This window comes from Pseudarthrobacter sp. MEB009 (assembly GCF_030208875.1).
Taxonomy (GTDB): Bacteria; Actinomycetota; Actinomycetes; order Actinomycetales; family Micrococcaceae; genus Arthrobacter.
In genome coordinates, this window is sequence record NZ_JARVTC010000009.1 from 1 (window position 1) to 111,344 (window position 111,344).

Annotated in this window: 97 protein-coding genes; 53 read left to right on the forward strand and 44 right to left on the reverse strand. The window is 64.7% G+C overall.

Translation table 11 applies throughout. From position 1 onward, the window contains the following. The first annotated feature begins 133 nt into the window (after nucleotides 1-133). On the forward strand, nucleotides 134-637 hold the full coding sequence (locus QRN07_RS08515; RefSeq protein WP_285240828.1) for a mycothiol transferase: 504 nt from the start codon (nucleotides 134-136) through the stop codon (nucleotides 635-637). Nucleotides 638-702: 65 nt separating this feature from the next. Here QRN07_RS08515 and QRN07_RS08520 read toward each other — a convergent pair whose 3' ends face one another. Beyond that, complete coding sequence (locus tag QRN07_RS08520) at nucleotides 703-900, reverse strand: hypothetical protein (RefSeq protein ID WP_285240829.1); 198 nt, start codon at nucleotides 898-900, stop codon at nucleotides 703-705. A gap of 259 nt (nucleotides 901-1,159) precedes the next feature. Between QRN07_RS08520 and QRN07_RS08525 the strand changes: the two genes are divergently transcribed. Both QRN07_RS08525 and QRN07_RS08530 read left to right on the forward strand, forming a co-directional pair. Beyond that, nucleotides 1,160-2,251, forward strand: a complete 1,092-nt coding sequence (locus QRN07_RS08525) for a TerC family protein (RefSeq protein ID WP_285240830.1) — start codon at nucleotides 1,160-1,162, stop codon at nucleotides 2,249-2,251. A 228-nt stretch (nucleotides 2,252-2,479) separates the two neighbouring features. Then, nucleotides 2,480-4,723, forward strand: a complete 2,244-nt coding sequence (locus QRN07_RS08530; protein ID WP_285240831.1) for an Ig-like domain-containing protein — start codon at nucleotides 2,480-2,482, stop codon at nucleotides 4,721-4,723. Between the two features lie 58 nt (nucleotides 4,724-4,781). Here QRN07_RS08530 and QRN07_RS08535 read toward each other — a convergent pair whose 3' ends face one another. Then, nucleotides 4,782-5,033 carry a hypothetical protein gene (locus QRN07_RS08535; RefSeq protein WP_285240832.1) on the reverse strand — a complete coding sequence of 84 codons (252 nt, stop codon included), beginning with the start codon at nucleotides 5,031-5,033 and terminating at the stop codon, nucleotides 4,782-4,784. 168 nt (nucleotides 5,034-5,201) lie between these two features. Here QRN07_RS08535 and QRN07_RS08540 point away from each other — a divergent pair, with 168 nt between their 5' ends. From QRN07_RS08540 to QRN07_RS08550, 3 genes are all read left to right on the forward strand, one after another. Then, nucleotides 5,202-5,978: a type 1 glutamine amidotransferase domain-containing protein gene (locus tag QRN07_RS08540; protein ID WP_285240833.1), complete on the forward strand. Its 777-nt coding sequence runs from the start codon at nucleotides 5,202-5,204 to the stop codon at nucleotides 5,976-5,978. Between the two features lie 207 nt (nucleotides 5,979-6,185). Beyond that, nucleotides 6,186-7,286, forward strand: a complete 1,101-nt coding sequence (locus QRN07_RS08545; protein ID WP_285240834.1) for a N5-glutamine methyltransferase family protein — start codon at nucleotides 6,186-6,188, stop codon at nucleotides 7,284-7,286. A 60-nt stretch (nucleotides 7,287-7,346) separates the two neighbouring features. Next, nucleotides 7,347-7,952, forward strand: a complete 606-nt coding sequence (locus tag QRN07_RS08550) for an SOUL family heme-binding protein (RefSeq protein ID WP_285240835.1) — start codon at nucleotides 7,347-7,349, stop codon at nucleotides 7,950-7,952. 19 nt (nucleotides 7,953-7,971) lie between these two features. Here the strand turns inward: QRN07_RS08550 and QRN07_RS08555 are convergent, their stop codons facing one another. The 4 genes from QRN07_RS08555 to QRN07_RS08570 all read right to left on the reverse strand — a co-directional run bounded on the left by QRN07_RS08555 (nucleotide 7,972) and on the right by QRN07_RS08570 (nucleotide 12,027). Further along, nucleotides 7,972-8,541: a DM13 domain-containing protein gene (locus tag QRN07_RS08555; protein ID WP_285240836.1), complete on the reverse strand. Its 570-nt coding sequence runs from the start codon at nucleotides 8,539-8,541 to the stop codon at nucleotides 7,972-7,974. Between the two features lie 119 nt (nucleotides 8,542-8,660). Continuing rightward, complete coding sequence (locus tag QRN07_RS08560; RefSeq protein WP_285240837.1) at nucleotides 8,661-9,617, reverse strand: lipid kinase; 957 nt, start codon at nucleotides 9,615-9,617, stop codon at nucleotides 8,661-8,663. Nucleotides 9,618-9,674: 57 nt separating this feature from the next. Continuing rightward, nucleotides 9,675-11,219: an HD domain-containing phosphohydrolase gene (locus QRN07_RS08565; RefSeq protein WP_285240838.1), complete on the reverse strand. Its 1,545-nt coding sequence runs from the start codon at nucleotides 11,217-11,219 to the stop codon at nucleotides 9,675-9,677. A gap of 52 nt (nucleotides 11,220-11,271) precedes the next feature. Next, nucleotides 11,272-12,027 (reverse strand): hypothetical protein, encoded by a 756-nt coding sequence (locus QRN07_RS08570; protein ID WP_285240839.1) that lies wholly within the window; start codon nucleotides 12,025-12,027, stop codon nucleotides 11,272-11,274. Nucleotides 12,028-12,285: 258 nt separating this feature from the next. Between QRN07_RS08570 and QRN07_RS08575 the strand changes: the two genes are divergently transcribed. Then, nucleotides 12,286-13,677: an OFA family MFS transporter gene (locus tag QRN07_RS08575; RefSeq protein WP_285240904.1), complete on the forward strand. Its 1,392-nt coding sequence runs from the start codon at nucleotides 12,286-12,288 to the stop codon at nucleotides 13,675-13,677. Nucleotide 13,678: 1 nt separating this feature from the next. Next, nucleotides 13,679-13,822 carry an MFS transporter small subunit gene (locus QRN07_RS08580; protein ID WP_285240840.1) on the forward strand — a complete coding sequence of 48 codons (144 nt, stop codon included), beginning with the start codon at nucleotides 13,679-13,681 and terminating at the stop codon, nucleotides 13,820-13,822. 83 nt (nucleotides 13,823-13,905) lie between these two features. On the opposite strand, the gene QRN07_RS08585 is transcribed toward QRN07_RS08580, so the two are convergent. The 7 genes from QRN07_RS08585 to QRN07_RS08615 all read right to left on the reverse strand — a co-directional run bounded on the left by QRN07_RS08585 (nucleotide 13,906) and on the right by QRN07_RS08615 (nucleotide 20,717). Beyond that, on the reverse strand, nucleotides 13,906-14,826 hold the full coding sequence (locus QRN07_RS08585) for an NADP-dependent oxidoreductase (protein WP_285240841.1): 921 nt from the start codon (nucleotides 14,824-14,826) through the stop codon (nucleotides 13,906-13,908). Nucleotides 14,827-14,954: 128 nt separating this feature from the next. Next, nucleotides 14,955-15,704, reverse strand: coding sequence for an SDR family oxidoreductase (locus tag QRN07_RS08590; RefSeq protein ID WP_285240842.1), 750 nt, complete (start codon nucleotides 15,702-15,704; stop codon nucleotides 14,955-14,957). Nucleotides 15,705-15,759: 55 nt separating this feature from the next. Continuing rightward, entirely contained in the window at nucleotides 15,760-16,455 is a 696-nt protein-coding gene (locus tag QRN07_RS08595) for a thiamine pyrophosphate-dependent enzyme (RefSeq protein WP_285240843.1), read from the reverse strand. Nucleotides 16,456-16,650: 195 nt separating this feature from the next. Then, complete coding sequence (locus QRN07_RS08600) at nucleotides 16,651-17,349, reverse strand: hypothetical protein (RefSeq protein ID WP_285240844.1); 699 nt, start codon at nucleotides 17,347-17,349, stop codon at nucleotides 16,651-16,653. Nucleotides 17,350-17,600: 251 nt separating this feature from the next. After that, a complete protein-coding gene (locus QRN07_RS08605; RefSeq protein ID WP_285240845.1) occupies nucleotides 17,601-19,259 on the reverse strand; it encodes a thiamine pyrophosphate-binding protein in 1,659 nt (552 codons plus the stop codon). Between the two features lie 519 nt (nucleotides 19,260-19,778). Then, complete coding sequence (locus QRN07_RS08610; protein ID WP_285240846.1) at nucleotides 19,779-20,078, reverse strand: hypothetical protein; 300 nt, start codon at nucleotides 20,076-20,078, stop codon at nucleotides 19,779-19,781. A gap of 135 nt (nucleotides 20,079-20,213) precedes the next feature. After that, nucleotides 20,214-20,717 carry an Lrp/AsnC family transcriptional regulator gene (locus QRN07_RS08615; protein ID WP_285240847.1) on the reverse strand — a complete coding sequence of 168 codons (504 nt, stop codon included), beginning with the start codon at nucleotides 20,715-20,717 and terminating at the stop codon, nucleotides 20,214-20,216. Between the two features lie 93 nt (nucleotides 20,718-20,810). On the opposite strand from QRN07_RS08615, the gene hisC reads away from it, so the two are divergent. The 3 genes from hisC to QRN07_RS08630 all read left to right on the forward strand — a co-directional run bounded on the left by hisC (nucleotide 20,811) and on the right by QRN07_RS08630 (nucleotide 24,612). Further along, complete coding sequence (gene hisC, locus QRN07_RS08620; RefSeq protein WP_285240848.1) at nucleotides 20,811-21,908, forward strand: histidinol-phosphate transaminase; 1,098 nt, start codon at nucleotides 20,811-20,813, stop codon at nucleotides 21,906-21,908. Between the two features lie 51 nt (nucleotides 21,909-21,959). Beyond that, nucleotides 21,960-23,372 carry an amino acid permease gene (locus QRN07_RS08625; RefSeq protein ID WP_285240849.1) on the forward strand — a complete coding sequence of 471 codons (1,413 nt, stop codon included), beginning with the start codon at nucleotides 21,960-21,962 and terminating at the stop codon, nucleotides 23,370-23,372. Between the two features lie 592 nt (nucleotides 23,373-23,964). Continuing rightward, nucleotides 23,965-24,612, forward strand: a complete 648-nt coding sequence (locus tag QRN07_RS08630; protein ID WP_285240850.1) for a helicase associated domain-containing protein — start codon at nucleotides 23,965-23,967, stop codon at nucleotides 24,610-24,612. 322 nt (nucleotides 24,613-24,934) lie between these two features. Here the strand turns inward: QRN07_RS08630 and QRN07_RS08635 are convergent, their stop codons facing one another. Beyond that, on the reverse strand, nucleotides 24,935-26,125 hold the full coding sequence (locus QRN07_RS08635) for a DNA cytosine methyltransferase (protein ID WP_285240851.1): 1,191 nt from the start codon (nucleotides 26,123-26,125) through the stop codon (nucleotides 24,935-24,937). A 3-nt stretch (nucleotides 26,126-26,128) separates the two neighbouring features. On the opposite strand from QRN07_RS08635, the gene QRN07_RS08640 reads away from it, so the two are divergent. From QRN07_RS08640 to drmB, 5 genes are all read left to right on the forward strand, one after another. Continuing rightward, entirely contained in the window at nucleotides 26,129-27,115 is a 987-nt protein-coding gene (locus QRN07_RS08640) for an NgoMIV family type II restriction endonuclease (protein ID WP_285240852.1), read from the forward strand. Nucleotides 27,116-27,326: 211 nt separating this feature from the next. Next, entirely contained in the window at nucleotides 27,327-31,973 is a 4,647-nt protein-coding gene (locus QRN07_RS08645; RefSeq protein WP_285240853.1) for a DEAD/DEAH box helicase, read from the forward strand. Continuing rightward, nucleotides 31,970-33,550 carry a DEAD/DEAH box helicase gene (locus QRN07_RS08650; RefSeq protein WP_285240854.1) on the forward strand — a complete coding sequence of 527 codons (1,581 nt, stop codon included), beginning with the start codon at nucleotides 31,970-31,972 and terminating at the stop codon, nucleotides 33,548-33,550. The genes QRN07_RS08645 and QRN07_RS08650 overlap by 4 nt, the downstream gene beginning before the upstream one ends. Beyond that, on the forward strand, nucleotides 33,540-36,674 hold the full coding sequence (locus QRN07_RS08655) for a helicase (protein ID WP_285240855.1): 3,135 nt from the start codon (nucleotides 33,540-33,542) through the stop codon (nucleotides 36,672-36,674). The genes QRN07_RS08650 and QRN07_RS08655 overlap by 11 nt, the downstream gene beginning before the upstream one ends. Next, the gene (gene drmB / locus QRN07_RS19760; protein ID WP_350224281.1) at nucleotides 36,671-38,473 is read left to right on the forward strand and encodes a DrmB family protein; all 1,803 of its coding nucleotides are present in this window, start codon (nucleotides 36,671-36,673) and stop codon (nucleotides 38,471-38,473) included. Before QRN07_RS08655 ends, drmB begins: the two co-directional genes overlap by 4 nt. 277 nt (nucleotides 38,474-38,750) lie before the next feature. Here the strand turns inward: drmB and QRN07_RS08660 are convergent, their stop codons facing one another. The 3 genes from QRN07_RS08660 to QRN07_RS08670 all read right to left on the reverse strand — a co-directional run bounded on the left by QRN07_RS08660 (nucleotide 38,751) and on the right by QRN07_RS08670 (nucleotide 43,656). After that, nucleotides 38,751-41,309, reverse strand: coding sequence for an AAA family ATPase (locus QRN07_RS08660; protein WP_285240856.1), 2,559 nt, complete (start codon nucleotides 41,307-41,309; stop codon nucleotides 38,751-38,753). A gap of 1,336 nt (nucleotides 41,310-42,645) precedes the next feature. Beyond that, nucleotides 42,646-43,419 (reverse strand): DeoR/GlpR family DNA-binding transcription regulator, encoded by a 774-nt coding sequence (locus tag QRN07_RS08665; RefSeq protein WP_285240857.1) that lies wholly within the window; start codon nucleotides 43,417-43,419, stop codon nucleotides 42,646-42,648. 75 nt (nucleotides 43,420-43,494) lie between these two features. Then, on the reverse strand, nucleotides 43,495-43,656 hold the full coding sequence (locus QRN07_RS08670) for a 4-hydroxythreonine-4-phosphate dehydrogenase PdxA (protein ID WP_285240858.1): 162 nt from the start codon (nucleotides 43,654-43,656) through the stop codon (nucleotides 43,495-43,497). A 137-nt stretch (nucleotides 43,657-43,793) separates the two neighbouring features. Between QRN07_RS08670 and QRN07_RS08675 the strand changes: the two genes are divergently transcribed. The 3 genes from QRN07_RS08675 (at nucleotide 43,794) to QRN07_RS08685 (ending at nucleotide 46,261) form a co-directional block, all read left to right on the forward strand. Beyond that, nucleotides 43,794-44,012 carry a hypothetical protein gene (locus QRN07_RS08675; protein ID WP_285240859.1) on the forward strand — a complete coding sequence of 73 codons (219 nt, stop codon included), beginning with the start codon at nucleotides 43,794-43,796 and terminating at the stop codon, nucleotides 44,010-44,012. Nucleotides 44,013-44,095: 83 nt separating this feature from the next. Further along, on the forward strand, nucleotides 44,096-44,473 hold the full coding sequence (locus tag QRN07_RS08680; RefSeq protein ID WP_285240860.1) for a VOC family protein: 378 nt from the start codon (nucleotides 44,096-44,098) through the stop codon (nucleotides 44,471-44,473). Nucleotides 44,474-44,848: 375 nt separating this feature from the next. Next, a complete protein-coding gene (locus tag QRN07_RS08685; RefSeq protein WP_285240861.1) occupies nucleotides 44,849-46,261 on the forward strand; it encodes an FAD-binding oxidoreductase in 1,413 nt (470 codons plus the stop codon). 13 nt (nucleotides 46,262-46,274) lie between these two features. On the opposite strand, the gene QRN07_RS08690 is transcribed toward QRN07_RS08685, so the two are convergent. The 3 genes from QRN07_RS08690 to QRN07_RS08700 all read right to left on the reverse strand — a co-directional run bounded on the left by QRN07_RS08690 (nucleotide 46,275) and on the right by QRN07_RS08700 (nucleotide 49,567). Beyond that, complete coding sequence (locus tag QRN07_RS08690; RefSeq protein WP_285240862.1) at nucleotides 46,275-47,042, reverse strand: VldE C-terminal domain-containing protein; 768 nt, start codon at nucleotides 47,040-47,042, stop codon at nucleotides 46,275-46,277. 123 nt (nucleotides 47,043-47,165) lie between these two features. Then, the gene (locus QRN07_RS08695) at nucleotides 47,166-48,752 is read right to left on the reverse strand and encodes an alkaline phosphatase D family protein (RefSeq protein ID WP_285240863.1); all 1,587 of its coding nucleotides are present in this window, start codon (nucleotides 48,750-48,752) and stop codon (nucleotides 47,166-47,168) included. A gap of 89 nt (nucleotides 48,753-48,841) precedes the next feature. Beyond that, entirely contained in the window at nucleotides 48,842-49,567 is a 726-nt protein-coding gene (locus tag QRN07_RS08700) for a hemerythrin domain-containing protein (RefSeq protein WP_285240864.1), read from the reverse strand. Nucleotides 49,568-49,772: 205 nt separating this feature from the next. Here QRN07_RS08700 and QRN07_RS08705 point away from each other — a divergent pair, with 205 nt between their 5' ends. Further along, complete coding sequence (locus QRN07_RS08705) at nucleotides 49,773-50,252, forward strand: nucleoside deaminase (protein ID WP_285240865.1); 480 nt, start codon at nucleotides 49,773-49,775, stop codon at nucleotides 50,250-50,252. A 65-nt stretch (nucleotides 50,253-50,317) separates the two neighbouring features. Beyond that, on the forward strand, nucleotides 50,318-50,773 hold the full coding sequence (locus QRN07_RS08710; protein ID WP_285240866.1) for a hypothetical protein: 456 nt from the start codon (nucleotides 50,318-50,320) through the stop codon (nucleotides 50,771-50,773). Nucleotides 50,774-50,829: 56 nt separating this feature from the next. Here the strand turns inward: QRN07_RS08710 and QRN07_RS08715 are convergent, their stop codons facing one another. Then, nucleotides 50,830-51,597: a DeoR/GlpR family DNA-binding transcription regulator gene (locus QRN07_RS08715; protein WP_056600597.1), complete on the reverse strand. Its 768-nt coding sequence runs from the start codon at nucleotides 51,595-51,597 to the stop codon at nucleotides 50,830-50,832. A gap of 63 nt (nucleotides 51,598-51,660) precedes the next feature. Beyond that, nucleotides 51,661-54,060, reverse strand: a complete 2,400-nt coding sequence (gene pdxA, locus QRN07_RS08720) for a 4-hydroxythreonine-4-phosphate dehydrogenase PdxA (protein ID WP_285240867.1) — start codon at nucleotides 54,058-54,060, stop codon at nucleotides 51,661-51,663. A 192-nt stretch (nucleotides 54,061-54,252) separates the two neighbouring features. On the opposite strand from pdxA, the gene QRN07_RS08725 reads away from it, so the two are divergent. The 13 genes from QRN07_RS08725 (at nucleotide 54,253) to QRN07_RS08785 (ending at nucleotide 68,989) form a co-directional block, all read left to right on the forward strand. Then, nucleotides 54,253-55,878, forward strand: a complete 1,626-nt coding sequence (locus QRN07_RS08725) for an ABC transporter substrate-binding protein (RefSeq protein ID WP_285240868.1) — start codon at nucleotides 54,253-54,255, stop codon at nucleotides 55,876-55,878. A 4-nt stretch (nucleotides 55,879-55,882) separates the two neighbouring features. After that, nucleotides 55,883-56,818, forward strand: a complete 936-nt coding sequence (locus QRN07_RS08730) for an ABC transporter permease (protein WP_285240869.1) — start codon at nucleotides 55,883-55,885, stop codon at nucleotides 56,816-56,818. After that, nucleotides 56,815-57,735, forward strand: coding sequence for an ABC transporter permease (locus tag QRN07_RS08735; RefSeq protein WP_056600602.1), 921 nt, complete (start codon nucleotides 56,815-56,817; stop codon nucleotides 57,733-57,735). Before QRN07_RS08730 ends, QRN07_RS08735 begins: the two co-directional genes overlap by 4 nt. Beyond that, nucleotides 57,732-58,592 carry an ABC transporter ATP-binding protein gene (locus QRN07_RS08740; RefSeq protein ID WP_285240870.1) on the forward strand — a complete coding sequence of 287 codons (861 nt, stop codon included), beginning with the start codon at nucleotides 57,732-57,734 and terminating at the stop codon, nucleotides 58,590-58,592. The genes QRN07_RS08735 and QRN07_RS08740 overlap by 4 nt, the downstream gene beginning before the upstream one ends. Then, nucleotides 58,589-59,488, forward strand: a complete 900-nt coding sequence (locus QRN07_RS08745; RefSeq protein ID WP_285240871.1) for an ATP-binding cassette domain-containing protein — start codon at nucleotides 58,589-58,591, stop codon at nucleotides 59,486-59,488. The genes QRN07_RS08740 and QRN07_RS08745 overlap by 4 nt, the downstream gene beginning before the upstream one ends. Continuing rightward, on the forward strand, nucleotides 59,488-60,465 hold the full coding sequence (locus QRN07_RS08750; RefSeq protein WP_285240872.1) for an aldo/keto reductase: 978 nt from the start codon (nucleotides 59,488-59,490) through the stop codon (nucleotides 60,463-60,465). The genes QRN07_RS08745 and QRN07_RS08750 overlap by 1 nt, the downstream gene beginning before the upstream one ends. Before the next feature lie 44 nt (nucleotides 60,466-60,509). Continuing rightward, on the forward strand, nucleotides 60,510-61,271 hold the full coding sequence (locus QRN07_RS08755) for an HpcH/HpaI aldolase family protein (RefSeq protein WP_285240873.1): 762 nt from the start codon (nucleotides 60,510-60,512) through the stop codon (nucleotides 61,269-61,271). A 443-nt stretch (nucleotides 61,272-61,714) separates the two neighbouring features. Further along, on the forward strand, nucleotides 61,715-63,103 hold the full coding sequence (locus QRN07_RS08760) for an MFS transporter (RefSeq protein ID WP_285240874.1): 1,389 nt from the start codon (nucleotides 61,715-61,717) through the stop codon (nucleotides 63,101-63,103). A 58-nt stretch (nucleotides 63,104-63,161) separates the two neighbouring features. After that, nucleotides 63,162-64,415 (forward strand): aminopeptidase P family protein, encoded by a 1,254-nt coding sequence (locus tag QRN07_RS08765; protein WP_285240875.1) that lies wholly within the window; start codon nucleotides 63,162-63,164, stop codon nucleotides 64,413-64,415. 83 nt (nucleotides 64,416-64,498) lie between these two features. Next, a complete protein-coding gene (locus tag QRN07_RS08770; protein ID WP_285240876.1) occupies nucleotides 64,499-65,302 on the forward strand; it encodes an IclR family transcriptional regulator in 804 nt (267 codons plus the stop codon). A 155-nt stretch (nucleotides 65,303-65,457) separates the two neighbouring features. Continuing rightward, nucleotides 65,458-66,291: a class I SAM-dependent methyltransferase gene (locus QRN07_RS08775; protein WP_285240877.1), complete on the forward strand. Its 834-nt coding sequence runs from the start codon at nucleotides 65,458-65,460 to the stop codon at nucleotides 66,289-66,291. A gap of 108 nt (nucleotides 66,292-66,399) precedes the next feature. Beyond that, complete coding sequence (locus tag QRN07_RS08780) at nucleotides 66,400-68,202, forward strand: gamma-glutamyltransferase family protein (protein WP_502934787.1); 1,803 nt, start codon at nucleotides 66,400-66,402, stop codon at nucleotides 68,200-68,202. A gap of 127 nt (nucleotides 68,203-68,329) precedes the next feature. Continuing rightward, nucleotides 68,330-68,989 carry an excalibur calcium-binding domain-containing protein gene (locus tag QRN07_RS08785; protein WP_285240878.1) on the forward strand — a complete coding sequence of 220 codons (660 nt, stop codon included), beginning with the start codon at nucleotides 68,330-68,332 and terminating at the stop codon, nucleotides 68,987-68,989. 41 nt (nucleotides 68,990-69,030) lie between these two features. Here QRN07_RS08785 and QRN07_RS08790 read toward each other — a convergent pair whose 3' ends face one another. The 4 genes from QRN07_RS08790 to QRN07_RS08805 form a co-directional block, all read right to left on the reverse strand. Then, on the reverse strand, nucleotides 69,031-69,801 hold the full coding sequence (locus QRN07_RS08790) for an SDR family NAD(P)-dependent oxidoreductase (RefSeq protein ID WP_285240879.1): 771 nt from the start codon (nucleotides 69,799-69,801) through the stop codon (nucleotides 69,031-69,033). A 94-nt stretch (nucleotides 69,802-69,895) separates the two neighbouring features. Further along, entirely contained in the window at nucleotides 69,896-71,158 is a 1,263-nt protein-coding gene (locus QRN07_RS08795; RefSeq protein WP_050684835.1) for a flavin-containing monooxygenase, read from the reverse strand. A gap of 2 nt (nucleotides 71,159-71,160) precedes the next feature. Beyond that, entirely contained in the window at nucleotides 71,161-71,535 is a 375-nt protein-coding gene (locus tag QRN07_RS08800; protein ID WP_285240880.1) for a TfoX/Sxy family protein, read from the reverse strand. 101 nt (nucleotides 71,536-71,636) lie between these two features. Then, nucleotides 71,637-72,179: an NUDIX hydrolase gene (locus QRN07_RS08805; protein WP_285240881.1), complete on the reverse strand. Its 543-nt coding sequence runs from the start codon at nucleotides 72,177-72,179 to the stop codon at nucleotides 71,637-71,639. Between the two features lie 263 nt (nucleotides 72,180-72,442). On the opposite strand from QRN07_RS08805, the gene QRN07_RS08810 reads away from it, so the two are divergent. Further along, complete coding sequence (locus QRN07_RS08810) at nucleotides 72,443-73,045, forward strand: hypothetical protein (RefSeq protein ID WP_285240882.1); 603 nt, start codon at nucleotides 72,443-72,445, stop codon at nucleotides 73,043-73,045. On the opposite strand, the gene QRN07_RS08815 is transcribed toward QRN07_RS08810, so the two are convergent. Beyond that, nucleotides 73,042-74,331, reverse strand: a complete 1,290-nt coding sequence (locus QRN07_RS08815; RefSeq protein WP_285240883.1) for a diguanylate cyclase domain-containing protein — start codon at nucleotides 74,329-74,331, stop codon at nucleotides 73,042-73,044. The genes QRN07_RS08810 and QRN07_RS08815 overlap by 4 nt on opposite strands. Nucleotides 74,332-74,647: 316 nt before the next feature. On the opposite strand from QRN07_RS08815, the gene QRN07_RS08820 reads away from it, so the two are divergent. Both QRN07_RS08820 and QRN07_RS08825 read left to right on the forward strand, forming a co-directional pair. Then, nucleotides 74,648-74,851 carry a cold-shock protein gene (locus tag QRN07_RS08820; protein ID WP_009372930.1) on the forward strand — a complete coding sequence of 68 codons (204 nt, stop codon included), beginning with the start codon at nucleotides 74,648-74,650 and terminating at the stop codon, nucleotides 74,849-74,851. A gap of 167 nt (nucleotides 74,852-75,018) precedes the next feature. Next, the gene (locus QRN07_RS08825) at nucleotides 75,019-75,420 is read left to right on the forward strand and encodes a (R)-mandelonitrile lyase (protein WP_056600630.1); all 402 of its coding nucleotides are present in this window, start codon (nucleotides 75,019-75,021) and stop codon (nucleotides 75,418-75,420) included. Between the two features lie 95 nt (nucleotides 75,421-75,515). Here QRN07_RS08825 and QRN07_RS08830 read toward each other — a convergent pair whose 3' ends face one another. Then, on the reverse strand, nucleotides 75,516-76,250 hold the full coding sequence (locus QRN07_RS08830; protein ID WP_082178221.1) for a FadR/GntR family transcriptional regulator: 735 nt from the start codon (nucleotides 76,248-76,250) through the stop codon (nucleotides 75,516-75,518). 188 nt (nucleotides 76,251-76,438) lie between these two features. Here QRN07_RS08830 and QRN07_RS08835 point away from each other — a divergent pair, with 188 nt between their 5' ends. The 3 genes from QRN07_RS08835 (at nucleotide 76,439) to QRN07_RS08845 (ending at nucleotide 79,438) form a co-directional block, all read left to right on the forward strand. Further along, nucleotides 76,439-76,969: a gluconokinase gene (locus QRN07_RS08835; RefSeq protein WP_056600631.1), complete on the forward strand. Its 531-nt coding sequence runs from the start codon at nucleotides 76,439-76,441 to the stop codon at nucleotides 76,967-76,969. Between the two features lie 43 nt (nucleotides 76,970-77,012). Next, complete coding sequence (locus QRN07_RS08840; protein WP_050684842.1) at nucleotides 77,013-78,416, forward strand: GntP family permease; 1,404 nt, start codon at nucleotides 77,013-77,015, stop codon at nucleotides 78,414-78,416. Between the two features lie 197 nt (nucleotides 78,417-78,613). Further along, nucleotides 78,614-79,438 (forward strand): SDR family NAD(P)-dependent oxidoreductase, encoded by an 825-nt coding sequence (locus QRN07_RS08845; RefSeq protein ID WP_285240884.1) that lies wholly within the window; start codon nucleotides 78,614-78,616, stop codon nucleotides 79,436-79,438. Nucleotides 79,439-79,443: 5 nt separating this feature from the next. Here QRN07_RS08845 and QRN07_RS08850 read toward each other — a convergent pair whose 3' ends face one another. Both QRN07_RS08850 and QRN07_RS08855 read right to left on the reverse strand, forming a co-directional pair. Further along, complete coding sequence (locus QRN07_RS08850) at nucleotides 79,444-80,250, reverse strand: hypothetical protein (RefSeq protein ID WP_285240885.1); 807 nt, start codon at nucleotides 80,248-80,250, stop codon at nucleotides 79,444-79,446. Nucleotides 80,251-80,359: 109 nt separating this feature from the next. Then, entirely contained in the window at nucleotides 80,360-81,772 is a 1,413-nt protein-coding gene (locus tag QRN07_RS08855) for an aminotransferase-like domain-containing protein (protein WP_050684844.1), read from the reverse strand. Here QRN07_RS08855 and QRN07_RS08860 point away from each other — a divergent pair. The 4 genes from QRN07_RS08860 (at nucleotide 81,771) to mmuM (ending at nucleotide 86,184) form a co-directional block, all read left to right on the forward strand. Continuing rightward, entirely contained in the window at nucleotides 81,771-82,760 is a 990-nt protein-coding gene (locus QRN07_RS08860) for a DMT family transporter (RefSeq protein ID WP_285240886.1), read from the forward strand. The genes QRN07_RS08855 and QRN07_RS08860 overlap by 2 nt on opposite strands. A gap of 26 nt (nucleotides 82,761-82,786) precedes the next feature. Next, entirely contained in the window at nucleotides 82,787-83,419 is a 633-nt protein-coding gene (locus tag QRN07_RS08865) for an FMN-binding negative transcriptional regulator (RefSeq protein WP_285240887.1), read from the forward strand. A 262-nt stretch (nucleotides 83,420-83,681) separates the two neighbouring features. Continuing rightward, complete coding sequence (locus QRN07_RS08870) at nucleotides 83,682-85,133, forward strand: amino acid permease (RefSeq protein WP_157407628.1); 1,452 nt, start codon at nucleotides 83,682-83,684, stop codon at nucleotides 85,131-85,133. A gap of 112 nt (nucleotides 85,134-85,245) precedes the next feature. After that, nucleotides 85,246-86,184: a homocysteine S-methyltransferase gene (gene mmuM, locus QRN07_RS08875; RefSeq protein ID WP_285240888.1), complete on the forward strand. Its 939-nt coding sequence runs from the start codon at nucleotides 85,246-85,248 to the stop codon at nucleotides 86,182-86,184. Here the strand turns inward: mmuM and QRN07_RS08880 are convergent. Beyond that, nucleotides 86,181-86,729 (reverse strand): dihydrofolate reductase family protein, encoded by a 549-nt coding sequence (locus QRN07_RS08880; protein WP_285240889.1) that lies wholly within the window; start codon nucleotides 86,727-86,729, stop codon nucleotides 86,181-86,183. The two genes, mmuM and QRN07_RS08880, sit on opposite strands and share 4 nt — an antisense overlap. A gap of 232 nt (nucleotides 86,730-86,961) precedes the next feature. Here QRN07_RS08880 and QRN07_RS08885 point away from each other — a divergent pair, with 232 nt between their 5' ends. Continuing rightward, nucleotides 86,962-87,444, forward strand: a complete 483-nt coding sequence (locus QRN07_RS08885; protein WP_056597859.1) for a hypothetical protein — start codon at nucleotides 86,962-86,964, stop codon at nucleotides 87,442-87,444. Between the two features lie 25 nt (nucleotides 87,445-87,469). Here the strand turns inward: QRN07_RS08885 and QRN07_RS08890 are convergent, their stop codons facing one another. Together QRN07_RS08890 and QRN07_RS08895 are read right to left on the reverse strand one after the other, a co-directional pair. After that, a complete protein-coding gene (locus QRN07_RS08890; protein WP_285240890.1) occupies nucleotides 87,470-89,620 on the reverse strand; it encodes an EAL domain-containing protein in 2,151 nt (716 codons plus the stop codon). A gap of 196 nt (nucleotides 89,621-89,816) precedes the next feature. Then, nucleotides 89,817-90,086 (reverse strand): GlsB/YeaQ/YmgE family stress response membrane protein, encoded by a 270-nt coding sequence (locus QRN07_RS08895; RefSeq protein WP_050684852.1) that lies wholly within the window; start codon nucleotides 90,084-90,086, stop codon nucleotides 89,817-89,819. A gap of 224 nt (nucleotides 90,087-90,310) precedes the next feature. On the opposite strand from QRN07_RS08895, the gene QRN07_RS08900 reads away from it, so the two are divergent. Further along, a complete protein-coding gene (locus QRN07_RS08900; protein ID WP_285240891.1) occupies nucleotides 90,311-91,177 on the forward strand; it encodes an HAD hydrolase family protein in 867 nt (288 codons plus the stop codon). Between the two features lie 18 nt (nucleotides 91,178-91,195). On the opposite strand, the gene QRN07_RS08905 is transcribed toward QRN07_RS08900, so the two are convergent. Next, nucleotides 91,196-92,371: a glycosyltransferase family 4 protein gene (locus tag QRN07_RS08905; RefSeq protein WP_285240892.1), complete on the reverse strand. Its 1,176-nt coding sequence runs from the start codon at nucleotides 92,369-92,371 to the stop codon at nucleotides 91,196-91,198. Nucleotides 92,372-92,618: 247 nt separating this feature from the next. Between QRN07_RS08905 and QRN07_RS08910 the strand changes: the two genes are divergently transcribed. Together QRN07_RS08910 and QRN07_RS08915 are read left to right on the forward strand one after the other, a co-directional pair. Then, a complete protein-coding gene (locus QRN07_RS08910; RefSeq protein ID WP_285240893.1) occupies nucleotides 92,619-93,125 on the forward strand; it encodes a PRC-barrel domain-containing protein in 507 nt (168 codons plus the stop codon). Between the two features lie 182 nt (nucleotides 93,126-93,307). Then, nucleotides 93,308-94,621: a cell division protein PerM gene (locus QRN07_RS08915; RefSeq protein ID WP_285240894.1), complete on the forward strand. Its 1,314-nt coding sequence runs from the start codon at nucleotides 93,308-93,310 to the stop codon at nucleotides 94,619-94,621. 53 nt (nucleotides 94,622-94,674) lie between these two features. Here the strand turns inward: QRN07_RS08915 and QRN07_RS08920 are convergent, their stop codons facing one another. Next, nucleotides 94,675-95,103, reverse strand: coding sequence for a hypothetical protein (locus tag QRN07_RS08920; protein ID WP_050684857.1), 429 nt, complete (start codon nucleotides 95,101-95,103; stop codon nucleotides 94,675-94,677). A 39-nt stretch (nucleotides 95,104-95,142) separates the two neighbouring features. Between QRN07_RS08920 and purN the strand changes: the two genes are divergently transcribed. Continuing rightward, the gene (gene purN, locus QRN07_RS08925; RefSeq protein WP_285240895.1) at nucleotides 95,143-95,718 is read left to right on the forward strand and encodes a phosphoribosylglycinamide formyltransferase; all 576 of its coding nucleotides are present in this window, start codon (nucleotides 95,143-95,145) and stop codon (nucleotides 95,716-95,718) included. A 157-nt stretch (nucleotides 95,719-95,875) separates the two neighbouring features. After that, complete coding sequence (locus QRN07_RS08930; RefSeq protein ID WP_285240896.1) at nucleotides 95,876-96,808, forward strand: endonuclease domain-containing protein; 933 nt, start codon at nucleotides 95,876-95,878, stop codon at nucleotides 96,806-96,808. 101 nt (nucleotides 96,809-96,909) lie between these two features. Here the strand turns inward: QRN07_RS08930 and QRN07_RS08935 are convergent, their stop codons facing one another. Continuing rightward, a complete protein-coding gene (locus QRN07_RS08935; RefSeq protein ID WP_056597872.1) occupies nucleotides 96,910-98,262 on the reverse strand; it encodes an MFS transporter in 1,353 nt (450 codons plus the stop codon). Between the two features lie 141 nt (nucleotides 98,263-98,403). Here QRN07_RS08935 and purH point away from each other — a divergent pair, with 141 nt between their 5' ends. Then, nucleotides 98,404-100,089 carry a bifunctional phosphoribosylaminoimidazolecarboxamide formyltransferase/IMP cyclohydrolase gene (purH, locus tag QRN07_RS08940; RefSeq protein WP_285240897.1) on the forward strand — a complete coding sequence of 562 codons (1,686 nt, stop codon included), beginning with the start codon at nucleotides 98,404-98,406 and terminating at the stop codon, nucleotides 100,087-100,089. A gap of 64 nt (nucleotides 100,090-100,153) precedes the next feature. On the opposite strand, the gene QRN07_RS08945 is transcribed toward purH, so the two are convergent. Both QRN07_RS08945 and QRN07_RS08950 read right to left on the reverse strand, forming a co-directional pair. After that, entirely contained in the window at nucleotides 100,154-100,282 is a 129-nt protein-coding gene (locus tag QRN07_RS08945) for a hypothetical protein (protein WP_268760268.1), read from the reverse strand. A 40-nt stretch (nucleotides 100,283-100,322) separates the two neighbouring features. Next, nucleotides 100,323-101,297, reverse strand: coding sequence for a trypsin-like serine peptidase (locus QRN07_RS08950; protein WP_285240898.1), 975 nt, complete (start codon nucleotides 101,295-101,297; stop codon nucleotides 100,323-100,325). A 323-nt stretch (nucleotides 101,298-101,620) separates the two neighbouring features. Between QRN07_RS08950 and QRN07_RS08955 the strand changes: the two genes are divergently transcribed. Next, the gene (locus QRN07_RS08955) at nucleotides 101,621-103,840 is read left to right on the forward strand and encodes an NADP-dependent isocitrate dehydrogenase (protein WP_050684865.1); all 2,220 of its coding nucleotides are present in this window, start codon (nucleotides 101,621-101,623) and stop codon (nucleotides 103,838-103,840) included. 131 nt (nucleotides 103,841-103,971) lie between these two features. Here the strand turns inward: QRN07_RS08955 and QRN07_RS08960 are convergent, their stop codons facing one another. Further along, on the reverse strand, nucleotides 103,972-104,844 hold the full coding sequence (locus tag QRN07_RS08960) for an EamA family transporter (protein ID WP_050684866.1): 873 nt from the start codon (nucleotides 104,842-104,844) through the stop codon (nucleotides 103,972-103,974). 83 nt (nucleotides 104,845-104,927) lie between these two features. Here QRN07_RS08960 and QRN07_RS08965 point away from each other — a divergent pair, with 83 nt between their 5' ends. Further along, complete coding sequence (locus QRN07_RS08965; RefSeq protein ID WP_285240899.1) at nucleotides 104,928-105,851, forward strand: LysR family transcriptional regulator; 924 nt, start codon at nucleotides 104,928-104,930, stop codon at nucleotides 105,849-105,851. 86 nt (nucleotides 105,852-105,937) lie between these two features. On the opposite strand, the gene QRN07_RS08970 is transcribed toward QRN07_RS08965, so the two are convergent. The 5 genes from QRN07_RS08970 to QRN07_RS08990 all read right to left on the reverse strand — a co-directional run bounded on the left by QRN07_RS08970 (nucleotide 105,938) and on the right by QRN07_RS08990 (nucleotide 111,135). Beyond that, complete coding sequence (locus tag QRN07_RS08970) at nucleotides 105,938-106,525, reverse strand: hypothetical protein (protein ID WP_285240900.1); 588 nt, start codon at nucleotides 106,523-106,525, stop codon at nucleotides 105,938-105,940. Continuing rightward, nucleotides 106,522-107,697 carry a serine/threonine-protein kinase gene (locus QRN07_RS08975; RefSeq protein ID WP_285240901.1) on the reverse strand — a complete coding sequence of 392 codons (1,176 nt, stop codon included), beginning with the start codon at nucleotides 107,695-107,697 and terminating at the stop codon, nucleotides 106,522-106,524. Before QRN07_RS08975 ends, QRN07_RS08970 begins: the two co-directional genes overlap by 4 nt. A 106-nt stretch (nucleotides 107,698-107,803) precedes the next feature. Beyond that, nucleotides 107,804-108,874: a Gfo/Idh/MocA family protein gene (locus tag QRN07_RS08980; protein ID WP_050684915.1), complete on the reverse strand. Its 1,071-nt coding sequence runs from the start codon at nucleotides 108,872-108,874 to the stop codon at nucleotides 107,804-107,806. Between the two features lie 99 nt (nucleotides 108,875-108,973). After that, entirely contained in the window at nucleotides 108,974-109,681 is a 708-nt protein-coding gene (locus tag QRN07_RS08985; RefSeq protein ID WP_285240902.1) for an ABC transporter ATP-binding protein, read from the reverse strand. 2 nt (nucleotides 109,682-109,683) lie between these two features. Further along, entirely contained in the window at nucleotides 109,684-111,135 is a 1,452-nt protein-coding gene (locus tag QRN07_RS08990) for an ABC transporter permease (RefSeq protein ID WP_285240903.1), read from the reverse strand. Between the last annotated feature and the right edge of the window lie 209 nt (nucleotides 111,136-111,344).

A 111,344-nucleotide genomic window follows, 5' to 3' on the forward strand; every position in this document is an offset into this window, starting at 1 on the left:
CAGCACCTGGTTGGGGCCTCCCACATTTAACAAACAAACACCCCCGTTGACCTATTAGACACGGTCCCCAAACCCCCCGAATAACAACCACAACCGATAGCGTAACGAGGGGTGCCCGGTAGACTCGGACCCCATGAACACCAGCGAACTCCTCCTCGAGAACTTTGGCCGGATCCCGGAAGCTGTGGAAGCCACCCTGAAGGGCCTCGACAGCGACAAGCTGACTCACCGTTCGGGCGGTACAGGAAACTCGATCGCCTGGCTGCTCTGGCACCTGGCGCGGGTTGAGGACGCCCAGGTGGCTGACGCCGCCGGCCAGGAGCAGGTCTGGACGGCACAGGACTTCGCCGGGTCCTTCGGCTTGGAGCTGCCAACCGCAGACACGGGCTACCAGCACTCCACCGAAGAGGTGGACGCCGTACAGGCCTCAGCCGAGCAGCTGCTGGCCTACTACACCGCTGTGCACCAGCAGACGGTGGACTACGTAGGTGGACTCACCGATGAGGACCTGGACCGGATCGTCGACCGCCAGTGGGATCCGCCGGTAACCTTGGGAGCCCGGCTGGTGAGCACCATCGTGGACTGCGTCCAGCACGTAGGCCAGGCCGCCTACGCCAAAGGCCTGCCGACTAACTAAGCCGGAAGGCCGCCGTCGTACGTTTCATCATGAGCCCAAGGCGAAGCCAGGCGCCGGACACCATGTCAGTCAGCTTGGCCGGCTGCCTGCCGCTCGTCCCGGCGAGGGGTTAGCCGGCCGTAAATGATCCAACCCGCAACGGCTGCCAGCATCAGAAGGCCCAGCTCCGGCGGCACGTGGCCCAGCGCGGCCAGGGGTGTCAGGGCGATGCCCAGGACACAAAGGACAAGAAGCCCTATACGGTACGGTCGTTTGGCGATCATCAGGGTTACCTCCCAGTCGCGGTCCCTTCCAGCCAAGCACGATGGCACGCAAAGTCAAGTCAATCGCGCCGCCCGCAGGTCCACAGTGCAGCACCACCACTAAGCATGGGTTAGGATTTAAGCATCAAGGGGAGTACTCCCGTCTGTGATCGGCCCGTCAATACGGATGCAGCGAAGCATCCCGGGCCCATCGGTTCCGGCTCCAGTCCGGGCGGAGGAGACCTTGGCGTCATGTCAACGCCTACCCTTGGAGTACCCCATGCAGGTAACACCACTGATCTGGATCATCACCCTCGCGGTGACCGTCCTGTTCTTCGTTTACGAATTCTTCGCGCACGTACGCAAACCCCACGAACCCAGCATCGCCGAATCGGCCCGCTGGTCGGCGTTCTACATCGGCCTGGCGCTGGTGTTCGGCGTTGGGATCGGCCAGGTATCCGGTTGGACGTACGGCGGTGAGTACTTCGCCGGCTACCTGACGGAGAAGGCACTCTCGATCGACAACCTGTTCGTCTTCCTGATTGTGATGACCGGCTTCGCAGTCCCCAAGAAGTACCAGCAGAAGGTGCTCATGGTGGGCATCATCATCGCCCTGGTGCTGCGCGGCGGGTTCATCGCCATCGGCGCCGGGCTGATCGAGAACTTCTCCTGGATCTTCTACATCTTCGGCGCGCTGCTGCTCTTCCTGGCCTACAAGCAGGCGTTCGGCGGCCACGACTCCAACCCGGCCGACGGCAAGTTCATGCAGCTGGTCCGCCGCGTCCTGCCCGTCACGGACGAGTACCACGAGGACAAGCTCACCGTGAAGAAGGACGGCAAGCGCTTCGTCACCCCGATGCTGCTGACCATCATCGCCATCGGCTTTGTGGACCTCATCTTCGCCGTGGACTCCATCCCCGCAATTTACGGCCTGACCGACGAGGCCTACATCGTCTTCACCGCCAACGCCTTCGCGCTGATGGGCCTTCGCCAGCTGTTCTTCCTGATCGGCGGGCTGCTGGAACGCCTGGTGTACCTGGCCCAGGGCCTGGCCGTCATCCTCGCGTTCATCGGCGTGAAGCTGGTCTTCCACGCTCTGCACGTCAACGAACTGACCTTCATCAACAACGGCCAGCCGCTCCTGTGGGTCCCGGAGATCCCCATCTGGTTCTCGCTGCTGTTCATCGGCGCCACCATCACCGTGGCCACCGTCGCGAGCCTGCTCAAGACCCGCGGCGACGGCACCAAGAAGGACCGGGAGACGTTCGACGGCGGTCCGGTCGCCTCGGCGGACACGGACGACTTGGATGCGGACGCCGATCCCCGGGATGCGGAGATCACCAGCTCCGCGGGCGAAACGTCGCGGCACTAACCACGCGGGCGAACGAACGCCCACATAGCGGGCGACGACGGCGGGAGGCTCCCGCCGTCGTCGTCCGTTTCTGCGCAATACCGTCGTGTGGATTTCCGCACGTCTTCACCATTCGCCACAGTTAGAGCATTTACCGCCAAAATGCTTCGATGCTGGTGATTTACTGACGCTACTCAACCTGTGATTTGGCCTTTCGCCAGATTTTGCGAATTGATGGGAGCTGTCAGCATGAAACTGCGACGTTGGGGAATCGGCGCCATTGTTGCCGTCGTGCTGTCGGGCGGTCTTGCTGCAGGCCCGGCGTCGGCGGTAGTTCCTCCGATCACGCCCGGGCATCTGCCATACCCGGCAGGCGGAACGTCAGTGATGGGACAGGGGACGGACTCCGGCAACCGGAACGCCCAGCTTGCAGAAACTGTTCCGGCCCAAATCACGAAGTCTTGGAAGGCAATACCACCCTTCTGTCCGTCGTCGGGAGGTAGTGCTTCCATCTCCATCAGCGTGTCCGGAAACAGAACAGTAGTGGTGGACACACAGCACCAATGTTCGTGGCTTTCCGCATACGAAACAGTCAGTGGGAAGCTGCTGTGGCGGCATGCCTTCCATTTCTCGGCGCAGGCGAAAATCGTCGGCTCGAAGGTCTATTTTGCCCACGACAACATGCAAACGTCATCGCCAGAGACGCTTGACGCATACGACATTAGTACGGGAAAGCTGCTGTGGAGTTCCGAATCGGGAGGGAAAGACCAAGTAGTTGTGGGCTCCGGCCTAGCCATGAGCAGCCTGTACGGCCTGGACGCGACAACGGGGTCACTGAAGCTGGTCTTTGATCAGGGCGCTTCGACCAACAGTTCGCTCCTCATCGACGGTGGAAAGATTCTCCACAACGCCCATGAAGCCGTGTCAGCCTTTTCCGTGACAACGGGCAAACTTCTCTGGCGTTATGCGAAATCTTTGGCTCCTTTTACTCCAGGGGAAGGAATGTCACCGATTTCGGTCCATAACGGCCGACTTTATGTCCCCAGCGTTCGCTCCGAAACTAAGACTTTGGTCCTCGATGTTGCAACGGGGAAGTTTGTGCGGACGCTCCCTAACAGCGAAATTTCCATTGCGTTTGACGGGCGCACCGGAATCTTCACCTCATCAGAGCAAGATAAGCCCGCGGCGGTGAGCGCGGTGGATCTGGAAACCGGAACCGTCCAGTGGACTCACCGGCTCGGCATGCAGGACCTGAACTATGGTTACGACGTACTTTCATCCGCGCCCGTCATCGCGAATGGTCTGGTGTGGATCCTGGCTGGGTCGGACACGTTCACGGAGGGTCAACTTATAGCATTGGACGAGGTTACAGGCCTGGTCAGAAGTGGTACAGCTGTTGGGTGCGCGCCCGCAATGGGCGGCAACCTTGCCATTGCGCAGCACCGCATCATTGTGCCCACGAATTGTGGAGTGCAGAGTTTTGTGCCGGGGCCCCCTGACAAGGTCGCGCCGGTCGCTGAGACCCGGACGCCCGCGCCGATTGCCCCGAGCGTGGACCAGGCTGCTGACGTGACAGTGGGTTTCAATGAGGCAGTGAGGGGCGTCAATGGTGCAACGTTCACGCTTCGCAACCCGGCCGGGACCCGCGTGCCGGCAGCTGTGAGCTACAACGAGACCACACGCGTAGCGACGCTTAATCCCGGAGCAGATCTTGCCCCGGACGCCAAATACACCGTTGAACTGACCGGTTCCGCATCCGGTATCCGGGACACATCAGGCAATGTCCTGGCAACAACTAAATGGAGCTTCACCACAGGTCCCGCCCCCACTGTCACGACGACCAGCCCTGCCCTGCTGGAAACCGGAATGGGACTGACACAGAACGTCACCGCCACAATGAGCGAACCCGTCACGGGCGTGAACGCAACGACGTTCACCTTGAAAGATCCCGCCGGGACGCTCATCCCAGCAGCCGTGACGTACAACGCCACCACCCGGGTGGCAACCCTGAATCCGACCAGCAGCCTTAGGGCCGACACCGTGTACACAGCGACGCTTTTTGGCCAGGCCATCCGGGACGGGGCAGGTAATCCGCTCACCGACTATACGCACGTAAATCAACCAGGCCTCACCAGGATCTGGACTTTCACCACGGGTCCCAACCCGAGAATCATTGCGAAGACGCCTGCCAGCAACGCTACGGGAGTGGGCCGAAGTGCACCTGTCACGGTGACGTTCAGTGAGCCGGTCATCGCAACCGGCGTCGGGAACACCATCATGCTTCGGAACTCAACAACGGGAGCAATGATCCCCACAGCCCGCTTTGACTACGACGCCGCAACGCGAACGGCCACCATGTATCCTCGCGTGGTCATGCCGGCCAACACCAGGTTTACTGTCACTATCAGCAACCCGATTGGCGTCAGTATTCGCGACTTGGCTGACAATCCCCTGATCGGTCCAATAACGTGGAGCTTCACCACAGGGCCCTGACCGCTAAAACGGAAGGGCCCGGCGTCGGGCCCTTCCGTAAGTGCGTCCGGCGACGCCTCTAGTAGTTGTAGCCGAAGCTGCCGATGTACTGGTCCATGTACGTGTTCCAGTGGCAGGGCGTCACGTTGATCACCGGGGCGCCGTAGGACTGGATGGCGGCCCGCAGCTCGGCGGAACATTCGGACATGGAGGACCTGTAGACCTGGTAGGTGTTGAAGTCCGCGTGGGCGGGAGCGGCCAGCATGAGGGCGCCGGCGCTCAGCGAAACACCCACGGCAGCGGTAGTAAGGATGCTTTTGATCTTCTTCATCGTTGACCCCAATCGATGGAACAGCTGCAGCACTGCCGCAGCGGAGCAACCTGCTCCTGCCTTCGACGCTATGGGACAACCGGACCAGCGCCAATGGGCCCAAGTCCCCATGGGTGAAACATAAGCCTACTGACGAGTAGGCTAGTGGGTGGACGAAAGGAGCACTTCATGAAGAAAATCCTCATGGTATTGACCAGCGTTTCCGAGATCGGCGACACCGGAGAGAAGACCGGCTACAACGTGGCCGAAGCTGCCCACCCCTGGAAGGTGTTCCGGGACTCCGGGCACTTCGTGGATTTCGCCTCCATCGAGGGCGGCCAGCCGCCGCGCGATGAGGTGGACACCGACGATCCCATCCAGGTGGCCTTCACCGAGGACGAAACCACCCGCGCCGGGCTCTACAACACCGCCCGCGTGGACGTGGTGGACCCTGACCAGTACGACGCCGTCTACCTGGTGGGCGGGCACGGCACCATGTGGGACTTCCCGGAGAGTGAAGGCCTGCAGAAGCTGGTGGCCAGCGTCTACAACGCCGGTGGCCTGGTGGGCGCAGTCTGCCACGGCCCCGCCGGCCTGCTGAACGTGGAGCTGGCCAACGGGCTGCGCCTGGTGGAAGGCCGCAAGGTTGCCGCATTTACCAATGACGAGGAAGTTGCCGCCGGCAAGGACAAAGTCATCCCGTTCTTCCTGGCGGACCGCCTGACGGAGCAGGGCGCCAAGCATGTCTCCGCCGGCGTCTGGGAGGAGCAGGTGGCGGTGGACGAGCGCCTGGTCACCGGCCAGAACCCCGCCTCCGCTGCCGGTGTGGCCAAGGAGATGGAGAAGCTTTTCGCCGAGGTCATCCACCAGGAAAAGGCCGAGGAACAGCACGACGCGGAAGCCCTCCGCGCTGAGAAGGACGCGGAAAAGGAAGCCAAAAAAGCTGCCGAGGACGCGGAGCACTAACTCCTGCAGCACGCTTGGCCGACGGCCGTCCCGATGGTGGGGCGGCCGTCGGCTGTATCCTGACAAGGCCGGTTCAGGCTTCCGGCACTCCCGCAATTGTTGCCCGCCCACGGGCCCTTGGAATGGATCCTTATCAGTACTGACACACCGGGCCCCGCGGGAATCCCGACGCCGGCCCCCTCGCCCTCCGCCCAAGACCGCGTCCTCGTGACGTGGGACGAAGCCGGGGAGAGCAGGAGCGCCACGTGGCGTTCGGCGAACGGCCGGCCGGCGCCGAAGCGCGTTGAAGTGGTCACCGACTCGCTCACGGCCGACGACGCGAACCGGATGGCGTCGCAGGGCATCGCGATGCTCTGGCACGGCGATTTCCACAACGCCCGCCAGATCCTCAACGCCCTGGACCGGAGGGTGGGCGCCGGCAAGAAAGTGGCGGGTACACCTGCCGACAGGTTTTACCGGCACCGGCAGTCCCGCTCGCACCGGGCACGCATCCTGGGCCTGCTGCTGGTACCCCTGGATCCGGGTCCGGTGGTGCCGCTGCGCCGCGCTCCGGATCTCCGGGCGGCCGCCGCTGAAGCATATGGCTCGATCAGCGAACCGTCCGTGGTGTCCCTGCACGAGCTGGTCGGGGCGATCGGCGCCCACGAGTGGCGGCTGAAGGGCGTCCACGTCGATGCCCTGCAAGCACGCATTCACCCGCATTACGGGACGTTTTTCCCCACCCGGAGCGAGTACGTGAACCTTGTGGCTGACGCGCCGCTTCCCTCAGACACCCTGGCCTTCGACATTGGCACCGGCACCGGGGTCATCGCTGCCATCCTGGCCCGCCGCGGCGTCCAGCACGTGGTGGCGACGGACAACGAACCGCGGGCCATCGCGTGCGCCGGCGAGAATTTCCGGAACCTCGGGGTCGAGGAGCAGGCGGAGGCGGTCCTGACCGACATGTTCCCGCCCGGACGGGCGCCGCTGGTGGTCTGCAACCCGCCCTGGATTCCGGCCACGCCCCATTCCAGCCTGGACAGCGCCGTGTACGACCCCGGCAGCCGGATGCTGTTCCGCTTCCTGAACGAACTGACCAACCACCTGTCGCCTGGCGGGGAGGGCTGGCTGGTCCTGTCCGACCTGGCCGAGCACCTGGGGCTGCGGTCGCGGGAGGACCTGCTGGCAGCCATCGAGACGGCCGGGCTCCGCGTAGTGGACCGGCTGGACACCAAGCCGACGCACGGCAAGGCCGCGGACCGCGACGATCCTTTGTTCGAGGCGCGCGCGGCCGAGGTCACGTCGCTGTGGCGGCTGGTTCCGCGCTAGGCGTCGGCCCCGGCCCCGTCTCTCGCTGCCGTCCTGGGATGGGCGTAGGGTCTGAGGACCATGACAGAACAGCAGCCGTACACCGTTGTCCGCTCGTATCCGCATTTCGAACTGCGCCGCTATCCCGCCTACGTGGTGGCGGAGGTGCAGGTCCGGGCGGAATTCGACCGGGCCGGCAACGCAGCGTTCCGCAGCCTGTTCAACTACATCAGCGGCAGCAATGTGGCCGGCCGGAAGCTGGCCATGACGGCGCCAGTGATCCAGGGCAGCGGGGCGTCCACACAACTGGCGATGACCGTACCGGTACTCCAGCGCGGTCCCGTCACCGGAAACGGCGTAACCGATGAGTTTGCGGTGGCCTTTGTGCTGCCGGCAGGCCTGAGCGCAGCCTCGGCGCCGGTCCCCATGGACCCCAAAGTGCAGATCCGGGACGTCCCGGGGTCCTTGGCGGCGGCCGTGCGTTTTTCCGGTAACGGATCGGAAGCGGCGTTTGCCAAGCGCACGGAAGGACTGCTGGCGGCGCTGGCCCTGGCCGGGCTGACGGCGGTGGGGGAGCCTCGGTTTGCCCGGTTCGATCCGCCGTTCAAGCCGTGGTTCCTCCGCCACAACGAAGTTGTCCAGGACGTTGCGGAAACCGTGGCGGGGGCAGAGGCGTCCGGCGGCTGAGCGCGGGACCGGGGTCCGCTTAGGTTTTCAGCTCGGCGGCAGCGAAGGACACGGCGAACCTCGCGCACCAGATGGTGACGGAGCTGTAGTCGCCCAGCACCGCCGCGGCCGGGATCTCGTAGTTCTGATCGCCCTTGTTGGCCTTGAGCGCGCCCAGGTCCAGGTAAGCGCCGTCGTCGAAGACCTGCCAACCTGGCGGACCTTCGATCACCGGCGCGTCGGTGAGCCACACCCTGAGATCGGGACCGTCGGAGGTATCAAGGCCCTCGAAGCGGAGGATTCGGCTCCCGTCCGGCAGCTCGAGGATCCGGACCGATCCCGAGCTGGCGTGTTCGTGGCTGATGAGCTGGCCCGTTGCCAGTTCACGTGGGCCGGCGACGGCGGTGGGTGCGGCCGTCGTCGTGGTGGCCTCCGGAGAAGCGGCCGGAGACGAAACGGCGGGTGGTGCGGAAGTCGGGACAGCCGTTGGGATGGCCTCGGTCACCGTCGAGCTGGTGAAGATCCGCCACGGCTGGAACAGGTACAACCCCACACCCACCACGATCGCGGCCACGAGCAGCAGAGCGGGCACCATCACACGCTTGGTCATACACCCTCAACGCCCGGATTGACGGCGATGTTCCGCAGCGTAGTCGTCCAAGGCGACCCGACTGACAGCACCTCCCCGTGACGGCTGGTCCCGCAGGAGCAGCACGCCGCCGTCGTGAATTACGACGGCGGGAGGTCACCGCTGCCGGGCCCGTCGTACAGGGCGCCGGTGCTGCTCTGGGGAACGATCACGTGGACGGCGTTGCGCTGGACGGTGAAATCGGTGGGCGTGGTGGTGGCGATTTCACCGTCGAGATTCACCGGCATGGGCTGGTCCGTGACGACCCGGACGCTGCGGCTGGTGAAGTGGTGGACTTTGTCGTGCTTGATGAAGCTGCCGTCCTTGAGCAGCCGGGCGATGCTGACGTGCTCCCGGACGGGGCCGGCCAGGATCGCGTAGATGTCCAGGGTGTGGTCGTCGATGCCGGCCGTGGGGGAGACGGTGTTGCCTCCGCCGTAGTGCCGGCCGTTGCCCACTGCCACCTGCAGCAGGTTGTCGAGTTCCACGGCGGGATGGTCGCCGTCGGGGAATTCGAGCCGGGCGCGGAAGGGCTGGTGCCTGGTGTAAGCGCGGACGGTGGCGACGGCGTAGGCCAGCGGGCCGAGGTACCGCTTCAGCCGGGGGCTAAGCGCTGCGGTGATGCCAACGGACAGGCCAAGGGAGGCGACGTTGAGGAACGGGTGGCTGTTGGCCCGGCCAAGATCGATGTCCACCACTTTGCCCTCGGCGAGGGTGGCGCCGGCCTGGGCAAGATCTGCGGGGATCTCAAGCGTCCTGGCGAAGTCGTTGGCGGTGCCCAGCGGCAGGACGCCGAGCACCACGTCGGTGCCGGCGATCCGGCCGGCGGCGGAGGTCACGGTCCCATCGCCGCCACCGACCACTACCAGGTCGTGCCCGGCAGCAAGGACCTGGTCCAGCGTGCCGGCCAGGTCCGCGCCGGACAGCACATGGTGGACGGCGGTGACGGGCACCCCCGCTTTGCGCATGGCGTCAACGGCCAGTTGGTGGGCCGCCCCACGGCGTGACCCGGCGTTGATCACCACGGCGGCGGAGCGGGCATCGCGGGGGGATCTCATGAAGGCCATCGTAGGGCGCGGACCTGTGGGTTTCCTACTGCGGGGCGTCACCGTCGGTTAATGAGTCAGGCCATTCCGTACCGCGAACAAGGTGGCACCCACCCGGTTGGTTGCACCGATTTTGGTGTAGATGTGCTCCACGTGGTTGCGGACGGTCTTGGTGGAGAGGAGCAGGGTGGCGGCTATCTGGGCCGGCGCCATTCCGTGGCACAGCATGCCGAGGATTTCGAGTTCCCGAGGGGTGAGCCCGGCCGGAGGGGCGGGCCGGCGGTGGGGCTGCTGGCCCGCGGCTGCGAGCACGGCGTCCGCAGCCTCGGGGCTGATCCGGCCGGCCGAGACTTCCTGCCGAAGCCGGCCAGCTGCGTCGCTGGGCGGAATTGCGGCCCGGTGCGGACGCGGCTCCAGGGAGGCGCCGTAGGAGTCCGCGGCCGCCAGGATCCGCTGCTTGATCCCCAACTCCGTCCCGCCGATCCCGCGGGGGTAGCCGGACCCGTCCATGCGCTCTTGGTGCAGACCGGCCAGGGCCGCCTCACCCTTCAGGCCGGGCACGCGGCTGAGGATCCGTTCTCCCAGGTACGGATGCATGTGGATACGTTCCAGGTCCGCCCGGGAGAGGGGTCCCTTCTTGTCCCACACCTGGTTGGACACTCCGAGCCGGCCCAGGTCGTGGACCCATCCTGCGCGGCGGAGCTCGTTGACGTCGGCGGCCGGCAGTCCGTGCACCTCGCCGGCGGCGGCGGCGAGGGCAGCCACGGCGCGGGAGTGTCCTGCTGTGTAAGGGGATTTGAGGTCGGCGAAGTCACCCACCGCGCGGAGCACCGCGTCCAGCTGGGGGCCGGACAGGGGAGCGTCGGCGGGCGCCAGGTCCAGGGCTGCCTGCCAGCAGTCGACCTCGAGGAGTCCTTCGGTGAGCACCTCGGCGTGATCGATGAACAGGTTGGCCAGGGCTGGATCGAACTGGCTGCCGCGGCGTGCCCGCACCATGGCCACGGCACCGGCCACGCCCTCCTGCCGCAGGAACACCTCTGCCGTATCCGCGAGATGCATGATCCGCATTTCGAGCGGGATGGCCGGACCCGCGATGCCGTCCGGCAGGCCTTTGCCGTCCCAGCGCTCAAAGGTGTGGGCAAGCAGTCCTGCCACGCCGCCGCCGAGCCCTACATTGCTGGCCAACGCCCCGGCGGAGGTGCAGTGCGAGGCGATCATGGTGCGCACCGCGGCGCTGCCCGTCACCGCGAATCGGGTCCAGTGGGCAACGCGGGCCAGTGGCGGGAGGCCCGCGCCGGCATGACTGAACATGCCGGCGTACATGGGCAGGCCGTGCTGGTCGCGGTTGTAGTAGTCGGCGCGGAAGGCGATGTCGTCCGTGAATAGCGCTGCCAGTTCAAAGGAGTCCGCGTGGCAGCCGATCCATGCCACCTGGTTGGCGTAGTAAAGCCTGCCCTGGCCGGCGGCGTCGACTCCCGCGGCCCCCGCGATCCGTAATGCCAGCAGGCAGGACCGCAGCATGTGCTCCATCGGTTGCCCCAGCCCCAGGTCGATGGCGAGCGAGAGTGCGGCCAGGATTTCACTGCGGCGGGGTCCAGCCGGTGACTGCTTCACACGGCCATTCTAGGGAGCCACCGCCGCGGGCGACGGAAACCGGCCGCCCTCTTTACGATGTCCGGCTGTTTCCGGTGCGTGCCCCGGTGGCTTTCTGGCCGGTGGGACGTGCCGTGGACGGGAACCTGACGCCCAGCCCGGCTCCAAACAGTCCACGTTGCGGAAGCCAGAAGTCTGTCATATGGTCCTGTACTTCCAGTGCTCCCGGCATGCCCGCGTCTTCACCCAGGATGGTTGCTTGGGAGTCCGTGACCAGCCACAGCTGCCGGGGCTGGGCCTGGAAGGTCTGGCCGTTGGGCACCGCCCCGGAGACCTTCATCGTGCCGGCGTTCAGCAGGGGCCCGGCGAATGCTCCCATGGCACGGAGTACACGATCGTTGCGCCATAGCGTTTCGGGCATCCGGACGGCCATGGCGGTCAGGATGGAGGTGGCCGCGGACGTGCCCATTTGCAGATGCCAGTCAACAACGCCGGGGACCGTGATCTGGGCGGTGGAGGGCCCGCTCCACCGGATGTCGACGTCGGTCTCCACCGTATGGTGCACGGCCGCGCCGAAGTAGCGTGCGCAGCTGAACTCCGGTGCGGCGTTGGCGTAGATGGTCCACTCGCCGCCGGGCGTGCGGTGCCAGACGGAGCGGTAGCCGGGGCCAACGGAACTCACCGGGAAATCCCGGAAGGCCAGGTAGTGGCCGCTGGTAAACGGCAAGCCCAGAACCGCATAGCCGGCGAAGTGCTCGGCGGCGTCCTCCGGTAGGTCGGCAAGCGTCGGTGTTGCCTTTGCTGATGACTGCGGCTGGTAGGTGCTCATGGCCGCCTCCTTTTCTCCATACCGTGAGCCTAGGACCGGGCCGCAGCCAGGGCATGGGGCAAGCGCCTCATCTTGTTTCACGGGACCGGATCCTTCCGCCGTCCTACCGCTCCCCGTCCATTAACCACCGCTCGGCGCGCCATTAGTACGTTTGCTGATGATCAGGAACATGATTGCTACAGGCAACGGGGCATGGTGGGGGTCTTGCGCCTCAGCCTCGATTGGACAATGACGTCGACAACCACAAGGAGCACACTTATGGGCTGGCTGGACCGTAACCACACCATCGCCCCACCGGGATTCAACCGCTGGCTGGTACCGCCCGCAGCGCTCGCCGTGCATCTCTGCATCGGCCAGGCGTACGCCACCAGCGTGTACAAGACGGCACTGGTCAAGCATTTCGATGCCAGCCTGACCGAGATCGGCGTGATCTTCTCCATCGCGATCGTGATGCTGGGCCTCTCGGCGGCCATCATGGGCACCTGGGTGGATACCAACGGCCCGCGCAAGGCGATGTTCACCTCGGCAGTTTTCTGGGCCAGCGGCTTTGTGATCGGCTCGGTTGGCATCTTCACCAACCAGCTCTGGCTGGTCTACCTGGGCTACGGCTTTGTGGGCGGCATCGGCCTGGGCATCGGCTACATCTCGCCCGTGTCCACCCTGATCAAGTGGTTCCCGGACCGGCCGGGCCTGGCCACCGGAATGGCCATCATGGGCTTCGGCGGCGGAGCGCTGATCGCCAGCCCCGTCTCCACCGCGCTCCTCAGGCTGTACGATCCCAACTCCGGCGCGCAGGGCTGGGTGGCAAGCGGCGACGCCGTCGGAAAGCTCTTCCTGACCCTCGCCGTCGTCTACCTTGCGTACATGCTGTTCGGCGCCTTCACCATCCGGGTGCCCGCCGACGGGTGGCGGCCGGCCGGGTTCGACCCCGCCAAGGTCAAGGCCGCAAAGCTGGTCACCTCGGAGAACGTCAGTGCCAGGAACGCCATCAAAACACGGCAGTTCTGGCTGGTGTGGGTGGCGCTGTTCTGCAACGTCACCGCCGGGATCGGCATCCTGGAACAGGCCGCACCGATGATCCAGGACTTCTTCCGCCAGGCCGACGGCGTGTCCCTGGTCAGTGCCGGCGTCGCCGCAGGATTCGTGGGGCTGCTGTCCATCGGCAACATGGCGGGCCGCTTCGCATGGTCCGCCACGTCCGATATCACCGGGCGCAAACGCATCTACATGGTGTACCTCGGCATCGGCGCTGTGCTTTACGTGGTGCTGGCGTTGGCCGGTTCAACCACCACCATCCTCTATGTGGCACTGGCGTTCGTCATCATTTCCTTCTACGGCGGCGGCTTCGCCACCGTACCGGCCTACCTGCGGGACCTCTTCGGGACCTTCCAGGTGGGCGCCATCCACGGCCGGCTGCTGACCGCCTGGTCCGCCGCCGGGGTGGCCGGGCCGCTGATCGTCAACGCCTTCCTGGACGCCCAGGGCAAACCCGGGCAGCTGAACGCCGCGTCCTATCAGCCGGCGCTGCTGACCATGGTGGGGCTGCTGGTGGTTGGTTTTGTGGCCAACCTGATGGTCAAACCGGTGGACGCACGGTTCCACGAATCCACCTCCGGCCGCGGCCGGAACGAACCTGCCATGGAGGCCTGAAATGAGTACGGAAAGCACCCCCGCCTCGGACACCCCAGGGAAAGCTTCCACCGGCAGGCTCGCCGTAGCCTGGGCCCTGGTGGGAGTGCCGCTGGCTTACGGGGTCTACGAAACCCTCACCCGCGTGTCGGCGCTGTTCGGGTGAACCCGGTGGGCCGGACAGCACCCACATAGTGGGTCAACCGGCGGCGCCGGGGCGGTCGAACATCGCCCCGGTGCCGGCCCGTTTTAGTCCATGGCCAGAATGATCTTGCCGCGGGTGTGGCCTTCCATGTTGGAACGGAACGCATCCGCGGCCTTCTCCAGCGGGAACACCTCGGCAACCTCCACCTGGAGCTTTTCGCCATCCACCAGGTCGGCCAGCTTTTGCAGGTCGGCGCCCACCGGGTTGACCCACATCCATTCCCCGCCATGCTGCTCAACGTCGCTGTCCGCAATGGACGCGTGCCGGCCGCCGTCAGCCAGGACGGCGAGGGTGGCTTCGAGGTTTCCGCCCACAAAGTCGGCCACAACGTCCACACCGTCCGGGCGCAGTGCGCGGACGCGGTCTGCCAGCCCGTCGCCGTAGGCAACAGGCTCGGCGCCCAGGGAGCGGAGGAAGTCGTGGTTCTTCTCCGACGCCGTGGCGATGACTTTGGCGCCCACTGCTGCGGCAATCTGGATGCCCAGTGAGCCCACACCCCCGGACCCGCCGTGGATCAGGACTGTTTCCCCGGCCTTGAGGCCCAGCCGGTTGAGGACCTGGTAGGCGGTCAGGCCGGCCAACGGCAGGCCTGCCGACTCGTTCCAGTTGAGGGTCTCGGGTTTGCGGGCCAGGACGCGCTCCGGCAGGGCGATGTACTCAGCGAAGCTGCCGCCGTGGACGTAGTCCTTGCGGCCGTAGGCGATGACCTCATCGCCGGGCATGAACTGCCTGGCATCAATCCCTACCGACTCCACCACACCGGCAACGTCCCAGCCGGGGATGGCGGGAAACTGCAGGTCCATGACGGCGTCCAGGCCGCCGGACATAATCTTCCAGTCCACCGGGTTCACCGACGCTGCCTTGACCTTCACCAGGACCATGCCGGGCCCCACTTTGGGCAGTGGCTGCTCGCCGTATTCGAGGACGTCGGGGTTGCCGTAGGTGCTGTACGTAATTGCTTTCATGTTTGCGACAACGGCTCAACGGCACGATGCTATTCCGGATCCCGCCGGAAAGTGGTGGGCCCGACACCTCGGTGAAGGCCGCCGTCGTGCTGAACGGCGGGGCGTCGGGTCCCCACCCGCGGCTGCTTCTACGCGCCGTTAATCGTTTCGAGCCACGCCACGAACGTCTGGCGTCCGACGGCGGAACCCGGCGCCGGGATGAGCCCGCCGTTGCGCATCGCCTTGCCCATGGGGCCGGGAAGGTGCAGTGGAACGATCTGTTTCTTTTGACGCGATTTGGCCAGGTACGCCGCGACAAGGCCTTTCAATTGTTCGGCCTGCGGGCCGCCGAGGTCCGGGAGGCGTCCCTGTGGACCGGCTTCGGCCGCATCCACCAGGGCCGCGGCCACCTCCCTTGCTGCGATCGGCTGGGTGCGCATGGTGGGCACAAACACCAGTGGGCCCACCGAAGCGGCCTTGATGGACATCGGCACAAACTCGTGGAACTGGGTGGACCGGAGGAGTGTCCAGGGAATGACGCCGTGCCTGACCTCGTCCTCCTGCACCAGCTTCCCGGCATACAGTCCCGAGTTGGCGTGATCGATGCCCACAATGGACAGCGCCACGTGGTGCTTGACGGCCGCCTCTTTCTCCGCCGCCAGCAGGTTTTGGGTGGCACTGGTAAAAAAGTCCACAGCTTTCTTGGTGGACAGGGCCTGGATGCCGGAGACGTCGATGACGGTTTCAACGTCACGGAGTGCCTGATCGAGGCCGCGCCCGGTAACCAGGTCCACTCCTTCGGTGCGGCTCATGCTGACCGCATGGTGCCCGCGCTTTGTGGCGACGGAAACCAAATGGCGGCCCACAGTACCGGTTCCCCCGGCGACGGCAATCCTCATGGAAGAAATCCTAAGCCGCTTCTCTGACAAAACGGGCCTTACTTTTCGATGAGCGTCAGCCCGCTACCGCCGCCTTCGCCGCCTGCGAGGCCTGCATCCACTCGCTCAGCCACGGGGCCCGGACGCTGGACGTAATCCTGCAGTCGGCCACGAAGGTGCCGTGGGCGCCGGCGTCGATCCAGTCCGTGAGCGCGGCAAGATCGGCCAACGACCGGATGATCGCCGACTCGGCACCGAGCGCACGGGCGACGCCGCTGAAGTCCACCTCAGGGATCAGCATCGGCTTCTGGGCCAGGCCCTGGGAGCCGTACTGGTGGATCTCGGCCCCGTAGGCGGCGTCGTTGTAGATCACCACGATGGCGCTGCGGGCGGCACCGATCAGCGATTCGAGGTCTGACAGGCCCATCAGGAACCCGCCGTCGCCGGAGGCCAGCACTAAAGTCCGGTCGTCCTCCACGGCCCGGGCCGCCCCGACAGCGCTCGCCAGTCCCAGCCCGATCGACTGGAAGGCCGTCCCTACCATCACCAGGTCCTGCGGCCGCGGGATGTTCCAGTACATGGGCGCCCAGCCGATGAAGTGCCCGCCGTCCTGGACCACAGAGCGGCGTTCCGGCAGCACGGCATCCAACACCGTGGCAAGGGCAGGCGGGTCCAGCTGGCCGTCCGGGGTCTCCGAAGAGCCCGGACAGGCGGTCGGCGAGCTCCCGGAGTTCCGGCCCGTCGGCGGCGAGGTGCGCACCTCGGCCTGCACGGATCGGCGGCCGCCTGATACCGGCGAGCAGGCGGGCTGCCGGCCCAAGGCCGCCGTCGACGTCGTCCGTCACTCTTGCTGCCCGCGGCGCCGGAAGCTCCTCGTCCGTTGCCCCACGGGCCGCCAAAACGAAGGGATAGTCGTTACGAGGTGCGTGGCAGTCTCCTCACTGAGAAGCCTACATAGACGCCCCAACTAGGTAGAAAGCGCGGGACGCTCGGCTTCTGCTTCTTCCCACCAGCGAAAGAGGCTGTGGTTAAGGTCCAGAAGCGAGTCGATAAAGTTTTCGGCCGCCTGTTCGTTGGCCTTAAGCTCTTGTCGGCGAACCTGTGTGGCAAAGGTTCTGACTTGTACTACCTGCTCAATGAGTTCGGGGGGAGCGCCAACGCGTTTTAGAATTATCTGCGGGGCGACGTGCGGCAGGTTTTTTCCAGAAACAGCATCGTGGCCGCCGACGCTGTAGCCCACCAGTCGGATGCCAAGGCGAAGATCGGTATACGTTGAACGTACGATTTCCCCACATACCGCGGAGGACGCGGCCCGAGTGTTTCGTTGAGCCCAGCGCAGGTTGCTGTCAATTTGTTTCTCGACAAAGGCCAGCCAACTGGGAGTGGCAGGAGTAGTGCTGCGCGGGTCCGGGTCTTCGCTTCGACGTTCCACCTGATCAGTCACATCGGCTTCATCTTCAGCCTCAGTTTGGGTACTATCTCTGAGTTCCTCAGATCGTCGGATCGCAGAACGTTTTGCACTCGCTCCGAGACCTGTCACTTCTGATATTTCGTTTATGAAGAGGCGGATTGGTTCGCGAAATAAGAAAACCATGATGAGCGCGACCACGGGCCAGATGATCGCACTGAGGAATTGTAAAACGGGACTAAACCAGTCGTCGGGCATTGTTCCCCTCATCTTGGCCGAGTGCTGCTATTTGAGTGTAGCGCCGGAGCGGTTCCTCGCCCAGCGCCGCTGCGACGCCGCCTTCGCCATGCTCAAAACGGAACCCTCTACCAAGAAAAGACTCCCCAAGCAGCTTGACCAAAAGCATAGGGACCCCCCAATTGATCCGGTTCGATAGTAAAAGTGCTTCAGCAGGTCTCAAAGCCAGTCTTATTGTGGGAAATGTTAGAGGGGCGGCCGGCGAATTCCTGCTACCTTGCCACTGCCGCCTTCGCCGCCTGTGAGGCCTGCATCCATTCGCTCAGCCACGGGGCGCGGACGCTGGAGGTGATGCGGCAGTCGGCCACGAAGGTCCCCTTGGCGCCGGCGTCGATCCACTCTGTGAGCGCGTCAAGGTCCGCCAGCGAGCGGATGATCGCCGACTCGGCGCCGAGCGCCCGGGCAACCCCGCTGAAGTCCACCTCGGGGATCAGCATCGGCTTTTCGGACAGGCCCTGGGACCCGTACTGGTGGATCTCAGCACCGTAGGCGGCGTCGTTGTAGATCACTACGATCGCGCTGCGGGACGCACCGATCAGCGATTCGAGGTCGGCCAGGCCCATCAGGAAACCGCCGTCGCCGGAGGCCAGCACCAGGGTGCGGCCGTCCTCCAGGGCACGGGCTGCCCCGACGGCACTCGCCAATCCCAGCCCGATCGACTGGAAAGCGGTCCCCACCATCACCAGGTCCTGCGGCCGCGGGATGTTCCAGTACATGGGTGCCCAGCCGATGAAGTGCCCGCCGTCCTGGACCACCGTGCGGCGCACCGGCAACACGGCATCCAGGGCGGTGGCCAAGGTGCGCGGGTCCAACCGGCCGTCCACCGTCTCGGTTGAGCCCAGGTCATGCCCCGGCCCCGCAGCCAGCTGCTTGGACGCTTCCTCGCGCCAAGCAACAGCCGCAGCCTCTCCTTCAACCAAAGAGAGAAGCCCCGACGCAGCAGACTTCACATCCGCCTGAACGAAAACATCAACCCGTGGATTCGTCGGCTCCACCGCCGTGTCGATCTGAATGACAGTCGCATCCGGGCCGATCAGGTGCCCGAACCGCAGGGTGAAGGGGCTCAGGCTTGCCCCGGCCACCAGGACCACGTCGGCCTCGCCCATGAGGCCGGCCGCGGTGTCGGTGCCGAAGCCGCCTGCCACGCCCAGGTACCCCTCGCCATTGAGGAGGTTGAGCGCCAGGGCGGTTCCGGCGGTCAGGGCGCCGAGGCGGTCGGCGAGTTCGCGGAGCTCGGGGCCGGCCCCGGCGAGGTGCGCGCCCCGGCCCGCGAGGATCAGCGGCCGCTTCGCCCCGGCGAGCAGGCGGGCTGCCTGCCCAAGGCCGCCGTCGCCGTCGTCCCTCGCCTGTTGTGCGGACGCCACCGGAAGGTCTTCGTCCGCAGCCTCGAGTGCGGCCAGGTCATAGGGAATGGCAAGCACGACTGCAGTGCTCCGGGTGACTGCGAACTCCACCGTCTGTCGGGTGATGGCGCCCGCGGCGTCGCGGGTGACGGTGAAGGTGGCTGCGCCGAGGCCGGCGGCGATGGCCGTTTGGTCCACGTCCCAGGGCCGGGCGCCGCTGGTGGGGGCGTCGCCGGTGACCAGCACGACGGGGATCTGCGCCTGGACAGCTTCGGCCAAGGCGGTGAGCGCATTGGTGTAGCCGGGGCCGTAGGTGGTGGTGCCCACGGCGAGCCGTCCCGACGCGCGGTAGTAGGCGTCGGCCGCGGCGATGGCGGCGCCCTCATGCCGGACGGGGGTGAAGCGGAGGCCCTGCTGCTCCGCGGCGTCAAGGAAGTAGACGTTGCCGTTGCCCATGACGCCGAAGACGTCGCTGGCATAGCTGCTGAGAACCTGTGCCACGCGGCCGGAAACGGTGAGTGAAGTCATGCTGCCAAGCGTGTGCGCTGTATCACGGATCGGCAAGAGAACGGATTGGACCTGGGCTTATTGGCGGCGAAAGCTCAGAAGAGTGACAAATCGCCCAGCGATGCTAAAAATACGGGGCAATGGCTCTGTTCTCTGCGGTGCTTCAAGAGACCCGGTCACACCCGTTGACGTCTAACTCGAACGCTATATCGCTAAGGGTCTTGGGGCTGCCATATAGAGATGGCTGCTGATCTCATGAGCAGCAGCCATCTCTGTGGATTCAGCGAAGCAGAGCATTTCGTGCAGTCTCACCCGACGTAAACGTCACAGTCTTATGCTTCGGTATCAGTTCTTTTTGAGGTTTACGGTTGTGTTGGTCCCCATTGCGCTCACTTTATAGCTGATGCTGCCGCCTTCGTACTTGAATTCTTTGGTCGCGTCGTTGGACGCGAGGAGGGCGGATTTAGTGGCATCGACATTCCGCTCCGACGTCCAGGTGTACGGTTCACTGGCGTTCGTTGGGCCGGCAAACGTTCCGACTCAGTAGATCGAGGTCGTATTGCCACCATCGGAAACCCACTCGATGGTCAGCTTGTCGGCGGTGATGCTTGCCTGCTGGTACGACTTTTCGCTGTTCGGGTTGCTCTGCTTCCAAGCGCCGGTCAGGTCGGGAACCTTCGGAGCCTCCTGCGTCGTATTGGAGTCGGCAGCACTGTTTGTGGTGCTCCCTGCTCCGCCGCATGCCGTCAAGGCGAGAACGGCTACAAGAGCAAGAGATGCAATGGACGTCTTCAAGGATTCCCCCAAATAGAAATAAGTAAATGATGCATCGAGAATCATATGCCGCCAGAGCGCTGGTGGGCGCTCCCAAGACCATGAGCCGAACGCCTGAAACGAGACGTTCTGTGAGGGCAAAATGCAAAACATTCATAGCGCCTCTGGTGGGTACCTCATGCATCGGCGGATCACCCGCGGTCAGTCGGCGGCGCGTGACTCCTGTTCCGAGAGCCGGCTGATGAGGCCGTCGTAGCGGGGCGGCATAAGTTCGAGGATGGAGATGGCGGTGCTGGTCCGCTCGATTCCGTCGATCTCCAGGATCTCGTTGGTGATGCGGTAGAGATCGGCCGTGCCGCGGGCCACCACCTTGGTCATGAGGTCCGCGTCCCCGGTGGTGGCGTGTACCTCGATGACCTCCGGGATTGCGGCGAGCCCGTCTTCCACCGACCCCGTCCGCGTCTGGCTGATCGAAAGGGAAAGGAAGGCCATCAGTTCGTATCCGAGCGCGGCGGGGTCCAGCCTGCGGCTGAAGGAGCGGAGGGCGCCGCTGCGTTCGAGCCGTGCCAGCCGGGCGTGGACCGTGTTCCGCGCGACGCCGAGTGTCCGGGAGAGTGCCAGGGCGCTGGCTTCCGGATCCTTATCGAGGGCCAGGATGATCCTGCCGTCGAGGGAATCGAGGGTGCGAGAGGTAGCGGTGGTCATATTTTCACCAGACACTGTAGAAGTTGAGCAGAAGTCCCAAGGGGTTGAGCGTATCTTGCCATGTGGGCCGAGTCACAACCATGATCGGTCCTCATGACCCGTGATCAACTCCTGACCGCATCGGACAGCGCGCTGCCCACCCTTCGTGGCGCTGTGGCCGGACTTCCGTCCTACGTTCCGGGCCGACGCAGCGCCGGCACGGACATTGCAGCCCTCGCCAGTAACGAAAGCCACTACGAGCCACTGCCCGCGGCCACGGCCGCGGTGGCCGCGGCGGCCGGAACGATGAACCGCTACCCGGACAGTGCCGCCGTCGAACTCCGTGAACGGATTGCCCGGCACCTGGGCGTCACGGCCGGAGAGGTGGCGGTGGGGCCCGGCAGTGTGGGCGTGCTCCAGCAGATCATCACCGGACTGTGCGACGCCGGCGATGAGGTGATCTTCGCGTGGCGCTCGTTCGAGGCCTATCCCATCCTGGTGGAGCTGGCAGGCGCCCGGCCGGTTCGTATCCCGCTGGACGATGCTGAGGGCCACGACCTTGAGGCCATGGCCGCCGCCGTCACCGGCCGCACCAAGATGATCCTGCTCTGCACGCCCAACAACCCCACCGGCGTGCCGATCAGCCACCACAGCCTCGAGGCCTTCCTGCAGTCCGTCCGCCCCGACATCCTGGTGGTGATCGACGAGGCCTATGTGGAGTACGCCGACGCCGGCACCGGCCCCGATTCCCTGGCGCTCTACCGCCGGTACCCGAACGTCTGCATCCTGCGCACCTTCTCCAAGGCCTACGGACTCGCCGGCCTGCGCGTCGGGTATGCCATTACGACGGCGGCAATCGCCGAGGGTTTGCGCCGCACCGCCCTGCCGTTCGCCGTGAGCGCGCTGGCGCAGAAGGCCGCCGTCGCCTCGCTGGACGCGGGGGAGGAAATGACAGCGCGGGTTTCTGCCGTCAAGCAAGAGCGTGCCCGGATGGCCGCGGAGCTCCAGGAGCAGGGCTGGACGCTGCAGCCGAGCCAGGGCAACTTCCTGTGGATCCGTGCCGACGCCGTGCTTTTGGCGACGCTGGTGGACGCCTTCAATGACGCGGGCATCATGGTCCGTGCGTACCAGGGCGACGGCGTGCGGATCACCGTGGCCGACCCCGCCTCTAACAACCGCGTGCTCCGGCTCCTCGCAGCCCACGCGGCCTGACACCTTTCTGGCTTCTCTCCAATCCGTTCCACTACAACCAGAGGAATTTCCATGGAACAACAGACAATGACGTCTGCGCGCCCCCTCGGCGCAGCCCTGAAACCCCGCCAGCTCACCATGATGGGCCTGGGCAGCGCCATTGGTGCCGGCCTGTTTATTGGCTCCGGCGCCGGCATCCAGGCCGCCGGCCCGGCGGTGCTGATCTCCTACCTCGTGGCCGGCACCCTCATCATCCTGGTGATGTGGGCGCTCGGCGAGATGGCCGCCGCCAACCCGGACAGCGGCGCCTTCTCCGTCTACACTGCCAAGGCCTACGGGTCGGTGGCCGGAGCCACGGTCGGCTGGCTCTGGTGGATCCAGCTGGTGGTGGTCATCGCGGCCGAGGCGCTGGGCGCGGCCGGCCTGCTGGCCACGATCTTCCCCGCCCTGCCGGTGTGGCTGATGGCGTTCGTGTTCATCGTGGTGCTCACCGCCGTGAACCTGACCAGCGTGAAGAACTTCGGTGAATTCGAGTTTTGGTTCGCCCTGCTCAAGGTGGCGGCGATCGTCGGGTTCCTGCTGGTGGGCTTTGCGCTGCTATTTGGCTTGATTCCCGGAGTGCAGTCGCCGGGCCTGTCCAACTTCATGGGGGAGGGCTTCGCGGTCAACGGCTTTAGTGGCATTGCGACGGCGCTGTTCGTGGTGGCGTTCGCGTTCGGCGGCACCGAGATCGTATCCGTGGCGGCAGCTGAAACTGCCGAGCCGGCCCGCAGTGTAAAGAAGGCTGTCCGGACGGTGCTGTGGCGCATCCTGGTGTTCTACATCGGTGCCATCTTCGTGATCGCGGCTGTGGTTCCGGTGGGATCTGAGGGGCTGAAGAGCCCGTTCGCCGCTGTGCTGGACGCCGCCGGCATGCCGGGTGCGGCGACCGCCATCACCCTGGTGGCCGTCGCGGCTCTGCTCTCCGCCCTCAATGCGAACCTTTATGGTGCCTCGCGGATGGCGTTCTCCCTGGCCGAGCGCGGTGAGGCGCCGAGCTGGCTTGCTTCAGTTTCGAAGGCGCGGGTGCCGGTGGCAGCAGTCCTGGCCAGCGTCGCCTTCGGCGTTGTCACAGTTGTGCTGGAGCTGATGTTCCCCGAGATGGTCCTTGGCGTTCTGCTGAACATCGTGGGATCGACCTGCCTGCTCGTGTGGACGTCCGCGCTCCTTGCCCAGCTAGCGCTGCGTCTCCGTGCCGACCGCCAGGGCACGGAACTGCCCCTCCGGATGCCCGGCTTCCCGTGGCTCAGTGGCCTTGGACTCCTCATCCTCGCGGCGATCTTCACGGTGGGCTTCATCGGCGAGGATTCGCGGCCGCAGCTGTTGAGCACCTTCGGGCTCGTGGCGCTGCTGGCAGTGGGCTGCTGGATGAACAGGCGTAACCGTAAGGCTGTGCCTGTTTTTGAAGCCTCGGACAGTACCAAGCAGCCGGTGCTCGCCGACTGAAGGCGCTTCGGGCTTCCACTATTTCAGCGGCTGGCATCGTAGATGACGACGCCAGCCGCTGAATGCCGGATGCGGGCGCTTCGGCATCCGCCGTCGATCAGGGATTGCCTTCGGCGAGGATCGGGTGAATTCCACCCGTACGTCCCGTGAACCGCCCCGTCAAACGTCCGTCAAGAACTTCCTGACGGAATGAGGCAACCCCAGTCATAGTGTTTGGCGAGCATGAAAGCTCATTCTCCATTTCGTTGAGCGCGATATCAGGAATCGATTTTCCGGCGTCCCCACAGTTTGCGGGTGGTCGTTGTTGGTCGGAGATCCACAGTGTGCAAACACCCAGAGGACTGCTTTTATGTTCGCAAATACCTATTCCAGCCAGCTAGTCTAGGACTAACAAATTTCGGGGGAAAGCAATGAATCTCAGCCCTGCCTTCGGTGCTATTGGTGTTCTCTACGTGATGTTCACGGTCTCGGTACTCGGACCTAGGGTGTAAGCCTTGGTCGTCACTATTGGGTTCCTTCGGCAGCGGATCGCTGCCTTAAATAAGGCCGCACTTCAACGGCGAACCCCCGCGGTCATGGCACCGCCATACTCATGACCCCGAGCAAACGCGCCGCCCCCGATGCTGAATGGGTGCTCATGTACAGGCGAGGTATTACTACGCCGAAGATCGCCGCGGGCGCCGCCGTCTCTGAGTCGACTGTAAGGTATCACCTGGCCATTGCCGCCAAGCTCGATCCAAGTATTAGGAGTGAGCACCGTGCGGCTCTCCCTGTAGCCCAACAGCGGCTGACATTGGCCGGCCAGAGGAACCTTGAAAACATCGTCGCCCTCTACCTGGCCGAAGGCCGTTTGCCCACAAAACGCTCAGCCCACGAAAAGGCGCTGTCCGCCTGGCTGCGCCGTCGCCGTCAAGAAGCAGCGCAAGGGACCTTGTCCCCGATCTACGCCGTAGCGCTCGATGTGATTCCGGGATGGGGCAGGTCTTCCACAAAACAGGTCGATGACGAGAAGCGCTGGAAACAGCGCTTGGTTGAGGTCTCTGCCTACAGGGCTGCTGGCAACGATTGGCCACGGCACAACAAAACGAAAGACCAATCAGAACGGGTTTTGGGTGTCTGGCTGCATGGCCAACGCATAAACGACCGAACGGGCAAGCTGGATGCAGGCAAGAAGTCGCAGCTGGATAAGCTAATTCCAGGATGGCGGAAGGGCAGACGGGGACGAAACGCGAGCAGCTAATCGGAACCTTAGGACCTGGGTTTGCTCTCCCCAAACGTAATCCCGCAGGGGATCAGCTTATGCGATATGTTCGGTAGTTCCTGAGAGCTGTACCCCTCCATAACGAGTGTCCCCAACCGCCGTGCCCGGCAACCTGGAGGGCTGGCAAGGTCCCGAACACACGAGCGGCGTAGCCTGCGCAGCGGAATCGCTCAGACATCGCCGATGCCAAGAATCGCTTGACAACAGCCACAACGTATTAAGCTTCGCCAACTGCAGAACTGCGCTCATCGATGGAAAAGCCGCCCTAGAGATTCAAGAGCGGCTTTTCTGCTGTGGTGATTTAGGCCACGGCGGCGTTCTCCCACTGAGCGATAAGTGCCTCGTGAAGATGCCGGGCGATTGCTTGGGCTAGCGCCGTCGGGACGGCGTTGCCGATCTGTCGCGCGATCTCGATCTTAGAGCCTTCGAAGATGAAGTTATCAGGGAAGCCTTGCAGCCGGGCGGCCTCGCGATGCGTGATGGGGCGGTGCGCGTCGGGGTGGAGGTAACGGCCTTTCTCTGGCTTGAAGAACTCAGTGCGGATGGTTGGGGATGGGCGCTCCCACCAAAGGCGTCCCATAACGTCTGTTGTGCCGGTCGGTTTCTCGGCCCAGCACCGGGGAAGGAGGTCCGGGCGGTTGCGCGCGAGATCAAACCTGTTGCCCCCCTCGGGAATTGCCTTGTAGCGTTCTAGGCTCGTCGGGCGCGGGTTGCGCTTCAGGTGGAGTTCCTGACGGTCACCAGCGAGGCTCTCGACGACCTCCGGCTCTACAGCAGACGGATAGTGCGGTAGGTCGCCGATAGCGTCGCGCACGGTGACGTAGGGCGTGCCGCTGTCAGCGTTGGGTCCGTGAGTGATGGGTGGGGGCCAGGCTACGTCTTCGGCGCCGCGGACGGCCAAGAAGATGCCACGGATGCGGCGCTGAGGCGCTCCATACTCGGCGGCGTTGAGGGGGCCGTAAGCGAAGGCATATTCCTTGAGGACAGGGTCGGTTCCCATAGCCTCTAGGAGTGCGTGGAACTGAGCCGACTTCTGAAACTCGGGTACGTTTTCGATCACGAAAGCTGCGGGCCGGACTTGCCGGACCGCGCGGAGGTACTGTTGCCAGAGTTCGTTGAGCTCGGCGCGGGATTCGTCATCGCGGTTACGCCCGAGCGGTGAGAATCCCTGGCAGGGCGGGCCGCCGATTATCACGTCGGCGTCGGGGAACGTTTCCACGTCGGTGACGGACCCGGTCTCCACGGAGCACCCGAAGTGCCGTTCGTAAGTGCCTGCGGCCGCCTTGTCGATCTCCACAGCGAAGATTGGCATGAAGCCCAGCGCTGCCTGCTCGAAGCCAAGAGAGAGTCCTCCGGCGCCTGCGAATAAGTCAATTGTGCGTATGTCCATGATGCCCTTCCCGGTCGTAATCCTATCCTTCCAGAGGGGTGTGACATTCGAGCTGGCGGTGTGTCCGGTTGGGGTGTTGCTCACTCTTAATGCAAGGCTCATAGCATGCCCGCTCCATTCGCCGCTCAACTATGCGGTTTTCGCCTCGATAAGCAGCAGAACATTACCCGCTTTCCCAACACCTCTGACGCGGGCGACCCCGGATCTGTGGAGCTTGGTCGGGCACTTTTCGAGGAGCTTGGTGTTCCGGAGGACAGGCCTGGTGGCAACGATCCCGGTGCGAGGCTTGAGGAGGCAATTCAAGGACATCTACGGCCGATGCGGTCTGACCTCGTCATCCGGCGGTCGCGTTCGGCGCTGGAGTTTGAACAGTATGCGCACCTGAGAGTCTTTCCGGAGTTCAAAGATGGGCATGTCAACGCTGGGACGACTATCGAGCAGTTGCGGAAAATCGCCGAGAAGTTACCGCCGTCGGGGCCGGCGACAAGGCTCATGACGAGCCTGAACTCAGCAGCCACGAAATTCGCGGAGCAGGACCGAATCAGTGAGCGCCTGAAGCTCTACATGCCGGAGGAGTCGTTGCTGAGGCTAGACCTGACGTGTGCCACGGAGGAACCGGGCAAGGAATCCGTACTTCGTCTTGGTTTGTCGTCTAAGTGGACGCTCCGCACCGACCGGGCTCAAGATTGTGTTTCTCAGGGCTCTAAGCTGGCATCCCAGCGCCGGGGTCCGATGCCCCACTATGCCGTCATTACGATGGAACCACGTCCGGCGATGCTCAAAATTCTGGCGGACGGCTCAGGATCTGTCGACTACGTATATCACTTGGACCGTCCGGCCCTAATCCGGGCCATGGATAAGGTCCGGTCGAGAAAGCGCGGCAAGAATTGGAGTCCCGGCATCACCTTCGACCGCCTACTGAATCAGGGCCGTATCCGTGACTATGACGACTTAGTGAAAGCAGTGCAATCACTGCCGCTGGCTCTTCGCCCAGCGGTGCAGGAGGGCGCTGTTGCTGCCGCCGAAGAAGAAGCAACCAGGCGTGGCGAAGCGGACGAGGGACTTGAGGAAAGCGCTCTTTTTAGACTCTAAGACAATCGCAAGAAGGTGCATTGAAGTGGACCGTCCATTAGGCTGCGCTGTCTTCAGGTCTCCATAGAGACGGAGTTGTTGCGGATCCAAGGGAAGAGGTCCGACTACTTCGTTCCGTAACCTTGCCGCTTAACCATCCGAAACACATAATTCGCCCCGCCTCGCGGACGCAATGCTGGGTACTTTGGATACTTCATAAGACAATTCTCAGATGGAAGACATGGGGAATTGGCTCGCTGACGAGCGACTCGAGAGTTGGGTTACGAGCCAGGGGGAGAGCGCGCTTGGTGCCTATACGGCTGACCCCCTGCTCATCGAGGAGCACGCTAACCAGGAAGAATCGTTCAGAACTGGTGGATATGCTAGCCGACAAGTTTTGGAACTAGTTCAAAACGCGGCAGACGCTATTCTCAAATCGGGCGGAAGAGGCAAAGTTGCCCTTGTGCTGACGGACAGTGCCTTTTACTGCGCCAATGAGGGCCTTGCTTTCGATGAAGTTGGCCTGAACGCCATCACCCACGCCTTTGTGAGTGGCAAAAGGGGCGAAGAAATCGGCAGATTTGGATTGGGTTTTAAATCTGTCCTTGGGGTGAGTGACAGTCCGCATATATACAGTCGAAGCATCTCGGTGAAGTTCGATAGACAGCTTTCAAAGTCTCTCCTGGCCGCGGTTGAGCCTGAAGGAACAGTGACACCGTTGCTGAGAATACCTTGGCTGGAGAACGCTGAAAGGGCAGCGGCATGCGATCCAGAGCTCAGGGGGCTCATGGAATGGGCGACAACTGTTGTCAAGCTTCCGCTTAACGGATCAAACTTGAAGATTCGTAGAGATCTGGAAAATCTTAGAACTGAGTTCCTACTCTTTGTCCCTAGCGTTTCCGAACTCTCAATTGACATCAGGGATGCTGCGGAAGTTTCTTTTCACCAAGTTCATACTTGTCGGGAAATTGAAACTGGCCTATTTGAGATTTCCAAGCCAGATGGCGGGACGACACAATGGCATGTTAGCCGGCGTCGCCATAAACCGTCAGCTCTCGCTCGCATGGAAATCGGCGATGTGATTGTACGAGACGAGATCACAGTCTCCTACGCCGCCCCAGCCATAGGTGGGTCTGGAGGACGCGGCGAGTTTTGGGCCTACTTCCCTCTGAAGGACGCAACCACGGCTAAAGGCATCTTCAACGCACCGTGGAGGATCAACGATGACAGGACCAGCCTGCTTTCTGGCGTTTTCAACGACGAGATTCTGGATGTCTGCGCGGCATTACTCCTGACGACTGTGCCGCAACTGTCGACGGCAGATGATCCAGCTCGACATTTTGACTACATGCCGGCGCGCGGACGCGAAGCGCAAAGTGACGCCGACAGGCACCTGTCGACAATTGTCCCGGAGCTTGCGCGTCAAGTCGCGTTCGTACCGGACACTCAGGGAACAATGGTAAGAGCGTCTATGCTCCGCTCTGTCAGTCTTGACCATGACCTCGACGGCAAAACCATCGGACTATGGCAGTCTTCGTTGGCAGCCCCAAATGATTTTCCGCACTGGAGCTGCTACTCAACAGCGACTCGACGCGCTCGACTATCTGCGTTGATCAGGGGAGACCGCGAGATTAAATCACCCAAGGAAGTGGTGATTTCGCGATGGCTCGAGATGCTCACGAGGAGCAAGTCTTCTTCCGATTGCGCCATAGCGCTCAGGATAATTAGCCATCTGACGGATGCTGTCACTCGAAAAGCGGCTGTTGCTGCCAAAATTATACCGGATTCTGCAAACGAGATGCACCGCGCTGACGCCGTCAAGAGTATATTTCTTGGGGGTACATCGTTGACTAGCATGGCCGGAATTGCTGTTGTCAATCCTTCATTTCTAGTGGTCGCAGGAGTGGAGCTGGCCCTCCGCGAGCTCGGCTTCACTGATGTTCGTCCTGCCGACGAACTAATGCATGTAACAAATCGAATATCGAGCAAGTGGACAAGTTCCCATTGGCAACAGTATTGGAATCTTGTCCTCGATGTTCCCCATAATGACGCGACCAAGACGCTCGCTGATCATCACTTGGCGCATGCGAATCTTAAAGTTCTGACCGCTAGTGGTTGCTGGTCCTCCGCATCTGCCGTTATAGCACCAGGGTGGATTGACCCAGTGGATCCAAGCCTAGTGTTGGACAGGGACTTCTTCGAAGATCACAGTTCTGTACTTTCCAACCTTGGTGTCACTGATCGGCCGACCGCTATTTCCACCTACAGGCACGACTTTTTCTTCAAGAAGTACGAGCGCTCCATTCGCGAGCGTTTGATTAAAGATCGTCTGCTGAGGCGGAACTATGATGGGGCGCTTTTTGCTAACGCCGACGGACTAGCTCCATTGTTTGTACTTCAGAAGTTCCGCGATACCGGGGATCTGGAGGCGGCCACAGCCTGGACCACCCATCTTTTGCGCCAAAAGACAGAGCTGCGATGGTACGTCGCGCTGGGTTTGAACAGCGGCGTCCAACCGATTCCAGTAGCAGCGCCCCACATGGCGGCAGTCGAAGAGCTGGGTGTTCATGAAACCGTATGGGGAAAACGTCCGACCGATCAATGCGTATCTGCGCAACTGATCGACTTTGCCCTCTTTCTTCCCGTGATACCGGCTACTGCGTCACGTGAACTCGAGATCCCACATGAGATCAATGAAGTAGGCATCGCCATTTGGCGCGAGTTTCTGGTCTCGCAACCTCAGGAGGCCGATCCCTGGAAGCTGGGGGAATTACTCGCTGCCGCACTCAGCAGCGACACACAAGGAGAACTTGATCTTGACGTTGTCCCGGCAGTTTTGGGCCAACAGTGCACCTTGACTCGAGGTAGCGGGCTCTATGTTGCGACCGATCAGCAGCAGGTTGAAGCGCTACAAAAACGCAGTCTCCCTTTTGTTGCATGCCGTTCGTCGATAAGTTCGGAGGCGCTCGTTCATGCCCTGCAATGCAGTTTGGCGTCCGACGTCATGCGATCGCGTCTAGAGGCGACGGATGTAAGCGAGCCGACCCCGGTCTACGACAAATTCCGAAGCCTTCGGCCCTTCCCGCAAGTGGACGGAATATCACTGATCGCCTGCCGAGAACTCGTCTATGAGACTTCTAGTCCTATAGGGCTGGAAGCTGATTCCGTCTCAATAGGTCGAGACAACGAAGTCATTTTCCACGTTGAGAATCTTGAGGACTCTGAGATTCTTAGATTTCTGTCGGCATCCTGTGGATTGGGCCTAAATACCACGGATATCGATCGAGTTTTAGAACAGGAGCGCCTTACAAGCGTCAGTGAGAAAATTGAACAGTCACGTATGTGTACAACGGATGCTGAACGACTTCGGGTCTTAGTTGCTAAGCAGGCCCTTACGCGCGTGTTGCCGACGGAGTTGGTGAACATGCTGGCCACCCTTGGCCAGCCTGATCACGAACAAGATCTTGCGACGTTAGCAATACACGTCCATGGATTTGCGGTTTTGGAACGGCTAAAAACTGATCTGGTTGAATCGGGCTTGCCTGTTCCAGAAAGGTGGGCGAGTAGTCCAGCTGCCTTGGCTTTTGTACACTCCCTTGGCTTTGCACCCGAATACGCTGGCGAGAAGATGCCTCCCAGGGAGCCCTTCTTCGACGTACTCGGCAAACCGGGTTTAGGAGACCTACACGAATACCAGCAGAACCTTGCCAACCAGGTTCGCACTCTAGTTTCGACTAACGGGCGCGCACTCCTATTCCTTCCCACCGGTGCGGGAAAGACTCGAGTTGCTACCGAGGCTGTAGTCCGCTCTTTCGTTGAAGACGGGCTTCTAGGGCACGTCGTATGGATCGCCCAAAGCGATGAACTCTGTGAGCAAGCTGTGGAGTCTTGGACCGAAGTCTGGAGGCAGTTCGGTGACCACAGGCCGCTACGCATCGGCCGTCTGTGGGGCGGACGCAATGAGGTACCGCAATACGATACGGATTTAGCGGTGATTGTATGTACGGAGGCCAAGCTTGTCCGCGCACTCGCCAAAGAGAGTTACGACTGGCTTAGGAACGCCTCGCTTATCGTTGTCGACGAAGCACACCTGTCTCTGGGTAAGGAGTACACAGAGATCCTCGATCGGTTCGGAATAGGAGCCAGAAGGAACGAAAGGCCCTTGCTCGGACTCACTGCAACCCCGTTCAAGGGTCAAAGCGACACTGAAACGCGCCGGCTTGTCATGCGCTACGGCGGGAATAAGTTGGACGCGTTGGGGAACGACCCGTATCGAAAACTTCAGGATCTTGGAGTGCTCTCACTTGTTGAGCACCGTGTCCTCGATGGCGTACGCGTCAAACTCAGCGATAGCGATCTCGACCAGTTGCAACAGAAACGATTGATTCCAACTAGCGTCCTTGACGATCTGGGCCGCGATCAACAGCGCACAAAGACGCTGCTGGAGGATATTCTCTCTCTCCCGGACGATTGGCCCACACTCGTGTTCACAGCATCGGTGACCTCGGCACATGTCCTTGCCGCTTTGCTGAACAGCCGGGGTATATCGGCAGCCTCTGTTAGCGGCGAGACAGGCACGCACGAGCGCCGTCGAAAAATCTCGGACTTCAAGGCCGGGGCTGTTCGCGTCCTAGTGAACTGCAACCTGCTGACTCAAGGGTTCGATGCCCCCGGGGTACGTGCTTTATATATAGCTAAGCCTACCTTCAGCCCGAACTCCTATATTCAAATGGTGGGACGTGCGCTAAGGGGACCGCAAAACGGCGGAAGTCGGACTTGTCTTATTGTAAACATCCAGGACACTTTTGATCGGTTCGGAGAAGATTTGGCGTTCAGACGTTTTGATCATCTATGGGATAACCATGGAAGTGCCAAATGAAAATAGTTCCTGATTCGGCCCACTTCGGCCTCGTCAAAAGCCCCGCTGAGGTCAAAGTGGCTAACATATTTTCTGCCATTACATTTGACAAGCCCGCCATGTGTCTATATTCAGTAAACGTTCCGAAGCATGAATATAAAAGGATGTCGGAAGTTGATTTTCTGGTTGTTTTCGACGATGCAGTCATTGCGGTCGAGGTAAAGGGCGGCAGGGTTTCTCGACGCGAGGGTCTTTGGCAATTTACTAACAGATATGATGAAACCACTGAAAAGCGTGAAGGTCCGTTCGAGCAGGCTCGTACCGGTCTGTACTACTTCCAGTCGATTTTTTCTCAAGATCCACTGATTGATGTTGCTTATGGATACCTGGTCATAACGCCTGATTGCGAGTTGCCTGAAGACCCGGAGTGGGTTGAACAACAACACGCAGGACCGCTCCAAATGAACGTCGCCCGCATGAAAAAAGTACTTGAGAACGCGCGCGATTTCGCCATTTCTTCAATGCACCGGAAGCCCCGCGGACAGTCCTACGCAAGATTGACGAAGTTGCTTCGACCGGATTTTGATCGTGTATTATCCTTGCAGGCGCGAAGTGCCATTCTTGAGGATTCCTATGTTAAGTTAGCCGAAAGTCAATACAACTTCCTTGTCGCAGCGGAGCGAAACAAACGAATTATATGCGAGGGCGGTGCAGGCACTGGTAAGACGCTCTTGGCAGCAGAGTCAGCAAGAAGACTCTGCGAAGGCGGAGCTTCTGTCCTGCTTACTTGTCGGTCCCCGAGGGTGGCCGAGCTACTTAATGACATCTTATCTGAAATCAGAGTGACAGTTCGGCCCTTCGACCAGATACCTGAAGGGCAGTTATTCGATGCCGTTGTGGTAGATGAAGGTCAAGACCTTCTCAATGTTGAGGACTTATTTCGAATAGAAGGTATCTTGCGCGGCGGACTCGATAAGGGGTGCTGGCGAATATTCGCAGATCCAAATAACCAAGCTCACGTCGATGGCAGTTTTTCATTGACCTTGTATGAAGAACTGAAAGATATGGCTACAATAATTGAATTGAATAATAACTGTCGCAACACGGCAAATATTATTTTGCAAACGCAGCTTCTGACTGGTGCCGATCTCGGAAGTCCTCTTGCGGGTAAAGGTCCTCAAGTAGTAGTTCGCCAGTATGAAAATCGAGAAACTGGTGCCGCTGCCCTGGAACGCTATCTTTCTGAGCTCTCGCATGAAGGCGTTCGATGGGATGAAATTGCGGTCGTTTCGCTCGCTGACGATACCGAAGATTCTCTAGTTAGTCTTACTTCGCAGTTTCGCCGTCAGCAGTTAAGGCCAGTACGTCCGGGAACAAACCTAGTGAGTGGATCTATTTGGACTGCCGCGGCCATAAAGGGGCTCGAAGCGCCGCATGTTTGCGTAACTGACTTTGATCCCGACAACTCTCAGATACTGATGCAGCGACTTTACGTAGCTATGACAAGGCCTCGCGTGTCTCTAGCAATTTTCATGTCCGATAGCGGCATGAGTCTTCTTCAGAGCATCATCTCGCTAAGGAGTTCTAATGCAGGATAATTCGGTCTCAGCTGAAGTAAGGACTGACTTTGTCGCGTACCTTACACGTGAATATCTCGGTCCCGCGGGCGGTCAGCATGAAGCTTTGCAGTCTCGGCCTGAGAAAACTTACCTTGTCGGAACTCTGTATCCCAAGGCACTCGATGGATCCGCTTCGCCGGAATCCCATGACTATGAGACCGCAGAAGCTTCCGTAGCTTCCCTTAGTGCAGTCCCCAAAGACAATGAAGTGGATGACATTGTTGAGGCAGCAAACGAGTGGTACCCATCCTCGCTTGCTCTATCATTCATTGTTTCCACTCCCCATGTACAGTGTTTCATTTCGTTTGGCACCTATGCCGAGCGCCGTGAGCCGAACCAGCAGACCTGGGTGCGGGAGGAGTCACCTTCGACGAGAATCTTAGTCACTCCCGATGCACCGTCCCATTCGCTGGCTGGTCTGGGAACAATTTCTTCCGTTTGGCGTAGCTTCCAGGGAAATTGGCTCGTTACGGTCGCAGTCGAGAACTCGGCACGGCACAGCTATTCGGAAGGTCCGCCAGACACCGAGGACTGCCTTTTCCAAGTTCATGTAACCTGCTCCGCAGCCGGCGACGGGCAGATTCTCCCGTATCACTCCAGCGATGTTCTGAGTTCGGATCCAGAGGACGAAGAACTGCGGTTACGTTATCGAAAAAACAAGACGTATGGAGTCGGCCATGGCTGTTCAGTTGACTGGGATGAACCGCGAACGGATGCCGTTACATCAGTCTGGACTCAACACATACCTAGCGTTGAGGTTCCGATCGTCCTGCCCGCCGATTCGGCCGAGAAGGTTCTCTCCCTGCGGTTCCTGTCGGATCCAGATCGCTCAGCGGCAAGTGTGTGTGAGGCCTTGTCCGGTTTCATCAGCGGATACGAGCAGTGGTATGAGGTGCAAAAAAGGCTTTCACAGCAGCTATCACCAACCCACGATGCCGCTGCCTCGCGCATTCTGTGTCGGATCAGTGTGGCGATCGAACGTATGAAAGAGAGCGTGGCACGGCTGCAATCTCATCCGGATGAATTTTTGGCATTTCAGCTTGCCAACGAAGCAATGCGCGAACAGATGCTTAAGCCACGAGATCTCGTTCCTGCAACCTCCGGCCTAGCTCTTCCCGACGGGTCAGGACTGGATGAACCCAAGTGGCGTCCCTTCCAGCTCGGATTTCAATTGACCGCACTAGCTTCAACGGCTGACCCAAATCATGTTGATCGCTCCGTCACAGACCTCATTTGGTTCCCTACGGGAGGCGGCAAGACGGAGGCCTACCTTGGGCTTGCCTCCTTCGAGATTTTTCGGCGTCTAATCATCGGGGGCTATCGGGGAGGCGGTACTGCAGTCATAACTCGATACACGATGCGTCTGCTCACAGGCCAGCAGTTTGAGCGCGCTGCAACTCTAGTCTGCGCTATGGAGCTGATCCGGCGCCGTCATCCCCAGCTGCAAGCAACACCCAGCATCAGCATTGGACTGTGGGTAGGCGACTCAACCACTCCGAACACTTTCGAGAAGGCATTTGAACGCTACCAACAGCTTCTACGACAGAGTATTCCAACAAATCCCTTTCAGTTGCGGCAATGTCCGTGGTGCTCGACGGCTCTGCTGCCTGAACGTAGATCTGATTCACCCGATGACTACGGTTTCAGGGCCACTAAATGGAGTTTTGGCGTATTTTGCCCGAATGTTGATTGTGAATTTCACGATTCTTTGCCTGTTCTGGTCGTAGATGAAGACATGTTCAACAGGCCGCCATCTTTCCTCCTAGCAACCGTCGATAAGTTTGCAACAATGGCACGAGTTGAGGATTCTGGAGAGTTATTTGGTCTCCAACGTGGGGTACATGACCCTCCCAGTCTGATCATTCAGGACGAACTCCATCTACTGTCCGGTCCGTTAGGCACGACCGTTGCCCTGTATGAGGCCGCAGTATTAGGACTCGCTTCCTGGCATGGAAAGCGCCCGAAGATAATCGCGTCGACCGCAACGATACGTGGGGCTGACGACCAAATTCGGTCCCTTTACAGGGGCGGCGTAAACATGTTTCCGCCGTCTGGTTTGGATGCTGACGAGAGCTACTTTGCTCAACCCGATTACAGTCGACCGGGGCGCCTCTATATCGGCCTAATGCCTCAAGCCCATACTCAGTCTTCAGCCACGGTGCTGTCGCTGGTTGCCTTGCTGCAAGGGCCGGTTGAACTTGGTTTGCAAGGCCCTAGCAAGGACGCCTACTGGACTGTCGTGGCTTACCACAACAGTCTTCGAGAACTTGGCCGAACTCTTACTATCGCGAGGGATGATGTGCCGACTCTCCTGGCTGTCCGTTCATCAAAAGATCACGCATCGAGGTCACCTAAGTCGGACGCGACCATTCAGCTGACAGGCGATGTTAGCCCGTCTGATCTTGTCAACTATCTTGACCGCTTGGGAGCGACGTGTTCGGAGCCGGGGGTTGTAGACCTGGTAGCTACAACTAACATGTTCTCCGTTGGTATTGATGTTCCGCGGCTAGGAATCATGCTGATGAACGGGCAGCCAAAAACCACGTCGGAGTACGTTCAAGCTACGAGCCGGGTAGGCCGTGGCATGGTCCCCGGCGTGGTGCTTTCGCTGCTTCGCGCAGCGCGGCCAAGGGACCGCTCGCATTACGAATCGTTTAAGGCGTTCCACGAGTCTCTATACAGACATATCGAACCAACTAGCGTCACGCCATGGTCCGGTGCATCCCGGAGGCGAGCTCTGCGCGCCGCGCTTGTAATCCTCGTTCGCCACGGCGCCGGACTCAGATCGAATGCGGATGCCAAAGCGTTTGATCGCGGCTCTGCATTGGTTGGAAAAGCAGTTGACGTTCTGCGCGAAGCTGTTGCTCTGGCGGATCCTTCAGAGCAAGGATCAACAGATCGAGAGCTCGACACGCTGGTCAACGAGTGGGATAGCCGCGCTGGCAGGGCGCGATCTCTCCAGCAAAAGCTTTCATATGTAGATCGACGAGGGCAAAGCCTTCTAAAGAACTTTGGTGAAGCGAAGGATGCGTGGCCAGCATTAAACTCTATGAGGTCCGTCGACCGTAATGTACGGGTAATTGTAATGGGAGAACAACATTGAGAGATATTCGCCTCGGTCAAACGATTGCTCCTTTTGGGGTTGGCGCAATCTACGACTATCAGGGAGAATCGTTGATGCTAACCGATGTAGGAGAATGGGATAAGACAGCTACGAGCCGAATTGTGTCTGCCCGTCTTGAGTCTGCACTTGGAGGCGCCGAGCTTCGAACACCACCCAGTGTTTCATCTTTCGCTTCAGAGAAAAGCGCGGGAATTCCCTTTGTTCGATTTCCGAGTTGGTTGTTCTGCCAGGACTGCAGGCGCATGCACCGCCAAAAGCGTTCGGAAGAAACCGGGGCCTCGCCGGCATGTGCAGTGTGTGGCGGCGCTATGGTGCCGATGCGATTTGTTGCCGTTTGTACTAAACATAGTCACGTTATGGATGTTCCTTGGGACAGGTGGGCCCATTCCGAGCCTACGAACGAGGACCAGCGCAAGTGCGCTCTCGGAGGGCATGACCTTGTATTTGAGCCAGTTCCCAACACAAGTGAAGCACTGTCCGGTTTGAGAGTCGCTTGCCTAAGCTGCCGGGCCCAGAGGACTCTAGGGGGCATCACTTCTGCGGATAGCCTTCGTCGCGTCGGAATCAAATGCTTAGGCGGGCAACCTTGGCAGTTTAACCAACCACTTTGTGATGAGCGGTTGGAGGTTTTGCAACGCGGAGCAACTAACGTAACAGCCCTGGAGGTGTCCTCCGCATTGGATATACCTGAAGTTGAACCATGCAGGGACGAACTAGACGAGGGGATCGAGTCGCACCATCTTTTTGCATACGTGTCTAGTTCTCCCGATTCGCCGCTGGCCGCTGCACTGATTGCCACAATTTGTGAGGAGCTGCATGTTACGAAAGAGCAGGTCATTCACAGACTGAACGCCCAAGGCCAACCGACCAGTCCCGAAAAGTCGCAGACGATGAGTTTGCTTGACGCGGAATGGGACGCGTTCAAGAACGTGATGCAGTCGTCCGGAGAGGACCTCGGACACCCGAATTTCGTGGTTACTCGAGAGAACGTGGCGCAGTACTGGAGGGAGCATGATGTTGGGACCCTGGATCTAGTCAGGAGTGTCCTGCTGGTCAGCCGGTTGCGGGAAGTGAGAGCACTTCAGGGATTCCGACGCTATCGGGATGATTCTGACTTTGTCCGAGCCAACTTGCGAGGTGGGGCGGGTCGTGACTGGATGCCAGCGATCGAAGCATTCGGTGAAGGAGTCTTTATCGGCTTCAATGAGGACTCCCTTAAACAGTGGGAGTCGAATCCAGTTATTATTGCCCGTGCGCTTCGGCTTGAGACGCGACGACAAAAAAGCCCTATCGGTTCCCGCCTCCCCGTAGCGACACCACGTTCACTGTTGCTGCACACGACAAGCCATTTACTCATGAGACAGCTTTCCTTCGGCAGCGGATATTCGGCGGCATCTCTACGCGAGAGAGTCTATTCAAGTGATTCGCAGGCCGGAATTCTGATCTACACGGCCTCAGATGACACCGAGGGGACGCTTGGAGGTTTGGTACGAGAAGGTGAGAAGAACAGGCTCAGAGGCACACTCATAAGGGCCCTGGAGGCAGCTTCATGGTGCTCAAACGATCCCGTTTGCGTGGAAAGTCCAGGACAAGGTATGAACAGTATGAACCTTGCGTCATGCCATGCGTGTGCTCTTTCATCGGAAACCTCCTGCTCACGCATGAATTTGGGTCTTGACCGAGTTTTAGTAGTTGGGACGCCGGATGGTTCGGTGCCTGGGTTTTTTGAGGACGTATTGCATCGACTCCGGGCTAGTATCGCTGCCAGCCGTGCATGACCGCAGCTGCACCTGTTACGCATCCACGTCTTCGGTGCTGGCAAAGAATCCGCGCCACGGCCCCAGAACCAAGACACGGGCTTAGGTGATTGACCGAGCTACCGGAGAATTTGAGTCTGCCTCTGGCGTAAGTTTGTTGGTCACCACGTGCTGCGCCATCTCTCGCAACTGATTGTGCGCTGAAGCGGATTCAAATGGTGCCTGAAACACGGTTTTGTTTTATGTGTTCTGAAACTAGATCGACGAACCAAAGAGGACATTCCGTTCAGCTCAAACTTCAGTTCGCTTGGTACTTCTTGACAATTTTCAACCACATATCGAGCACATCGATCTCGGCTTTGAGGGTATCCACCGATGGCGGCGTGTAGTTTAGCTCGGGGTGCGGATCATGACGGGGCGCCCAACCAGAGATTCTGCTGTAGGAATCGTCGTACGTCTTGATGTCGTCGGGAGTAACTCGGCCGACGACTCTAAGTTTCCCGACCCGGACTTCCAAGGTTCGATAGTCCACAAGCGGCTCGGCTAGTACTTGGCTGATGATCCTTTCCCATGTCTGGGACATATGACCCGCGATTTCCTCGGTGGCGCGCTGGTAGTCCGAATCGGACATGCCTTCTTCGTAACGTCGCAGCGCTGCGACCTCTTGCCGCAGCGTATCGACGCGTTGACCGGCATCCTGTGCGGTCCAGGGATGCTTGAGGGTCGTGAAACCTGGACCAATCTTGCGCTTGCGTTCGATGCCGCGGGTCGCGAAGGGGACGTCCGCTGCTTCTGCGGCCTTGCGAAGGGACATCGTGAAAGCGATGTCATGCGTGAAGACGATTACCTGCCGTTCTTCCGCAAGGTCCATGATCCGGCTGGCTACGGCCTCGCGCCTCATGTGGTCCAGCGAGGACACAGGGTCGTCGAACACCAGCGCCGACTTGCTTGTGTCGAAGTGCACTTCGGTCAAGAAACCGGCGAAGCCGAGCGCCGTCTGCTCGCCTTCGGAGAGCACCTCACCGAGGAGCACCCCTGCCTGTGCGTTCAAGAAGTCGGCCTTGTGGAGCAGGCCCATTCCTTGGCGCGACCTGGTTGCCTTGAATGTGACTCGCTCCAGTTCGAGCCGGTCGGTTTCGCGGGTGAAGCGGTCGCGGGCTTCTTCGGTCACGTACTTCTTCGTCAGCTCGCCCACTTTGTCGGTGATTGCTCGCGTGTTCGTTTCGGAGAACCTATCGTTGAGTACCTTGCACTCGAGCAAGCGGGCGCGTTCCGACTTGATTTGGGCGTATCCGTCCCGCATCGCGATTTGGTCGCGCAGCCGGTTCTCTTCGGTTTGGGCCTGAGCGAGACGTTCTGCGAAATCAGCGGCATCAATTGAGGCGGCTTTGTCGCGGAGGCTCTTCTCGTGGGTGGCCAGTGCGGTGATGCTGGCGGCGACGCTTAAGTCCACCGGCTGTTCATGGGCGATTATGGCTGCCTGACGTGAACGGAATGCGTCGAAAAGCGGCTGGACCCGCGCGGCGAAGCCGGGTTCTGTCTGCTCTACCGCTGCGATGGCGACGGCGACCCGTTGGCTCTCGACCGGCTGCCGGTCTAGATCCGCGAGGACGACTTCGAGCTCCCTCTTGGCCGCCTCGGCGTCCTTCGCCGTCGTGTCCGAGACGAACTCGTGAAACCGTTTCAGCCGTGCGGCCCCTCCGCCGTCAAGGGACTGTTGGCAAAGGACGCAGACTGTTCCGTCGTCGACGTGCGGGAAGTCGTGTCCTGGGTAGGCAACGAGCGAGTACTTCTCCGCAGCTTGCCACAGCGCTTTCCAGACCCGCGATCCGATGCCTGCGAGGGGCTCGTCTCCGAACGTGGTCAAGGACGCGGCGTCCGCTGCTTCCTGAGCCGACCTGGCGCTATCGCGCAGCCCTTTGATCTTCTCGTGCAGCGCGGAACCGAATGAGCGGTCGAGGCCGGACAGGTGGTCAGCGACCAGATTTACTGCATCGGCCGTGCGGAGCAGCTTCTGCTTCTCCTGCCCAGGATCAGCGGTCCGGAGTCGCGCCACTTCCTCGACCTGAGAGCTCAGCTTCTGATCAACGTCGTGAGGGCAGGCGGTGGCCGCTGCGATCTCCGCGTCCGTCGCATTGGCCGTGAGTGCCCTCAGGAACGCCGCCGCCGATCCTCCGTCGTTGACGTCGGGGAGAGCTCCGGGAACACCTTTCTGGGCCTTCCATCCGTCGATGACGCGTCGCACTCCGGCGGTCACTGTTGAGAGGTCGTCAAGAAGCTGCACCGCCGAAGGTCGGTAGGAGATCTCGGCTTCCGAATTGAGGTAAGTGTCCCCGCAGTGCTCGTCGTAAAGGGCGACCCTTCCGAGGGCAGGATCGGCGTTGGATCCGAGCAACGAAGTGTGTTCCGCCTGCCCGATTAGGAACGTCACCTGGCCCGACTTCTCTCCCGGAGATTCAGCAAAGACGTCCGGGAGGATGTCTGCTCGATGACGTGCGCGCACCATGGACTGCAGGATGCGTGCGTAGCCGGATTTCCCGCTGCCGTTGTTGCCGTACACCACGGTCAGACCATCGGGCGCGAACGTCAGCTCCTGGTTCTCGGCAAGTTGATTTACGTTCGCCACTCCTTTGACAGACATGATCCGCACGGGTTCGTCATTGGCGTTCTGAGGGGCAGCGACCGATGCGAGCCAGCCCCCGTCCGGAGCAACAGGCGGCTCCGCGAACAGGCTCTTAGCGATCTCCTCATACTCGTTCTCGTCTATCTTTTCGCCGTTTGCGATGCGTGCCAGCGCGCGTTGCTGCCACCAGGGTCGGGTCGCAATCCATTCGAGTAGGTCTTGGTAAGCGGTCACTCTGTCTCGTTCTATCGTGGTGGGCATTGCTTAGTCGGCATCGCGGGCTGCTCCTCAAGGCTACCGATGCCCAACGTAGCCGCCTCATGAATGATTGCATCCCATTCATTATGGGAACTCACTTGAGCGACTGGGAGCACTTGAGGATTCGGGCGGGGCATGAAGCTGCCCAATATGAATTGCTGTGAATCAAAACAGCTGTTTTTCTACTTACCTATGACTAAAACTCATCTGGTGTGACTTAAAGACCATTCCACAATCGCCACATTCGATTGCGTTTAATGGGGTCATATGTCGGTGAGGCGAGGAGAGAACGCAGGTGCGGGTAATCCTCGATGTTCGAACTCGCTAGTTCCTTGGCAACGGGCGGAGACACGCACATAGCTCTTATGTCCTGCTTCCAGAACTCCCAGGTGTGATCAGTTACGCGGCCGAGTCGTCGAAGCTGAACCTGATCCTCGCAAAGACCCAAGTACTCCTGAAGCAGGATCTTATCGTCGCGTGTGGCACGCATCTTTAACTTAAGTGTTCGTGAGCGGCGATCCATAAGCTGCCAAAATCGAAGCAGATACTGCATCTCGTGCTCTCTGTGCATCTGCCGGTCTACGTGACGGATTTGGATTGCGGCGAGGCCAACTGCCAGAAGCGTGAGGAGTGAGGTGAGTGCGCTTACTGCTTCAGCCCAATTTGGAAGACTATGCGAGAACATGGAATAGCACATTACAGGGCTAGCGCAATAGAGACGTGGACGATGGCCTAAGTCGCCCGATTCCAAGAGTGGAACGTCCGCCGTTTTGTTGAGTCCTTGATCCAGCAAGTTAGGTGCTCGTGGAAAGCATACTGACCAAGCCCATGGCGCGTGGTCGGAGCTCCGCCAAGGTGCCATTCAAGTGACGCGGAACGGCGGCGCTCCGCTGGCCCAGATTACGAAGGCTTTCGGTAAAGATGCTAAAGCGCTCGACCGCCGTCTCTGAGCATGAGGAGACCGAAGCCGGAACAACAGCGGCGCAGTCAGCCGAACTGCGACTGCCTTTGTCAGAACTAGCGAGCCGGACACGTTGGGCGCCGACGGCTTGTTGCAGCTGGTGCTCCCGCCGCAGTTGCTGCTATCGCAGCCATAAGCAGCGCATTAGGCATATAAATGGTGGGTGGCGGCCGCATAGCGGGGCGGACACATGCAGCGCGGGCGAGATTCTGAAACTAAGGAAGTAACGGCGCTGGCGTGATGGAGCGGTTACCAGTAGCCCCGGCCTAGCAAATACCTGCACGGGCGGCGGTGGGCAAGGATGAAGTACCTCTTATGGGCGCAGCTGCCCGGTGTTCTAAAAACATTTTCTCAGCCGTCGACCTGAGCCACCTCAACCTGTACCCCCGCGTCCCGGAACTTCTGCACCTGGGCGGGGTCGGCGCCGTCGTCCGTCGCCAACGTCCAGGGCAACGCCAGCCGGGCCCACGCATGGAAGGGCCGCAACCCAAGCTTGGACGAGTCCGCCAACACATAAACCGAACGCCCGCGCCGGGCCATGAGCTCCTTGAGCCGGGTTTGGGCGTGGTCGGCCTCGCAGATGCCGTCCTCGGCGGTGACGGCGTCGGCACCCAGGAACACCCGGTCGAAGCTCATCCGCTCCAGCGCGGCCTCGGCCAGCGGCCCCACGAAACTCTGCGAGACGCCCCGGAGCCGGCCACCCAGGCAGTCCACCTCGATGCCCTCGGACTCGGCCAGTTCCTGCATCGTGTTGATGCCCGGCGTCGTGACGGACAGCTTTTCGAAACCGCGCAGCTCGTGCGCCAGGGCACCCACGGTGGAGCCGGCGTCGAGCAGGATGTTCTCGCCGGGCTGGATCACGGATGCCGCCCACCGGGCGATCGCATGCTTCTGCTCGAACGCCTCACCCGTGCGCTGCCGCAGCGACGCCTCCGGGTGCGCGCCCATGGCCATCGCCCCGCCGTACGTGCGGGCCAGCCGGCCCTGCCCGTTCAGCAGGGCCAGGTCGCGGCGGATGGTGGAGGCCGTCACCTCGAACTTGGCGGAGAGCTCCTCCACGGAGGCCAGCCCGGTGGTCACGGCAAGGTGGTAGATCTCCTCGCGCCGCGCTTCCGCAGACATCATTCCCAGCCTCCTTTTCGTGGCGACGGCAGTGGCAGCGCTACCCATGCTAGTTCCGGCCCCCATTAAACCCAGGAACTACACGGCCACGGCAGGCCGGGTGGCCATCTCCGCGGCCTGGTGCAGCGCCTCCACCATGGACCGGGAATCGGCGATGTTCTTCCCGGCAATGTCGAAGGCGGTGCCGTGGTCCACGGAGGTGCCGAGGGCTGTGCTGGTCCGGGCTGATGCCCAGGGCAATGGAGCGGCGCCACGAATCCGCCACGTCGTTGGGGATCTCCGGGCGCGGGACGCCAGAGATGACCAGTTCGTGGGCGCGACGCAGTGCGCGCGAGTAATTCGTCGGGTCCGGAAACCTCAGGCCGTAGTCCAAAACAGTGTTCTCCTCGCCGGCGCCGTCCTTGCTGGCAGTGCTCATGCGCATCCTCGCCGCCTCCACCATGCAGAGCACCCTGCAAGCCGAACCCGCAAATGGCGTTGCGGCATTTATGACCGTGGACCTAACAGCCGCCACCAACCTCCTTGGCAGACGGCTCACTCTCGTCGGCGTCGGTATCGGAACCGCCGCCTACATACTGCTGATCAACCTCGCATAAGCGGCAGCCACACACCGGACTGGAAGCAGCCGGCAGTCAACGAACACAACCAGCCAGCCGCCGTCGTCAGTACACTGGGCAGCATGGTCTCCCGCATCAGCGAACTGGTCCTCAACTGTGCCGACCCCGAACTGCTGTCGACGTTCTGGTGCGGGGTCCTTGGCTATGTGGAACTCGACCGGGAGGACGGTTCCATCGAGATCGGCCCGCCCGAGGTCGGGTTCGGCGGCCTGCAGCCCACCATCATCCTGAGCCCCAGCACCAACCCGAGGACCGGGCGGCTGCCGCTGCACATTGACGTCAACCCCATCGACCGGGACCAGGCCGCAGAGCTGGAACGACTGCTGGCCCTCGGTGCCCGGCCGGCCGACGTCGGGCAGTCCGGAGACGAGCAATGGCACGTCCTCGCCGACCCCGAAGGCAACGAGTTCTGCCTGCTCCGCCGGCGGCTCGAGCCCTAACGAAGTCCGTCAACGCCGGGAAACCGGCGGCGGTATGCGCCGCCACGTACACCGCGTCAGGTCCCGCCACGGGCAGCGTCGCGGAGGCATTCCACGTCAGCCAGGACGCGGCACGACCCCCGCGGGGCGCAGGGTACGCCGCGGGACGGTAGTCCTCCACGAGAGTGGTCAGAGGATGGCGCGAACCGTTGTCCCACACCACGGGTGGATCTACACTGTGCTCACTGCGAACGGTCCAATGGGTTTCCATCCCGCGCCGGCCCTGCAAACCCCTAAGCGCTCAGGGCAGCGACCGCCCTGCAGCGCCGCGCCGGCGGGCGCCAACCCGCTGTTGGACCAGGGCCGCCGCGCCCAATGGCTAGGAAGCAGGGAACGATGACTAGCATGCAGCAGGACGGCGAAATCGACCTGGCGCTGCAGGCGCTACGTCCACGCCTGGCCGGGTCGGTGATCGAACCGCACGACCCTTTATACGACGAGGCCCGGGCTGTCTGGAACGGCATGATAGATGTGCGGCCGCGGGCTCTGGTCCGGGCTGGTTCCGTCGGTGACATCGACCACGTGCTGCGCACGGCCCGGACCACCGGACTGCCGCTGGCCATCCGCGGCGGCGGGCACAACATTGCCGGACACGGCACTGTTCAAGGCGGGTTGGTGCTGGAGCTGGGCCAGTTGCGCAGTGTCGAGGTGGACGTGGCACAACGGCTGGTGACGGTGGAGCCCGGCGCCACCTTGGCGGATGTGGACCGGGCCACCGCCCAGCACGGCCTGGTTGTACCGCTTGGGGTGATCAGTGCAACGGGTGTAGCCGGGCTGACACTCGGCGGCGGGGTGGGTTGGCTCACTCGGTCCTGCGGGCTGAGCCTGGACGTCCTGGACTCCGCAGAGGTCATCACCGCGGCCGGAGAGCACCTGCACGCGAGTGAAGAGCAGAACGCAGACCTGTTCTGGGGGCTGCGGGGCGGCGGTGGGAACTTCGGCGTGGTCTCGTCCTTCACCTTCCGGGCCAGGCACCTCCCCACTGCCGTGCTGGGCGGGAACTTCTTCTACCGCCCAGCTCATTGGAAAGGCGCGTTGGCGGCATTCGACCAATGGACGCAGGATGTGCCGGACGAGATGAATTCAATCGTCACTTTCCTGGTGCTCCCGCCCGACATGGGCATGGGAGATGAGCCCTGGCTGATCATCGGATTTGCGTGGGTTGCTGAAAACCAGCAGGCGGGACTTGAGCTGATCGGGCAACTGCGCAACGCCGCACCGCCGGACCAGGAAGAAGTTGGCCCCACAGCCTGGGTGGACTGGCAATCTGCCATGGACAGCCTCTTTCCCAAGGGCTCCCGCGGCTACTGGAAGAACATTTCGTTCTCCCGGATGGACGATTCAGCCATCGATGTCCTGGTGGGGTTCGCCTCGGAAGTGACCTGGTCCGGGACCGGAATCGATATCCACCACATGGAAGGCGCCTTCGCGCGGGTACCCGAAGGGGAAACAGCGTTTCCGAATCGGTCGTCGAAATACTGGCTGAACATCTACGGCTTCTGGCAGGACCCGGCGGACGACGAGCGCCTGAGTGCTTTCGCCCGGAAGGCCCATGGTCTGATGCAGCCGTTCGGTGGGCACGGCCAGTACGTCAACTTCCTGGGCGTGGAAACCGGACAAAACGCTGTGGACGCCGCGCGGCAGGCCTACGGCCCTGAAACCTATGACCGGCTGGTGGCCCTGAAAAACCGCTTCGACCCGGACAACCTGTTCCGTATCAACCACAACATCCCGCCCACTGCCGGCTGAGCTGAGCCGCAGCCTAGCTGGGACTCCCGCCCAGCACGTCCACGTGGACATGGTCAAGGTGACGAAGGATCTCGTTGCCGGGTTCGGGTGCGTCATAGTTCCCCCATTGCCCCCGCGGGCTGTGGGCGCTCCAGAACCTGTCGTCGAAGATGACGTACTGGATGTCCAGGTCCTGGGCATGGGCAACAAGCCAGTGCGCGAGTATCCATCCCTGACGCCGGTTCTCCTCGGTGACGGGGCGGAAAAAGATGTCGATGGCCCGGCCGTCGTAGTGCGTCGAGTCAGCTCCGTGTCCCTGACCAACACCACCCGGAGCGAACCCGCCCAGGCTCTGCTCGCCGAACGCCTCGGACATCGCCCCGCGTAACGTCTCCGCACGCGGTGTCAGGCCGGCGGCGCCCAATTGCTGTTCCTGCAGGTCGCTTGTGGCTGTGCCGCGGCAGGTCAGTGCAGGACCCGCATCTGCGGGTGGCCCGTCGGCCAGCCTCTCCAGCACCGCCTCGTCAATGCCGGAGGTGTCCGCCGATGCGATCCCGCGGGCCTGAAGCGCCACAGCAGAGGTGGCCCGTTTCGCTTCACCACGGGTGAGTCCCACCTGCCCATCTGTGGTTTCCACGACGCATTCCGGGCGCAGCACCAGCGAGCCGTCCGCGAGGCGCAGTCCACTGAAAAAGCCGGGGCCGAGGAGAACCAGCGTGGACGCGATCGCTGCGAGCAGGAGGAGTCCTAAAACCAGCCGCCGGGTCCGGTGCGGGTGCCGCTTCGTTTGGTCGCCGGTCATGCTGGGGTGCTCCTTTGGTTGCTGGCTGCTGCCCCTATTGTTTCAATCCCGCCCGCAACGGAGACGTACGACGGCGGGCGCCCGCCCGCCGTCGTACGTCTCCTCTTCGCAGAGGTTCTTCGCTTACTGTGCCTGCAGGCCGGGCACGCCGTCCTGGATCACGAAGGAGGCCTTCGTGGATGCCGGAGCGCCCGGCGTCGTGACCTGGTCAAGGGTGCGGAAGTCCGCCTGCAGCGAGTCGCGGGTGATCTTGGTGTTCACGTAGCCGCGGTTGTCGTTGTAGAACTTCAGGTGCGGGTTCCAGGCCATCGTCGGATCGGCGGTGGATCCGGTGCCGTTGCCGGTAGAGGTGATGGAGGTGCACACCAGTTCGGTGCCCACCACAGGCGAGGCCGGGTCCTTGTAGTCCACCTTGACCTCGTTGGCCCAGTTGCGGTGCACGTCGCCGGTGAGCACCACGGCGTTGCGGACGTTCGCGTCCACCCAGCCCTGGGTGATACGACGGCGGGAGGCGGCGTACCCGTCCCAGCCGTCCATGGAGACATCGTCAACGTCCAGGGCTGCAGCGCGGTCCCGCTCGGCGAAGAAGACCTGTTGGCCCAGGATGTCCCAGTGCTGGGTGGAGTCCTTGAAGCCGTCCAGCAGCCACTGTTCCTGCTCTGCGCCGGTGATGGTGCGGTCCTCGGCCAGGCGTTCGGCCACATTCTTCTGCCAGCCGTCGCCGGCGAGCTGGTCGTCGCGGTACTGGCGGGTGTCCATCATGTGGAAATTGGCCAGCTGGCCCCACTGGAGCCTGCGGTAAATCTTCATGTCCGGTCCAGCCGGAAGGGAGGACGGGCGCAACGGCATGTTCTCGTAGTAAGCCTGGAACGCGGCACTGCGGCGCTGCCGGAAGTGAGCGAGGGTGTCGTTCAGCTGGCTGGCGTCGCTGTTCTCCGGAACGTCGTCCGCCCAGTTGTTGTCCACTTCATGGTCATCCCACACCACTGCCCACGGTGCGATCGCGTGCGCTTCCTGGAGGTCGGCGTCGGACTTGTACTGGGCGTGCCGCTGACGGTAGGTCTCCAGCGTGACCGTCTCCGGGCCCGCATGATCCCGCGGATTGCCGCCGCCGATCACGTAGCTGCCCTTCTTGTATTCGTAGAGGTAGTCACCGAGGTGCAGCACCAGGTCCGGGTGGTCCTCAGCCAGCCGCTTGTACGCGGTGAAGTAGCCGTGCTCGTACTGCGCACAGCTGGCGAACGCCATGGCCAGCGCGGCGGGAGTCTCGTGCGGCGCCGGGCTGGTCAGCGTCCGCCCCACCGGGCTGAGGTGCTTGCCGGCGCGGAACCGGTAGAAGTACTCCCGGCCCGGGCGAAGGCCCCGGAGCTCCACATGCACCGAGTGCGCTGTCTCGATCCGCGCCCGTTCGACGCCGCGCGCCACCACCCTCCGCATCCCGGCGTCCTCTGCCACTTCCCACTGCACGGCGACGTTGCGTGAAGGCATGCCGCCGAGGCCGTCCTCAGCCACAGGGTTTACCGCAAGGCGCGTCCAGATCACAAAGCCGTCCGGCCACGGCTCGCCGGAGGCAATGCCGAGGGCGAAGGGGTAGGTGCGGAGGCCGGCGTCGTCCGCCGTCGAAACCGCGACGGCTGCACTGGGAGCGGCGGCGATGAGGCCCGCGCCCAGGCCGGCAGTGAGGAGGGATCTGCGCGAAATGTTGTCCATGCCCCGAACCTACGGAGGCCGGTTGGCCAAGTTCCCAGGATCGTATGAATCACTGGTTAACTGCATGACAAAAGTTGTTAATTCGGCGCTCACAACGTCGCCGGAACCTCGCGGCCGGGGAACAGTGCAGAGTACTGCCGCCGGTACATCCGGCGTCCGACCAGCCGGTAAGCCAGACGGATCGGTGCGGGGATATCCTTGAACATTTCCAAGCGGTCCGCAGGCGGGTTCGTCGCAAGCACCATGCCGAGGTATCCCACCAGGAACTTCTTGTCGAACTGCTGGATGCCGTGCTCTGCGGCTGCTTTCAGTTCCTTTTCGGTCATTAGTCTGTCCACCACCGGCATCACTTCTGTCACCTCACGGCGCAGGTGCACGTTCAGGACAGCGGACAGGTCGGAGTAAAGCTCCGCGAGCTCTTCGCGGGTTGCTATGTCAGCGGTCTCCATCCAGCGCAGGCGAAGGGGCTCGATACTTTCCAGCCGTTCCGTCACCTGCCGGTGCTGGGCGAGCATTTGCCCGATGTGCAAGGCACAGCCGGGTGCGCGTTCGGACAGCTGTGGGTACATCAGCAGGTCCTCGCCCTCGTGATGCGTGTGCAGCACCATGTCGAAGTTGCCCAGGGCCTCGCCTACGTAGGCGGCGCGGGAAATATCGCCAGCGGCCGCGGACCGCACCAGTCCCGGCGCCTCGCCATACGCCCACAGGAAGAAACGGTGGATCCGGCGCATGCCCGCGGTCCCTGAGCAGAGCACCGGGCCCGGCGGCAGCGGAGCCGCGGTTTCGCCGGGATGCATCGTGAAAAAGTCAGTCATGTCAGGCCCCTAACGCTCTTCATCGAGACGCGGCCTCTCCCCGCCAAAATCGTATCGCTGGGCCCCATGGTTCACAACGGTTGCGCGTTTAGCTCAAGGTCTGCCCAGTTTCCATCCTCGAGAGTGGCTGGCACGCGTTCGGGGTGCGCGGTAGGGGGCTTCTCGCTGTCGAAGGCTGGGGATCTGCCCGTGCAACAATGGCGCCATGACCCACCAACAGCATGAAACCGCCGGGCCGGAACTGGACAGTACCGACCTCCCCGCGTTCGAAGCCGCGTACCAGGCCGCCCGGAAGAGCCTGGCCGAAGGCGGCATCCCCATCGGTGCCGCCATCGCCCGCGGCGGCGTGGTCTTCGCCAGCGGGCACAACGAACGGGTCCAGAACGGTGACCCGATCGCGCACGGGGAGATGTCGGCGCTGCGCGCCGCCGGCCGGCAGAAGAGCTACCGGGACACCACGCTCTACACCACCCTGGCCCCGTGTGCCATGTGCACGGGGACCATCATCCAGTTCAAGATCCCCCGCGTGGTGGTGGGGGAGGCCCGCACGTTCGACGGCGAGCTGGACCTGCTGCGCTCGCGCGGCGTTGACGTCGTGGTCCTGGATGACCCGCGCTGCGTGGACATGATGCGCTCGTTCCAGGCCGACAAACCGGACCTGTGGGCGGAGGACATCGCTGAGTAGCCGCGAGTCCTGCCGCGACCCCTAAACTGGGGCGTTGAAGAGGCCATATGACAGTTGGGGGAATCATGTCGGTCAGCAGCCACCAGGAACACGATGATGCGGTGCATGCCGAACATAAAGCCGCTCTTGCCCGCGGTGAAAAGCGGGTTTTGTATCTGACTGCCGAGGGAATGCTTCACAGCTACACCAAAACGGAGTTGGGCGGCCCGCCGAACGGAAGCACGCGGTGGTGGCAGAACCTGCCTGGGCTGGTGTTTCTGGTGCCGATGTTCGGCCTCTGCATATACGTCGCCATCACTAATCCAGTGGGGACGGCGACGGCGCAATGGGCAACCCTGTTCGGTGCCCTGCTGATGGCTCTCGGCGCGGCGTACCTTATCTGGGAGTCGGTGGTTGTCTACCGCGCCCGGAAAGTGCGCATCCGCCGCGGATCGCCTGATCCGCTCCGCATCACGGTGGCCAAGACCAAGCTTCCCGAGTCCTACACGCAATCACAACCCATCAAGAAGAGCCGATGGTGAACAGACCCTGACGGCCCCACGGCCGCGCTGGGAAGAACCGACAGGATCAACAACCGCTAAACCGCAGCCACCTCAACCTGTACCCCGGCGTCCCGGAACTTCTGCACTTGGGCGGGGTCGGCGCCGTCGTCCGTCACCAAAGTCCACGGGAGAGCAAGGCGCGCCCATGCGTGGAACGGCCGCAGCCCGAGCTTGGATGAATCCGCCAAAACGTAAACCGAACGCCCGCGGCGGGCCATGAGCTCCTTGAGCCGCGTCTGGGCGTGGTCGGCCTCGCAGATGCCGTCTTCGGCGGTGACGGCGTCGGCGCCCAGGAACACCCGGTCAAAACTCATCCGTTCCAGCGCAGCCTCGGCCAGCGGCCCCACAAAACTCTGCGAAAGGCTGCGCAGCCGGCCGCCCAGACAGTCCACCTCGATGCCGTCGGACTCGGCGAGTTCCTGCATGGTGTTGATGCCTGGGGTGGTCACGGACAACCGATCGAAGCCGCGCAGTTCATGCGCCAGGGCACCCACGGTGGAGCCGGCGTCGAGCAGGATGTTCTCCCCGGGCTGGATCACGGCCGCCGCCCAGCGGGCGATCGCATGCTTCTGCTCAAACGCCTCGCCCGTGCGCTGCCGCAGCGACGCCTCCGGGTGCGCGCCCAACGCCATCGCACCGCCGTAGGTGCGGGCCAGCCGGCCCTGCCCGTTGAGCAAGGCGAGGTCGCGACGGATGGTGGACGCCGTCACCTCGAAGCGCGCGGACAGCTCCTCCACGGACGCCAGGCCGGTGGTCACGGCGAGGTGGTAGATCTCCTCGCGCCGCGCATCCGCAGACATCATTCCCGGCCTCCTTCCCGTGGGATAAGTACCCATGCTAGTTCCGGCGTCCCGAAAACATGGTTGCTACACGGCCACGGCGGGCCGGGTTGCCATCTCCGCCGCCTGGTGCAGCGCCTCAACCATGGACCGCGGATCCGCGATGGCCTTGCCGGCGATGTCGAACGCGGTGCCGTGGTCCACGGACGTGCGGATCACCGGCAGGCCCACCGTGATGTTCACGCCGGCCTCGATGCCAAGCACCTTCACCGGGCCGTGGCCCTGGTCGTGGTACATGGCCACCACCAGGTCGTAGTCGCCGCGGCCAGCCAGGAAGAACAGCGTGTCCGCCGGCAGCGGGCCCACGGCGTTGATGCCGACCGCCTGCGCAGCCTTCACACCGGGCTCGATTTTCTCGGCTTCCTCGCCCTGCCCGAACAAACCGTTCTCGCCGGCGTGCGGATTGATGGCGCACACGCCGATCTTCGGCTGGGGGATCCCGGCCCGGATCAGTGCCTCGTGCCCGCGCCGGATGGTGCGTTCCACCAGGTCCGGGTTGATCTTCCGGACGGCGTCCATCAGTCCGATGTGCGTGGTCACGTGGATTACCTTGATCTTGGGTGTGGAGAGCATCATGGACACCTCCTCCGTGCCCGTCAGCTGCGCCAACAGCTCGGTGTGCCCCGGGAAGATGTGGCCGGCCGCGTGCAGCGCCTCCTTGTTCAGCGGCGCCGTGCAGATGGCCTGCACCTTCCCGGCCATCGCCAGCTCGCTGGCCACCCGGATGTACTCGTACGCCGCATGCCCGGCCACCGGGGAGAGCTGCCCCCACGGCAGGTCTTCCGGCAGCAGCGCCAAGTCGATCACGTTCACCCGGCCCGGCGTGAACACCGCGTCCTCCACGTCCGTGATCACCTGGATGTCCGCCTCAATGCCCAGCACCTCGGCGGCCTGGCGCAGCCGCAGCGCGTCCCCGACCACCACGGGCCGGCACTCGGCGTTGCTCTGCGGATCCAGCACGGCGGCCACCACCACCTCGGGTCCCACCCCGGCGCCATCGCCCATGGTGACGGCCACGTAGGGCAGTTCCGCAGAATCAGTGTTGTTCATGAAGTGTCCTTCAGGGGGCAGGGACGGCTGGGGGGCCGTCGGCAGGGGGAGTGCGGCGGGGGAGGGATCCTCCGCCGCGGAAGGTTCGGGGGAGCCGGCGAGTGCGGCCAGTATGGTGCAGAGGCTGTCCCGGCTGCCGAAACTTCCGGGTCTGGTGACCACGGGCATCCCGGCCGGCGTACGGGACAGGACGGCGCCGTGTTCGATCTCGCCCACCACCAAGAGTTGCTGGACGCCGAGTGCAGCCAGCACGTGCCGCGCAGTTTCGCCGCCGGTCAGCATCAGCGGCCGGTCTTTGGCGAACGGTGCAACTGTCCGGGCCAGCCCGCCGGCGATCCGGGCCGACGCCACCGGATCCACGTCGGCCGCCGCCACCGTGACCGCCGCCGGACCCGCCTGGAGTGCAGTTTCCAGCGCGGCGGTTGACGGGTTTCCGGCCAGGAGATCCTGCGGGGCAAACGTGATGACGGGGACGCCGCCCGCTGCCAGAACGTGGAGCTGCTCCCGCGCCGGTCCTGACGCCGAGCCCACCACCAGCAACGGCGCCTTGGCGTCCTGCCGGGCTTTGGGTGAGCGGACGACGGCGGCCCTCGCCTCGGGTGCGTGTCCTGCAGTCCGGGCCAGGGCGGCGCCCAATGCGGACGCGCCGGCAAGCCGCAGACCCGGGATACCGCGGGCGGCCCGGGCAATGAGGTCCAGGTCCGCCGTGGTTTCCGCGTCGCAGACGATGACGGCTGCGGGGTGGCCGGCGCTCGCCGCCATCAGGAGGGCGGTCAGGGCCGGGGTTCCGGAGCGGACGGCCGCCAGTCTGATCAGGGTGGTGTCCAGGGGAGCCAGGGCTGCGGCGACAGACTCCGGCGCCGCCGTCGGTTCGGCAGCCCAGAGCGGGGTCCGGTGCAGCGGGACACCCCCGTGGTGCACCATCCCGTTGACAGTGCTGCGGCCCATTGCGGGCAGCGCGGGGGCCAGGAGGACAGGGCCGCCCTCCGCCAGGACTTCCAATTGCCGCGCCACCGGTCCGCGGAGCAGCGAATCGATCTTCAGGAAGACCAGGGGAGCGGCATCGCCGGAGGGCAGCGCCCCCAGGATCAAGCGGAGCCTGTGCGCGGCAACGTCCGCCGGGAACGCCCGGTTGTCCGTGTCCAGAACCAAAGTGGCGGCCGCCCACGGCAGGCGGGCCACGGCTGCCGCAAGGTCTTCCGGACCGTGCGGGAGCAGGCGGACCTGGGGGCCGCCGTCGTCCGTTCCCTGCTCTAAAGGCAAGGAATGCGCACTCTGCGCACAAGATTCAGTCAAGTCGAAAGAGCCGCCCAGCAGCGCCGCAGCGGTCTCGGCCGCGCCGGAAAGGTCGTCAGCAATGGCAAGTATGCGTAGCATTGCTGCCTCCTTTGGCATCGGCGTTATGGATCCTGCATACCGAAAACTATCTGGTCTGCACAAAACACGCTAGCCCTATTGCGCGCTTTGCGCAATCGTGGCATGGTGATGGCAGTAACACCAGCGGGGCAGGTATCACCAGGATGCAGCGCCTCGGCCGGCAGGTGCCGGCCCCTTACTTGGAGGTCAAAGATGACTCGATCCGACAACGTTGCCGGCGGCAGCGGATTCCTCGGCGAAGTGGCACAGCGTTCCCTCTCCCGGCGTTCCCTCCTGCGGTGGGGCGCCCTGGCCGGAGCAGGCGCAGTACTGGCACCCGCCGTCACAGCCTGCGTGGCGCCGAGCGCCCCGGGCGGCGGAGCCACCGGTTCCACCACCCTGACCCTGGGCCTGAACCGCTCCCTGGTCAGCCTGGACAACAAGCTCAACCAGTTCGACGCCGCCGTCACCGTCCAGCGCGCCGTCCGCCAGGCCCTGACGGAAATCGGCGATGACCTCAAGCCCCGCAACGTCCTGGCCGAGTCCTTTGAACTGACCAGCCCCACACAGTGGACGGTCAAGCTCCGCAACGACATCAAGTATTCGGACGGCTCCAGCGTGGCCGTGGAGGATGTGGCCAAGGCCCTGGAGATGTACAGCCAGGTCAACGGCTCCTTCCTGGCCCCGCAGTTCCCGGAATGGCCCACCGTCACGAAAAAGGACGAGCTGACCTTCACCCTGGACACCAAGGCGCCGCTGCCGGTGCTCAGCACGCTGATGTCCAACATCCTCATCACCCCGGCCGCCGCCAACAAGCCTGAAGAGCTGCAGGACGGCGTGGGCACCGGCCCGTACAAGGTGGCCTCCGCGGACCGCGGCACCGGCACCTACAAGCTGGTCGTCAATGAGAACTACTGGGGCGAGAAGCCCAGCGTCAGCGAAGTCAACGTCCGTTTTATGTCCGAGGAGTCCAGCCGCGTGGTGGCCCTGCGTTCCGGCGAGGTGGACGTGATCGACTCCATCACCCCGGACTCGGTGGCCCAGCTGAAATCCGTGGACGGCATCGAGATCGAATCGGTCACCGGAACCCGCTACAACCAGCTGTTCTACAACTTCCGCAAGCCGGCGGACAGCCCCATGTCGGACCCCAAGGTCCGCGAGGCCCTGTCCTACGGGTTCGACAGCAAGTCCGTGGTGGAAGGCATCCTGGGTGGCACCGTCACCTCCGCCAAGGGTGTGGTCCCGCAGACCCTGGCCGGCGCCGTGGAAACCGGCGAATACGCCTACGATCCCGGCAAGGCCAAGTCCCTGCTGGCCGGGCTGGGCGTGTCCAACCTGTCCGTCAAGGTGATCTGGGAAACCGGTGAATTCGCCGCCGACGTTTCCATCATGGAAGCCCTGGTGGAAATGATGAAGGAAATCGGCGTGACGGCCGAGCTGCAGCAGTTCGAGCCGGGCGGCGACATCTCCTCCTGGCGGCAGGGCAAGGCCGGCGACTGGGACATCCTGGGCAACGGCTATGGAAACCAGACCGGCCTGGCCCTGACCAACCTGCAGGGCATGTACGCCGGCACGGCGGAGAAGGAAGCCACCCGCGACACGTACCACGGCTTCGTTTTCCCCGAGATCAGCAGCAAAATCATCACCGCCACGTCAGAGACGGACCAGGCCAAGAGCACCGCACTGCTCACCCAGGTCCAGAAGGACATCTGGGCCAAGTGGCCGTGCATGTGGGCCTTCATCCCCAACGCCGTCCTGGCCCGCCGCGCACGGGTGGAAGGCGTCAAGCTCCGCCCCATCAACTCGTACCAGCTCTCCACAGTCAAGGTGAACGGCTAGCCCCATGCTCACATACGTCGCCAAACGGTTGAGCCAAAGCCTGCTCACGATCTTCCTGACCGTGTCCACAGTGTTTGTGCTCATCCGCATGGCTCCCGGCGACCCGGCCTATGCCCTGGCCGGGCCGCTGGCCTCCACCGGGGACCTGGAAAAAATCCGGACCTCCATGGGGCTCAATGAACCCCTCTTCACCCAATACGGCATCTTCGTCAAGGAACTGGCCGCCGGAAACATCGGCAAGTCATACTCCTTCCAGGCACCCGCCCTGGACGTGGTGCTGGGCAGGCTGTCCAACACCATCTTCCTGGCGGTCCTCGCCATCCTCCTGGCCATCGTGGTGGCCATCCCGCTGGGCGTCTGGATGGCCAAGCGTGCCGACACCAAGCGTGAGCTGGGCGTCAACGTCCTCACCATCGCCGGGCAGTCGATGCCCGATTTCTGGATCGGCATCATGCTCCTGACCCTGTTCGCCGTAGTGTTCCCCATCTTCCCGTCCTCCGGCTTCACCAGCTGGTCCGGGGTGGTGCTGCCCGTTGCCACCATCGCCATCCTGCAGATCGCCCTGGTGTCCCGGATGGTCCGCCGCGAGGTGGGGTCCAACCTGGCCGCCCCCTACCTGACGGTGGCCCGCGCCCGCGGCACCGGCGAGCAGAAACTCACCTGGGCCTACGCCATGCGCAACTCCTCCATCCCCATCCTCACCACCCTGGGCACCCGGTTTGCCGGCATGCTCAACGGCGTGGTGGTGGTGGAAGTGGTGTTCAACTGGCCGGGCCTCGGCTCCCTGGTGGTCCGGGCCCTGGAAACCCGCGACTACCCCCTCATCCAGGCAACAGTGCTGGTGACGTCCGTCCTCGCCGTCGGCGTCCAGCTGCTGATCGATCTCTGCTACCCGCTGCTGGACCCCCGCGTCCGGCTCGGAAAGGTGTCCGTGGCATGAGCACCATCAACGAAATCCCGCTCGCCGCCCAGGCCATGAAACGCCCGACGGCGGTCACCAAGCAGCTGCTCAAGCGCTCCTCCGCGGCCCGCCGGGAACGCTCGGCGAAGGTGAAGATGGTCCTGGGGGCGTTCCTCACCGCCATCGTGGTCCTTCCGATCGTCCTGGCGCAGGTCCTGCCGCTGCCCGACGTCGATGCCCAGAACATCACGTCCCGCTTCCTGCCGCCGCTCAGCGGCGGCCACCTGTTCGGCACCGACCAGCTGGGCCGGGACATCCTCTCCCGCGTCCTGCACGGCGGCCAGGTGTCGCTGACCATCGGCGTGCTCGCCGTGGTGATTTCCGGCGTCGTGGGCGTTGTCCTCGGTGCCCTCGCAGGGTTCTTCGGCGGCTGGGTGGACGCCGTGGTGTCCCGCCTGATCGAAGCCCAGCTCTCGCTGCCGCTGCTCATGATGCTCCTGCTGGTGGTGGCCCTCTTTGGCCCGTCCATCCCGGTCATCACGTTTGTGATCGCGATCGCCCAATGGCCCGAACCTGCCCGCCTCACCCGGTCACTGGTCCTGGTGGAACGCGAAAAACCCTACGTGCAGGCCGCCAAGGTGCTGGGCCTGCCCCAGATCACCACACTGGTGAAGCACATCATCCCCAACGTCATCAACCAGGTGATCGTGGTGGTCCTGCTGCTGCTGGCCACCGCCGTCCTGATGGAAAGCGCCTTGAGCTTCCTGGGTGCCGGGCCGCAGCGCCCGTTCGCCACCTGGGGCCGCATCATCTCCGACGGCCAGGACTTCCTCACCACCTCCTGGTGGATCGTCACCCTGCCCGGCGCTGTAATCGCCATCCTGGTGGTGGGGGTCAACCTGCTGGCGGACGGCCTCCGGGACCGCGTCCGCCGCCGGAAGGAAACCACAGCATGAGCGTCCTCGAGGTCCGCGACCTTTCCATCGAACTGATGACCACCGGCGGGGTGATCCGCGCCGTGGACGGCGTCTCCTTCAGCATCGATGCCGGCCAGACCGTCACCATCATCGGTGAGTCAGGATCGGGAAAGAGTACGACGGCGATGGGCCTCCTCAGGCTCCTGCCGGACGATCTCGCGGTCATCTCCGGCCACGCCATGCTGGACGGCGTGGACGTGGTCACCGAACCGAAGAAATTCGCGAAACTCCGCGGCCGGTCCGTGGCACTGATCCCGCAGGACGCCATGACGGCCCTGTCCCCGGTGCATACCATCGGCCGGCAGCTGGGCGAGGCCGTGCTCCGCAAAGGTGCCATGTCCAAAGCCGACCTGAACCGGCGCTGCCTGGAGCTGCTGGAACAGGTCCGGATCCCCAGCCCGGACGCGCAGCTGAAGAAGTACCCGCACCAGCTCTCCGGCGGCATGCTCCAGCGCGTCCTGATCGCCATGGCGCTCGCCGTGGATCCGGTGCTGCTGGTGGCTGATGAACCTACCAGCGCCCTGGACGTCACCGTGCAGGCCGGCATCCTGGACCTGTTGATGGAACTGCAGGAACGCACCTCCGTGGCCATCCTTATGATCACGCACGACCTGGGTGTGGCCCGGCTGGTCTCGGACCGGATCCACGTGATGAAGGACGGAAAGTTTGTCGAAAGCGGTGAAGTGGAGCAGATTGTGGAGCACCCGCAGACCGACTACACGCAGAAGCTCCTGGCCGCGGTGCCCAAGCTGGGGCACTGGGACGGGGAACCGCAGCCCGATACCCCGGTCTTCAACCCGGCCACGTCCAACACTTTGAACGGAGCACACCCGTGAGCGCCACCCTGCAGACCCCGGCCGGAACGCTGCCGGCGAAGGACCTGGTGCTGTCCGTCAAGAACCTCACCGTGGACTACGCCGTGCACCGCAGCACCTTCCGGGCCGTGGACGATGTCAGCTTCGACGTGCCCCGGGGCAGCACCGTGGCGATTGTGGGCGAGTCGGGCTGCGGCAAGTCCACCATCGCCAAGGCAATCGTCCGGCTGCTCACTCCCACCTCCGGCCAGATCCTGCTCAGCGGCCAGGACATCGCCCGGATGCCGGCACGCCAGCTGCGGCCCCTCCGCGCCAAGGTGCAGATGGTGTTCCAGGACCCGTACGGTTCCCTGGACCCGCACCTGACGGCCGAGGACATCGTGGCCGAACCGCTGACGCTGCGCGGCATCCGCTCCGCGAAGGAACGACGGGCCGAGGCAGCCAAGCTGATCGACCAGGTGGGCCTGCCGTCCTCGGCGTTGGGCCGGCGGCCGGCAGAGTTTTCCGGCGGGCAGCGGCAGCGCATCGGCATTGCCCGGGCGCTGGCCTCCAAACCGGAGCTGCTGGTGTGCGACGAAGCCACCAGCGCCCTGGATGTCTCCGTCCAGGCGCAGGTCCTTGATTTGCTGGCGGACATCCAGCAAGCCACCGGCCTGACGTACCTGATGATCAGCCACAACCTGGGTGTGGTGCGCGAAAGCAGCAGCCACGTCCTGGTGATGTCCAAGGGAAGGATCGTGGAGCAGGGGCCGACGGAGCAGGTCCTCACCACGCCCCGCGACCCCTATACCCGTGCGCTGCGGGCCGCCGCGCTGGACCCGCTGACCATGACCGGCCGCAAACCGCGGGACGTAGTGTCCTGCCTGAACAAAGTAGCGCCCCAGGGCGAACCCGTACAGATGGAGGAAGCAAGCTGATGCAGGGAACCACCGTGGCGGGACTGGAGCTGCCCATCTCGCAGCTGGCGCTGGGCACCATGACGTTCGGGGACACCGCGTCCGAAGAGGTCGCGGCGGGGATGCTGGAAACAGCGCTCGACGCCGGCATCACCGTGATTGATACGGCCAACGGGTACGCCGGGGGAACCACCGAGGAAATCCTGGCCAACCTCCTTCCCGCCCACCGCGACGCCGTCATCCTCGCCTCCAAGGCCGGCATGCCGCACCCGGACGCCGGGGAGCATTCACCGCTCTCGGCGGAAGGCCTGCGCCTCTCGGTGGAGGGCAGCCTCCGCAGGCTCGCCACCGACCGGCTGGACCTGTTCTACCTGCACATGCCCGACCGTGCCGCGCCGCCCGCTGAGACGGTTGCCGCCGTCGGCCGCCTGATCACCGAAGGCAAGGTGGGCGCGTGGGGTGTGTCCAACTTCGCCGCCTGGCAGATCGGTGAGCTGAACGCCGTTGCCGATGCTGCCGGCGTCGTCCGCCCGGTGGTGGCGCAGCAGCTGTACAACCTGCTGGCCACCCGGCTGGAGGACGAATACCTGGAGTTTGCGGAGCACACCGGATTGCTGACGATGGTCTACAACCCGCTGGGCGGCGGGTTGCTGACGGGCAGGCACACCTTTTCGGAGGAGCCCGGTGAAGGCCGGTTCGGTAACTCGCGGCTGGCCGAAATGTACCGCCAGCGGTACTGGGACCCGCGGCTTTTTGAGGCGGTGCGGCAGCTGGCCGGGATTGCCGACGGTGCGGGCCTGCCGTTGCCGGAGCTGTCCCTGCGGTGGCTGCTCAGCAAGCCGGGGGTAGGGTCCGTCTTGTTGGGCGGGTCCAAGGTGGAGCAGCTGCAGGCCAACATCGCGGCTGCCGCGAAGGGTCCGCTGCCGGCCGATGTGGTGGCCGCGTGCGACGCGGTGGCCGCTGAAATCCGCGGGCCCATGCCCAAGTACAACCGCTAGCCTTCTGCTGACCATTGAATCGCCAAACTGAAGAGGAATCCGCCATGAGCGCCGCAGCATTTGCCGAAAAAGCCCGGGCCAAGCAGGCCGTCGTCGGATATTGGGTGGTGCTGGACTCGCCGGTATCCACCGAGCGGGTGGCGCGGCTGGGGTACGACTACGTGGCCCTGGACGCCCAGCACGGCCTGATGGGTTACTCCGGCTGGCTGCACGGCCTGATGGCGATCGACGCAGCCGGGGCCGCGGGGATCGTCAGGGTGCCCTCGAACAACGCAGCGTTCATTGGCCAGGCGCTCGACGCCGGGGCCGCCGGGGTGATCGTGCCGCTGATCAACAACGCGGCTGAAGCCGCTGCCGCCGTCAGGGCAGTCCGGTACCCGCCGCACGGCATGCGGTCCTACGGTCCCATGCGCTCGGCGCTGCGGATCGGTCCCAAGCCTGCTGAAGCCGATGCCACCGTGCTGTGCCTGGCCATGATCGAGACGCCCGAAGGCTTGGAGAACGTGAAGGAGATCTGCGCCGTGCCCGGGATCGACGGGGTGTACATCGGCCCGTCCGATCTATGCCTTGCCGTGGGCGGGAAGTTCCCGAACGATCCGGACGTGGCGGAGGTCTTCAACGCCGCCCTGGTGACCATCCGGGAGGCGGCCGAAGCTGCCGACGTCATCGCGGCGATCCACACGCCCAGCGGTGAGGTGGCGGCCCAGCGGATCTCGGAGGGCTTCACATTCGTGACCGTGGCGTCGGACCTGACGCACCTGGAAATCGCCGCGGCAGGTCATCTGGCCACGGCCCGCGGGGAGTAAGCGGGGAATCACTGGGCGGACCTTTACATCCGCCTCCGCCGAACGCACCGCAGCAAATCCCCGGCCGGGAGAACCCGACCGGGGATTTTTGCGTTCTGTTTCCGGCGGGTTCCTACAGGGCGGCGCCCGACGGCCTCCCGTCCTGGCTCGCATGGGAATCCTTCGTGGAGACGCGGGCGCCCGGCGTCGGACTCGCATTGGGCCCTCTTAGCAACTTTGTTGTGCTGAATGCAACTAATGAACCAACCGCGGCGCTCGCCGTTGGTTCCTCGTGAAAGCTGGGACGACGGCGGCAGCCTGGCCAATGCGTCATGATGAGAAAGTGGAATAGAGCGGAATCGCGGCGGGAAGCACTCGAAAAAGCATTGACTGTGTCGCGCATCACGCATAGTCTGTTGCAACAGCGTTGCGCTTATTGCAACCCCAAACAACTTGGTGGACAAATGAGTAACGAGACTTCATCCTCCCCTCTCCAAGGAATCGCGAGTGCGGAGCATAACCGCGCCCATGGAGGCAGCACACTGAGCGGCCAGCAGCTGCACCTTGCTGACAACGTCGTCAGCAGGGAAACGCGCCGCCGGGTCGTCGCGGCAAGCTTCATCGGCAACTTTGTTGAATGGTTCGACTACGCCGTCTACGGATACCTGGCCGTCACGATCGCCACCGTGTTCTTCCCTGAGTCGGACCCCCAGACGGGACTCCTGCTGACGTTCGCCCTTTTTGCCATCTCGTTCCTGGTGCGTCCGCTTGGCGGCTTCGTCTGGGGCCACATCGGGGACAAAGTGGGCCGACGCACCGCACTCTCCCTTTCAATCCTGATCATGTCCGCTGCAACCTTCTGCATCGCCCTGATCCCGGGTTACGACACCATCGGCATCTGGGCGCCGGTCCTTCTGTTGATGATCCGCGTTGTTCAGGGCTTCTCCGCTTCCGGGGAATACGCCGGGGCTTCGGCCTTCCTGGTGGAGTACGCTCCCGCGAACAAGCGCGGCCTGTTCGCCGCAGTGGTTCCCGCGAGCACCGCGGCCGGACTTCTCTTCGGCTCCCTGATTGCGGGTCTGCTGACCACCATGCTCAGCACCGAGGCGATGCACGGCTGGGGCTGGCGCCTGCCGTTCCTGCTGGCCGCCCCGATGGGACTGATTGGCCGCTACATCCGGACCAAGCTCGAAGACACCCCGGTGTTCCGTGAGTTGGCAGCGGAGGACGAAACCATCAAAGCGCCGGTGGCGGGGTTGTTCCGGAACCACTGGCGGCTGCTACTCAAGGCCGTCGGCGCCGTGCTGCTCAACGCCGTCGGGTTCTACGTGATCCTCAGTTACATGCCAACCTACCTGTCCTCTGAGCTGGGCCTCGGTGCCACCGCATCATTCCTCGCCACCACCATTGCGCTCGTTACCTATATCGGCTTCATCTTCCTGACCGGGATGCTTTCAGATCGCTACGGACGCAAAAAAGTGCTGATCAGCGCGTCCATCACGTTCATCCTGCTGACCGTGCCCGCGTTCGCGCTGCTGGGAACAGGGAACTTCCTCATCATCGTCCTGGTCCAGATCCTGTTGGGCGCCATGCTCACCCTTAACGACGGCACGCTGCCCAGCTTCCTGGCCGAAATGTTCCCCACCCGCGTCCGCTACAGCGGCTTTGCGGTCAGCTTCAACCTGTCCAACGCCCTGTTCGGCGGCACCGCTCCGTTCATGGCAACGCTCCTGATCGCGTCGACGGGCAACGACCTCGCTCCCGCCTGGTATCTGGTCGCAGCGGCCATTATCTCCCTGGTCGCCGTCGCGCTCTCCCGCGAAACGTGCAGGGAACCGCTGCGCCACGAGTAGCCGCCCCGGCTCCACACTCTTTTCCTCACCAAGAACAGCACCGCAGAAAGGCATCACCATGACCGTTAGCACCGATAACGCAACCACCGTCGCTGAACTGGAGCGCACCAAGATCCTTCGGAACGGCAAAAAGGTCAGCCTGACGTTCTCCGACGCCGAGTTTGAACGCCGCCTGGCCGGCCTGCGCCGGATCATGGCAGCGAAGGATCTGGACGCCGTCGTCCTGACCAGCTACCACTCCATCAAGTACTACTCCGACTTCCTCTTCACCACCTTCGGCCGGCCGTACGCCATGGTGGTCACCCAGGCCGACAACGTCACCGTCACCGCCAACATCGACGCCGGTATGCCCTGGCGCCGCAGCTACGGAGACAACCTGGTCTACACCGACTGGCGCCGCGACAATTACATCTTCGCCATCCAGGAGGTCCTGCGTACCCGGGGGATCAGCCCGCGCCGCCTCGGTGTGGAGGATGACTCGCTGCCGCTGGATAACCGCAACAAGATCCAGGCGGCCTTTGACGGGGCAGCCCTGGTGGACGTGGCCCAGGCAGCCATGCGCCAGCGCATGATCAAGTCCGCCGAAGAGATTGAGGTCATCAAGCACGGCGCCCGCATCGGCGACCTTGGCGGCGAAGCCATCCGCAACGCCATCACGGCCGGAATCACCGAATACGAGGTGGCCCTGATCGGCACCGAAGCCATGGTGCACGAGATTGCCCGGACCTTTCCCGACTCCGAAATCCGTGACACCTGGGTGTGGTTCCAGTCGGGCATCAACACCGACGGCGCCCACAACTGGGCCACTACGCGGAAGATCCAGCAACACGACATCCTGTCCCTGAACTGCTTCCCCATGACCTCCGGCTACTACACCGCGCTGGAACGGACGCTCTTCTACGGTGAGCCAGATGCCCGCTCGCTGGAACTGTGGAACATCAACGTCGAGGTCCACAAGCGCGGCCTGGAACTTATCAAACCAGGGGCTGTCTGCAAGGACATCGCCGCCGAGCTTAATGAGATCTATGTGGGACACGGACTGCTGGCCAACCGCACCTTTGGCTACGGACATTCCTTCGGCGTCCTCAGCCACTACTACGGCCGGGAAGCCGGACTGGAGCTCCGCGAGGACATCGACACCGTCCTGGAACCGGGCATGGTGGTTTCCATGGAACCGATGATCACCGTCCTGGACGGCCAGCCGGGCGCCGGCGGCTACCGGGAACACGACATCCTGGTAGTAGGGGAGGACGGTGCCGAGAACATCACCAAGTTCCCGTTTGGCCCCGAATACAACATCATCGGCGGCTGATCCTTTCATTAGCGGCACACGAGGAAGCGGCGCCAGGCCCCTGGCGCCGCTTCCGGCGACTGTAGGGAATGATGGGAAACACCATGAGTGCAACTGAATCCGAGACCACAGCCAACGGCGACAGCAAGGGTGCTTCCGTCATCGTCAACGCGATCGCCGTCCTCCGCACCTTCACCGCTGACGAGCCGCTCCTGGGCGTTACCGAAATCGCCAACCGTGTGGGCCTGCACAAAAGCACCGTCTCCAGGATCCTGGCCACGTTCGAACAGGAACACCTCGTGGAGCGCGACGAGGAAACCCGCCGCTTCCGGCTGGGGCTCGGACTCATTGCCGTGGCCGGCCCCCTGCTGGCCGAATTGGAAGAGCGCCGCGTCGCCTATCCCGTGCTCCGCGAACTCACCGAGCAGACCGGCGAAACCAGTGCCCTCATGATGTGGAGCGGCGACGAATCGATTTGTGTTGAGCAGATCGCCAGCCATCAGCAGATCAAACACACCGCCCCGCTGGGCGTACGCTACAGCGACGCCCTGAGTTCATCAGTGCAGGTCTTCCTTGCCAACGAACCCGAAGCCCGGGTACGAACTCTCCTCAGCAGCGGTGCCATTTCTTACCCCGGCCTCGACGACGTCAGCCTGGATGCCTATATGGTCCGGCTGAGGGACGGCATCAGCCGCGGCTGGGCACTTAACTATGGAGAAACTTCCATCGACGAGGTGGGCGTGGCCGCGCCCGTCTACGATCACCGCGGCGACATTGTGGCCGCCGTCCTGATCCCTGCCCCAAGATTCCGGGTTTCCACGGACCGCCTTCACGCCCTCGGGGAATCGTGCGCCGCGGCTGCGCAGAAAGTCACGGCACGTCTGGGCGGACGCGCCCGGTCCCGCTGAGGCGTTGTTGGACCTCCAGGCGATGGTTGCGACAAACCTGCTGGTCCACCTCGCGGTTTTGCCGGGTGGACGGCGCGCAGGACGACGGCGGGAGGCGGGTGCCGGCGTCGGCCAAACCCTTTCTTCGTGCCGGAGCGCCGTTGTAGGGTCAGGCCGTGATCGTCCCCGATATTTCCCAGAGCGCCGAGGCTGTGGCGGAGCACTACGACGAGCTCGATCCCATCTACCGCCGCGTGTGGGGTGAGCATGTCCACCACGGATTGTGGGCGACGGGCCGCGAGACGGCCGGCGCGGCCGTTGAGGCGCTGGTGGACACGGTTGGCGACAGGCTGGGCCTCACGCCCGGCCAGGCGTGCGTCGACATCGGGTGCGGCTACGGCGCCACGGCAAGGCGGCTCGCGGTGCTGCACGGGGTCCGTGTCACCGGTTTCACGCTGTCAGAGGAGCAGGCGCGCTACGCTGCCGGCCAGCCCGTGCCCGACGTGGAAATCCGGGTCCGGGACTGGCTCGACAACGGGCTGGCCGGAGCCACCGCCGACGCCGCATGGGCTATCGAGTCGAGCGAACACATGGTCGATAAGCCCAGGTTCTTCGCCGAGGCCCACCGCGTGCTGTCGCCCGGTGGCCGCTTCGTCATCTGCGCCTGGCTGGCCGAAACGAACGCCGGCGGGTTGAAGGTCCGCCACCTGCTGGAGCCCATCTGCCGCGAAGGCCGGCTGCCCTCGATGGGCACCCGCGGGGACTACGAGGCCATGGCGACGGCGGCGGGCTTCACGGTCACCGGCTACGAGGATGTCAGCCGCCGCGTTGCCCGTACCTGGACAATCTGCGCCCTCCGGTTGGTGAAAGCCCTCCTCGTTGACCGCGAAGCCCGCCGCCTCGCCTTGAGCGCAGGCAACCGCGGAGCCGTCCTCGGCATTCCCCGCATGATCCTGGCTTACCGCTGCGGTGCGATGCGGTACGGGATCTTCACCCTGCAGAAGGCCTAGGAGGGCGGTGGCCTGCGTGGCTTGTCATCTGGCGACTGCCAAGGGCGGGTGGAACACGGCGGGCTGCCTATGATCGAGGCACACCCGCCGCCTGCCGAAAGCGATTCCGTGACCTTTACCCCCGCGAGCAGTTTCACCACCCGGCCCACCCTGCAAGGCACCTTCGGGATGACGGCCTCCACGCACTGGCTGGCCACCGCGTCGGCGCAGGCCGTGCTGGAGCGCGGTGGGAACGCCTTTGACGCCGTCGTGGCGGGCGCTTTTGTCCTGCACATTGTGGAACCGCACCTGAACGGGCCCGGCGGGGACATGACCGGCGTGTTTGTCACCGCCGCCAACCCCTCCGAACCCGTGGTGCTGATGGGCCAGGGTCCTGCCCCGGCCGCTGCCACGCGGGAGCATTACCTGGCCGAGGGCCTTGAACTGGTGCCCGGCGCGGGTGCGCTCGCCGCCGCGGTGCCGATCGCCGTCGACGCCTGGCTCTTGCTGCTGCGCGACCACGGCACCTGGGAATTGGCAGACGTGCTGGCCTTCGCCATCGGGTACGCCCGGGACGGCCACCCCGTCCTGGAACGCGTGGGCAGCACCATCGCCACCGTGGCGGACCTTTTCGCCGAACACTGGCCGACGTCGGCAGCCCAGTGGATGCCGGACGGCCGGATTCCGCGGGGCGGGGACATTGTCCGGAACCTGCCGTACGCGGCGGTCCTGGACCGGCTGATTGCCGCAGGGGGCGCGGGCAGCCGCGCGGAACGGATCGACGCCGCCCGGCGCGAGTGGCGGGAGGGGTTTGTGGCGCAGGCCGCGGTGGCTTTCCTTGCCGCGCCGCACCGGCATTCCTCCGGCACGGACCACGCCGGCGTCATCACAGAGGCGGACTTCGCCTCGTGTCCTGCGGGGTACGAACCGGCCGCCACGTTCGAATTCCGCGGGCTCACCATCGCCAAGACCGGACCGTGGGGGCAGGGGCCGGCACTGCTGCAGACCCTGGCCATCCTTGACGGGTTCGACGACGAGCACCTGGACCCCTCCACGGCACTCGGGGTGCACACCATCCTGGAGGCGCAGAAGCTGGCCATCGCCGACCGTGAGGCCTTCTACGGCGACACCGGCGTCCCCCTCGACCACCTGCTCAGCCCCGGCTACGCGGCGGAACGCCGGGCCCTGATCGGCGAACGCGCCTCGCACGATTTCCGTCCCGGGAGCGTCCCCGGCCATGAACCGTTCCTGCCACCCTTGCGCACGGAGTACCTCCCGCCGTCGGCCGCTTCCACCGGGTTCGCCGGCGTGGGTGAACCGACGGTGGCGCCCACCGGCGAGACGCGCGGGGACACCTGCCACCTCGATGTGGTGGACCGGTGGGGGAACATGGTGTCGGCGACGCCGTCGGGCGGGTGGCTGCAGTCCTCGCCGACCATTCCTGAGCTGGGCTTCTGCCTGGGAACGCGGTTGCAGATGACCTGGCTGGAGGACGGTTCGCCGTCCACGCTCACGCCGGGCAAACGCCCGCGCACCACGCTGACGCCCACGCTTGTCCTGCAGGACGGGCAGCCGACGACGGCGCTCGGCTCGCCGGGCGGGGACCAGCAGGACCAGTGGCAGCTGCTGTATCTGCTGCGCACCATTGTGGGCGGGTACTCGCCGCAGCAGGCCATCGACGCGCCGGTGTTCCATACGACGTCGATCCCCGGCTCCTTCTGGCCGCGCACCTGGACACCGGGCGGCGCCGTGGTGGAGGACCGGCTGGGGGAGTCCGTGATTGCGGATCTTATTGCCCGGGGGCATGTGGTTACCCGGGCGGGGGACTGGGCGCTGGGCCGGCTTTCCGCTGTGACGCGGGACCCCTCTTCCGGCGTACTCGGTGCTGCCGCCAACCCGCGCGGCGCGCAGGGTTACGCGGCGGGCCGGTAGGGGTGCTTCGCACTGCTCGTTTGGAGTAATCTGCAGCGGCTTAGTAGTCTCTGACCTAGTTGGCCAACGGACATTTCTGGGCATTCTCGCCAGTCCGTGCAAAGCGCCACTCTTATTTGGGGGAACGTTGAAGAAGAATCTTGCTTTTGTTGTGCTCGCCGGGCTGTTGCTCACGGGTTGCGGAGGGGCAACGCAGGCCGCGGAGCCCACTGTCGTGGCAACGCCGGTGGCGGACACCGAAGCCCTGGTCGAGTTGCCCGACGTTGTGGGCCTGACTCTGGACAAAGCCACCGATCAGCTCGAAAAGCTGAAATTCAAGGTCAAAGCAACAGATGTGAACGACGACAAGACCATCGTCAAAAAGAGCAACTGGCAGGTTGTCAGCCAGGACCCCGAAAGGCGAACCAAGCCCGCGGAGGGTTCAACCGTGAACCTCGGCGTCAAACACCTCACCGACGAAACCGCGACTCCCACGCCGACCCCGACTCCCACTGCGGCGCCCGTCGTCCAGGCGGAAGTTGTCACGCCTGCGGCGCCCCCTGTGGTGGTGGCCCCACCTGTGGTTGAAGCGCCTCCCGTTGTTGTTGCCCCGCCCGCCGCGCCTCCCGTAGTTGTGGCCCCGCCGGCCGTTGTTGCGCCGCCAGTTGTTGTGGCACCGCCTGCTGCGGCTTACTACAAGAACTGTGATGCGGTGCGCGCGGCAGGCGCTGCCCCGATTCACAGCAGCCAGCCCGGATACGGCAAGCACCTGGACAAGGACGGCGACGGCTGGGGCTGCGACAAGTAGCCCATACCCTGCCGGCCGCAAACAGCGGGTTGGCCTGGCCATCAGGTGAGCAGGCGGACCCCTGTCATCCGGGCCAGAACTTCCAGGAGCTGGTCCTGGAAGCCGACGTCGCGGACTGCTGCGGCGATCGGGGCAGGACGGCGGTGGTGCCACACCGAACCGCTGCTGCCCGCTTCCGGACTGTCGCTGACGGCAAGCCAAGTCTGCGTCAGGTGGCCCTCAACGAGATCATCCGGCGCGGAGGCTCCACCCATGCGGGTGGGCACCCAGCCGGGATCGACTGCGTGGGTCAGGGTTCCTGGCCGGAGGCGGGCTACAGCGAGTGCAAGGGCAGTGACAAACAGCTTGCTGTCGCAGTACGCCTGGGTGCCGTCCCATTTCCTGGCCTCCCAGTCCATGTCGTCGAGTTGGCCGCTGCCGCCACGGTGCATGTCGCTGGTGAGGTAGATCAGCCGCCCCGGATTCCGGATCAGGACAGTCAGCAGGTACGGCGCCAGGGTGTTAACGGCCAAGGTTCGGGGATGTCCGGCCTTGGTGGGGTTGCGATGTCCTTCGCCGTAGACGCCGGCGTTATGGATGACGGCGTCCATCCGACCCAGCTCGTTGACCTGGTCCGCGACGCTGCGGGCCTGCTGGGGGTCGGCAAGGTCGCCGATGACAACGTCGGCACCCCGGCGCACCAGATCCGCCAGCGTGGCCGCGCGGCCGCTGTCGCGGGCATGGACCACCAGCCGGTGGCCCTCGCCGAGGAGGGTCTCAGCGGCAGCCCGGCCAAGACCTTGGGCGGAACCGGTAATAAAGATGCGGGCCATAGGGAGATCCTCAGGTTCTGGTCAGCGGAGCTGGCGATCAGCGCACGACAATACCCGTTTTGTCGCTGACCTTGTGGACGCGGGGCGGTAGGGCTCAGCCTGGCCGCGCCGCGAGGTGCTCCGCCACGTACCCAGCGTCCGGCCCAACGCCCGGCAGGGTTGCGGAAGCGTGGCGGGTAAGCCACGGCAGGCCGACGACGTAGAGTCCAGGCACCTTGGTGACGCCGCGGGTATGCAGGGGGTAGTTCCATTCGTCCAGTACCGGGACGTCCAGGAAGCCGAAGTCCAGGCTGTAGCCGGTGGACCAGACGATTGAGGTGACACCTGCGGCCTCGAGGTCCAGCCGGGCGCCGTCCGTGGCCGGCAGCCACGTGTCCACCGCGGGCTCCTCAATTTCCGGCGCGTTGAGGCCCGCCGCTTCGATATAGGCGTCGATGAGCCGCAGCCGGTGCCCGAATCCTCCCTCGACCTGCACAAGGCGTTCCGGCAGATCGTCCGTGAAGGTGAGCGCCCCGCCGTCGTCCATTCCCTCGAACCTGCCGTGCAGGTGCACGCCGCGTCGGCCCAGGTCACGGAGGTGGATGCTGTGGCCCCCGTTGTTCCCGGAGATCTGCGGGTTGCAGAATAGCCGGGCCGCGGGGGAGGGCAGCTGGTCCGCCTGGAGACCGGTGATGCCTGCCGCCGGTCCGTGGAGGTTGACCTGCCAGATCCAGTCGAAGAGGTCCTTGCCCCGGTAACGGCGCGGCGCCTCAGGGCAGGAAGAGGCCGAAAGGTGGACTTCACGTCCGGCGTCGAGCAGGTCCTCGGTGATCTGGCCGCCCGACTGTCCGGTGCCGACAACCAGGACTGCGCCCTGGGGCAACGCGGACGGGTTGCGGTAGTCGTGGCTGTGCAGCTGCGTGATGTTGCCGGGGATGCCGGCTGCGGCGGAGGGAATCCGTGGGTGCTGGAAGGCGCCGTTGGCCAGGACCACGTTGTTGGCGTGCCAGTGGCCCCGGGTCGTTTCAACGTTGAATCCGGTACCGTCCTGCGAAACCCGGGTGACGGAAGTGCCCAACTGCAGCGGCGCTTGGATGCGCTCGCCGTACTCCCGGAAGAACCCGATGACGGTGTCCCGGGGCAGGAAACCGTCAGGGTCGCCGTCGTACGCCATTCCTGGGAGGGCCAACGCGAAGTTGGGCGTGTTCAGGTAAAAGGAGTCCCACCTGTCCTGCCACGCGCCGCCCAGGGTGTCGCGCCGGTCCAGCAGCAGATGGTCCACGCCATTTTGGGTGAGCCAGTAGCTGGTGGCGAGGCCTGCCTGGCCGGCGCCGATCACCAGTGTGTTGATGTTTGTGGCAGGGCCAGCGGGGGCCATCGCTACCTCCTGGCGGACTTGGTGGCGGCGGACTTGGGCTGCTTGGGCGGCAGCGATGCGATGTGTTCGTAGGCCTTGTCCGCCCAGGATCTGGCGTTGGAGGGCTGTTCATTCCACGCTTCCGGGAGTCCGGTGTAACCGCCCATGGGACGCTCCGGTGGGCCGAACGGGACGGTGCGTTCGGCGGCTTCGAGGGCAGCCCGGTCCCTTTCGGAGAGCTTCACGCCGATGGTGGCGCCGAACAGCCCGGCAAACATGTTGCCGTTCACGAAGGCCCCCAGGTTGCCGAACATCGGCTTTATCACCACGTCCGGATGGTCCGGGACGATGGCGCGGAAACGGTCCTTGTCGGCGTCGGAGGCTTTGGGCATTTCCATGGTGCTTCTCCCGGTTGCAGATCCCTGCTGGATGCAGGATATGCCTGTTGGCGGGCCCGGTCGAGGGGCGCCGGCAGCCACCGTCTTTGGGGTCGCAAGTCCTACGGGGCGGTCAGAAGTTTGCGGACGCAGTCACGGAGATCTGCGAGAACCTGGGTTTCGGGAGTGCTGCGCGCGAAGGCCGCCATACCGCGGCAGGCAAGTCCGGCGTCCGTGAGTTCACCGCTGACAAGAAAATCCATAAGTTCCGCAACGGGAAGAAGGCGAACGTGGCCTGATTCAGAATCATCCCAGGCCGTCTCAGATGCCTCCGCCGCGTTGGCAACGATGAGGAGATGCTTACGTCTCGGCGAGTTCGCAGCCCACCACTCCGAGCCGGCGTAGAAGGCTGATTCCGAGTGATAGCCGGTTTCTTCCCGTAGTTCCCGAAGGGCTGCATCTGCGGGTTGCTCGTTGCTGTTGAGGTATCCCCCCGGGAGTTCGAGTAAGGCCTTCCCGGGTCCAACGCGGAACTGTTCGAAAAGGACAACGTGGCTTGCTGCAGGGGTGAACGCAAGGGTTGCGGCCGAATCACGGCCGGCAATAACGTCCCAGTCGGTCACGGCCCCATCCGGCTCTTCGTAGGTATCACGGTTGATCGTCACGAACCCCTTGTATGCCGTCCTCGTTCGGACCTTTCGCCACGTAGCGGGAACAGACACGCTGCTCCTTTCTGAGTGACCGGCGGTCAGTTAACCATCAAGCTCAAGAGTCTAGACACACAAGCCGGGCTGTCCGCCAAGGAGTTTCCCGGCTTCGCTGCTCCGCGCAGCAGCCTGCCGGGTGATCCGCAGGTTGCGCAGGTATCATGCACCTATGTGTGACGCGGCGCCCCGGCTACAGGTTGCGAAGATGACGGCCGGGCATTGTGCTGCGGTCTGATCTTGGCCCTGCCATCGCTGCGGCCGCGGCGATTATCCAGCACCCCCGCGTCCTGGTCATGGGCAGCCAGTCGCTTCTGGGTTCCTTCCCCGAGGACCAGTTGCCGGTCTCCGTCACGATGGCCGGGCGCGTGGCCATCGCCCCCTTTGGGACGGGCAACGACGACGCCCTCGCGGACCAGCTCAGTTACGAAGCCGGCGAATCGTCCGAATTCCACGCGGCCAACGGCTTTTACCTAGAGGGTGCACGCCCGCGGACTGCGATCCTGCCGCGGGGTTGGGAAAACCGGCTGGTTCCTTTCCGGTCCGCAGGGGAAGCCACCGGCCTGTGCCTCGATCCGCATGATCTGTGCGCCGCCAAACTGATGGTGCACCGGCCCAACGACCTGGAGCTTGTCCGGGCCCTGGTGGAGCTGGAACTTGTGGCCCCGGAAACCCTGGCGGAGCGGCTGGCTGCGATCCAGCCGGACGCACACGCCGACGCTTCCAGCGTGGCTGTACTGGACGGGAAACGCCGGCTCGCCCTGGCTTTTGTGGCCAGGGAAGGCCGCGAGCGGGCAGAATCCGCACGACGGCGGCTGCCGGACTAAGTGCCGTGGACCTCGTACCGGGCCTTGCCGCCAAGTTTTGCCCGGTACATCGCAGAGTCCGCTTGCCGCAGCAGCTCAGTGACGTCAGCGGTTTCCGCCGTGCGTTGGGCGACGCCCATGCTCAAGGAGATCCACAGCGTGCGCCCGCTGACGACAAAAGGCTCGTTGAGGGCGGTGTTGATCCGCCCGGCGATCCTTTCCGTCCCCGCGGTGGTGCCGCCGTCGTCCGCAACAACGACGGCGAACTCATCGCCTCCCAGCCTCACCACCAGGTTGTCCGCTCCCACGCAGTCCCGCAGGCGGTGCCCCAGCTGGACCAGGAGGGCGTCGCCTCCTTCGTGGCCCAGTGAATCGTTGACTTCCTTGAAATCGTCAATATCGATGAACAGCAGGCCCTCCCGCGTGCTGGTGTCCGGATCGACGGGGGCGGCCAGGCGTTCAGCCAGTGCCGCGCGGTTGCCGAGCCCGGTGAGCTCGTCATGGGTGGCCCGGTAGGTCAGGGCTGTGTGGCTTTCCTGGAGTGCGGACGCCATCTTGTTGAACGCCGTCGTGACCTCACCCAGTTCATCGCTGCGGGCCACCGGCAGCCTGTGCGTGTAGTCGCCGGACTGCAGTTTCATTACCCCGTGGCGGAGCGCGTTGAGGGGACGGGTCAGGTGCACTGTCATCCGCCGCCGGAAATACAGGGTGGCGCCGACGGCAACAACAAACAGTCCCAGCCGGCCCGCCGAGATGAGGCGTTCCATGGCCCGTGTGTCCACAAGCCCGGAATCGAGGGCCTGCAGGGAAGACTGTTGTACCGCCGCCAACTGGGACCGTACGTCCGCGCCGGTTTCGGCCAGCAGCGCTGGTCCCTGGCTACCGGCGGGACTTGACCCGGCACCATTCCAAAGGCCTGCCTGTTCCATGCCGGTTTGCCATCGTTGCCGGGCGCGCTCCAGGGCGGCCAGCCGGCCGGCGTCGTCAGGTCCTGCCGCAGCGGCCGCCTCGAAAAGGCGACCGACCTCTGCCTGTCCCTGGCTGAAAGACCCGCGCTCCGGACTGGCAGCCGCCAGCAATCGGTAACCGGACCTTTCGTGCGCTTCCAGTGCCTCGCTGAGGCCCGCAACACTGGCGTACTCAACCTGAAGGCGCATGGCTGCGTCCTCCATCCCGTTCACCACGAACCTCACGCCAACAATGGTGATGGCGGCGCCCGCCATCAGTGCCACGAGCATCATCGTGAACACGCGGGACCATTCCCGCTGGAGGCTCCACCTGCGTGGCTTGCGGCGGGCGTTATTCATGGGTGTCCTTGGACCGGTGGATGTTATGCCTAAGTTACAGGGTGCCCGCCGGCGCATCCGACCGCTGCGCCCTGGCTGTGGCGCGGGGGAGCAAGGCCTGCTGAGAGGCCCCTGAGGCGGCTGTGTGACGCACGTGGCTCGCTGTTCCCGGAAAATCCTGTAGTGTTGATCCTGTTGTTGTGTTTATGCAGTTGGTAGTTCAGGCAGTACGCGCGGTCGAAAGTCCGCGTTCTTCTGAAGTAGCGGTTTTGAACACCCCACACCGGAGGGCCCGAAAGTCGGGACTTTCCCTCCACCTTCACGAAGGACAAAAATAATGGCTACTGGTACCGTCAAATGGTTTAACGCTGAAAAGGGCTTCGGCTTCATTTCCCCCGATGACTCCTCACAGGACGTCTTCGCACACTACTCCGCAATCAACTCGAACGGCTTCCGTTCACTCGAAGAGAACCAGAAGGTTTCCTTCGACACCGAGCAGGGCCCCAAGGGTCCCCAGGCCACCAACATCCAGGCTCTCTAATTCCTTAGAGTTCCGGGACCGTTAGGTTTCTTGAAGCAGGGTCTGCCTCCGGGCAGGCCCTGTTTTTGTTAACCCGGGCGTGCTGCATCAGGGCGCCTAAGGGGTAATGCCAGTACTTGTTACGGCAGGGACTCCCACCGCCGGGCCCGGTGTGGTGTGGTGGAACGGTGAATATCGAACCGAGTACCCCCACCGTAAAGAACCCGCCCGCACAGTTTGCCGGTGACGTCTGGCTGGACGTGATCGCTGCACCGCATGAGGCGGACCAGCGCATGGTGGTTGCCACCGTGAAGTTCGCGCCGGGAGCCCGCACCGCCTGGCACTCCCATGCCCGCGGCCAGTACCTGCGCGTTACCCGGGGCGTCGCCCGCTTCGGCGACCGCGAAGGAAACATCATCGAGGTCCACGCCGGCCAGACGCTCTACACCCCGCCCGGCCAGGACCACTGGCACGCCTCCGCGCCCGGCACCTTCATGGAACACATCGCCATGCTGGAAAACGCCGACGATCCGGCCAACACCACGGACTGGAAAGAGCACGTCACCGACGACCAGTACAACGGCCGCTGAGCCGCCCCGCTGCCCGGCCCCGCGCAAGCGGAGGCTGGGCGGCGCCGGTTCCGCGGGATTAGCCGTCGCAGCGCCCTGGCCGTTCGTGAAGCCGGCTAGAGGAGGCCCATCGCCTCGCGGACCTCAAACAGGATGTGGAGCATCGCCTGCTCGGCTGCCACAGTGTCACCGCCGGCAACGGCGGCAGCTACATCCTCGTGGGCCTGCAGTGCCTCGTTCCGCGGCTTGAAGGGCATCAGTCCCTGCTTGGTCCGGCTGGTGAGGACCTCGGCCACCATTCCCTCCAAAGCCCGGAACATTTCATTGCCGCAGGACCGGAGCAGGAGCTGGTGGTACTCGATGTCCACGGCGAGGAAGGCCTGAAGATCGCCCGCCTCTCCCAGCCGGCGCAGGTCTCCAGCCAGGGAAACAAGCTGCGCGCGCTCCGCCGCAGACGCGCGGCGGGCGGCGCCGGCCGCGGCAATGGGTTCCACGGCGATCCGCAGCTCTGTAAGGCTGGCGTACTGCAGCTCGCGGCGGTCCGAGGCCAACCGCCACCGCACCAGCTTGGGGTCAAACACGTTCCACAGGCTGCGTTCCTGCACCACGATGCCCACCCGCCGCCGGGAGTACACCAGGTTCATCGACTCCAGCACTTTCATGGTGTCCCGCGCAACGGTCCGCGAGATCCCGTACTCCTGCTGCAGGCCCTCCAGCGTCAACCGGCTCCCCGGCGGAAGGCTCCCTGACGCGATGGCCACGCCAACCGCCTCCAGAACCCTGCCCTGCATGGCGGGGGAGGCCCCGCCGTCGTCCGCGTTATCCGCATCCCCAACTGTCGCCGTCGACATCTGCCCGCCTCTCTCCGCGCCGCAGCGCCCTCCTAGAATACCGAAAATTCGAAAAGGTATGACTTGTGACACGAAAAGATAGTATCTATGAGTCTAAAAGGTGATACCTTATGACTCAGCCCACTGCTAAAGGGGCCGTTACTAAGCTTGCTTCGACAGCCAAAGACGTCTTTCCTCGGAGGTATGACATGCAGTATCCCCCCACGCATCTGGTGGTCATGGGCGTAGCCGGATCCGGAAAATCGACCCTGGCCGCTGCCCTGTCGCACCAACTGGGCTGGGCCTGCGCCGAAGCGGACGAATTCCACCCCGAAACAAACATCGCCAAGATGACCCAGGGAATCGCGCTCCAGGACGAGGACCGATGGCCGTGGCTGGCGAAGATCCAGGAATGGATGAGTTCGCAGGCCGCAGCAGGCCACAGCACCGTCCTGACCTGCTCCGCGCTCAAGCAAAGCTATCGCCGGCTGCTGGCCGGGGCACAGGGACGCGTCATTTTCCTGCACCTTGACGGTGGCGCCGACCTCCTGAGTGAGCGTATGCAGGGACGTGAAGGCCACTTCATGCCGCCCACCCTCCTGCCCAGCCAGCTCGCCACCCTGGAGCCGCTCAGCCAGGAGGAGCTCGAGGCCGGCAGCCTCCGCCTCGATATCTCGCAGTCACCCGAGGAGCTGGTTGCCGCCGTTGTGGCCGCGCTCAAGCTCCCCGTCACCCACTGACCTTCCGCATCACCCCTTTATCCCCCTGTTTCAAAGGAGAATCATGACCATCGAAGGATGGACTCAAACGCTGGGCGCAGGCCCCCTGCTGCTCATCGCAGCGGCAGCGATCGTTGTGCTGCTGTTCCTGATCATCAAGCTGCGCATCCACGCCCTGATTGCGCTGATCATGGTCAGCCTGGGTACCGCGTTCGCCACCGGCATCCCCGCCAACCAGGTGGTTCCCGTCCTGATCAACGGATTCGGCACCACCCTGGGCACCGTGGCGCTCCTGGTGGGCCTCGGCGCCATGCTGGGCCGCATTGTGGAAACCTCCGGCGGCGCCAAAGTGCTCGCCGACTACCTCATCGGCGTGTTCGGTGAAAAGCGCGCCCCGTTCGCGCTGGGCCTGGCCTCGCTGATCTTCGGCTTCCCCATCTTCTTCGACGCCGGCCTGGTGGTTATGCTGCCCGTGGTCTTCGCCGTGGCAAACCGCCTGGGCGGCGGTGTGCTGCGGTACGGGCTTCCCGCCGCCGGTGCGTTCTCCGTGATGCACATCTTCCTGCCGCCGCACCCGGGCCCGGTCTCTGCAGCCGCGTTCTTTGAGGCCAACGTTGGCCTGGTCATGATCGCTGGCCTCATCACCGCCATCCCCACCTGGTACGTCACCGCCTACCTCTACGGCCTCTACACCGGCAAGAAGCTGGTCCTGCCCGTCCCGGAACTCCTGGGCCACGCATCCGTCGAAGCAGAGCAGAACCCGCCGAAATTCCGCACCATCGTTGGCCTGCTGCTGCTCCCGCTGATCCTGATCTTCCTCAACACGGGCCTGAATACCCTCGCTTCCTCCGGCGTCCTGTCCGAGGACGTCAAGAAGGAACAGTGGTTCCAGATCCTGCGCACCCTGGGCGAAACCCCGGTGGCGCTGCTCATCGCCGTCCTCGTGGCCCTGTTCGTCCTGGGCGCCCGCCGCGGCAGGGACAGCGGCGACCTCGAGAAGCTGCTCGAATCCTCCCTCGGCCCGGTTTGCTCCGTCATCCTGATCACCGGCGCCGGCGGCATGTTCGGCGGCGTCCTGCGCACCTCCGGCATCGGCCAGGCACTGGCAGATGTGCTGGGCAACCTCGGTATCCCGCTGATCCTGGCCGGCTTCCTCATCTCCGCGATCCTGCGCATCGCCCAGGGTTCCGCCACGGTGGCACTGACCACCACGGCAGGGCTGATCGCTCCGGCCGTGGCCCTGGCCGGGCTGAACGGCATGCAGGTGGCTGCGCTGGTCATTGCCGTGGCAGCCGGCTCGGTTGTGGTCTCCCACGTCAACGACTCCGGCTTCTGGCTGGTGGGCCGCTTCTTCGGCATGGACGTCAAAACCACCCTGAAAACCTGGACCGTGATGGAAACCCTGATCGGCGTGATGGGCTTCGGCATCGCGGCGGCCATCTTCCTGGTGGCGGGTGTGGGCGGCTAACCTTCCGTACCTCCCGCCCAACTGACTCGCAGTTGTTGTCGTTTTGGGCCCTCAAAACGACAACAACTGCGAGTCAGTTGGGTGGGGGAGCGCAGCGGCGGGGCGACAGGTGGGAACACCTGTTGCCCCGCCTTCGTTGTCCCAAGGGCAACGTGCTTTCCCCCAAGCGCGTCTTCGCCCCAACCAAAGGACACACCTTGACTCCTCGCACCATTGTGATCACCGGCGCCAGCGACGGCATCGGCGCAGCCGCCGCCCGGACGCTGGCCAAAGCGGGGGACACTGTGGTTGTGGTGGGCCGTTCCGCGGAAAAGACCAGCGGCCTGGCCCGTGAAATCGGCGCTGATTACTTCCTGGCCGACTTCGCCGACCTCGCCCAGGTCCGCCGGCTTGCTGCTGAGCTGTCGGAAAAGTACCCGCGGATCGACGTCCTGGCCAACAACGCCGGCGGCATCATGGGCAAGCGCACCCTCACCGTGGACGGCAACGAAGCCACCTTCCAGATCAACCACCTGGCCCCGTTCCTGCTGACCTCGCTGCTGATGGACACCCTGATCGCCAGCAACGCCAAGGTCATCAACACCTCCAGCGCTGCCAACGGCTTCGGCAAACTGGACCTGTTCGATCTCACCTCCGAGCAGGGCTATTCCACCAACCGTGCGTACGGCACCGGCAAACTCGCCAACATCCTCTTCACCACCGAACTGCACCGCCGCTTCAGCGCCCAGGGAATTTCGACGGCGGCCTTCCACCCGGGCGTGGTCCGCACCAACTTCGCGGCCGAGTCCACCAGTCCCATGCGGCACGCGTACAAAACGATCCTTAACCGTTTTATGCTCACCCCGGACCAGGGCGCAGACACCCTGTTGTGGCTCATCAATGGCACGGCCGGCACCGACTGGATTTCCGGGCTGTACTACGCCAAGCGTGCACTCGCGAAGGCCAACAAGCAGGCGTACGACGCCGAACTGGCCCGCGCCCTCTGGGACAAGAGCGAAGAGCTGGTCAAAGCCTCGGTCTGAGGGACCTAGCTTTCACAGCCGAAGCCGTCGCCATCCCTGTCCAGCCCATAGATGTCGCTGCCAATGACGCTGACAGGGCCCTGGACGTAAGCGGGTCCGTTTCCGCTTCCGCCGGCACAGTCAACGTCCGAGGCGATGGGGACGCAGCCTGAATAGTTGGGATCGCAGCCAGACGCCGCCGCAGGTGCTGCCGGAGCTGCCCGCTGCGGCGGCACAGCGGCTGCGGCTGCTGCCTGGGCGGCCGCTGCGTCCCGGGCGGCCTGGGCCTGGGCCGCTGCCTTTTCTGCCGCTGCCTGCTCCGAGGCGGCTTGCTCGGCAGCCGCTTTGTCGGCCGCTCCCTTTTCTGCCGCTGCCCGCTCTGCCGCTGCCTTCTCGGCGCCCGCTTTGTCAGCCGCCGCTTTGTCCGCGGCGGCCTTCTCTGCTGCTGCCTTGCTGGCGGCGGCAGCCACCAGCTTTGTGGTCAGGCTCCGGGCCGCCGATTCCTCCAGCCACACCAGCGTCCCCGTCTCATCCCTGGTGCACACATAAGTGTCTCCGTCCGACGCCCGCTGGCCATCCACGGGGGCGCACGCAGTGTTGGCGATCGGCAGGGCGGTGGCAGACGGTGTTGCCGTGCTGGTTTCCGCCGTGCCGCCCGCAGTACTGAGCGAGGCGGTGGACCCGCCGCAGCCGGCGAGGAGCACCGCCGTCGCAATCATGGCCACCGTGATGAACGCCGTTTGGGCGGGTTCCCGCCCCGTTAGTCCGGCCGGCACGGCGGCGTTGAGGTGCCGGGCAGGGCCCGCCCAAGCCCGGTTTGAATGCGCAGTCACTTTGTCCCCCAGGTCCTGCCGGATGCGATTTTACGGCCAGCGTAGCCGTCGTCCACAGCTGGAAAGCGGGTCAGGCGCAAATCTTGAGCCATTCCTTGGGGAGCGGCCGTCAGCGCCCGTTCCGGGCCAGTGCCTCGCCGATCACCTTGGCCCCGGCCGGGTAGGCGCCCGGGTTTGGTCCGGCGTAGTTGAGCCGGATGAACGGGCCGGCGGGCTCGGCAGGGAACCACTCTGTGCCCGCAGCGATGAACACCCCGGCGTCCTCGCAGTCCCGGGCCAGGCGGCCCAGGTCCGTGCCATCCGGCAGGCGGAACCACAGGTTCAACCCGCCCTTGGGCAGCAGCTCCAGATGAGCGCCCGGGGCGTGCTCGCGCATGCTGGTGACCAGCAGGTCCCGGCGCGACTGCAGCTGCTGGCGCAGGCTCCGCAGATGCGACTGCCAGCCGGGCTGGGTCACCACGTCCAGGGCGGCAGCCTGCAGCAGCCCGCTGACGTACATCGACTCGGCCGCCCGGTGCGCCAGGATCCGTTCCCGGGCCGGACCGCGGGCCACCACGGCCGCGATCCGGATGGCCGTGGACACGCTTTTGGTCAAGGAGCGGAGGTAGACCACGTGCCCGGCATCATCCCGGGCCGCCACGGGCACGGCCTGTGAGGTGATACCAAAATCGTGCGCCCAGTCGTCCTCCACCATAAACGCGCCATGCCGCCGGACCACCGTAAGGATCTCCTCGCCGTGACCCGGTGCCCACTGCGCGCCGGACGGGTTTGAGTAGTTGGGCTGCGCGTAGAACACCCTGGCCCCGGATTCCGTGAACGCCCGGTCCAGTTCCACCGGGTCCGGGCCGTCCGGTCCGCTGCGCACCGGCACCAGCCGTACTCCCGTCTGGGTTGCCGCCAGGATGGCGCCCCAGTAGCTGGGCGATTCGATCAGCAGCGGCTGCCCCGCACCCACCAGCGCCCGGAAGATGGAGCTGAGCCCGCTCTGGCTTCCTGGCAGGACAATCACGTCGCTGGGCATGGGCGCCGTGATCCCGGCCGGGGCAGCGGAGCCCAGCTCGTGCGCAAACCAGGTCTGCAGCTCCGGCAGGCCGGCGGCCGGCGGCCGGAACAGCGCCGCGTCGCCGCGTGCCGCCCGCGTCAGGGCGGTGCGCACCAGGCGCTCCGGCAGCAGCTCCCGGTCCGGGTAGCCGGAGTGGAACGTGATGGCGTCGTTGGGCACGTTCCGCATAGTGCCGGACGACGGCGGCAGCACCGTTTGCGGGGATCCCAAAGCCGCCGTCTGCCAGCCGTAGTCCGCGGGCCGCACGGCGCGGACCGCCCGGACAAACGTTCCGACGCCGGGCCGGCTTTCGATCAGTCCCTCCCCAGTCAACACCTGCAGGGCCTTCTGCACCGTCACCGGACTGGCCTGGTATTCGGCTACGAGGGAGCGCGTGGACGGCAGCTGGGCACCGGGCGCAGCCTGCGAAATCCACTGCTTGAGGGCCCAGACGATCCGCGAACTGCTATCGTTGTTCATGAGAGAACATAGTAGCGCTACTATCGAAAAGCGGCCACCGGTACTGCCGCATCAAGGTAACGGTATTTGGTGGGGCCTCCTCGGAGTGGTGGCATTTTCCTTCACGGTTCCCTTCACACGTGTGGCCGTGGCCAGCCTGTCGCCGCTGTTCATCGGCTCCGGCCGCGCCGTCATCGCCGGGATCCTGGCCGGCGCTGCCCTCGTCCTCACCAGGCAGCGTTTGCCGTCCGCCGCTATCCTGGCCCGGCTGGCACTCGTCGCGGGCGGTGTGGTGATCGGCTTTCCGTTCCTGACCTCCTTTGCGCTTACCGACGTGCCCGCCAGCCACGGCGCCGTGGTGATCGCGCTCCTGCCCGCCGCCACCGCCACCGCGGCCATCCTGCGCACCGGTGAGCGTCCGCCCACCACATTCTGGCTGGTCATTGCGCTGGGCTCGCTCGCCGCCGTGGGATTCGCGTTCCTGCAGTCCGGCGGGGCCGGCCAGTGGCGATGGGCGGACCTGCTCCTGCTGGGCGCCGTGGTCTCCGCCGCCATCGGGTATGCGGAAGGTGGCCTGCTGGCCCGCGAGATTGGCTCCTGGCAAACCATCGCCTGGGCCCTCATTCTGGCCCTGCCCCTGATGCTGCTGCTCGCCGGGATTGCCGCGGCTGCCCAGCCTCCTGTGGCCACGCCTGTCCAGTGGGCTGCGTTCGGGTACCTGGCGGTGGTCAGCATGTTCCTCGGTTTCCTGGCCTGGTACCGCGGGCTGGCCATCGGTCCCATCGCCCGGGTCAGCCAGATCCAGCTCATCCAGCCCGTCCTGAGCATCTGCTGGGCCGCTTTGCTGCTGGGGGAGGCGTTGCCCTGGACCACCTGGGTTGGCGGCCTGGCAGTTGTCGCCTGCGCCGGCGCCGCCGTCCGGGTCCGCCTCGGCAGCCCCAGCCCAAACAGCAGCCCCAGCCCAAACAGCAGTCCCAGCCCAAAAAGCAGTCCCACCCCGACCCGCTGAACCACCAGCTCCCCGAAAGGAACCCCATGTACACCCCAGCCCACTTCGCCGCCCACCCGGCAGCCATCCAGGAACTCCTCACAGTCCCATCCGCCGCAAACCTGGTGACCATGACGGACCAGGGTCTGCTGGCCACGCTCCTGCCCTTTGTTTTTGATCCGGAAGCGGGGGAGTTGGGCGCGCTGCAGTCCCACGTTGCCCGAAACAACCCGCAGTGGTCCACCCCGGCCACGGGCGAGGCGCTCGCCATCATCCAGGGACCGGACGCTTACATCTCGCCCGGCTGGTATCCGTCCAAGGCAGAGCACGGCCGCGTGGTGCCCACCTGGAACTACTCCACCGCGCACATTTACGGCCGCCTGGTCATCCACGACAATCCGGACTGGCTGGCCCGCCACGTCCGCCGGCTCTCCGACCTGAACGAGTCCGGCCGGGCCAAGCCCTGGTCCGTGGACGAGGCCCCGGAAAAATTCATCGCCGGGCAGCTCCGCGCCATCGTGGGCCTGGAACTGGTGATCACCCGGATCGAGGCCAAGGAGAAGCTCAGCCAGAACCGGTCCGCTGACGATGCCGCAGGCGTGGTGGCCGGCCTCCGCACCGCAGGCCAGGCGCCCAGCGCCGCAGCCGTGGAACGGGTCCGCGGCTGCCCGCTGCCCTGACCCGCCCAGCACCGGCCTTCCCAACCACACGCGGAACGCGCGACGGCGGCGCGAGGCCCCCGCCGCCGTCGTGCGTTCCAGGAAACGCGCCTGAGCACCAGGCCCCGAAGCAGAAAATGATCAATATGAACAAGTATTTTTGTTTTTAACGCGCCAAATTCGGGGATTGTGCTACTTTCGGCTCTGGCGACGGGCACTTCTTCGGCCCGTAAGCACCCCCTGAATCCTCTGGAGACCCGTGGAAACCCCTGCACACCCGACGCTGACCGTCCAGCCCGCCGCACCAAACCGCGACGCGGCTGACCAGCCCGGACTCCGGCGCTCCATGGGTCCGCGGCACCTGGTGATGATCGCCATGGGCGGCGTGATCGGCTCCGGCCTGTTCCTCAGCTCCGGCTACACCATCTCCCAGGCCGGACCGCTGGGCGCCGTGCTTGCTTACCTGGTGGGCGCTTTTGTGGTGTACCTGGTGATGGCATGCCTGGGCGAACTGGCCATCGCGTACCCGGTGTCCGGCGCGTTCCACATCTACGCCGCGCGGTCCATCGGCCCCGCCACCGGGTTCACCACCGCCTGGCTGTACTGGCTCTGCTGGGCCGTGGCCATCGGGTCCGAGTTCACCGCCTCCGGCCTGCTGATGCAGCGCTGGTTCCCGGACGTCGCCGTATGGGTCTGGTGCCTGGTCTTCGCGGCCGTGCTGTTCGGCTTGAACGCCGTGTCCGCCAGGTTCTTCGGCGAGTCCGAGTTCTGGTTCGCCATCATCAAGGTGGCCGCCATCATCGGGCTGATTGTGCTGGGCGGCGCGGCGCTGTTCGGGTTCCAGCCCCTCGGCGGAGGCGGCAACCACCCGCTCCTGTTCGAAAACTTCGCCACCGAAGGCGGGCTCTTCCCCAACGGGTTCACCGGCGTTTTTATCACCGTACTCGCGGTGTTCTACGCGTTTTCCGGCTCCGAGCTGATCGGCGTGGCCGCCGGCGAAACCAAGGACCCGGCCACCAGCATCCCGAAAGCCATGCGCACCACCGTGATCCGGCTGCTGATCTTCTTTGTGGGCGCCATCGCCGTCATCGCCGCCACCATCCCGTACACCGAGGTGGGCCTGGACGAGAGCCCGTTCGTCACGGTGTTCTCCGCCGTCGGCATCCCCTTCGCGGCCGACATCATGAACTTCGTGATCATCACCGCGCTCCTCTCCGCCGGCAACAGCGGCCTCTTTTCCTGCGCCCGGATGCTCTACTCCCTGGCCGACGAGGGCCACGCGCCCGCCGCGTTCCGCCGCCTCACCCGCCGCGGCATCCCGCTGATTGCCCTCTCCGTGAGCATGGTGGGCGGCGTAGCGTCACTCATCAGCAGCGTGGTGGCACCCGAAACCGTGTACCTGGTGCTGGTGTCGGTGGCCGGCTTCGCCGTGGTGGCCGTCTGGATGTCCATCACCGCCTCGCACTTCTTCCACCGCCGCGCGTTCGTCCGCCGCGGCGGCGACGTTGCGTCCCTCACCTATCGGGCTCCGCTCTACCCGCTGGTCCCGATCCTCGCGTTCACCCTCTGCGTGGTCTCCCTGATCGGGATCGCCCTGGATCCCAACCAAGTGGCGGCGCTGTACTTCGGCGTCCCGTTTGTGGCCGGGTGCTACGCCTGGTTCCACTTCCGGCACGGCAGGACACGGACGACGGCGGCAGCCCGGCCCGGTGCTGACCGCACCGGTGACGGGTAGGACGCAGCCGCCGGCCGCAACCAGCCCACGGCGCCTTCCCGTCCTGCGCCTTCCCCGCCAACGGCATGGCACGTTGCCCATGCTGAAATCACCACGTTTTGGAGTTCGTCCCATGCCCAGCGCCACGTCCCTCTCCCGTCTCCTGGAAGCCCGCGCAAACCTTATTGCCGATGGTGCCCTGGCTACCGAACTGGAGGCACGCGGCTGCAACCTGGACGATCCGCTCTGGTCAGCCAAGGTGCTGGTGGAGCAGCCGCACCTGATCCGGGACGTCCACAGCGACTACTTCGCGGCCGGGGCCGGCATTGCCACCACCGCCAGTTATCAGGCCACACCCCTGGGGTTCGCCCGCCGGGGCCTGTCCGCAGCGGCCGCGCTGGAGCTGGTGGCGCTGTCCGTCAGCCTGGCGGACGAGGCCCGGCGCGGGCACCTGGCAGCGCACCCTGACGCCGGCCCGCTCCTGGTGGCAGGTTCGGTGGGCCCCTACGGCGCCTACCTTTCAGACGGCTCCGAGTACCGGGGCGACTACGTGCTGTCGCCGGCTGCCTTCGAGGATTTCCACCGGTCCAGGATCGCCGCGCTGGTGGATGCCGGCGCTGACGTCCTCGCCTGCGAAACACTTCCGTCGTTTGCCGAAGCGGAAGCCCTGGTGGCCCTGGTCCGGGAGTACGGCGTCGAAGCCTGGTTCACGTTCTCGCTGCAGGACGGCGGGCACCTGGCGGACGGCACTCCGCTGGAAGCCGTGGCCGCCCTCCTTGATGCCGAGCCGCTGGTGGCCGCGGTGGGGGTGAACTGCGTGCCGCTGCGGCTGGTCTCACCTGCCCTCGAAGCGCTGGGCCGCGCCACAGCGACACCCCTGATGGCCTATCCCAACTCCGGCGAGACCTTTGACCCCGTGGCCAAGACCTGGACGGCCGGAACGGATGCCGCCGCTGCTGGTGTGCCGGGCCTGGCCCAGGGCGCAGGAGCATGGCGCGGGCTCGGTGCCCGCATCCTTGGCGGCTGCTGCCGGACCACCCCTGCAGACATCGCCGCCCTGGCGCGGGCCTAGTCCAGCCGTTTGTAGGTGCTCAGGACATTGCCCTTGCTGGTGCGGGACTGATCCGCCAACACCAGGCGCGTAAGCGGGTCGCCGTCCCCGAACAGCCTGCGGCCCGTCCCGGCCACCACGGGATGGGTCATCAGGGTGAGCTCATCGAGGAGGCCGGCAAAAAGCAGTTGGCGGGTGATGGAGATACTGCCGCACACCGCGATCTCGCCGCCTTCACGGGCTTTCAGGCCCGCGACGAAGTCTTCCAGGGGAGCGTCCATCACGGTGGAGTTTTGCCACTCAAGGGGGTCGGCCAGGGTTTTTGAAGCGACGAACTTTTCCACAGGATTGATGAAGCCGGCAAAGTCCTCGTCCGCCGATGCCGTGGGCCAGTAGCCCGCCCATTCCTCGTAGCTCACCCGGCCCAGGACCACCGTGTCCACGGTTTCCATCATCCGGCTCAGGCCCTGGCCAAGCTCCGCGTCAAAACTGTCGAACTGGAACTTGAAAGGATCGGAAACCACGCCGTCCACGGAATGGAACAGGCCTGCTGTGACTTTGCGCATCGGTGCCTCCAAAGGCGTCAAGGGACCCTGATCCGGCCCTGGTCCTACCGTATTCCGCGGGCCGTCCGGAGGGAAGGATCCGGGGTGGGCGGGCAGGGCAGGAACCGGGCGAGAAAAGTATCCAGTTATGTTCATCACTCGCCACGGCGTCTTGCGCTGTATTCGTCACCCGCGGCCCCATACTTGAAATGAACGGCGTTCGCCGAGCCCCGGCCAGGCAGGAGGAAAATGCATGGAAACCCTCAAGAAGATCGTGACCAACCAGTATTTTCCGGCCGCCGCGGTGCTCACTGCCGTGCTGGCCTTCTGGGCTGTAGGGCTGCTGGGCGGACTCTCCCTCCTGCACAACAACCAGCCGCCGCTGGCAACGCTGACGTGGCTCCTTTTTGTGTACTTCGCAGCGGTGCTGTCGCCGTTGGCCGGACTACTGGCCGCCGCGAGCCTGATCCGCCGCTGGCGCCGCAACCGCGCCGCGTTCCAGGCGCTGGAACGCGCGTCAGCCCCGGCGTCATCCGACCGGACCGAAGCTCCCGCCAAGGCCGCCACTTCGAAGCCCGCAACCGCCGCCAGGAACGCGCAGGCAACGCCGCCGCAGCAGCACACCCGGCCTGCGCCGCCGCGGCAGCCCACGCAGGGCGCCGCCAAGCGCCCGGCACCCGCCGCCGGTGACGCCGACAAACACCCCCACCAGCCCGGACGCAAACAGGCCGCTTAGGCGGACCGGATAACAACCAGCCCGGCTACTCCCGCTGCTTCAGCGCGGTGAGCGCCGCCTCGGCATGCCGGACCGCCTGCACCAGCCGGGATCCCGGCTCCGGCAGGGAAAACAGATAGCCCTGCAGCGTGTCGCAGTCCAGGGCCGTGAGGTAGTCGGCCTGGGCTGCCGTTTCGACGCCCTCCGCAGTGACTGTCAGGCCCAGGCTGTGGGCCATGTTGATCATGGAGCTGAGGATGGGCAGGCGTTCCAGGCCGGTCCGCACCATGGAGACGAAGGACTTGTCGATCTTTACGGTGTCCACGGGAAGGTCCTGCAGCCTGCCCAGGGAGGAATAACCGGTGCCGAAATCGTCCAGCGCCACCCGGGCGCCGGCGTTCCGGAGGGTGCCCAGTTGCCTGATGAGGGCGCAGTCGTCGTCGAAAAACACGCTCTCGGTAACCTCCACCACCAATTGGTAGGCTGACACGCCGCTGGCCTCCGCCAGGCTCAGTACCTTTTCTGCGAAATCGGACTCCTGCAGTTGCACAGCCGAAACGTTCACGGCCAGCGACCTGGCGGGGTCCTCGCTGAGCCAGCCCGCCAGCTGCACCATGCTCAGGGCCATCACCTCGATGCCGATCTCACTGATCAGGCCCGTGCGTTCGGCGAGGGGGATAAAGACCGACGGCGGCACCCGCTCCCCGGCGCGGGTCCACCGGGCCAGGGCTTCGACTTGAACCACCTGCCCCATGCGGTGCGAGACAATCGGCTGGAAATCGACGCTGATCTCGCCGCGGGGAACCGCGAGCCGCAGGCCGCCTTCCATGTCGGTCCGCTGCACCAGCGCCGTCATCATGTCCGGGTGGAAACGCAGGAACCGATTCTTGCCTGCAGCCTTGGCCGCGTACATGGCAATGTCCGCCTGGCGCAGCAGCTCGGAGGGGCCCAGCGTGTCCTGGCTCTTGGAGGCCAGGCCCAGGCTGAGGCTGGGCCGCAGCAGCGTGCCGTGGATTGTCACCGGGACGTGCAGGCAGCGGACGATGCATTCGGCGATCTCATCCGCGTCGGGGCTGGCGGTCAGCAGCACCACAAATTCGTCGCCGCCCAGCCGGGCCACAACCTCGGCGGTGGGTACGCAGCCCCGGAGCCGGCGTGCCACCTCAACGAGCATGTCGTCACCGGCCTGGTGCCCCAGGATGTCGTTGACTTCCTTGAAATCGTCCAGGTCCAGGAGGAGGACGTCCACGGATTTCAACCGGGGCTCAGCCAGGGCCACGGCCAGGGCATCATTAAAAACTGCCCGGTTGGCCAGCCCGGTCAACGGATCCTGGAAAGCCATGGCCCGGAGTTTTTCCGTTTGCGCTGCCAGGTCGAGCATTGCCTGCTGCGCCTGCTCCTGTGCCTTCCGGCGCGGAGTCACATCCCGGAAGCTCCACACCCGTCCCACGATGCCCTGGCCCACCCGCTGCGGCCTCGAATACCGTTCGAAGGTCCGGCCGTCCCGGAAATCCACCACATCGTGGCTTTCTTCTTCCGGATTGTCGTCCAATTCGTTCAGGCGACCCATAAAGGCTACGGGGTCAGCGAGTTGCCCCACGATGATCCGCATGATGGGTTCCTCGCTGTCGCCCTGGAGGAGCTCGGGCGGTATGCCCCACATGGTCAGGAAATTGTCGTTGTAGCCCGCCACCCGGCCCTCCCTGCTCATCACCAGGATCCCGTCAGCGGTGGATTCCAGCGTCGCCGTGAGCAGGGACATGGCCTCGCGCAGATCGGCGTTGGTGGCGTGCCGGTGGGTTGTATCCCGCACCGAGACCAACAGCAGGGGCCCGTCCGGGTGGCCACCGCCGGCACCCGTGTCCGCCGGAACCGGAGACCCGGCCACCTCTGCGTGGAAGGCAGTGCCATCGCGGCGGAGGGCCTGCGTCTCCAGCAGCGGCGGGTGGTTGGGGGAGCCGGCCCCGGACCGGCCCAGGATCTGGGCCAGTTCCTGCTGGAAGCCGGCGCCGAGCAGCGCCTCGACAGGGAGTCCGCTCAATTCCTCCGGGCTGTATCCGAACAGCCGCGAGGCGGCGGCGTTGGCCAGGGTCACGGTTCCCCCGCCAGTAAGCGCCAGCAAGGCATCCGGACTGGCGTCAAGCATCGCGCCGAACATCCGCACTGCCACATCATTGGCGTGACCTGATCCGGCCATGACACCACCCCCTCGCACATCATAAAACCAATTTCCACAAATGTGCGGCGATGTGCGGAATCGGTTTCCCGGTTGTTACACCCCACCGCGGCCATGAACCGCTGCAATGGCAGGAACGGAAGCCAGTACAGGACACAAAAATGCCGCCCTCCGAAAGGGGGACGGCATCTTTGTGTTTGTGGTGGGACCCGGGCTGCTAAGCCCGGCTGCGTCCGCGGTTGGCCACAGCGCCGTAGACCAGGAGCACTACGATCGAGCCCAGGATGGCGAGCAGCCAGGTGCGGATGTCGAAGAATTCTGCCAAGCCGCCGCCAAAGATCAGCGATCCGATCCAGCCGCCCAGGAGGGCGCCCACAACGCCGAGGACCAGGGTGACCACCCAGCCTCCGCCTTGGCGCCCGGGCAGGATTGCCTTTGCGATGGCGCCGGCGATCAAGCCCAAAATGAGAAATCCGAGAATACCCATGTTGTCACTCCTTAATCAGTAAGTTGTGCCGGGTCCCCACTACCGGTTCCCTCATTCAATCAGCGTGCTTACTTTCCTGCAAGACCCTGAATATCACAGGATGGCTGTCAGTTTGCGGTCGGAAACTGCCCGGGGAGCTGCCGACGGGAGCGGTGGCGCCCCCGGCGCGTCATCCGGGCGTGGATAGGATGGAGGGTCCCCGCCACCTATTGAGGAGCTCCGGCATGTCCAGCCAGCCAACCGTCCGTACCCGTGCCGTTTTCCTTGATATCGACGGCACTTACGCTGAGCACGGACTGGCTCCCGAGGCCCATGTGGACGCCGTCCGCGCCGCCCGGCGCCTGGGCCACCTGGTGTTTGTCTGCACGGGCCGGCCGCTCTCCATGGTCCCCGCACGGATCCTCGACGCCGGCTTCGACGGGACCGTGACGGGTGCCGGCGCCCGCGTGGAAGTGAACGGCGTGGTCCTCCGGGACACCCGCTTTAACCCGGATCTGGCCCGGCGACTCGTGGAAATCCTCGACGCCAATGACGTTGCGTACATCCTCGAAGCCCCGGAATCCCTCCATGGCCGCACAGGTGTGGACCAGCGGCTGCGGAACGTTCTTGGTCCGGTTTTCGCCGAACGGCACAACTCCGGCTCCGGCCAGGATTCCGCCGAGGACCCCCTGGAAGACATCCTCGGCCCCATGCAGTACGGCGATGACCTGCGGTCCGAGTCCTTCGCCAAAATCTCCTGCTTCGACTCACCCGTGCCCCTGCGCACCCTCCTGGCAGACTTCGGAAATGAGGTGGGACTCATCCCCAGCTCCCTGTCCGCGCTGGGCGAGGGCGCAGGCGAAATCTTTATGACCGGCGTGCACAAGGCAGTGGGCATCCAGGTGGTGGAAGCCCATCTTGGCCTGGACCGGGAGGACATTGTGGCCATCGGCGACAGTGCCAACGACATCGAAATGCTGGCCTATGCCGGAGTGGGCATCGCCGTGGAAGGCGGCCACCCGGACGTCCTCGCGGTCGCCGACAGGTTTACGCCCGGCCCCGACAGCAACGGCGTAGCGCTGGCCTTCGCCGAGCTGGGCCTGTTGGACTGACGCGGAGGCCCGGCCCGCTCAGGCGGGCAACCGCCTGCTGCCCCACTGCTTCGGCGCCCCGGCGCTGACCGCAGGCGAGGCAGTCCCTGCCTGGACGTCGTCGTAATGGCGAACCAGTTCGGCGCACAGGACGGGCCACGTCCGCGCCTGGACCGAGTCGTGGGCCGCGGCCCCGAAGGCGCGGCGCTTGGCGTCGTCGCCCATCAGGTCCTGGACGCGGGCGCGCATGCCGGCCAGGTCGCCGGGTTCATACAGCCACCCGGTCCGGGAATTTTCCACCAGGTCCAACGGCCCGCCCCGGCCCGTGGCCACCACCGGCACACCGGAGGCCATGGCCTCCTGGATGGTCTGGCAGAACGTTTCGAATTCGCCGGGATGGACAAAGAGGTCGAAGGACGCCACCGCCCGCGCCAGGTCGTCCCCGCCCAGGAATCCTGTGAAGACCGCTGCGGGCAGAGCCTCCTCGAGCGCGGCCCGCTGGGGCCCGTCGCCCACCACCACCAGGCGGGTGTTGGGAATTCCGGCCAGTGCGGCCAGGTCCTCCACCTGCTTCTCCATGGCAAGCCTGCCCACATAGCCGATGATCCGCTGCCCGCCGGGGGCCACCGAAGCCCGCCACCCGGCGTCGCGCTTCTCTGGCGAAAACCGGGCCGTGTCAACGCCGCGGCGCCACATCTGCACCCGGGGAATGCCCCGGCCGCGCAGCTGGTTCAGCGCAAAAGTGGACGGCACCAGGGTGCGGGTGGCCAGCAGGTGGATGTTCTCCACCCGGTTCCAGGCCCAGTTCTCCAGGAACGGAACGCCGTACCGGCCCGCATAACTGGGCACCTCGGTCTGGTACACCGCCACCGTGGGGATGCCCAGCTGGTGGGCCGCCTGCGCTGCCCGCCAGCCCAGCACAAACGGCGACGCGAGGTGGACCACGTCCGGGGCATACTCGGCAAGGATTCTCTTGACCCGGTATACACCGCCCATGGCCACCCGGACGTTCGCGTACCCCGCCAGCGGGACCGCTGGCAGCCGGTGGACCGCAGCGCCCTGGACCTCCGCAGGCGCCTGGGCGTCCGGGGTGGACGGGGCGATGACCAGGACGTCGTCGCCCCGGTCCTGGAGATGGTCCAGCACCCGCAGGATGGAGTGCGTGACTCCGTTCATCAGCGGCAGGAATGATTCGGCAACAATTGCGATCCTCACCCCTCCACGGTGGTGGCCGGCTCTGGCCTGCCGGGGGAGACGGCGTAGCCCGCAGGGAAAGCTTGGGTGAACAACCCGGGTTCCCCCCGGGCCTGCCGGCGGGTGGGGTTCCCTTTTTCTACTAAGCATGCTTACTGTAGAGGGCAAGCAATGAGGCCTCAAGCAGCCGGGGTCGGACCCCGGCGCTGGACTCCGGCGCCGGGGACAACCACTGCCGGGCATCTGCCGGGCGCAGGCAAGGAGACCCATGCTCGCGAGGGAAGACATTGAAGGACTGCTCAGCCGGGGCGGCCATGTTGTAAGTGCTGATGGGACCACCATCGGTTCCATCGGCCAGCTTTATGCCGACGATGACACCGGCGAACCCACCTGGGTCACCGTCAAGACCGGCCTTTTCGGCACCTCGCAGTCTTTTGTTCCGGTCGAGGGCGCGCGCAGCGAGGACGGCAACCTGGTGGTTCCTTTCTCCAGGGACCACGTGAAGGACGCACCGCGCGTCGAGGCGGACGGCCACCTCACACCGGAGGAGGAGGATCGGCTGTACACCCATTACGACAGGGAAGTCCGCACCTACTCGGATGTGCAGGACACCACCGTGGAAGCAGTGGACCTCCAAGGCGATGCCGACTTGAACGCGGGCACCCCCACTGCCGGCATCGGCGCAGAGCCGCCCGCGGCAGTTGCACCCTCCCGCGCGGCACGGCTGCGCAGGTACGAGGCGCCGGACCGCCGCGACGGCGACGGCCGCGCCTGACCGGTTCCATCCAGGCCGGCGGGGTTCCTGCTATTGGGGGCGTCGGCCTGGCTGGTCAGTGGAATAACGACGCCGGGAGCACCCGTGTGGTGCCCCGGCGTTTGTTATGCCCGGGCCGGGTCTGCCGTGGCGCGCCTGTCGTTCACCGGCGCGGGCTGCCCGGCGTGACACCATGGAACACGATGAAACTGCGCGCTGATCAGACCGGAGACCGTGGCCTACCCATGCCCTTATGGCTGCAGGGTGTGCTGGAATCGGTGCAGGCCGCCGTCATCTCCGCGCTCGCGGTGCTGGCCCCCATCGTCGCCGTCTGGGCCACTGCGGGTTTTCGGAACGGGCAGCCTGATGTTCTGGCCCGCCTGGCCGGACAGTCCTGGCTCCTGGTCCACGGTGTGCCGCTGAAACTGGTGGGCGTGGGGCAGGATGCAGCGGCCACCGGGGCCAGCGGGATCCTCAGCCTGGTGCCGTTGGGCCTGACCCTTATTCCCTTCCTCCTGGCCTGGCGCGCCGGCCGGCGGCTGGCGCGCGCCTCCTACACTGACCAACTGTGGCAGGCGCTCCTGGGCTCGTGGGCTGTCTATTCCGTCTTCGGAGCCGCGACGGCCTTTGTGTGCCGCACGCCCGACGTCGTTATTAATCTCTGGCACGCCATGCTGTTCCCGCTGATCCCTTTCGCCCTGGGCATGATCATCGGGGCCCGGCGCGAGGCGGGATCGTGGAGCCGGCTCATCGGTGTGGACGCGGTGGACTGGATTTCCCGGACCAGCCAGCATTCGCGCTGGGCGGGCTCATACCTTGCGTCCGCCGCCAAGGCAGGCGTGGTGGGCGTCCTGATGGCGCTGTCGCTGTCGGCGGTGCTGCTGGCCGTGGACCTCTTTATCCACTGGAACCTGGTGGTGACCGTCTACGAGGCGCTCGACGCCGGTGTGGTGGGCGGTGCGGCACTCACCATCGCGCAGCTCGGCTACCTCCCCAACCTGGTGGTGTTTGCGCTGTCCTGGACCTCCGGGGCGGGGTTCGCCATGGGTGCCGGATCCCAGGTGGGCCCGCTGGCCACGGCCGTGGGGCCGCTGCCCTCGGTTCCGGTGCTGGCCGCGATTCCGGCGGGCGGGCTGGAGTTTGGCTTCGTGGCGCTGATGGTTCCCGTGCTGGCCGGTGTCCTGGCGGGCTGGTGGTTCCTCCGCGAAGGTGAAAACCACTTCGACGAATGGCTGTCCATCAAAATCCGTGCCCGCTGGTTCACGGCGTCGGCATCCACGCTGGTGCTGGGCCTGCTCGCCGGGCTGGCCGCGGGACTGCTGGCCATGGGGGCCGCATTCCTGGCGCGGGGCTCAGCCGGACTGGGACGGCTGACCGACATTGGGCCTGACCCGCTGTGGACGGGAGTCTGGGTGGCCGCCGAGGTGGGGATGGGCGTCGTGATCGGTTACGCGGCCGGACCCTGGCTGGAACGCGGGCAGACGGTGCCGGAGCACAACGCGCAGCTGGTGCATTAAGCCGGTGCTGGTGGCGGCTGTCGGGTGCCGGCTGCCGGGTGCCGGCTGCCGGATCAGGGTGCGCCGGGAAACGCATCCTGAAGCTGCACCATGCAGGACGAATGCGCCTGGTCCGTCAGGGCCCGTCTCTCGCAGGCCTGGTAGTCGCTGACGTCGCCGTAGAACAACGCAGTGACCATGATCACCAGCGCCATCACCGCTGAAACCACCAGCCCCGAGATGGCACCAAACATCACCAGCCTGGATTGCCGGTACTTCGCCTCCCGGACCAGCAGGACGATGCCCAGGGCAATGCTTGCCGCCGTGAGGATGGCGGTCAGCCAGAGGTAGCCCACATCCAGCTGGTACACGAAGTAGGCCCCCAGCACGGAGACAATAAACATCCGGAACAGGGACCGGGTCCTGGCCAGGGAGGCCTTGGCTGCCTCACTGAGCGGGGCCTTCGTTTGCTGGGGCCCGCCTGGATCCGGTGTGCTGTTCATGTTTTCCAGCCTACGCGAGCGTGCCCATAAGCTAGTCCCATGCGTATCGTTGTCCTCGTTTCCGGAACCGGGTCCAATCTCCAGTCAGTCATAGACGCGGTTGAAGCGGGGGAGCTCGACGTCGACATTGCGGCGGTGGGAGCCGACCGGCCGGGCACCTACGGCGTTGAACGCTCCGCAGCCGCCGGGATCCCCACGTTTGTGGTGGATTTCAAAGCGCACCCGGACCGCGCGGAATGGAACGCTGCCCTGACCGAAGCGGTGGCCGCGTTCACCCCGGACATCGTGGTGTCGTCCGGCTTTATGCGGATCGTCAGCCCGTCCTTCATCGACGCGTTTGAAGGCAAATACCTGAACACGCATCCCGCCCTGCTGCCGGCCTTCCCCGGTGCGCACGGCGTCCGGGATGCCATGGCCTACGGGGTCAAGGTCACCGGCTGCACTGTCCACTGGGCCGACGCCGGAGTGGACACCGGCCCCATCATCGCGCAGGAAGCCGTGGCCATCGAGGAAACCGACACCGAGGAAACCCTGCACGAGCGGATCAAGGTGGTGGAGCGCCGATTGCTGGTGTCCACGCTGGCAACCCTCGCTGCGCCCTCCCGGACTGAATAGCCCCCTCTCTCCCAACTGACTCGCAGTTGTTGTCGTTTTGAGCCCTCAAAACGACAACAACTGCGAGTCAGTTGGGTGGGGGACTGCATGCCTGTGGATAACTCCGGAACCGTCCCACCCGGTTTGCCATCATGAAGGGGTGAAGACTCCCCGTCCGTTGCCGGCGCAGCTTGATCTGGCCGCGTTCACCTTCCAGGAAGCGGTCGACGCCGGCGTCAGCTTCAGGCGGTTGCGGCACGTATCGCTGCACTCGCCCAGCAGGGGTATCCGGGTGCCCAGTGGTGGCCCGCGCACGGGTCCGGCCTGCGGAAACACACTGGAAGATGTGCGTCCTTTTTCGCAGGTGACCAGCTTCTCCGCCGCATCACACGCCACCGCCTTTGTACTCTGGGGGTTTCCAGGGTTCCTGCCGGGGTCCAAGACCGGTCTCATCCACATTTCGCGGCCGGACACCATGGCGATCGTTCGAAGGCGGGGCGTGGTTGGCCATGTTGGCCAGTTTTTCGACGACGAAATCACCAACCTGAACGGGCTCTTGATCACCACGCGGCTTCGGACATGGCTGGACTGTTCACGGCGGATGAGCGTTGAGGAGATCACTGTTGTGGCCGATCATCTGGTGCGTCACCCGCGGCCGGAGTTCGAAGGACGCACGGAACCGTATGCCACTGCCGGAGGTCTGGCTGAGATGCTGGACCGGCACAAGGGAACTCCCGGAATCCAGAAGGCTCGGCTGGCGCTGGAGCGGTCGAGGGTGGGATCGGATTCCGCGCAGGAAACGCGGCTGCGGCTGGCATTGGAGGACGCAGGACTGCCCGAGCCGGAGTTGAACGCGCCCACGGACTTGGGCTTCGGCGTCGTCCGCCAGCCCGATCTGTCCTATCCCGAGTACAAGGTGGCGGCGGAATATGAGGGCGAGGGGCATTCCGACGCCGCGCAGATAGTCCGGGACATCGCCCGCGAAGAAGATTTCAGCAGGGCCGGATGGCTGCTGATGCGCATCTCCAAACGCCACATGCGCCACGAGGCGGGCGCCGCCGTCCGCAAGGTCCGCGCCGCGATGCTGGATAGGGGCTGGCCCGGGACCTAGACCCAACTGACTCGCAGTTGTTGTCGTTTTGGGGGCTCAAAACGACAACAACTGCGAGTCAGTTGGGAGGGGAGGGGTTGGGGGGGAGGAGGAGGGAGGGGTCAGTCCAGCCGGCGCTGCTTGGTCTCCGGCGACGAGAACGCCATCCACACCACTGCGAGCACAATCAGTCCGCCGGCCAGGGCGAAGGAGGTCGCGAGGCCCAGCTCCGGCCAGAAGTAGTTCGCGAAAATGAGCGGGCCGAAACCGGCGCCGAGCCGCGAGAACGTTGACGCCCAGCCGAAGCCCGTTCCCCGCAGCTCCGTAGGATACAGCTCGGACACGTACGCGTAAAGGACCGGAATAGCCACCTGCACCACAAACCCGAACACCAGCAGCCAGAACACCGCGGCCGTGGGAATGTCCACCACAAACGCGACAATCACCAGGGTCAGGGCTGACAGCGGGCCGGTGATGGCCAGGATCCACTTGCGGCCCACGCGCTCCACCAGCAACGCCGCCACAATAACGCCAAGAAGTCCGACGGCGGCCATGGACGCCGTGGTCACAAAGGCCTTGTACTCGGCGAACCCGGCCTGGATCAGGATCCGGGGCATCCACGTCAGGGACAGGTAGTAGACCAGCAGGATGCTGAAGAACAGGGACCAAGCAGTCGCTGTGATCTTCCAATTGAACTGCCACACCGCCCGGAGCTGGTGCCAGGCGCTGCCGGCGGAAAGCCGCGGCACATCCTGGGCCTCGGGCAGGCTGTAAGCCCGCGGCTCCGCCCCGGTGGCCGCCACCAGCCCGTCAATCACCTTGGCAGCTTCGTCGCGGCGACCCTTCCGGATGAGGAACAGCGGGGACTCGGGGACACTGCGCCGGACCCAGAACACCAGCAGGGCCGGGAGCACCATCACCAGCATGGTCAATCGCCAGTCGCCATAAAGGGCCACCAGTCCGGCCGAGACAAAGCCGGCCAGGGCGGCACCCACCGGCCACCAGCCGTCCATCGCGGTGAGCACCTTGCCGCGTTGCTTGCGTGGGGTGAACTCTCCCACCAGCGCGTAATCCACCGGAATGCAGCCGCCCAGGCCAAACCCGGCCATGAACCTGAAGATGCAGAACCAGATGAAGTCGGGGGAGAACGCGCCCAGCACCGTGAAGATGGAGAAGATCAGCAGCGTGGCGGTGAACGCCTTTTTACGCCCGATGGTGTCCGCGATGGTTCCCCAAACGAAGGCGCCGACGGCCATTCCGATGAGGTTGGACGTGCCCACCCACGCCACCTCGCCGGCGGACAGGGCCCAGTGTGTTGAGAGCAGCGGGATCAGGATCCCGTTGAGGGTCACATCCCAGGCGTCGAACATAAAGCCGAGGCCACCGATCACGAAGATCCTGCCCTGGACTTTCCAGCGCCAGGGCAGTTCCTGGACCACCTGTTCGCCGCTGGGCACAGTGGTGTAAGTATTCATTGCAGCCTCCTGGGAAAACCATAGCGCCGCCCGCTGACGTTCACACTGCCGGCGCCACGCGGAGCAATCGCCGCTTCGCGATAAACTGGCGGTATCCCCACCAACCGCGGCACTGTTCCGCGAGAAAAGACGGAGACATCTGTGAGCTTTACGCAGCATGAGCGCGTGTCCATCGACCGAGTCCCCATCCGCCGGGCCCTGATCTCGGTCTACGACAAGACCGGCCTGGAGGAGCTCGCCGCCGGCCTGCACGCAGCCGGCGTGAAGCTGGTGTCCACCGGTTCCACCGCCAAGAAGATCGCCGCCGCCGGCATCCCCGTCCAGGAGGTCGAGGAAGTCACCGGTTCGCCGGAGATGCTTGATGGCCGCGTCAAGACCCTGCACCCGCGCGTGCACGGCGGCATCCTCGCCGACCGCCGCGTCCCGGCCCACATGGAAACCCTCGCAGGCATGGAAATCGAGGCCTTCGACCTGGTGGTGGTGAACCTCTACCCGTTCGTGGAGACCGTCAAGTCCGGCGCCGCGCAGGACGACGTGGTGGAGCAGATCGACATTGGCGGACCAGCCATGGTGCGCTCGGCAGCGAAGAACCACGCCGCCGTCGCCATTGTTGTTGACCCCACCTTTTACGGCGCCGTGGTCACCGCCGCGGCTGAAGGCGGCTTCGACCTGAAGACACGACGCCGGCTGGCCGCCAAGGCGTTCGCGCACACCGCGTCGTACGACACCGCCGTGGCCAGCTGGACGGCCAGCCAGTTCCTGGACGAGGACGGCGACGGCATCATCGACTGGCCCGCCTACGCCGGCCTCTCGCTGGAACGCTCCGAGGTACTTCGCTACGGCGAAAACCCGCACCAGCAGGCAGCCCTGTACGTGGACAAGGCCGCCCCGGCCGGCATCGCCCAGGCCGAGCAGATCCACGGCAAGGCAATGAGCTACAACAACTTCGTGGACGCCGATGCCGCCCTCCGCGCAGCGTTCGACTTCACCGAACCGGCAGTGGCCGTCATCAAGCACGCCAACCCGTGCGGTGTCGCAGTGGGCGGGGCGGACGCCGAAGATCCCATCGCCGACGCCCACGCCAAGGCCCACGCCTGCGACCCCGTGTCGGCTTTCGGCGGCGTGATTGCCGCGAACAGCACCGTCACCGCCGGCATGGCCCGGACAGTGGCCGGCATCTTCACCGAGGTGGTCATTGCCCCGTCCTTCGAGCCCGAAGCCGTGGAGATCCTCTCCAAGAAGAAGAACATCCGCTTGCTGGCCCTGCCGGAAGGCTACGGCCGCTACCCGTCAGAAATCCGCCAGGTATCCGGCGGCGTGCTGGTGCAGATGGCCGACAAGGTGGACGCCGACGGCGATAACCCCGCCAACTGGACCCTCGCAGCAGGTGCGGCAGCAGACGAGAAGACACTCGCCGACCTCGCCTTCGCCTGGACCGCCTGCCGTGCAGCCAAGTCCAACGCGATCCTGCTGGCGAACGACGGCGCGGCCGTCGGCATCGGCATGGGCCAGGTCAACCGCCTGGACTCCTGCCGCCTCGCCGTGGAGCGGGCCAACACGCTGGGCGTCACCGTTGACTCGGATGTCGACGGCGCCGGCGGAGCCTCAAACGCCGATTCCACCGGCGCCCCGCAGCGAGCCCGCGGTGCGGTGGCAGCGTCGGACGCGTTCTTCCCGTTCGCCGACGGCCTGCAGATCCTGATCGACGCCGGCGTCCGCGCCGTGGTCCAGCCCGGCGGCTCCGTCCGTGACGAGGAAGTGGTGGCAGCGGCCAACGCCGCCGGCATCACGATGTACTTCACGGGTGCGCGGCACTTCTTCCACTGACATGAACGACGGCGCCCGCCCCCTTCTCAGGGGACGGGCGCCGTCGCTGCTTAATCAGTCCGCCTCAGGAGCCGGGGTGCGCGGCGTCCGGATCAGCATCATCCGGGGCCGGCCGCCGCAGGTCCGGGGGAGTTGCCTCCGCCATCCGCTGCTCCGTCCAGTACGCGAGGATCTCCCCGGCTGACTGGCTCACGTCGCTGTGGCTGACGGTTTCCGGGTGGGCCGGGGTCCGGTCAGGATGCTGCCGCGGTGGCATACGTCTGCTGGATCACGGTGCCCCAGTACGGGCCGTACATTTTGGTGGAGTTCTGGCCGTAGCCGTAGCTGTTGACGGAGTTCTGCTTGCCGGTGGAGCTGCTGCCCACAAACCAGGGGCCGCCTGAGGAACCGCCGGTCATGTCGCAGGGGATGCCCTGGGTGGTGCCGCCGGGGTTGACGGTGTCGTTCGTGGCGGTTCCAGCGCAGCTCTTGAGGGTCTGGCCGTTGAACGGGGAGGCGGCCGGGTAACCGAAGGCCTTGTAGGTCAGCCCGCGGGCGGCGTTGAACTGGACCCCGGAGGCGCCCACGGTGTCGGCGAGGGTGCGGCCGTTGAGCGGGGAGACCACGGCGAAGCCGGTGTCGTACTGGATGTTGCCCTGGCCGGTCCACTGCGCGGGGGCGTAGAGGGCCTTGGCCGCCCACTTGCCGTACGGTGCGGCGCCGTTGTTGTAAGCGGGAACAAAAACGAAATTGGTGACAAACGCGCCGGGGCCCTCGTTGAGGCAGTGGCCGGCGGTGGACACGGTGCTCTTGTTGGTGGCTGCCACGGAGTTGCCGGAGCACACGTAGTTCTGGCCGCCCTGGGTGAAAAAGATCTTGCCGATGTGGGCCACGGGGGATTCGCTGGCGGCCTTCAGGACCGGGGTCTTGGCGGCAAGGGGTTCGACGGAGGTGGGAGCGCCCTTTGCCACCAGCGCACGGTCCAGGCCAAGGGAGCGCTGCACTGCGCGGTTGGCCCGCTGGTCCGCAGGGACGGCGGTCAGCATCCGGTCGGCGGTCCAGTAATCGGCTGCGCCTGCGGACTCGACGGCGGTGCCGGTGACGGAAGGGGCTGACTTGTCCTCGGCGGGAGCCGGGGCAGCGGTGGCTGATCCTGCGGCGCTGAGTGCCAGAATGGCTGCTGCTGAAAGGCTCAGGAGGCTGGTGGCCAGAGACTTGGTGCGAGTCATAGTTGTCCTGTCTGAACGTTTGGGCCGGCCCGTGGGGTTGGGCCGGTGTGACTTAGGGAACATATCCGGATATGACAAGTTTGTAAATAGTAGTGACATCTCATGTATTGCTCGTGGGTGGGCTATGCCGGCCAGCGCACGACGGCGGCCGGGCACCCGGGTGCGTGCCGCCGTCGTGCGTTCTCCATCGCTGCAGTCCGGCTCACCGCCGCGGTAACGCATAGGTCCCGGTAGGGTTCAAACCCGCGTCCTCGGGTAAGTTGTACTTGGTGAAATAGACAAAAATTTCACAACCAAGCCGACCTTCAGGGAGACGCCCGCGCATGTCCAAGATCATCTACACCCACACCGACGAAGCGCCGATGCTGGCTACCTATTCGTTCCTGCCCATCATCGAGGCGTTTGCTTCGACTGCAGGTGTGGAGGTGGAGACCCGCGACATTTCGCTCGCCGGCCGCATCATCGCCGTGTTCGGTGACTACCTGACGCCGGAGCAGCAAAGCGGCGACGCCCTCGCCGAACTTGGCGAACTGGCGAAGGCGCCGGAAGCCAACATCATCAAGCTGCCCAACATCAGCGCCTCCATTCCGCAGCTGAAGGCCGCCATTGCAGAGCTGCAGGGTCAGGGCTACGCGCTGCCGGATTACCCGGACAACCCCTCCTCGGACGAGGAAACCGCCGTGCGCTCGCGGTACGACAAGATCAAGGGCTCCGCTGTGAACCCGGTGCTGCGCGAGGGTAACTCGGACCGCCGCGCGCCCCTGTCCGTCAAGAACTACGCCCGCCAGAACCCGCACTCCATGGGCGCCTGGAGCCCCGACTCCAAGACCAACGTTGCCACCATGGACGAAAACGACTTCCGCTCCAACGAGAAGTCCGTGGTGATCGGCGAGGACGGCACCATCGCCATCCAGCTGGTCCGTGAAGACGGTTCGGTCAAGGTCCTGAAGAAGGCTTTCCCCGTCCTGGCCGGCGAGGTCATCGATGGCACCGTGATGCGCGCCGCCGCCCTGGACGAATTCCTCAAGGCCCAGGTGGCCCGCGCCAAGGAAGAAGGCGTCCTCTTCTCCGCGCACCTGAAGGCCACCATGATGAAGGTCTCCGACCCCATCATCTTCGGCCACGTGGTGAAGGCTTACTTCTCGGAACTCTTCGAGACCTACGGCAAGCAGCTTGCAGCTGCCGGCGTGAGCCCCAACAACGGCCTCGCCGCCATCCTCAGCGGCCTGGACGACCTGCCCGCGGACGTCCGCGAAGGCGTCCAGAACCTGATCACCAAGGGCCTCGAAGACGGCCCGGCGCTGGCCATGGTGGACTCGGACAAGGGCATCACCAGCCTGAACGTCCCCTCTGACATCATCGTGGACGCATCCATGCCCGCCATGATCCGCAGCTCCGGCCACATGTGGGGCCCGGACGGCCAGGAAGCCGACACGCTGGCAGTCCTCCCGGACAGCTCCTACGCCGGCATCTACCAGGTTGTCCTGGACGACTGCCGCGCCCACGGCGCCTACGATCCCACCACCATGGGCACGGTCCCGAACGTGGGCCTCATGGCGCAGGCCGCCGAGGAATACGGCAGCCACGACAAGACCTTCGAGCTCCAGGAAGCGGGAACCGTCCAGATCGTCGACGGCGCCGGCACCGTCCTGATCGAACACACCGTTTCCGAAGGTGACATCTGGCGCGCCTGCCAGACCAAGGACGCCCCGATCCGCGACTGGGTCAAGCTGGCCGTCACCCGCGCCCGCGCTTCCCAGACGCCCGCGGTGTTCTGGTTGGACGAAACCCGCGCGCACGATGCCAACCTGATTGCCAAGGTCAACGAGTACCTCAAGGACCACGACACTGACGGCCTGGACCTGCAGATCCTCTCGCCGGTCAAGGCCACCGCCTTCACCCTGGAGCGCATCCGCAAGGGCGAGGACACCATCTCCGTCTCCGGCAACGTCCTCCGCGACTACCTCACGGACCTGTTCCCCATCCTGGAACTGGGAACCAGCGCCAAGATGCTCTCCGTGGTGCCGCTGATGAACGGTGGCGGACTCTTCGAAACCGGCGCCGGCGGATCGGCCCCGAAGCACGTCCAGCAGCTCATCAAGGAAAACCACCTGCGGTGGGACAGCCTGGGCGAGTTCCTGGCCCTGGCCGTCAGCTTCGAGCACCTCGCCACCACCACGGGCAACGCCCGCGCGCAGGTCCTGGCCGACACGCTGGACCGCGCCACCGGAACCTTCCTGCTGGAAAACAAGTCGCCCAGCCGCCGCGCCGGCGAGTTGGACAACCGTGGCAGCCACTACTTCCTGGCCCGCTATTGGGCTGAGGAACTGGCCAAGCAGACGGCCGACGCCGACCTGGCCGCCTCGTTCAGCGCCATCGCCGGGGAGCTCTCCGCCAAGGAGGAAACCATTGTGGGCGAGCTCGCCGCAGTACAGGGTTCCGCAGTTGACGTGGGCGGGTACTACCACCCGGACAGCGCCAAGGCATCCGCCGTGATGCGGCCGTCCGCCACGCTCAACAAGGTCATTTCCACGCTGAACTAACCTTCACGCCCTGCTGAAGTGGCGCCGTCCCGGACCGGGGCGGCGCCACTTTTTGTTTTTTTGTTGGTGGGATGGATTGGCCTGGCTTGATTTGGCGCTGGCGGCTTCCGTTAGGCGTCTGCCGTCTGCCGTCAGGCGGCGACCGGCTGGCGCGTCCGGCCCGGCTGGAGGGTCACGCCGACGCCGGCCGCCACCACCAGTGCCACGCCCAGCAGTGCAATCAGCCCCGGAGCCTGGCCCAGCACCACAAAGCCGACGGCGGCGGCGATGGCAGGTTCCAGGCTCATCAGGGTGCCGAACACGGAGGCTTTCAGGCGGCGGAGGGCCAGCAGTTCCAGGCTGAACGGGATCACCGGCATCAGCAGGGCCAGGCCCGCGCCCACCAGCAACAACTGCCAGTCAAGGTGGGCGAAGACGGCCGGCCCCACCACCACGGTGGCAGCCACAGCGGCGACGGGCATCGAGACGGCCAGCGCCTGGAGGCCGCTGACCTCGTCGCCGGCCTTTTGGGTGAGGAGGATGTAGCCGGCCCAGCAGGCCGCGGCGCCCAGCGCCATCAGCACTCCGGCCAGATCGGTGCCGCCATGCCATGGTTCGGTCAGGGCCAGCACGCCCACGGCAGCAACCACGGCCCACCAGCGACCTGCTGTCCTGCCCCTGATGACGGCAACGGACAGCGGCCCCAGGAATTCCAGGGCGCTGGCGGTGCCCAGCGGAATCCGCACGGCCGCCGCCATAAACAAAAGTGTCATGCCGGCGGTGACGACTCCCAGCGCCACGCAGGTGAGCAGGCCCGACCGGGTGAACCGGGAGCGCCACGGTCGGGTGAATGCCACGAGGATCACGGCGGCCCAGGCCAGCCGCAACCACGCGACGCCGTCCGCGCCCAGCCTGTCGCTCAGTCCGATGGAGGCTGCCAGTCCGAGCTGGACGCAACACATGGCTGCGCCAGCCATTGCTGTTCCGGTCCGGGCGCTGGTGTGTTCTTTGTGTGTGCTGGGCATCCGTCCAGTAGACCGGAACTGTCTGTTGGCGTCCACGTGACAAAGATGCATAAACCGTCCACAAATCATGCACAATTGGGTTTATGGAAACGCGGCGCCTCGAAGTACTGCTCGAACTCTCTCGCCAGGGGTCGATGCGCCACGTGGCGGATATCCTGGGCACCACCACCTCCACCGTCTCCCAGCAGATCGCGGCTTTGGCGCGCGAAGCCGGAACCCCGCTGCTGGAACCGGTGGGCAGGGGAGTGCGGCTCACCCCGGCAGGCCGCCGGCTGGCCCATCATGCCGGCCTCATCGTCGCGGCCGTCAACGCTGCCACTGCCGAACTGGACCCTGCAGCGGAGCCTGCCGGTACCGTGCGCGTGGCCGGCTTCGTCACCGCAGTCCGCAGCATCATCATGCCGATCGTGGGTGACCTGGCCGGCAGCCACCCGGATGTGAAGATCGAGGTCCGGGAGCACGAACCGGCCGAGGCGCTGGCCCTGCTGGCTGCCGACGAGGTGGACCTGGCGCTGACCTACGATTACACGCTGGCGCCGGACAGGGCCGGGAGGGAGTTTGATTCCATCGCGTTGTGGAGCACGCTGTGGAGCCTGGGCGTGCCGGACTCCGCGGCCGCTGTCAGCGGGACTGCACAGGAGATTTTTTGGTCCCTGCGGGAACGGGACTGGATCGGCAATTCCCGGAACCGGGCTGATGAGGAGGTCCTGCGGCTGATTTCTTCCATGGCGGGTTTCGAGCCCCACGTCAGGCATCAGGCAGACAGTCTAGATCTTGTGGAGGACCTGATTGTCGCAGGAATGGGTGTGGGGCTTTTGCCGGCCAACCGGAGGCCCGCCCCGGGCGTCACCCTGCTCCCGTTGGCGGACCCCGTAGTCCGGATGCGTGCTTACGCCCGGACCAGGCCCGGCAACAGTTCCTGGCCGGCACTGGCTGCTGTCCTGGGACTCGTCACCGGCCGGGCTGCAACCCTGCCGGACCTGGGCACCCCGGCCGGTACGGACTGACGGAACAACTGACCAGCCGGACGTCCCCCGCACGCCGGGCGGCCGCCGTCGTCAGCGGATGGGTGGGGCGGCGACCAAACGCGGCTCTAGTTTTTGTCCTTGCCTTTGCCTTTGTCCCCGCCGTCGTTGCCGTTCCCGTTATTGGAGCCGCTGTCGTTGCCGTTATCGCCGGAGTTGGAGTCGCTGTTGCCGCTGCCTGGGTCCGGGGCAGGCGCCTCCGTGGCAGCCGGAGCCGGCACAACGGTCTCCGGCGACGCGGGTGGTTTCGTGGCGGCCTTTTCCGCCGCTGCCTTCTCAGCCGCCGCCTTCTCCGCCGCAATCCTGGCGTCCTCGGCAGCTTTCTGGGCCGCCGCCAGGTCCGCCTGCAGGTCGGCGCGGACACCGTCGGCGATCGTGGTGACGCTCTTATGCCGCTCCGTGGAGATCTGGCCCTTCGCCAGGGCAGCATCCAACTCCGCGTCCAGGCTGTCCAGGGCCTTGAGTGCCGCGGCCGGGTCATTTTTCGCCGACGCCTGGGTCACTTCCAGGACGCGTTCCTGGAGTTGCCGGGCAGTGTCGCGCTGCAGCCCTGTTTCGCCGCCGGAGCAGCCGGCCAGCAGGCCCAGCGCAAGGAGGGCGGCGGACCAGATCACCGGGATCCGTCGCCACCGCTTCGGAGGGAGGGACGTTCTCATGGCTCCACGCTCCTTTGCAGGTTCTCAAGCTGGTCGCCCAGGGTGCCGGTTACTTCGGGATAGGGCACAACGCCGGACGCATCGGGAAGCAGGTTCAGAAGGACAACGGTGACTACCACCGCGAATGCCGCCAGAAGGGCGAGGATCAGCCCGAGCCGGGACCTCCACTTTGGGCGTGGTTCACTGGGGGTGTCCGACGCGGGCGGCAGCGTCTGGGATCCAGTGCTTTCCGTGGTCTCCTCGACCGTGACGGATGGCGGGTGGAAGGGCATGGCCGGGAGTACCCTGGTGGTGTCCGAAACGAGCCCGCCGGGTGTGGACTCCGGTGAGACGAGGGCCTGCCGCAGCGAAGCTTCGATGTCGGCGGCTGCGGGCCGCTCCAAGGGTTCGATCGAGGTCATGGAGCGGAGCAGGTCGGCCCATTCGCCGGGCAGGTCGTCCGGGATCTCCGGGGCACGGTGCAGCCGCGCCACTGCGGATTCGATCGCGCTGCCGGGGTACTCCACCACACCCTTGATGCATTCCAGGAGGACAAGGCCCAGCGAGTAGATATCCGTTGCGCCGGTCAGCGGTTCGCCCTGGGCCTGCTCGGGGCTGAGGTAGGCTGCCGTTCCCACCATGGTTCCCGTAGAGGTCAGCCGGGTGGCATCAACGATCCTGGCAATGCCAAAGTCCGTCAGTTTGGGCCGTACGGGCTCTCCCGGCCGGTTCTGCACCAGCAGGATGTTCCCGGGTTTGATGTCGCGGTGGATGATGCCGAGGCCGTGGACGTACGCCAACGCGTCGGCAATGCCGGCGCCGATGACAGAGAGCTCGTCCAAGGGCACCAGGCTGTGCCTGATGCGGCTGCGCAGGTCCTGGCCCGCCACGAGTTCCATGGTGAGGAACGGCCGTGGTTCGTCAGGAACCCTTTCGTCGGTTCCGGCGTCGAACAGGGTGACCAGCCCGGGATGGTTCAGCGTCGCCAGAAGCTGGATTTCCGCTTCCTGCCGCTTCAGGTCATCGGCGTCCGGAGCCTGCGGTGCGAAGAGTTTGAGGGCCACGTCGCGGCCCAGATTTTCGTCCCGGGCGCAGTACACGGCGGACATCCCGCCGCGACCAATCACCTCACCCAACTTGTACCGGCCGCCGACCATCTCCTGTGTGATGGAACTGGGCACTTCCGCCACCATGACGTATTCCTCCTGGTAGCTGCGGGAATCCTGTACGCAAAGTATACGTCCACGGCCCGCGTGGATAGCTGGCCGGTGGGGCTTAGGGAACGGTCCGGTGCCGCCGTCAGTGCCGGTCGTTGGGGTAGCTGACGCCGAGCTGCCCGCGCACCCCGTCGAAGAGGCGCATGGTGTTCAAAGAGTCGTCCAGCGGCATGACCGGGCTTTCGGTCAGGCCCTGCTGGATGCAGCGGGTTACCTCCCGCAGCTCGTAGGTGTACCCGCGGCCAACTGTCTCGAACGTTTCGGTCCGGCGGTCATCCCAGCCGCTGGCGATCATGATTTCGCGCGGATTATTGATGGATCCTACGGTCTGGAGGAAGCCCAGGCTTCCGGCGACGGTAGCGGTCCGTGGCCCGTGCGCCAGGAGGGACGAGGTGAGCTGAGCCTGGGCGCCGCCGTTGTAGCCGAGCGTCATGGCATTCTGGGCGTCAACGCCGTCGTCATTGACCACACCTGTGGCACTGACGGTCTGCGGAAACCCCAGGGTTCCCAAAGCCCACAGCAGCGGATACACGGACAGGTCCAGCAGCGCTCCGCCGCCGTCCTGCCGGGCCCAAAGCCGGGCCGTGGGGGAGTAGGGGGCCGGGAAGCCCAGGTCGGCAGTGACCCAGTGGATGTCTCCCAGTTCGCCGGACGCCGCAATCTCAAACGCCCGCTGCATGGAGGGCAGGAACCTGCTCCATACCGCTTCCATCAGGAACAGGTTCCCGCTCCTCGCCATCCCGATCAGCTCGGCGGCCTCACGCGCATTGATGGTCAGGGCCTTTTCGCAGAGGACGTGCTTTCCGGCCTGCAGCGCCGCCAGGACGATTTTGTGGTGCTGCGCATGCGGGGTGGCCACGTAAACCACGTCCACCGCATCATCGGCGAGAAGCCGCTGATAGCCGGGTACACCGCCGTCGTCACCGTAGGCGTGCCCCACCCCGTACTCCGCCGCGAAGGCGTCCGCGGACGCCTGGCTCCGCGAGCTGACGGCATGCAGCTCCGCATCCGCCAGCATCGCCAGGTCCCCGGTCACGGACCTGGCGATCCCACCCGTGGCGATGATGCCCCAGCGCAGCGGTTTGCCGGTGGCGGAGCGGGGATCGGAATCGGACTGGCTGGTCAGCCACGGCGTGGCGATGGGCGTAGTCATGGTGACCATCCTCTCATTCAGGCAGGGGCCCGCCGGCGTCGGACATGCCTGAGGGGCGGGGCCTTGCGGGCCCCGCCCCGCTGCACCCGGCGCCCGGAACTAGGCCGACGCACCAGCCACGGCTTTGGCGCGGACCGGCTCTTCGGTCAGCTTGCCCTGCTGCAGGCGGAAGCGCCTGTCGGTCTTGTTGGCCAATGCCCTGTCGTGGGTGACCACCAGGATAGTGGTGTTGTGCTCCCGGCGGAGGCTGCTGAGCAGTTCGATGATGTGGTCACCGGTCTGCTCGTCCAGGTTGCCGGTGGGCTCATCCGCGAGGATCAGCTTGGGTTCGTTGGCCAGTGCGCGGGCAATGGCCACGCGCTGCTGCTCGCCACCGGAGAGCCTGTTGACCCGCCGCCCGTGTTTCTCCGGATCCAGCTGCACCTGCTCCAGCAGCTCCCTGGCCCGCTGCAGGCGGGCAGCCCTGCGGAGGCCGGCGAATTCCATCGGCAGCATCACGTTATCGACGGCGGACAGATTTGGGATCAGGTTGAACTGCTGGAAAACGAACCCGATGTCCCGGCGCCGGTATTCCGTCAGTTTCCGGTCCGGCATTTTGGCCAGGCTCACGCCGTTGACCACAACGTCGCCGCTGGTGGGTTTGTCCAGGGCCCCGAGCAGGGACAGCAGGGTGCTCTTTCCGCTGCCGCTCTTGCCCACAATGGAGGCCAGGGTGCCCTGGGCGAGTTCGAAGCTGACATCGTTGACGGGTTTGATGGTGCGGTCACCGGAGTTGAAGGTGCGGACCAGGTTCTTGACTTCAATCATGGCTATTCTCCTCGCAGGACTTCGATGGGACGGATGCGTGCTGTCAGCAGGGCCGGCACCAGTGCGCCGATGATCGCCACACCGAAGACTGCGGCGATTCCGCCGGCAATCACGCCGGGCGAGGCGCTCGCCGTGACGGACGTCAGCAGTTGGGAAGCGCCGCCGAACGGACCGCCCTGCCCGCCGGGGAATCCTGCGCCGCCGCCGGGCATCCCCGCTCCGCCGGCAGCCCCGGCCATGGCCGCGCCGCGCCCGGTGGTGGCTGCCGTCGTCGTGCTGGTGGTGTTGGTGCTGATCAGTGCCGAGGCGATGCCGCCGCTGGCGAAGGAGGCGATAATGGCGCCAGCCGCGCTGCCCAGGGCCGCGAGGACCAGGGCTTCGAGGACAAACTGCAGGCCGATGGTGCGGTTGGGCGCGCCGATGGCCTTGAGCACACCGATTTCCCGGCGGCGCTCGCGGACCAGCATCACCATGATCAGCAGGATGATCAGTCCGGCCGTGCCGAGGGCGGCGATGAAAGCGATGAAGGAAATGTTCTTGACGCTGCCCAGCGAGCTGACGGCGGTCTCAAGGTTCTGGCCCTGGGTGACGTCCGCCGCGTCGGTGCCGAGGGCGGCCTGCAGCGCGGTCTTCGCCGTGTCGACGTTCTCCAGCGAGTCCACGGTGACAATCATGCTGGACAGCTCGCCGGGCACCCCGGCCAGGGCCTGGGCGGTGGGGAGCGTCAGGTAGGCGGCGTTGTTGCCGAACGTGGTGCCGGCGTCGAACAGGCCCGCCACGGTGTACGTCTGGTCGTTGATGGTGAACGTGGACCCGATGGCGAGGTTGTTCTTCGCGGCCAGCGTGGTCCCCAGCAGCGCGTTGGTGGATTCCGCGGAGTAGTCGCCCAGCCCGGTGCCTGCTGTGATGTTCAGGGCCTTGCCGGCTGTGTCCACTTCGGCGCCGACACCGGTGGCGGTGATGGGCAGCGACCGGACCGGCTGGGTGGTGCCCGTGGTGCCGCTTGCCTGGTTGCGGTTCCCCAACGTGCCGGCGTCAACGGCCGCGGTGAGGCTGGTGGTCAGTGTTGCCGCGGCCTGGCCGCCGGGCCCGCCCTGGCCGCCCGGCCCGCCCTGGCCGCCGGCAGCGGTCTGGGCCGCAGCTTCGGTGGCGTTACGCAGGCGCAGGGATGAGGTTCCGACGACGGCACTGACGTTGGGCACGGCCGCCGCGGTGGCTGCCTGGTTGGCGGTGAGCGGCTCGCCGCCGCCTTCGAAGCCCTGGCCACCGGCAGGGTTTACGGTGAGGACCGTCCCCACGGACGCGTTGAGTTCCTGGACTTTGGCGCCAACGGCCTGGTTGGCCACCAGCATGGCCAGGGCCAGTCCGATGGCAACGGCCAGCACTGCCACCACGGCGGCCGTGCGGACCTTGTTTCTGAAGGCGTTGCCTACACTGCGGGCAAGGACGCTCACGTTACTCCTATGGATCAGGTGCCGGCACGGAAGGCCGGCGTCGGATCCACACTCGCGGGCCATCCTGTGCAACAAACCGGCCGGACCTGTGCCTGGGCTGTGAAGGCTGCGGGCACCGGATCCGGGCACGGAAAAGCCCGGCCCCCTTGGAAGGGGCGGTTTCTAGGGGTCGTTGCAACACCTGTTGGTTAGGTGGTTAGTAGTAAATC

What these genes read in the sequence shown, in the direction of transcription:
- QRN07_RS08515 (WP_285240828.1), top strand. Translation starts at nt 134, where the DNA reads ATGAACACCAGCGAACTCCTCCTCGAGAACTTTGGCCGGATCCCGGAA.
- QRN07_RS08520 (WP_285240829.1), bottom strand. Translation starts at nt 900, where the DNA reads ATGATCGCCAAACGACCGTACCGTATAGGGCTTCTTGTCCTTTGTGTC.
- QRN07_RS08525 (WP_285240830.1), top strand. Translation starts at nt 1,160, where the DNA reads ATGCAGGTAACACCACTGATCTGGATCATCACCCTCGCGGTGACCGTC.
- QRN07_RS08530 (WP_285240831.1), top strand. Translation starts at nt 2,480, where the DNA reads ATGAAACTGCGACGTTGGGGAATCGGCGCCATTGTTGCCGTCGTGCTG.
- QRN07_RS08535 (WP_285240832.1), bottom strand. Translation starts at nt 5,033, where the DNA reads ATGAAGAAGATCAAAAGCATCCTTACTACCGCTGCCGTGGGTGTTTCG.
- QRN07_RS08540 (WP_285240833.1), top strand. Translation starts at nt 5,202, where the DNA reads ATGAAGAAAATCCTCATGGTATTGACCAGCGTTTCCGAGATCGGCGAC.
- QRN07_RS08550 (WP_285240835.1), top strand. Translation starts at nt 7,347, where the DNA reads ATGACAGAACAGCAGCCGTACACCGTTGTCCGCTCGTATCCGCATTTC.
- QRN07_RS08555 (WP_285240836.1), bottom strand. Translation starts at nt 8,541, where the DNA reads ATGACCAAGCGTGTGATGGTGCCCGCTCTGCTGCTCGTGGCCGCGATC.
- QRN07_RS08560 (WP_285240837.1), bottom strand. Translation starts at nt 9,617, where the DNA reads ATGAGATCCCCCCGCGATGCCCGCTCCGCCGCCGTGGTGATCAACGCC.
- QRN07_RS08570 (WP_285240839.1), bottom strand. Translation starts at nt 12,027, where the DNA reads ATGAGCACCTACCAGCCGCAGTCATCAGCAAAGGCAACACCGACGCTT.
- QRN07_RS08575 (WP_285240904.1), top strand. Translation starts at nt 12,286, where the DNA reads ATGGGCTGGCTGGACCGTAACCACACCATCGCCCCACCGGGATTCAAC.
- QRN07_RS08580 (WP_285240840.1), top strand. Translation starts at nt 13,679, where the DNA reads ATGAGTACGGAAAGCACCCCCGCCTCGGACACCCCAGGGAAAGCTTCC.
- QRN07_RS08585 (WP_285240841.1), bottom strand. Translation starts at nt 14,826, where the DNA reads ATGAAAGCAATTACGTACAGCACCTACGGCAACCCCGACGTCCTCGAA.
- QRN07_RS08590 (WP_285240842.1), bottom strand. Translation starts at nt 15,704, where the DNA reads ATGAGGATTGCCGTCGCCGGGGGAACCGGTACTGTGGGCCGCCATTTG.
- QRN07_RS08600 (WP_285240844.1), bottom strand. Translation starts at nt 17,349, where the DNA reads ATGCCCGACGACTGGTTTAGTCCCGTTTTACAATTCCTCAGTGCGATC.
- QRN07_RS08605 (WP_285240845.1), bottom strand. Translation starts at nt 19,259, where the DNA reads ATGACTTCACTCACCGTTTCCGGCCGCGTGGCACAGGTTCTCAGCAGC.
- QRN07_RS08610 (WP_285240846.1), bottom strand. Translation starts at nt 20,078, where the DNA reads ATGATTCTCGATGCATCATTTACTTATTTCTATTTGGGGGAATCCTTG.
- QRN07_RS08615 (WP_285240847.1), bottom strand. Translation starts at nt 20,717, where the DNA reads ATGACCACCGCTACCTCTCGCACCCTCGATTCCCTCGACGGCAGGATC.
- hisC (WP_285240848.1), top strand. Translation starts at nt 20,811, where the DNA reads ATGACCCGTGATCAACTCCTGACCGCATCGGACAGCGCGCTGCCCACC.
- QRN07_RS08625 (WP_285240849.1), top strand. Translation starts at nt 21,960, where the DNA reads ATGGAACAACAGACAATGACGTCTGCGCGCCCCCTCGGCGCAGCCCTG.
- QRN07_RS08630 (WP_285240850.1), top strand. Translation starts at nt 23,965, where the DNA reads ATGACCCCGAGCAAACGCGCCGCCCCCGATGCTGAATGGGTGCTCATG.
- QRN07_RS08635 (WP_285240851.1), bottom strand. Translation starts at nt 26,125, where the DNA reads ATGAGCCTTGCATTAAGAGTGAGCAACACCCCAACCGGACACACCGCC.
- QRN07_RS08640 (WP_285240852.1), top strand. Translation starts at nt 26,129, where the DNA reads ATGCCCGCTCCATTCGCCGCTCAACTATGCGGTTTTCGCCTCGATAAG.
- QRN07_RS08645 (WP_285240853.1), top strand. Translation starts at nt 27,327, where the DNA reads ATGGAAGACATGGGGAATTGGCTCGCTGACGAGCGACTCGAGAGTTGG.
- QRN07_RS08650 (WP_285240854.1), top strand. Translation starts at nt 31,970, where the DNA reads ATGAAAATAGTTCCTGATTCGGCCCACTTCGGCCTCGTCAAAAGCCCC.
- QRN07_RS08655 (WP_285240855.1), top strand. Translation starts at nt 33,540, where the DNA reads ATGCAGGATAATTCGGTCTCAGCTGAAGTAAGGACTGACTTTGTCGCG.
- QRN07_RS08665 (WP_285240857.1), bottom strand. Translation starts at nt 43,419, where the DNA reads ATGATGTCTGCGGAAGCGCGGCGCGAGGAGATCTACCACCTTGCCGTG.
- QRN07_RS08680 (WP_285240860.1), top strand. Translation starts at nt 44,096, where the DNA reads ATGGTCTCCCGCATCAGCGAACTGGTCCTCAACTGTGCCGACCCCGAA.
- QRN07_RS08685 (WP_285240861.1), top strand. Translation starts at nt 44,849, where the DNA reads ATGACTAGCATGCAGCAGGACGGCGAAATCGACCTGGCGCTGCAGGCG.
- QRN07_RS08690 (WP_285240862.1), bottom strand. Translation starts at nt 47,042, where the DNA reads ATGACCGGCGACCAAACGAAGCGGCACCCGCACCGGACCCGGCGGCTG.
- QRN07_RS08695 (WP_285240863.1), bottom strand. Translation starts at nt 48,752, where the DNA reads ATGGACAACATTTCGCGCAGATCCCTCCTCACTGCCGGCCTGGGCGCG.
- QRN07_RS08700 (WP_285240864.1), bottom strand. Translation starts at nt 49,567, where the DNA reads ATGACTGACTTTTTCACGATGCATCCCGGCGAAACCGCGGCTCCGCTG.
- QRN07_RS08705 (WP_285240865.1), top strand. Translation starts at nt 49,773, where the DNA reads ATGACCCACCAACAGCATGAAACCGCCGGGCCGGAACTGGACAGTACC.
- QRN07_RS08710 (WP_285240866.1), top strand. Translation starts at nt 50,318, where the DNA reads ATGTCGGTCAGCAGCCACCAGGAACACGATGATGCGGTGCATGCCGAA.
- QRN07_RS08715 (WP_056600597.1), bottom strand. Translation starts at nt 51,597, where the DNA reads ATGATGTCTGCGGATGCGCGGCGCGAGGAGATCTACCACCTCGCCGTG.
- pdxA (WP_285240867.1), bottom strand. Translation starts at nt 54,060, where the DNA reads ATGCTACGCATACTTGCCATTGCTGACGACCTTTCCGGCGCGGCCGAG.
- QRN07_RS08725 (WP_285240868.1), top strand. Translation starts at nt 54,253, where the DNA reads ATGACTCGATCCGACAACGTTGCCGGCGGCAGCGGATTCCTCGGCGAA.
- QRN07_RS08730 (WP_285240869.1), top strand. Translation starts at nt 55,883, where the DNA reads ATGCTCACATACGTCGCCAAACGGTTGAGCCAAAGCCTGCTCACGATC.
- QRN07_RS08735 (WP_056600602.1), top strand. Translation starts at nt 56,815, where the DNA reads ATGAGCACCATCAACGAAATCCCGCTCGCCGCCCAGGCCATGAAACGC.
- QRN07_RS08740 (WP_285240870.1), top strand. Translation starts at nt 57,732, where the DNA reads ATGAGCGTCCTCGAGGTCCGCGACCTTTCCATCGAACTGATGACCACC.
- QRN07_RS08750 (WP_285240872.1), top strand. Translation starts at nt 59,488, where the DNA reads ATGCAGGGAACCACCGTGGCGGGACTGGAGCTGCCCATCTCGCAGCTG.
- QRN07_RS08755 (WP_285240873.1), top strand. Translation starts at nt 60,510, where the DNA reads ATGAGCGCCGCAGCATTTGCCGAAAAAGCCCGGGCCAAGCAGGCCGTC.
- QRN07_RS08760 (WP_285240874.1), top strand. Translation starts at nt 61,715, where the DNA reads ATGAGTAACGAGACTTCATCCTCCCCTCTCCAAGGAATCGCGAGTGCG.
- QRN07_RS08765 (WP_285240875.1), top strand. Translation starts at nt 63,162, where the DNA reads ATGACCGTTAGCACCGATAACGCAACCACCGTCGCTGAACTGGAGCGC.
- QRN07_RS08770 (WP_285240876.1), top strand. Translation starts at nt 64,499, where the DNA reads ATGAGTGCAACTGAATCCGAGACCACAGCCAACGGCGACAGCAAGGGT.
- QRN07_RS08790 (WP_285240879.1), bottom strand. Translation starts at nt 69,801, where the DNA reads ATGGCCCGCATCTTTATTACCGGTTCCGCCCAAGGTCTTGGCCGGGCT.
- QRN07_RS08795 (WP_050684835.1), bottom strand. Translation starts at nt 71,158, where the DNA reads ATGGCCCCCGCTGGCCCTGCCACAAACATCAACACACTGGTGATCGGC.
- QRN07_RS08800 (WP_285240880.1), bottom strand. Translation starts at nt 71,535, where the DNA reads ATGGAAATGCCCAAAGCCTCCGACGCCGACAAGGACCGTTTCCGCGCC.
- QRN07_RS08815 (WP_285240883.1), bottom strand. Translation starts at nt 74,331, where the DNA reads ATGAATAACGCCCGCCGCAAGCCACGCAGGTGGAGCCTCCAGCGGGAA.
- QRN07_RS08820 (WP_009372930.1), top strand. Translation starts at nt 74,648, where the DNA reads ATGGCTACTGGTACCGTCAAATGGTTTAACGCTGAAAAGGGCTTCGGC.
- QRN07_RS08830 (WP_082178221.1), bottom strand. Translation starts at nt 76,250, where the DNA reads ATGTCGACGGCGACAGTTGGGGATGCGGATAACGCGGACGACGGCGGG.
- QRN07_RS08835 (WP_056600631.1), top strand. Translation starts at nt 76,439, where the DNA reads ATGCAGTATCCCCCCACGCATCTGGTGGTCATGGGCGTAGCCGGATCC.
- QRN07_RS08840 (WP_050684842.1), top strand. Translation starts at nt 77,013, where the DNA reads ATGACCATCGAAGGATGGACTCAAACGCTGGGCGCAGGCCCCCTGCTG.
- QRN07_RS08860 (WP_285240886.1), top strand. Translation starts at nt 81,771, where the DNA reads ATGAGAGAACATAGTAGCGCTACTATCGAAAAGCGGCCACCGGTACTG.
- QRN07_RS08855 (WP_050684844.1), bottom strand. Translation starts at nt 81,772, where the DNA reads ATGAACAACGATAGCAGTTCGCGGATCGTCTGGGCCCTCAAGCAGTGG.
- QRN07_RS08865 (WP_285240887.1), top strand. Translation starts at nt 82,787, where the DNA reads ATGTACACCCCAGCCCACTTCGCCGCCCACCCGGCAGCCATCCAGGAA.
- mmuM (WP_285240888.1), top strand. Translation starts at nt 85,246, where the DNA reads ATGCCCAGCGCCACGTCCCTCTCCCGTCTCCTGGAAGCCCGCGCAAAC.
- QRN07_RS08880 (WP_285240889.1), bottom strand. Translation starts at nt 86,729, where the DNA reads ATGCGCAAAGTCACAGCAGGCCTGTTCCATTCCGTGGACGGCGTGGTT.
- QRN07_RS08885 (WP_056597859.1), top strand. Translation starts at nt 86,962, where the DNA reads ATGGAAACCCTCAAGAAGATCGTGACCAACCAGTATTTTCCGGCCGCC.
- QRN07_RS08890 (WP_285240890.1), bottom strand. Translation starts at nt 89,620, where the DNA reads ATGGCCGGATCAGGTCACGCCAATGATGTGGCAGTGCGGATGTTCGGC.
- QRN07_RS08895 (WP_050684852.1), bottom strand. Translation starts at nt 90,086, where the DNA reads ATGGGTATTCTCGGATTTCTCATTTTGGGCTTGATCGCCGGCGCCATC.
- QRN07_RS08900 (WP_285240891.1), top strand. Translation starts at nt 90,311, where the DNA reads ATGTCCAGCCAGCCAACCGTCCGTACCCGTGCCGTTTTCCTTGATATC.
- QRN07_RS08910 (WP_285240893.1), top strand. Translation starts at nt 92,619, where the DNA reads ATGCTCGCGAGGGAAGACATTGAAGGACTGCTCAGCCGGGGCGGCCAT.
- QRN07_RS08915 (WP_285240894.1), top strand. Translation starts at nt 93,308, where the DNA reads ATGAAACTGCGCGCTGATCAGACCGGAGACCGTGGCCTACCCATGCCC.
- QRN07_RS08920 (WP_050684857.1), bottom strand. Translation starts at nt 95,103, where the DNA reads ATGAACAGCACACCGGATCCAGGCGGGCCCCAGCAAACGAAGGCCCCG.
- purN (WP_285240895.1), top strand. Translation starts at nt 95,143, where the DNA reads ATGCGTATCGTTGTCCTCGTTTCCGGAACCGGGTCCAATCTCCAGTCA.
- QRN07_RS08935 (WP_056597872.1), bottom strand. Translation starts at nt 98,262, where the DNA reads ATGAATACTTACACCACTGTGCCCAGCGGCGAACAGGTGGTCCAGGAA.
- QRN07_RS08950 (WP_285240898.1), bottom strand. Translation starts at nt 101,297, where the DNA reads ATGACTCGCACCAAGTCTCTGGCCACCAGCCTCCTGAGCCTTTCAGCA.
- QRN07_RS08955 (WP_050684865.1), top strand. Translation starts at nt 101,621, where the DNA reads ATGTCCAAGATCATCTACACCCACACCGACGAAGCGCCGATGCTGGCT.
- QRN07_RS08960 (WP_050684866.1), bottom strand. Translation starts at nt 104,844, where the DNA reads ATGCCCAGCACACACAAAGAACACACCAGCGCCCGGACCGGAACAGCA.
- QRN07_RS08965 (WP_285240899.1), top strand. Translation starts at nt 104,928, where the DNA reads ATGGAAACGCGGCGCCTCGAAGTACTGCTCGAACTCTCTCGCCAGGGG.
- QRN07_RS08970 (WP_285240900.1), bottom strand. Translation starts at nt 106,525, where the DNA reads ATGAGAACGTCCCTCCCTCCGAAGCGGTGGCGACGGATCCCGGTGATC.
- QRN07_RS08975 (WP_285240901.1), bottom strand. Translation starts at nt 107,697, where the DNA reads ATGGTGGCGGAAGTGCCCAGTTCCATCACACAGGAGATGGTCGGCGGC.
- QRN07_RS08980 (WP_050684915.1), bottom strand. Translation starts at nt 108,874, where the DNA reads ATGACTACGCCCATCGCCACGCCGTGGCTGACCAGCCAGTCCGATTCC.
- QRN07_RS08985 (WP_285240902.1), bottom strand. Translation starts at nt 109,681, where the DNA reads ATGATTGAAGTCAAGAACCTGGTCCGCACCTTCAACTCCGGTGACCGC.